The sequence below is a fragment of the Pseudoalteromonas sp. OFAV1 genome (assembly GCF_021532595.1).
GTDB lineage: Bacteria > Pseudomonadota > Gammaproteobacteria > Enterobacterales > Alteromonadaceae > Pseudoalteromonas > Pseudoalteromonas lipolytica_C.
In genome coordinates this window covers 1-101864 of sequence record NZ_JAKGBG010000015.1, presented here as the reverse complement: position 1 = coordinate 101864, position 101864 = coordinate 1, and the positions used below count along the sequence as shown (strand labels likewise).

The 101864-nt window shown below is 41.5% G+C and carries 80 protein-coding genes, 8 tRNA genes, 1 other RNA gene and 2 pseudogenes; 34 read left to right on the top strand and 57 right to left on the bottom strand.

Annotated elements, in window-relative coordinates; genetic code table 11:
• Nucleotides 1-817 precede the first annotated feature (817 nt).
• Nucleotides 818-1900, bottom strand: coding sequence for a DUF4785 family protein (locus L1267_RS10780; protein WP_235382801.1), 1083 nt, complete (start codon nucleotides 1898-1900; stop codon nucleotides 818-820).
• 8 nt (nucleotides 1901-1908) lie between these two features.
• Nucleotides 1909-2775 (bottom strand): hypothetical protein, encoded by an 867-nt coding sequence (locus tag L1267_RS10775; protein WP_235382800.1) that lies wholly within the window; start codon nucleotides 2773-2775, stop codon nucleotides 1909-1911.
• Between the two features lie 359 nt (nucleotides 2776-3134).
• Here L1267_RS10775 and L1267_RS10770 point away from each other — a divergent pair, with 359 nt between their 5' ends.
• Nucleotides 3135-3824, top strand: a complete 690-nt coding sequence (locus tag L1267_RS10770) for an alpha/beta fold hydrolase (protein WP_235382799.1) — start codon at nucleotides 3135-3137, stop codon at nucleotides 3822-3824.
• Between the two features lie 230 nt (nucleotides 3825-4054).
• On the opposite strand, the gene L1267_RS10765 is transcribed toward L1267_RS10770, so the two are convergent.
• On the bottom strand, nucleotides 4055-5644 hold the full coding sequence (locus L1267_RS10765; RefSeq protein WP_167658077.1) for a Na/Pi cotransporter family protein: 1590 nt from the start codon (nucleotides 5642-5644) through the stop codon (nucleotides 4055-4057).
• Nucleotides 5645-6024: 380 nt separating this feature from the next.
• Here L1267_RS10765 and L1267_RS10760 point away from each other — a divergent pair.
• From L1267_RS10760 to L1267_RS10725, 8 genes and pseudogenes are all read left to right on the top strand, one after another.
• Nucleotides 6025-6209: pseudogene (locus L1267_RS10760) on the top strand (helix-turn-helix domain-containing protein).
• Nucleotides 6210-6222: 13 nt separating this feature from the next.
• Complete coding sequence (locus tag L1267_RS10755) at nucleotides 6223-7137, top strand: restriction endonuclease (RefSeq protein WP_235382798.1); 915 nt, start codon at nucleotides 6223-6225, stop codon at nucleotides 7135-7137.
• A gap of 17 nt (nucleotides 7138-7154) precedes the next feature.
• A complete protein-coding gene (hsdR, locus tag L1267_RS10750) occupies nucleotides 7155-9587 on the top strand; it encodes an EcoAI/FtnUII family type I restriction enzme subunit R (protein ID WP_235382797.1) in 2433 nt (810 codons plus the stop codon).
• 31 nt (nucleotides 9588-9618) lie between these two features.
• Nucleotides 9619-11424, top strand: coding sequence for a class I SAM-dependent DNA methyltransferase (locus L1267_RS10745; RefSeq protein ID WP_235382796.1), 1806 nt, complete (start codon nucleotides 9619-9621; stop codon nucleotides 11422-11424).
• Nucleotides 11424-12131 (top strand): annotated as a pseudogene (locus L1267_RS10740) (restriction endonuclease subunit S); the annotation flags it as partial. The gene L1267_RS10745 and the pseudogene L1267_RS10740, both read left to right, overlap by 1 nt.
• A gap of 24 nt (nucleotides 12132-12155) precedes the next feature.
• On the top strand, nucleotides 12156-13373 hold the full coding sequence (locus L1267_RS10735; RefSeq protein ID WP_328247510.1) for a restriction endonuclease subunit S: 1218 nt from the start codon (nucleotides 12156-12158) through the stop codon (nucleotides 13371-13373).
• Between the two features lie 11 nt (nucleotides 13374-13384).
• Nucleotides 13385-15136: an AAA family ATPase gene (locus L1267_RS10730; RefSeq protein ID WP_235382795.1), complete on the top strand. Its 1752-nt coding sequence runs from the start codon at nucleotides 13385-13387 to the stop codon at nucleotides 15134-15136.
• Nucleotides 15133-15990 carry a hypothetical protein gene (locus L1267_RS10725; protein ID WP_235382794.1) on the top strand — a complete coding sequence of 286 codons (858 nt, stop codon included), beginning with the start codon at nucleotides 15133-15135 and terminating at the stop codon, nucleotides 15988-15990. Before L1267_RS10730 ends, L1267_RS10725 begins: the two co-directional genes overlap by 4 nt.
• A gap of 159 nt (nucleotides 15991-16149) precedes the next feature.
• Here L1267_RS10725 and gcvP read toward each other — a convergent pair whose 3' ends face one another.
• The 4 genes from gcvP to L1267_RS10705 all read right to left on the bottom strand — a co-directional run bounded on the left by gcvP (nucleotide 16150) and on the right by L1267_RS10705 (nucleotide 21578).
• Nucleotides 16150-19038 carry an aminomethyl-transferring glycine dehydrogenase gene (gene gcvP / locus L1267_RS10720; RefSeq protein WP_235382793.1) on the bottom strand — a complete coding sequence of 963 codons (2889 nt, stop codon included), beginning with the start codon at nucleotides 19036-19038 and terminating at the stop codon, nucleotides 16150-16152.
• A 199-nt stretch (nucleotides 19039-19237) separates the two neighbouring features.
• The gene (gene gcvH / locus L1267_RS10715) at nucleotides 19238-19627 is read right to left on the bottom strand and encodes a glycine cleavage system protein GcvH (protein ID WP_062570365.1); all 390 of its coding nucleotides are present in this window, start codon (nucleotides 19625-19627) and stop codon (nucleotides 19238-19240) included.
• A gap of 88 nt (nucleotides 19628-19715) precedes the next feature.
• Entirely contained in the window at nucleotides 19716-20798 is a 1083-nt protein-coding gene (gene gcvT / locus L1267_RS10710) for a glycine cleavage system aminomethyltransferase GcvT (RefSeq protein ID WP_199526747.1), read from the bottom strand.
• Nucleotides 20799-20978: 180 nt separating this feature from the next.
• On the bottom strand, nucleotides 20979-21578 hold the full coding sequence (locus L1267_RS10705) for a hypothetical protein (protein WP_054560756.1): 600 nt from the start codon (nucleotides 21576-21578) through the stop codon (nucleotides 20979-20981).
• Between the two features lie 124 nt (nucleotides 21579-21702).
• On the opposite strand from L1267_RS10705, the gene L1267_RS10700 reads away from it, so the two are divergent.
• Both L1267_RS10700 and L1267_RS10695 read left to right on the top strand, forming a co-directional pair.
• Nucleotides 21703-22548: a LysR family transcriptional regulator gene (locus L1267_RS10700; RefSeq protein ID WP_054560757.1), complete on the top strand. Its 846-nt coding sequence runs from the start codon at nucleotides 21703-21705 to the stop codon at nucleotides 22546-22548.
• A 652-nt stretch (nucleotides 22549-23200) separates the two neighbouring features.
• Entirely contained in the window at nucleotides 23201-25351 is a 2151-nt protein-coding gene (locus tag L1267_RS10695) for a TonB-dependent receptor family protein (RefSeq protein ID WP_235382792.1), read from the top strand.
• Between the two features lie 608 nt (nucleotides 25352-25959).
• On the opposite strand, the gene nagP is transcribed toward L1267_RS10695, so the two are convergent.
• The 5 genes from nagP to L1267_RS10670 all read right to left on the bottom strand — a co-directional run bounded on the left by nagP (nucleotide 25960) and on the right by L1267_RS10670 (nucleotide 31735).
• Nucleotides 25960-27264 carry an N-acetylglucosamine MFS transporter NagP gene (gene nagP / locus L1267_RS10690; protein WP_055198117.1) on the bottom strand — a complete coding sequence of 435 codons (1305 nt, stop codon included), beginning with the start codon at nucleotides 27262-27264 and terminating at the stop codon, nucleotides 25960-25962.
• A 208-nt stretch (nucleotides 27265-27472) separates the two neighbouring features.
• Nucleotides 27473-28639 carry an FAD-dependent monooxygenase gene (locus L1267_RS10685; RefSeq protein WP_235382791.1) on the bottom strand — a complete coding sequence of 389 codons (1167 nt, stop codon included), beginning with the start codon at nucleotides 28637-28639 and terminating at the stop codon, nucleotides 27473-27475.
• Complete coding sequence (gene ubiH, locus L1267_RS10680; protein WP_235382790.1) at nucleotides 28636-29817, bottom strand: 2-octaprenyl-6-methoxyphenyl hydroxylase; 1182 nt, start codon at nucleotides 29815-29817, stop codon at nucleotides 28636-28638. The genes L1267_RS10685 and ubiH overlap by 4 nt, the downstream gene beginning before the upstream one ends.
• 8 nt (nucleotides 29818-29825) lie before the next feature.
• Nucleotides 29826-31151 (bottom strand): Xaa-Pro aminopeptidase, encoded by a 1326-nt coding sequence (gene pepP, locus L1267_RS10675; RefSeq protein WP_235382789.1) that lies wholly within the window; start codon nucleotides 31149-31151, stop codon nucleotides 29826-29828.
• Nucleotides 31152-31171: 20 nt separating this feature from the next.
• On the bottom strand, nucleotides 31172-31735 hold the full coding sequence (locus tag L1267_RS10670; RefSeq protein WP_135925810.1) for a UPF0149 family protein: 564 nt from the start codon (nucleotides 31733-31735) through the stop codon (nucleotides 31172-31174).
• A 194-nt stretch (nucleotides 31736-31929) separates the two neighbouring features.
• On the opposite strand from L1267_RS10670, the gene ssrS reads away from it, so the two are divergent.
• Nucleotides 31930-32113, top strand: a non-coding RNA gene (ssrS, locus tag L1267_RS10665) — 6S RNA.
• A 407-nt stretch (nucleotides 32114-32520) separates the two neighbouring features.
• Here the strand turns inward: ssrS and L1267_RS10660 are convergent.
• The 7 genes from L1267_RS10660 to L1267_RS10630 all read right to left on the bottom strand — a co-directional run bounded on the left by L1267_RS10660 (nucleotide 32521) and on the right by L1267_RS10630 (nucleotide 40669).
• Nucleotides 32521-35601 (bottom strand): efflux RND transporter permease subunit, encoded by a 3081-nt coding sequence (locus tag L1267_RS10660; RefSeq protein WP_235382788.1) that lies wholly within the window; start codon nucleotides 35599-35601, stop codon nucleotides 32521-32523.
• Nucleotides 35601-36839 carry an efflux RND transporter periplasmic adaptor subunit gene (locus tag L1267_RS10655; protein WP_135925812.1) on the bottom strand — a complete coding sequence of 413 codons (1239 nt, stop codon included), beginning with the start codon at nucleotides 36837-36839 and terminating at the stop codon, nucleotides 35601-35603. Before L1267_RS10655 ends, L1267_RS10660 begins: the two co-directional genes overlap by 1 nt.
• 2 nt (nucleotides 36840-36841) lie before the next feature.
• The gene (locus L1267_RS10650; protein WP_199526742.1) at nucleotides 36842-38248 is read right to left on the bottom strand and encodes an efflux transporter outer membrane subunit; all 1407 of its coding nucleotides are present in this window, start codon (nucleotides 38246-38248) and stop codon (nucleotides 36842-36844) included.
• A 426-nt stretch (nucleotides 38249-38674) separates the two neighbouring features.
• Nucleotides 38675-38745, bottom strand: a tRNA-Phe gene (locus tag L1267_RS10645).
• A gap of 148 nt (nucleotides 38746-38893) precedes the next feature.
• Nucleotides 38894-39982, bottom strand: coding sequence for a tyrosine-type recombinase/integrase (locus L1267_RS10640; RefSeq protein WP_235382787.1), 1089 nt, complete (start codon nucleotides 39980-39982; stop codon nucleotides 38894-38896).
• A gap of 4 nt (nucleotides 39983-39986) precedes the next feature.
• A complete protein-coding gene (locus tag L1267_RS10635; protein ID WP_054551308.1) occupies nucleotides 39987-40217 on the bottom strand; it encodes a DUF4224 domain-containing protein in 231 nt (76 codons plus the stop codon).
• A gap of 254 nt (nucleotides 40218-40471) precedes the next feature.
• Nucleotides 40472-40669 carry a hypothetical protein gene (locus L1267_RS10630; RefSeq protein ID WP_235382786.1) on the bottom strand — a complete coding sequence of 66 codons (198 nt, stop codon included), beginning with the start codon at nucleotides 40667-40669 and terminating at the stop codon, nucleotides 40472-40474.
• A 69-nt stretch (nucleotides 40670-40738) separates the two neighbouring features.
• On the opposite strand from L1267_RS10630, the gene L1267_RS10625 reads away from it, so the two are divergent.
• Nucleotides 40739-40939 (top strand): hypothetical protein, encoded by a 201-nt coding sequence (locus L1267_RS10625; protein ID WP_235382785.1) that lies wholly within the window; start codon nucleotides 40739-40741, stop codon nucleotides 40937-40939.
• A 26-nt stretch (nucleotides 40940-40965) separates the two neighbouring features.
• Here L1267_RS10625 and L1267_RS10620 read toward each other — a convergent pair whose 3' ends face one another.
• The 10 genes from L1267_RS10620 to L1267_RS10575 all read right to left on the bottom strand — a co-directional run bounded on the left by L1267_RS10620 (nucleotide 40966) and on the right by L1267_RS10575 (nucleotide 45442).
• Nucleotides 40966-41850, bottom strand: a complete 885-nt coding sequence (locus tag L1267_RS10620) for a phage integrase N-terminal domain-containing protein (RefSeq protein WP_235382784.1) — start codon at nucleotides 41848-41850, stop codon at nucleotides 40966-40968.
• Nucleotides 41851-42427: 577 nt separating this feature from the next.
• On the bottom strand, nucleotides 42428-43114 hold the full coding sequence (locus L1267_RS10615) for a hypothetical protein (RefSeq protein ID WP_235382783.1): 687 nt from the start codon (nucleotides 43112-43114) through the stop codon (nucleotides 42428-42430).
• Between the two features lie 293 nt (nucleotides 43115-43407).
• Nucleotides 43408-44202, bottom strand: a complete 795-nt coding sequence (locus tag L1267_RS10610) for a helix-turn-helix domain-containing protein (RefSeq protein ID WP_235382782.1) — start codon at nucleotides 44200-44202, stop codon at nucleotides 43408-43410.
• A 283-nt stretch (nucleotides 44203-44485) separates the two neighbouring features.
• Nucleotides 44486-44561: transfer RNA gene (locus L1267_RS10605), tRNA-Phe, on the bottom strand.
• Between the two features lie 25 nt (nucleotides 44562-44586).
• Nucleotides 44587-44662: transfer RNA gene (locus tag L1267_RS10600), tRNA-Thr, on the bottom strand.
• Nucleotides 44663-44713: 51 nt separating this feature from the next.
• Nucleotides 44714-44789, bottom strand: a tRNA-Phe gene (locus L1267_RS10595).
• 114 nt (nucleotides 44790-44903) lie between these two features.
• Nucleotides 44904-44979 (bottom strand) — tRNA-Thr (locus tag L1267_RS10590).
• A gap of 57 nt (nucleotides 44980-45036) precedes the next feature.
• Nucleotides 45037-45112: transfer RNA gene (locus L1267_RS10585), tRNA-Phe, on the bottom strand.
• 115 nt (nucleotides 45113-45227) lie between these two features.
• Nucleotides 45228-45303: transfer RNA gene (locus tag L1267_RS10580), tRNA-Thr, on the bottom strand.
• 63 nt (nucleotides 45304-45366) lie between these two features.
• Nucleotides 45367-45442, bottom strand: a tRNA-Phe gene (locus L1267_RS10575).
• 264 nt (nucleotides 45443-45706) lie between these two features.
• On the opposite strand from L1267_RS10575, the gene L1267_RS10570 reads away from it, so the two are divergent.
• The gene (locus L1267_RS10570) at nucleotides 45707-48469 is read left to right on the top strand and encodes an ATP-binding protein (protein WP_135925825.1); all 2763 of its coding nucleotides are present in this window, start codon (nucleotides 45707-45709) and stop codon (nucleotides 48467-48469) included.
• A 50-nt stretch (nucleotides 48470-48519) separates the two neighbouring features.
• On the opposite strand, the gene L1267_RS10565 is transcribed toward L1267_RS10570, so the two are convergent.
• Together L1267_RS10565 and mutY are read right to left on the bottom strand one after the other, a co-directional pair.
• Complete coding sequence (locus tag L1267_RS10565) at nucleotides 48520-48792, bottom strand: oxidative damage protection protein (RefSeq protein WP_036970432.1); 273 nt, start codon at nucleotides 48790-48792, stop codon at nucleotides 48520-48522.
• 15 nt (nucleotides 48793-48807) lie between these two features.
• Nucleotides 48808-49884 (bottom strand): A/G-specific adenine glycosylase, encoded by a 1077-nt coding sequence (gene mutY, locus L1267_RS10560; protein ID WP_268842604.1) that lies wholly within the window; start codon nucleotides 49882-49884, stop codon nucleotides 48808-48810.
• Between the two features lie 219 nt (nucleotides 49885-50103).
• On the opposite strand from mutY, the gene trmB reads away from it, so the two are divergent.
• From trmB to arcA, 5 genes are all read left to right on the top strand, one after another.
• Entirely contained in the window at nucleotides 50104-50829 is a 726-nt protein-coding gene (gene trmB / locus L1267_RS10555; RefSeq protein ID WP_135925827.1) for a tRNA (guanosine(46)-N7)-methyltransferase TrmB, read from the top strand.
• 17 nt (nucleotides 50830-50846) lie between these two features.
• Entirely contained in the window at nucleotides 50847-51875 is a 1029-nt protein-coding gene (locus tag L1267_RS10550) for a methyltransferase (RefSeq protein ID WP_235382781.1), read from the top strand.
• A gap of 119 nt (nucleotides 51876-51994) precedes the next feature.
• Nucleotides 51995-53617, top strand: a complete 1623-nt coding sequence (locus tag L1267_RS10545; protein ID WP_235382780.1) for a sensor histidine kinase — start codon at nucleotides 51995-51997, stop codon at nucleotides 53615-53617.
• On the top strand, nucleotides 53617-54138 hold the full coding sequence (locus L1267_RS10540) for a YfiR family protein (protein WP_135925830.1): 522 nt from the start codon (nucleotides 53617-53619) through the stop codon (nucleotides 54136-54138). The genes L1267_RS10545 and L1267_RS10540 overlap by 1 nt, the downstream gene beginning before the upstream one ends.
• Nucleotides 54139-54243: 105 nt before the next feature.
• A complete protein-coding gene (arcA, locus tag L1267_RS10535) occupies nucleotides 54244-54960 on the top strand; it encodes a two-component system response regulator ArcA (protein WP_054551295.1) in 717 nt (238 codons plus the stop codon).
• A 6-nt stretch (nucleotides 54961-54966) separates the two neighbouring features.
• Here arcA and arcB read toward each other — a convergent pair whose 3' ends face one another.
• Nucleotides 54967-57294, bottom strand: coding sequence for an aerobic respiration two-component sensor histidine kinase ArcB (arcB, locus tag L1267_RS10530; protein ID WP_138558648.1), 2328 nt, complete (start codon nucleotides 57292-57294; stop codon nucleotides 54967-54969).
• A gap of 175 nt (nucleotides 57295-57469) precedes the next feature.
• Here arcB and folE2 point away from each other — a divergent pair, with 175 nt between their 5' ends.
• The 4 genes from folE2 (at nucleotide 57470) to L1267_RS10510 (ending at nucleotide 60828) form a co-directional block, all read left to right on the top strand.
• A complete protein-coding gene (gene folE2, locus L1267_RS10525; RefSeq protein WP_235382779.1) occupies nucleotides 57470-58390 on the top strand; it encodes a GTP cyclohydrolase FolE2 in 921 nt (306 codons plus the stop codon).
• An 81-nt stretch (nucleotides 58391-58471) separates the two neighbouring features.
• A complete protein-coding gene (locus L1267_RS10520) occupies nucleotides 58472-59065 on the top strand; it encodes a DUF2726 domain-containing protein (protein ID WP_062564930.1) in 594 nt (197 codons plus the stop codon).
• Nucleotides 59066-59168: 103 nt separating this feature from the next.
• Nucleotides 59169-59876 (top strand): 5'-methylthioadenosine/S-adenosylhomocysteine nucleosidase, encoded by a 708-nt coding sequence (mtnN, locus tag L1267_RS10515; protein WP_054551291.1) that lies wholly within the window; start codon nucleotides 59169-59171, stop codon nucleotides 59874-59876.
• Nucleotide 59877: 1 nt separating this feature from the next.
• Nucleotides 59878-60828: a cobalamin biosynthesis protein CobD/CbiB gene (locus L1267_RS10510; RefSeq protein WP_235382778.1), complete on the top strand. Its 951-nt coding sequence runs from the start codon at nucleotides 59878-59880 to the stop codon at nucleotides 60826-60828.
• 59 nt (nucleotides 60829-60887) lie between these two features.
• On the opposite strand, the gene tyrS is transcribed toward L1267_RS10510, so the two are convergent.
• A complete protein-coding gene (tyrS, locus tag L1267_RS10505; RefSeq protein ID WP_135925836.1) occupies nucleotides 60888-62087 on the bottom strand; it encodes a tyrosine--tRNA ligase in 1200 nt (399 codons plus the stop codon).
• Between the two features lie 398 nt (nucleotides 62088-62485).
• On the opposite strand from tyrS, the gene L1267_RS10500 reads away from it, so the two are divergent.
• A complete protein-coding gene (locus tag L1267_RS10500) occupies nucleotides 62486-63802 on the top strand; it encodes a peptidoglycan DD-metalloendopeptidase family protein (RefSeq protein WP_135925837.1) in 1317 nt (438 codons plus the stop codon).
• A 163-nt stretch (nucleotides 63803-63965) separates the two neighbouring features.
• On the opposite strand, the gene L1267_RS10495 is transcribed toward L1267_RS10500, so the two are convergent.
• From L1267_RS10495 to L1267_RS10480, 4 genes are all read right to left on the bottom strand, one after another.
• A complete protein-coding gene (locus L1267_RS10495) occupies nucleotides 63966-64142 on the bottom strand; it encodes a hypothetical protein (protein ID WP_165385086.1) in 177 nt (58 codons plus the stop codon).
• Nucleotides 64143-64257: 115 nt separating this feature from the next.
• The gene (locus tag L1267_RS10490; RefSeq protein WP_135925838.1) at nucleotides 64258-65388 is read right to left on the bottom strand and encodes a sodium ion-translocating decarboxylase subunit beta; all 1131 of its coding nucleotides are present in this window, start codon (nucleotides 65386-65388) and stop codon (nucleotides 64258-64260) included.
• Nucleotides 65389-65398: 10 nt separating this feature from the next.
• Nucleotides 65399-67171 carry a sodium-extruding oxaloacetate decarboxylase subunit alpha gene (gene oadA / locus L1267_RS10485; RefSeq protein ID WP_138558651.1) on the bottom strand — a complete coding sequence of 591 codons (1773 nt, stop codon included), beginning with the start codon at nucleotides 67169-67171 and terminating at the stop codon, nucleotides 65399-65401.
• Nucleotides 67172-67186: 15 nt separating this feature from the next.
• The gene (locus tag L1267_RS10480; RefSeq protein WP_135925840.1) at nucleotides 67187-67435 is read right to left on the bottom strand and encodes an OadG family protein; all 249 of its coding nucleotides are present in this window, start codon (nucleotides 67433-67435) and stop codon (nucleotides 67187-67189) included.
• A gap of 532 nt (nucleotides 67436-67967) precedes the next feature.
• On the opposite strand from L1267_RS10480, the gene L1267_RS10475 reads away from it, so the two are divergent.
• Both L1267_RS10475 and L1267_RS10470 read left to right on the top strand, forming a co-directional pair.
• Nucleotides 67968-68141 carry a DUF1328 domain-containing protein gene (locus L1267_RS10475; protein ID WP_064485886.1) on the top strand — a complete coding sequence of 58 codons (174 nt, stop codon included), beginning with the start codon at nucleotides 67968-67970 and terminating at the stop codon, nucleotides 68139-68141.
• A gap of 52 nt (nucleotides 68142-68193) precedes the next feature.
• Nucleotides 68194-68385, top strand: a complete 192-nt coding sequence (locus L1267_RS10470) for a hypothetical protein (protein ID WP_135925841.1) — start codon at nucleotides 68194-68196, stop codon at nucleotides 68383-68385.
• A gap of 735 nt (nucleotides 68386-69120) precedes the next feature.
• Here L1267_RS10470 and L1267_RS10465 read toward each other — a convergent pair.
• Nucleotides 69121-70044 (bottom strand): hypothetical protein, encoded by a 924-nt coding sequence (locus tag L1267_RS10465; protein ID WP_235382777.1) that lies wholly within the window; start codon nucleotides 70042-70044, stop codon nucleotides 69121-69123.
• 124 nt (nucleotides 70045-70168) lie between these two features.
• Between L1267_RS10465 and L1267_RS10460 the strand changes: the two genes are divergently transcribed.
• Nucleotides 70169-70636, top strand: a complete 468-nt coding sequence (locus L1267_RS10460) for a YcxB family protein (RefSeq protein ID WP_135925843.1) — start codon at nucleotides 70169-70171, stop codon at nucleotides 70634-70636.
• 26 nt (nucleotides 70637-70662) lie between these two features.
• On the opposite strand, the gene csrA is transcribed toward L1267_RS10460, so the two are convergent.
• The 6 genes from csrA to L1267_RS10430 form a co-directional block, all read right to left on the bottom strand.
• The gene (gene csrA, locus L1267_RS10455; RefSeq protein WP_036970495.1) at nucleotides 70663-70854 is read right to left on the bottom strand and encodes a carbon storage regulator CsrA; all 192 of its coding nucleotides are present in this window, start codon (nucleotides 70852-70854) and stop codon (nucleotides 70663-70665) included.
• 93 nt (nucleotides 70855-70947) lie between these two features.
• Entirely contained in the window at nucleotides 70948-72165 is a 1218-nt protein-coding gene (locus L1267_RS10450) for an aspartate kinase (RefSeq protein WP_135925844.1), read from the bottom strand.
• 6 nt (nucleotides 72166-72171) lie between these two features.
• On the bottom strand, nucleotides 72172-74772 hold the full coding sequence (gene alaS, locus L1267_RS10445) for an alanine--tRNA ligase (protein WP_235382776.1): 2601 nt from the start codon (nucleotides 74770-74772) through the stop codon (nucleotides 72172-72174).
• A gap of 17 nt (nucleotides 74773-74789) precedes the next feature.
• Entirely contained in the window at nucleotides 74790-75242 is a 453-nt protein-coding gene (locus tag L1267_RS10440) for a regulatory protein RecX (protein WP_135925846.1), read from the bottom strand.
• Nucleotides 75242-76036: a BPSS1780 family membrane protein gene (locus tag L1267_RS10435; RefSeq protein ID WP_235382775.1), complete on the bottom strand. Its 795-nt coding sequence runs from the start codon at nucleotides 76034-76036 to the stop codon at nucleotides 75242-75244. The genes L1267_RS10440 and L1267_RS10435 overlap by 1 nt, the downstream gene beginning before the upstream one ends.
• 78 nt (nucleotides 76037-76114) lie before the next feature.
• Complete coding sequence (locus L1267_RS10430) at nucleotides 76115-76741, bottom strand: GTP cyclohydrolase II (protein ID WP_235382774.1); 627 nt, start codon at nucleotides 76739-76741, stop codon at nucleotides 76115-76117.
• Between the two features lie 331 nt (nucleotides 76742-77072).
• Here L1267_RS10430 and L1267_RS10425 point away from each other — a divergent pair, with 331 nt between their 5' ends.
• On the top strand, nucleotides 77073-78143 hold the full coding sequence (locus L1267_RS10425; RefSeq protein WP_235382773.1) for an energy transducer TonB: 1071 nt from the start codon (nucleotides 77073-77075) through the stop codon (nucleotides 78141-78143).
• 29 nt (nucleotides 78144-78172) lie between these two features.
• Here the strand turns inward: L1267_RS10425 and L1267_RS10420 are convergent, their stop codons facing one another.
• Nucleotides 78173-78622 carry a low molecular weight protein-tyrosine-phosphatase gene (locus tag L1267_RS10420; protein ID WP_135925850.1) on the bottom strand — a complete coding sequence of 150 codons (450 nt, stop codon included), beginning with the start codon at nucleotides 78620-78622 and terminating at the stop codon, nucleotides 78173-78175.
• Between the two features lie 9 nt (nucleotides 78623-78631).
• Complete coding sequence (locus L1267_RS10415) at nucleotides 78632-79138, bottom strand: DUF3087 domain-containing protein (RefSeq protein WP_135925851.1); 507 nt, start codon at nucleotides 79136-79138, stop codon at nucleotides 78632-78634.
• Between the two features lie 106 nt (nucleotides 79139-79244).
• Here L1267_RS10415 and L1267_RS10410 point away from each other — a divergent pair, with 106 nt between their 5' ends.
• From L1267_RS10410 to L1267_RS10395, 4 genes are all read left to right on the top strand, one after another.
• Complete coding sequence (locus L1267_RS10410) at nucleotides 79245-79892, top strand: energy transducer TonB (protein WP_138558656.1); 648 nt, start codon at nucleotides 79245-79247, stop codon at nucleotides 79890-79892.
• 6 nt (nucleotides 79893-79898) lie between these two features.
• Nucleotides 79899-80450 carry an RNA polymerase sigma factor gene (locus L1267_RS10405; protein WP_235382772.1) on the top strand — a complete coding sequence of 184 codons (552 nt, stop codon included), beginning with the start codon at nucleotides 79899-79901 and terminating at the stop codon, nucleotides 80448-80450.
• Complete coding sequence (locus L1267_RS10400; protein ID WP_235382771.1) at nucleotides 80440-81039, top strand: hypothetical protein; 600 nt, start codon at nucleotides 80440-80442, stop codon at nucleotides 81037-81039. Before L1267_RS10405 ends, L1267_RS10400 begins: the two co-directional genes overlap by 11 nt.
• Before the next feature lie 357 nt (nucleotides 81040-81396).
• The gene (locus L1267_RS10395) at nucleotides 81397-82533 is read left to right on the top strand and encodes a PQQ-dependent sugar dehydrogenase (RefSeq protein ID WP_235382770.1); all 1137 of its coding nucleotides are present in this window, start codon (nucleotides 81397-81399) and stop codon (nucleotides 82531-82533) included.
• A 245-nt stretch (nucleotides 82534-82778) separates the two neighbouring features.
• On the opposite strand, the gene L1267_RS10390 is transcribed toward L1267_RS10395, so the two are convergent.
• Together L1267_RS10390 and pbp4b are read right to left on the bottom strand one after the other, a co-directional pair.
• Nucleotides 82779-84155, bottom strand: coding sequence for a Na+/H+ antiporter NhaC family protein (locus L1267_RS10390; protein ID WP_235382769.1), 1377 nt, complete (start codon nucleotides 84153-84155; stop codon nucleotides 82779-82781).
• Nucleotides 84156-84249: 94 nt separating this feature from the next.
• The gene (pbp4b, locus tag L1267_RS10385) at nucleotides 84250-86697 is read right to left on the bottom strand and encodes a penicillin binding protein PBP4B (RefSeq protein WP_235382768.1); all 2448 of its coding nucleotides are present in this window, start codon (nucleotides 86695-86697) and stop codon (nucleotides 84250-84252) included.
• 335 nt (nucleotides 86698-87032) lie between these two features.
• Between pbp4b and L1267_RS10380 the strand changes: the two genes are divergently transcribed.
• Together L1267_RS10380 and L1267_RS10375 are read left to right on the top strand one after the other, a co-directional pair.
• Complete coding sequence (locus L1267_RS10380) at nucleotides 87033-87878, top strand: MurR/RpiR family transcriptional regulator (RefSeq protein ID WP_135925859.1); 846 nt, start codon at nucleotides 87033-87035, stop codon at nucleotides 87876-87878.
• Between the two features lie 377 nt (nucleotides 87879-88255).
• The gene (locus tag L1267_RS10375; RefSeq protein ID WP_235382767.1) at nucleotides 88256-91276 is read left to right on the top strand and encodes a carboxypeptidase regulatory-like domain-containing protein; all 3021 of its coding nucleotides are present in this window, start codon (nucleotides 88256-88258) and stop codon (nucleotides 91274-91276) included.
• Between the two features lie 58 nt (nucleotides 91277-91334).
• Here the strand turns inward: L1267_RS10375 and L1267_RS10370 are convergent, their stop codons facing one another.
• The 9 genes from L1267_RS10370 to L1267_RS10330 form a co-directional block, all read right to left on the bottom strand.
• A complete protein-coding gene (locus tag L1267_RS10370; protein ID WP_235382766.1) occupies nucleotides 91335-91772 on the bottom strand; it encodes an energy transducer TonB in 438 nt (145 codons plus the stop codon).
• Between the two features lie 101 nt (nucleotides 91773-91873).
• Nucleotides 91874-93034 (bottom strand): exo-beta-N-acetylmuramidase NamZ family protein, encoded by a 1161-nt coding sequence (locus L1267_RS10365; protein ID WP_442960558.1) that lies wholly within the window; start codon nucleotides 93032-93034, stop codon nucleotides 91874-91876.
• A 17-nt stretch (nucleotides 93035-93051) separates the two neighbouring features.
• Nucleotides 93052-93987, bottom strand: a complete 936-nt coding sequence (murQ, locus tag L1267_RS10360) for an N-acetylmuramic acid 6-phosphate etherase (protein ID WP_135925862.1) — start codon at nucleotides 93985-93987, stop codon at nucleotides 93052-93054.
• Entirely contained in the window at nucleotides 93977-94888 is a 912-nt protein-coding gene (locus L1267_RS10355; protein WP_138558663.1) for a BadF/BadG/BcrA/BcrD ATPase family protein, read from the bottom strand. The genes murQ and L1267_RS10355 overlap by 11 nt, the downstream gene beginning before the upstream one ends.
• Nucleotides 94889-96457, bottom strand: coding sequence for a sodium:solute symporter (locus tag L1267_RS10350; RefSeq protein WP_235382764.1), 1569 nt, complete (start codon nucleotides 96455-96457; stop codon nucleotides 94889-94891).
• 80 nt (nucleotides 96458-96537) lie between these two features.
• Entirely contained in the window at nucleotides 96538-97287 is a 750-nt protein-coding gene (locus L1267_RS10345) for a L,D-transpeptidase family protein (RefSeq protein ID WP_235382763.1), read from the bottom strand.
• Entirely contained in the window at nucleotides 97284-98396 is a 1113-nt protein-coding gene (locus L1267_RS10340) for a dipeptide epimerase (protein WP_235382762.1), read from the bottom strand. The genes L1267_RS10345 and L1267_RS10340 overlap by 4 nt, the downstream gene beginning before the upstream one ends.
• 8 nt (nucleotides 98397-98404) lie before the next feature.
• Nucleotides 98405-99781: an SH3 domain-containing protein gene (locus tag L1267_RS10335; protein WP_235382761.1), complete on the bottom strand. Its 1377-nt coding sequence runs from the start codon at nucleotides 99779-99781 to the stop codon at nucleotides 98405-98407.
• Nucleotides 99782-99797: 16 nt separating this feature from the next.
• The gene (locus L1267_RS10330; RefSeq protein WP_235382760.1) at nucleotides 99798-101108 is read right to left on the bottom strand and encodes a hypothetical protein; all 1311 of its coding nucleotides are present in this window, start codon (nucleotides 101106-101108) and stop codon (nucleotides 99798-99800) included.
• Between the last annotated feature and the right edge of the window lie 756 nt (nucleotides 101109-101864).

The window sequence follows — 101864 nt, the reverse complement described above, 5'->3', positions numbered from 1 at the left end:
AGTCATAAAGGGGCGAATACATTAAAGTGACCAGGGGTAGCTCCCCAAATAGAGTCCGTATATAAGCCAGCATCTAATCTTTATTTAATAAATACTCCGTTGACAAAAAACGGGGAGTCCATATAAGTACACCGAGGCGCTTCGCGCTACACTGAGAAAAACAGCATTTAAAAAATAATATTCACAAAGAGGATAAGAGACGCTGCGCTTTAGAGGGATTATTAAAAACAAATTTGGTGGTTTTGTGGGTTACTCATTCTCTTCTCTCTGTGCAAAAACAAATTGAACCACAGAGTTCACCGAGGCGCTTCGCGCTACACAGAGATAAACAGGATTTAAAAATAATAGTCACATAGAGGATAAGAGGCGCTGCGCTTTAGAGGAAAAATAAAATACTCTTTTGGTATATCTCATTCACTTCTCATTCTCTTCTCTTTGTGAAAAAACAAATTGAACCAAGGAGTGCACCGAGCCGCTTCACGCTACACAGAGAAAAACAGCATTTAAAAATAATAGTCACAAAGAGGATAAGAGGCGCTGCGCTTTAGAGGGATTATTAAAAACAAATTTGGTGGTTTTGTGGGTTACTCATTCTCTTCTCTCTGTGCATCAAAAATAAATTGAACCATAGAGTTCACCGAGCCGATTCGCGCTACACGGAGATAAACCGTAAATTACGCGGGGTAAACCCGCTGCTACCGGTTCGGCGTAAAAACGCCTACACTCTTATCTCGCATATCTCGCAAACTTTACCCTGTAACTCGCTAACTTGTTGGGCTTCGCTTCGCTCCACCCAACATACAATAAGAGCTATCCTTTACTCCCCAGCAAATTTTAACATTCGCGTTTGGTCGGTAAGTTCAATATCCACCAGCTCATATGGGGCTTTGGCTGCCTTGGTGACCGCAAAAGGCATGGTGAAACTATCATAGCTATCAATCTGTTTTGCTACTTCAACCGTTGCTAGTTTGATGCGCTCACCTTTATCGCCTTTGCCAGTTAAGGTTGCACGAATGGCGTAGCGACCTGAGTCTGTCACTTGCACCGGTACCTTGGCTTGGTATTTATTATTGCCAAGCGCTGTTACTTTGGCTTTATCCATACTGATGGTTTGTGAGCTATGCACAAACGGCATTTTTATAGAGCGTTTTACCGTTTGACCATTCACTTTAGTGTCTACGTTGGCCTCAAGCTCATAGTAACCATTTATTGCACCTAAGGTTTCAAGCGGGTAATTAAATACGGCTTCACCATTTTCGTAACGTACATCTAGCTTTTCGCCATCAGGACTTGAAAGCGTTAACTTCACATCACTATCTTTAAAGCGCTTTTTACCCATACTTAGCTGCATAGCAACACGTTGTTGCTGATCTTTTACTTTAAACTGCGATTTAGCATGTAAAGCATTGCTCGAGCCTTTCTCGATCACATGCAGCAAGTAGGTGTCGTTGTCGTTAAGATCTTGGCTTGTTCTTAACATTGCTTTGCCATTTACCTGACCAAGCTTTAATCCAACGCTGCCATCGCTAAACCCTGCATTTTCCATTTGTTCTTGTGCAACCATAGTTTGCATTGGCATTTGTCTAAAGTTGTCATCACGCACCGACAACTTATCAAGCTGAAGGCCATGGGGCTTAAATACTTCGCCGTTATCAAAACGTGCTTTTGGCGCAATGCGAATAAAGTTATCAGCTTGGTTTACAAATACTGGCACGCCGCGCTTAAGCTCTTTACCCGAAACTTTCTGCCAATACTCAACGCTGTCTTTCTCTAGTGTTTCAAGTTGAGCGCTCAATGCTGGTTGAACTTGAGGAAACTGATAAACCGTTTGCTCATTAGCTTGTGCTGCGTTGCTTACAAGCATAATTGCGGCTGCAAGTGTAGTTAACTTATTAATCATAGTGGCTCCTAAATTCGATTTTTAAGCATGTCTGGCAAACCAAAGCAGTTGCGTCGGCTTTGCTGATGACTTAAAGGTTCACTGCCTTTAGTTCGTGATTTATCGGTAAACCACACCACCCCAGCTAACGACTGAGAACTGCAATTTAAAAAGCCATCTGAACAGCTGTCTAACCAGTTTTGTGTTACTTCAAGGCCCACTTGATTTTGATAACCACCGCAATAGCTGTCGCTATCCCATACCGCTGATTCAACATCACTGCCCACCACGGTCTCGAATCGAGACGGTAAACTTGGGCGGTTTGGTGTGCCATACAACCACTGTGCGTTATACGACGCCATCCAAGATACCTGCTGTTGTTTTACTGCATCGCTGCCGTAGCCTAAAAGCCAACCTAAACTTTGCTCGAACGAATTACCCGCAATAACTGCATCTGCCAACGGCGTACCACCACTTGAAGGAGCCAGAGCAATGGTACGCGTGACTTTGTTAATAATATTTGGATAACGGCTATCCCATGTTGGGTTAGATAAAATCCAACGCACCACATTACCGCCATTAGAATGGGTGATCAGAGTTAAATCAGTAATGTTTTTATTATTGATAAATGTAGTGAGCTGCCCTGCTAAACAGCCAGATGCCGCATCTGCCCACATGTACTGATCAAAATCACAATTAATGACCGTGTAATTACTACTGTTTGGTAAACCTTGGCGAACCGTGTCGACAAAGCTGCCTGTCCAATAGTCATTATACGCATCGCTTTGCTGGCCTGTACCGTGCACAAATGCGACTCCTTGCGCAGCAAAAGCACTGTGGCTGATACCCGCTGCCAACATTAAAGCTGGCACTAGTGAGAGTGTTTTTATTTTCATGTGTGTTCCTGTTGATTGTAATTATATCTATCAGGTTGGAGGAGTGACCTCCGACCAAAAACATAGACCAAACAGGTACGAAAGCAAGAGTAAATTTACAATAATTTAACTTTTGTGCGTTTTTTAAGTACAAATTATTAGATTTTAGGAGAAAAAAAAGGGTCGAGATTCGAGTCGTAGGAGGCGTTTTAACGCCGAACAAGTTCATCGCGCGAAATAAATTTCACGCCTACAGTGCTAGCAAAATAAAACGGTATACATTGCACAATGCGAAATAGTATCGCTGCACGAAAGTACTATATCCAGCCCTGTTTAAATTTCATACGTTGTAAATTAAATGTTAAACAGGAGAACACACAATGAAACGCCTATTGACGATGATTGCGCTATGCGCAGGTATGAGCACAACTGCTTTTGCAGCATGTAGAGATAACGTTATACTGGTACATGGTAATACCGCATCCCCTTCAAGTTGGAATAACACAATCAACGAATTAAAACGAAAAGGGTATGTCGACAGTGAAATTTTCACCCCAGATTGGGGCTCTAAATCTTGCGCGAGTTGCAACGATCATAACGGCAGTGAAGAAACACCCGTACGTAACGCTATTCTTACTGCAATCAATCAATCTTGCACAGGTAAGATCGATATTATCGGCCATTCAATGGGGGTTACACTCGCAGCCCAGCAAATTTATAAGCTAGGCATGGCATCAGATGTCGATACCTTTGTTGGTGTTGCAGGTGCTGCGCGCGGCCTACTTAGTTGTGGTGTTTACCCATATAATGTGTGGAATAACACATGTGGTTCCTATGGCTTATCGGTTGGCAGTCCATTATTAAATAGTATTTATGGAGAAGCATTAGGCGATAAAGTGTATTCCATAAAGAGCTACTCTGATCAAATCGTCTGCTCAACTGGCACTTGCTATGTGTACGGCATTCACAGCAGCCGATTATGGAATGAAAATGCCACCTACACCTATGTTCTCGGCCACTTTGGTTTGCAAACCGACACGTATGTAAAGCAAGTGAGTTTGATTCAGTAGGTGCAAGTGAGCAATATTGTAGCAACGATTTTATATCGCGTAGGAATGGTTTTAACCATGAACAATTTAATCTAAGAACACGGGGTAAACCCGCTGTTACCTGTTCGGCGTTAAAACGCCTCCTACAACTCGAAACTCGTTAACTTTCAATCTGATAGATGAAAACTGATAGCTCCCTCTTTCCCCTCGAAACTCGCTAACTTATCGAGTTTCGCTCCGCCCTACCCAACTTACAACTCGGCATTTTTGCGTGAATACATTTTATGTAAGTTCAGCAGTTTATCTTTGAGGCGCTGAGAATAGGTGACGAAATTTGTCAGCGTACCGGCATCTTTTCGGTTGGTATCAGCAAGTAGCATTAATAACTTACGCTGCGCCTGATTCAGATGCAGTTGCAATAACCTAGCTGCTTTATCTATTTCGTCATTTTTAGGTTGTTCTAAATTCTCGCTGGTATGGGTGAACAAGGTCAGCGTATCACTCGAAAGTTCGCGGATCATAATCAAAATATCGCTCTCTAATTCAATAAATTGTTCATTCATAATCCGCTTGCTTTCAAACAGATCAATGATGGAATCATGAATTTGGAACAAATAATCAAAACGGTTAATTTGCAGCATTAACTCTCGTGACTGCTCTTCATCATTGATTTTACTAACAATAGTAGTGAAATAAGTGATGTATTCCTTCTCAACAAAGCTGACATATTCTAAGCGTTTTTGTGCTGTATCTTGAATACCTTTGTAGTTGGTCTCTAAGCTCAGCGTGACCTGATTATAGTTTTCTTTTAAGAAGTTAAGCAGTTGTTGGTTACCTGATTCTAACTTATCGACGACATGCTGAAACTCTTCGTCTTCTTGGTAGGTGGGCAATTCAAGGCGTTCAAAGTCCATTTTTCCTTCACCAAGCAGAAAATCAACAAAGCGCGTAAAAGGGTTAACAAAAACAATAAAAACTAAACTAGCAACCACATTAAAAATAAAGTGGATGTTTGCCAGTGCGACAGCGGGATCAAGCGTAATTTCACTTAACTTATCACCAAACAATAAAATGAAAGGCAGAAACAAAAGCACCCCACCCACATTAAACAACAGGTGGCTCAACGCTGCTTTCTTTGCTGCGATATCCATACCAAACACCGAGATCATTGCAGTTGCTGTGGTACCAATATTCGCCCCCATAATAATGGGTACCGCGTTCTCAAGCCCCAAAATACCTTGCTGAGTAAAAACAATGGCAAGCCCTGTAGTCACCGAACTCGACTGCACCATAGCAGTAAATACACAGCCCACTAAAATCGCTAAAAGTGGGTTTTGCGGCTGCGTTAAAATCTCAATTAATGCAGGGTTGTTTTGTAATGGCGCAAGTGATGAAGAAATAAGGTTAAGGCTAAAAAACACAAAACCGAAATAGAAAATCGCCTTACCAAAAATAGAAAAGCGATTGCGAGTCAGCGACAGAAAAAAGCCAATAATAATGATCACAGGAGCAAATACAGTCAGCTTAAAAGCCACCAGCTGAGCCGTTATAGTAGTGCCCACATTTGAACCAAAAATAATACCGACACTATTTTTAAACGTTAACACACCCGCATTAACCAGGCTTATGGTGATAACCGACGTCGCAGAACTCGATTGAATAAAGGCCGTCACCACAGCACCAATTAGCACCCCAAAAATAGGAATGTTAGTCGCGCGACTTAACGATTTACGAAAGCGCTCCCCCGATATACTTTCAATTTCCCGAGAAAAGTTCTCAAGCCCAAAAATAAAAAGGATAATGGCGGTTAGCCCAGCCATGGCTATGTTCAGATTTTCCATTCGCTTATAAAGTGCTGATATTGTTAATCAAGATCGATACAAAAAGTATAGATTTGAGCACCTTATAGCGCAATGATCGAAAACAAAGTAACTGGTTTTGGGGGGAGTTAGCGAATTGCGAGTAGACATCGCGGGAAATAAATTTCACGCCTACTGTGCTAGGTGCTGGTGCTGGTGCTGGTGCTGGTGCTGGTGCTGGTGCTGGTGCTAACAGCATAGGGTTGGTTTTAGGTTGGTAATAGGGTTAGGAAAAAGAAAGAGCTAATTCCTATTTCATAAATCATAAAACCAGCAAAAAAGCCGATTAAGATCAGTCGCGATCAATTGCTTACTCCTCCATTTTCTCATACTATCAATTTGTTCAAATACAGAGATTAAACGTGGCCGATGATAGTTTGACCATTCAAGAGATCGCCACCTACCTAAAGCTAAATGAAAGACGGCATATAGTCTTGCAAGTGAAGGTAAATTGCCCGGTTTTAAGGTGGGTGGAAGTTGGCGCTTTAAGCGCGTAGATTTGGAAAAGTGGATTGAAGAACAAAAGAGTCCTCAACCAAAAGAATAAATAAGGACGTTATATGATCCCTAGTTATCAAGAATTCATGCGCCCCTTTCTAGAAATAGCTCATCAAGCTGATGGCAAAGAAGTTAGGTTGCGCGATGTAATAAATCAGTTAGCTGATAAGTTCTGTCTATCTGAAGCTGAACGTGAAGAGACACTGCCAAGCGGCAGACAATCTATTCTTGATAACCGTGTTGGTTGGGCTAGGACTTACCTAACCAAAGCAGGCTTGCTTGAAACCACACGACGCGCACATTTTGTGATCACCGCTCGTGGTATATCAGCGTTGCAAGATCCGAGTGTTAAAATTAATAATGACTATCTCAAGCAATTTGATGAATTTGTCGCATTTAAGCAAAAGACAAATGAATCAGATGCCCCTAGCATTGATTTAGAGTCAGACAAAGACATTACCCCTGATGAAGCGCTAAGAGCTGCCTACAAAAAGATTAACGATGCTCTAGCGCAAGATATTCTCGATAGAACCCGCAAAGTCTCCCCTGCTTTTTTTGAAGACCTATTAATTGAGCTACTCGTCGCCATGGGCTACGGCGGAACAGGCGAAGGTGCAGCACATGCGCTAGGTAAAACAGGCGACAATGGCGTAGATGGCGTTATAGACCAAGACCCACTGGGTGTTGATCAAATCTACATCCAAGCCAAACGTTATGCCGAAGGCAATAAGGTAAGTGCTGGTGACATCCGAGACTTCTTTGGAGCGCTAAATCTTAAAAAAGCGCAGAAAGGTATTTTTATTACTACTTCTGAGTTCACCGCATCAGCCATCGAGACAGCACAAAATTTAGGTACTCGCATTGTACTTATCAACGGCACTGAATTAGCGAAGCTCATGCTGCGATACAACATCGGCAGCCGTGACGAACAGGTATTGCACCTGAAAAAAATAGACGAAGAATTCTTCGAAGGATAAAGGATTGAGGCGCCATCATGGATAAAAAAGCACTATCAGAAAGAGATATTTGTACCAAATATATAACACCTGCAATTGAAAAGGCGGATTGGAAACAAAGTCAATTTCGAGAAGAAGTAAAACTTACTGATGGTCGTGTGATGGTTAAAGGTCGACTGGCAGCCCGCGTTAAAAACCCCGAAAAAAAAGGTGGCCCTAAGAGAGCAGATTACATCCTATATGCAAAGCCTAATCTTCCAATCGCCGTAATTGAAGCTAAAAAGAATTCACTATCCATTGGACATGGGATGCAACAAGCTCTTAGCTATGCGGAGATGCTAGATATTCCATTCGCTATAAGCAGCAATGGCGATGGATTTCTTTTTCATGACAGAACAGGTCTTACATCACCTGTAGAAAGAGAGTTAAGTCTCGACGAATTTCCAACGTTACAGTCGTTATGGCCAATTTATCAACAGTGGAAAGGCTTAACAACAGAGTCATCTGAATCGATAATTTCTCAACCCTATTACAGTGATGGGAGTGGGAAAGAACCTAGGTACTATCAGCGTGTTGCCATCAACAGAACAATCGAAGCGATTGCCAAAGGGCAAAATAGAATCCTTCTTGTTATGGCGACCGGAACAGGTAAAACATATACCGCGTTTCAAATTATTTGGCGACTATGGAAATCAAAAACGAAGAAGCGAATCTTATTCTTGGCAGATCGCAACATCTTGGTTGACCAGACAATGCAACAAGACTTTGCACCATTCGGCGAGGTGATGCATAAAGTTACCAATCGAGAAGCAAAGAAGAATTACGAAATATACCTTGCTCTTTACCAAGCAGTTACCGGTAAAGAAGAATGGAAGCAGATTTATCGTCAATTCCCTGCTGACTTTTTCGATTTAGTTGTGATTGATGAGTGTCATCGCGGCAGTGCAAAAGAGGACTCTGCGTGGCATGACATTCTTAAATATTTCGAAAGCGCTACACACATAGGCTTGACGGCTACACCAAAAGAGAAAAAGCCTGTTAATGGCGAAATTATAAATCCTGAATTTAATATCAAGTATTTCGGCGAGCCCATTTACACCTATTCGCTAAAACAGGGGATAGAAGATGGCTTTCTAGCACCTTATAAGGTTGTTCGTATAGCAACAAACGTTGATGCCCTTGGCTACACCCCCGAAAAGGGAAAAACGGATAAATACGGCCAAGAAGTGGAGCAACGCCAATACAATACTAAAGACTTCGACCGAAATCTGATTCTAGAAAAGCGCACGCGTTTCGTCGCGAAAAAAGTATGGGAATACTTAGAAAATACCGATCCAATGGCAAAAACTATCGTGTTTTGTGACGAACAAGATCACGCTGAAAGAATACGCCAAGAGTTGGTCAAACTTATACCTGCCGCTGCAAATAATCGCCGCTACGTTATGAGAATTACTGGCGATGATAACGAAGGAAAGGCTCAATTATCTTACTTTATTGATAACGACGAACCTTTCCCAGTGATAGCAACTACCTCAAAGTTACTAACAACTGGTGTTGATGCTAAAACCTGTAAACTGATTGTTCTAGACCAAAACATAAACTCAATGACTGAGTTCAAGCAGATCATCGGCAGAGGAACTCGGTTAAGAGAAGACTATAACAAACTCTACTTCACCATTATGGACTTCAAGGGTGCTACTCGCCTATTTTCAGATCCTGATTTTGATGGTGAACCCGTCATTATTTATGAACCTAATGAAGATGATCCAGTAGTTCCGCCAGAAGAAACTGAAGAAGGTATTGCGCCTGGTGATTCAACGCTGCTAGATGACAATTCGCCGCCACAGCCAGAAGATCCCTCTGAGATCCGAGAACCCAAAAAGAAATTTTATTTAGATGATGTGGATGTTGGCCTAGCCGCAGAGCGCTCTCAGTATCTTGACGCGGATGGTAAACTCATCACTGAAGATTATAGAGTCTTGTTAAAAGACCAAATTGAACAGTCATTACAAGAGAGTTTTGGTACACTTAATATCTTTTTAAAACGCTGGAACGAAAGCGATAAAAAACAAGCCATAATCGATGAATTGGCAGAGCAAGGTATCAAGTTAGAATTACTTCAACAAGCTATTCCCAACGGTGAAGAGCTAGATGTATTCGACTTAGTAGCACATGTAGCGTTTAACCAGAAGCCTTTAACCCGCAAAGAACGAGCAGACAACGTTAAAAAACGTGATGTATTTGGGAAATATGGCGAACAAGCCAAAGCTGTACTTGAAGGGTTGGTTGAAAAGTTTGCTGAACATGGCGTTCAAGACATTGAAAACCCTAAAGTATTAGAGCTGCCACCTTTTGATCAGTTAGGTAGTAAAACCCAGATTCGACGCGGTATTTTTGGCGGTGTAGACCAATATCAAAACGCTATTAAAGAATTAGAAACCGAATTATATAAAGATGATTTAACTGCATAGTCATCATGTAAAGATTGAGATTAGAAAATAAATGAACTTAAGTAGCACAATTAAAAGTATTCAAGACATCATGCGAAAAGATGATGGTGTTGATGGTGATGCACAGCGACTCGGCCAATTAACTTGGATGCTGTTTTTAAAAGTATTCGATCAACGCGAAGAAGAATGGGAAGACGATGACACAAGCTATAAATCGCCTTTACCAGAGGCGCTCCGCTGGCGAAGCTGGGCAGCTTATGTTCCAGGTGTAGATGGTAAAAAAGCCCCACAAAAAGCCGCTAGCGACATCATTGGCTTTGTGAACAATCAACTGTTCCCTGCATTAAAAGAGCTGGAAATACCTGTGTTCGATGCAGAGAAAGATAATGCAACTTCAGTTGCCCTCCACAAAGTGATTCGTGGTGTCTTTGAAGACGCCAACAACTATATGAAATCTGGCACTCAATTATTGGCGGTAATCGAAAAGCTCGAAGAAGCCATTAACTTTCACGACTTTAAAACCCGTGCCAATATTGGCGATGTGTACGAGCAACTACTTAACGATCTGCGCGGTGCAGGTAACGCCGGTGAATTTTATACCCCGCGCGCCATCACCGCCTTTATGGCAGATCGTGTCAACCCACGCCTCGATAAACGCGATAGCGTCATGGACCCAGCCTGTGGAACTGGTGGCTTCTTAACCGCAGCGATTGATCACCTGCGCAATCAAATAACTAACAAATCCAGCACCGAAGACAAACGCGCTATTGAAGACCTCATTCGCGGCATCGAGAAAAAACAGCTGCCGCACCTACTGTGCACCACCAATATGCTTCTGCATGGCATAGATATACCCAGTCAGATCGAACACAAAAACACTCTAGGCATTGGCTGGAACGAATGGAGTGCAAACCAAAAGGTCGATTGCATCATCACCAACCCTCCATTTGGTGGCTATGAAGACGACGGTGTAGGCAGCGACTACCCAGCGGATTTGAAGACCCGCGAAACCGCCGATATGTTTATGGCGTTGATCATCAAAAAGCTATTAAAAGAAAATGGCCGTGCCGCTGTGGTGCTACCCGATGGCTTTTTATTTGGTGACGGCATTAAAGGCACACTTAAAAAACTGCTGCTGCAAGAGTGCAAACTACACACCATCATTCGTCTGCCCAAAGGCGTGTTCGCCCCTTACACCACCATTAAAACCAACCTGTTGTTTTTTACAAAAGGCGCGCGGGTAGACGACGGCAGCGAACATTTTCACACCGACTCCATCTGGTTTTACGAACACCCTTACCCACTGGGCTACAAAAGCTACAGCAAAACCAAACCTATCCGCTTGGAAGAATTTAAACCTGAGCAGGATTGGTGGGGCGACGAAAGTGATGACTTTGCTAGCCGTGAAGAAAACGAATTCGCCTGGAAAGTCGATTTCAAAAGCAAACGTGAACAAGCTGAAGCCGCCGCTGCGCCTCATTGGGCGAATGCCGAAAGCTTAAATAACCAAGCAAGCGTTTTGGATAATCGCATCCGTGATTTGCGTGATTCGATTAAAGGCGTCAGCGACAAAACCCAGCGCCAAAGCGTAGAAGATGACATCGAAGTTTTAAAAACAAAAAGTGAAGGACTACGCTTAAAAGCGCGTGATGCACAAGCCACTGGCGATCGTCTTTACTGGCCGATTTATAACTTGGATTTAAAAAACCCCAATGCACCGGAAGAAGAAACTCACGATCCTGACGAACTGCTGGTGAAATACAAAAAGTTGTTAGGTGAAATTGAAGAAACTGAAAACCAGCTTAAAAGCGAATTGTCTGCTGCACTGTCCCATCACTTTAGTGACGAGGAGGCCTGATGGACTCGAATCAATTTTTGGCCGAGTTTGGCCATATTGCCAATGCGCCTGGGGGCATGGCGCGCTTGCGGGAGCTTGTGTTGCATCTAGCCATCACAGGAAAAGTTGTCCCACAAATTGAAAGTGACTTTGAAGCTCATTTAATAATAGAGAAAATGAGAAACCACGCTTCAAAAAACGCCCCCAAGAAAAGAGCAGCATCTAAAAAGAAAACAATTAATAGGCAACATATATCTGAAAGCAAAATCCCATCAAACTGGGTAGTAGCTGATTTAGGCGAGTTAGGCGATTGGGGAGCAGGGTCAACACCATCAAGAAGTAATTCCATGTATTACGGTGGGACAATACCTTGGTTCAAATCAGGCGAGCTAAAGGCTGACCTAATTTCTGTCGCGGAAGAACATGTTTCTGATTTGGCTCTAAAGGAATGCTCCTTACGGTTAAACTCGCCTGGCGATGTATTGATCGCGATGTATGGTGCAAATATTGGCCAAACTTCCATCATAGAAGTAGAAAGTACTACAAATCAGGCTGTATGTGCTTGTACTCCTTAAAAGGGGTTGAACAATAGATTCCTTTTGATAACGCTAAAGGCACTTAAAAGATTCTTTATAGGGTTAGGTGCTGGTGGCGCCCAACCCAACATTTCAAAAGCGAAAATCATAGCGACTCGAATTGGATTGCCGCCAACCGAAGAACAATCTCGCATTGTCGCAAAAGTTGATGAGCTAATGGCTTTATGCGATCAGCTAGAAGCACAGCAACAAAAACGCCGCACCTTGCAAAACCACCTGCGCCAATCCACCTTGCAAGCCGTCGCCGTCAGCCAAAGCCCACATGAGCTGCAAGACAGCTGGCTACGCCTGCAAGCTAACTTTGGCCATCTGTTTTCCGCGCCGGAGGATGTGGAAGCGCTAAGGTCAGCTGTTCTAGATCTTGCCATTACCGGTTACCTTAGCGAAGCATCACCTGCCGATGAGGCTGTTGATGCCTTCTTAGAACGCAATAATCGTCGTAAGCAAGAACGGTTAAGTTCAGGTGAAATGAAGCGGAAGAAAGCTTCAGCCACTGACGTTCACCAACTAGAACTAGAGATCGCAGACCATTGGACAAAGGTCGCCCTTGAAGATTTATTTCAGTTTATCGACTACCGCGGAAAAACACCGCCAAAAACAGAAAGCGGAGTGGTTCTAGTTACTGCTAAAAACGTGCGACCTCGGCGATTGAATAAGGAGCCGGTCGAATACATTTCAGAGAAATCATACAAAGAGTGGATGACTCGCGGGTTCCCGAAAACAGGAGACTTACTTTTTACGACTGAAGCGCCTCTTGGAAATGTTGCATTAATTGAACAAGAGCCGAGCTTTGCTTTGGCACAACGTGTGATTAATTTTCAACCGTTCGCCGATCTAAACACAAAATGTGCAATGTACTTCATGATGTCGCCAACATATCAAAACCTGCTTGAGAAAAACTCTACTGGGATGACCGCAAAGGGCATCAAGGCAGCAAAGCTGAAGCAGCTTCTACTGCCAATTCCACCAATCCCAGAGCAGCAACGTATCGTCGACCGGATAGAGCAGTTGATGACCATTTGTGATGACTTAGAGAAGTCATTAAATAATGCAGGTAAGGTTGCAACGTCGCTCGCGGCTGCCTCAGTCGCTTCTATCACCGGAATCGCCATCGAACAAGAAGAGGAACCTATGAAAGCCCCACAAACAAAACTGGTGGCACCCGTGCGTTTAGGCACGCCGCCTGATATCAAAGCCCAAGCCCCGCTGGCCACCATTCTCGCCCGCCATAGTGGCGAGATGAGCGCGAAAGATTTATGGCAGCGTTTTGGTGGCGAAATTGACGCCTTTTACGCGCAATTAAAAGTCGAAGTCGCTCATGGCTGGATACTTGAACCAGAAAAGGCTGAAATGCTAGAAAAAATAGAAGAATAAAAGGATTTGTTATGCAGTTACGTTATTTAGCCATGCCTCATTTTCGCAACTTACGAGATGCAGAAATGAGCTTTGCCATTGAATTATCACATAATTCAAGTACCGGCAAATCTGAGGAGTCTAAGCGTATTCGAAGCCATGCGTTAATTGGACAGAACGGTACAGGTAAATCTAATTTAATTGAAGCGTTAATTACGCTCTTTCGTGACATAGATCTCGACCGTGAGGCGGCATTTGATTACACATTCGAGTACGAAATTCGGGGAAACATAATACGAATCAAAGCTGATACTGCTAAGCAAAAAAGACCTTTTGTCTGGGTAAATGGCAACAGTGAATCACAGGGCTTTCTTCTAAAAAACCGTGAATTACTGCCTTCACATATATTCGCTTATTACTCTGGACGTAACGAGCGTATTGAAAAACTTTTTCAAGAGCATCAGCGTCGCTTTAATCTTCGACAAGAAATTACAGCTGATGAAGTTTTACCAGAGCACTTGCTTGAAAATTTCACCGCCAGTGATGCTGATATCCGAGCAATTGAAGAAGCCAAGCGTCGTCGAGAAGCGAGACTTAATAAAGCTGGTGATGATCGACTTCGTCGCCTATTTTACTGTCGTGGCGGCCATAGCCAATTGGTTTTATTGGCGTGCCTACTATCTGATGATCCTGTTTTTAAGAAGGTTTTGGATAACTTACATATTGAGTCCTTAGAGTCAGCCCTTTTCGTTCTCAAAGAGCCTCACCGTTTGCGTGAAAAACGCCGAAATAGGAAATTCGATGAAAATGAACTCAATGAAGGCGATCCTCGCTTCTGGTATGCCCGAGGTAATGTGGTCAGTGAATTCCTTGATAAACTCTGGCAAGTCTCATGGGCACCGATTGAACAAGAGGCAACTAAGCAGATTGATTTTCGTGGTCGTACAGAAAAGCAAAAACAACTTTATTTATTTGTACCTGACAAACACAAACTAAAGGAACTAGGTGAGTTGGTTGGCAGCCCAGATAGCTTTTTCCGTTATGCAGAAGGTGCTTACATTGGCGATTTGATTGATGAAGTAAGGATTACCGTCAAGAAACGCGATGAACACGGTGGGAAAGTGAGTTTTACACAACTGTCAGAGGGTGAACTACAGATGCTGACGGTTCTAGGCCTTATGCGGATTACCCGTGAAGATCAATGTTTATTCTTACTTGATGAACCAGATACACATTTAAATCCTATTTGGAAGCTTCGTTACTTCGACGACATTGAGGGAGTGTTAACAACTGAGGAAGACTCAAAATCAAAAAGTGAATCGCAGATTCTCATCACCACTCACGATCCTATGATGGTTGGTTCGCTTAAGAGAGAGCAAGTTCATATAATCAAAAATAATGGCGCTAAAACTCTTGTTGAGCAACCGGATGAACACCCTCAAGGTATGGGAGTAACAGGTTTATTGAAAAGCGAATTGTTTGGCCTATCATCGACACTCGATGCTGAAACCGAACGACGCTTGTTCCGCCGCAATGAGTTATTTGTAAAATCTCCTCGAACCCCTGAAGAAAACGCGGAGCTTTCTCGCCTTTCTGCCGAGCTGGCCGACCTAGGATTTTCAACTGCTGATTTTCGTGACCCAGACTACGCATTGTTCGTGCGTAAAATGGCGCAACACCGAAAATTCCGCAAAACACTATTAACGCCAGAAGAACAAGCCGAACAAGATCGCATTGCCAATGACATCATCGATGAAATTTTGCGCGAGGAAGCGAGCGAATGATTTTTATCGACCTCGAACATAAGAAACCAACAGACACTAACATCCCTGGCTGGGCACCATGGACGCAAGTGCAATGGGATACATGGGTAGATAAATCCAATCGCCTCGTTGGCGAGTTAGCTGCTCTTGAGACCACTGGCCAACATGAACAACGCAATGCTTTGATTGATGCCAATAGTGCTCACTGGGGGGCTTTAAAGGAATGGTTACTAGCGCTCTCTGGCGGCAAGTGTTGGTTCTCAGAAGTACGAGAACTTTACTCCCATTACGACGTTGAGCATTTTCGTCCAAAAAAAGAAGCCAAAGCTCTTGATGGTACCAAGCGTGATGGCTACTGGTGGTTAGCCTTCGATTATATGAATTTTCGAGTTTGCGGCAATGTGGGTAACCGCAAAAAAGGCGGCTGGTTTCCATTACAGACCGGCTCATTGCTATCGACGTATGCTGCACCGTGCGAAGAATCCGAAGCCCGTTATTTACTTGACCCCATTGACGACGATGACGTATCTCTCATTGCTTTCGATGAGGAAGGCAAGGTCATCCCTGCACCTGGTACCTCTGCGTGGGAGCAACAACGAGTAGTAGAGACCGTAAAGCGGCTTAAACTCAATGAGCACGCCCCGCTGGCAGAAGCCCGCCGAAAAGTCTGGCAGAAAGTTGACGGTCTGATTGAGGATTTTCAGACAGCAAAAACGCGGTGTGTAGCTGGCAACAATCCGGCAGCCAAAGCAAAGCTGACAGAGGTGCGTGCGCGAATAAGGGAAATGACTAACCCTAGTGCAGAACTTTCGTCTGTTGCTCGCTGGTGCTTGTTACTTCGCAACGACCCACAGCTTTCAAGGCTGGTAGCCTAAATATTAACTACATTAATAAATATAAAAAAAAGCGAACCAACTGGTTCGCTTTTTCAATTTTTACTAACCTCAAGATTCAACTATCGGTTGCAAACTTTATTTGAGTTGCAAACTTAATTCCGATAGTTGCAATCTTTATTCGAGCTCGACAATCAAACCTTAGTCACGGTATGTCTCAACCGCTGGGCATGAACAAACTAGGTTACGGTCGCCGTATACGTCATCGATACGGGTTACTGTAGGCCAGAATTTGTCTTTTGCTACGCTTGGTACTGGGAATGCTGCGTAGAAACGGTCGTATGCACGATCCCACTCATTGCCTAGTACGTCTGCTTGTGTGTGCGGTGCAAACACTAGCGGGTTGTTTTCAATTGACCATTCGCCAGATGCGATACGGTCGATTTCTGACTTGATTGACACCATTGCTTCGATGAAACGGTCGATCTCAACTTTAGACTCAGACTCAGTTGGCTCAATCATTAGTGTGCCAGCTACTGGGAATGACATAGTTGGTGAATGGAAGCCGTAGTCTTGTAAACGTTTAGCTACGTCCATTTCAGAGATGCCTGTTTGTTCTTTAAGTGGGCGTAGGTCAACAATACACTCGTGCGCAACGCGGTTGTTACGGCCACGGTATAAAATTGGGTAGTGCTCGCTTAGCTTCTCAGATAAGTAGTTAGCGTTCACGATAGCCATTTCTGTTGCTTGTTTTAAGCCTTCAGAGCCCATCATGGCAATGTATGCCCACGAGATTGGTAAAATAGCCGCTGAGCCGTAAGGGGCAGCAGAAACCGCACCGTTACCGATATTTGTGCCAGCAACATTAATTACGCTGTGGTTAGGCATAAATGGCGCTAGGTGAGATTTAACACCGATTGGGCCAACACCTGGACCACCACCACCGTGTGGAATACAGAATGTTTTGTGTAGGTTAAGGTGCGATACGTCAGAACCGATTGAACCTGGGCTTGTAACACCTACTTGCGCGTTCATGTTTGCGCCGTCCATGTACACTTGACCGCCGTGCTGGTGCACGATGTCACAGATTTCACGAATTGTTTCTTCGTAAACACCGTGTGTAGATGGGTAAGTGATCATGATACAAGATAGGTTTTCAGATACCTCTTCGGCTTTCGCTTTAAGGTCTGCCATATCAACGTTACCGTTTTTATCACAGTCAACAACCACGATTTTCATGCTTGCCATTTGTGCAGACGCTGGGTTTGTACCGTGCGCTGAACTTGGGATCAAACATACGTTACGGTGACCTTCACCGCGTGACTCGTGGTATTTACGAATCGCGATTAAGCCTGCGTATTCACCTTGTGCACCTGAGTTAGGTTGTAGTGAAACTGCATCGTAACCTGTGATGTTTACTAACCAATCATGTAGTTCTGTCATCATGATTTGGTAACCCGCTGCCTGATCAAGTGGGCAGAATGGGTGTAGGTTTGCAAACTCAGGCCAAGTGATTGGGATCATCTCAGCTGTCGCATTAAGTTTCATCGTACATGAACCTAATGAGATCATTGAGTGGTTAAGCGCTAAGTCTTTGTTCTCTAGGCGCTTGATGTAACGCAACATTTCAGTCTCGCTGTGGTACGAGTTGAAGTTAGGGTGCGTTAAAATTTCGTCATCGCGTACTAGGCTTGCAGGAATTGAGTTGCTGCCGTTTACTTCGATTTCGTTTGCTAGTGCGTCAACGCTTAGGCCGTGATCTTCACCTAAGATGATGTCGAATAACTCAGCTACGTCTGCACGAGTTGTTGTTTCTGATACAGAAATTGAGTATTCACCTGCGCGGTTAGACGCAAAGTTAACGCCGTTTGCTACTGCACGTGCAACGATTTCGTCTTTGTTATCTGCAACAACAGTTAGCGTATCAAACCATGTATCGTGCTTAAGGTTTAAGCCTTTTGATTTTAAGCCTGCCGCTAAGATGTCTGCAAAACGGTGGATACGCTCAGCGATAGTTTTAAGGCCTTGTGGACCGTGGTAAACCGCGTAGAACGCTGCCATGTTCGCTAGTAATACTTGCGCTGTACAGATGTTTGAGTTGGCTTTTTCACGACGAATGTGTTGTTCACGTGTTTGCATTGCCATACGTAGTGCGTCGTTACCTAAACGGTCTTTAGAAACACCGATAATACGACCAGGTAGTGAACGCTTGTACTTGTCGCGTGTTGCGAAGAATGCAGCGTGTGGACCACCGTAACCCATAGGTACACCAAAACGCTGTGCTGAACCAAGCACTACGTCTGCACCTAGCTTACCTGGTGCTTTAAGCAGTAATAAGCTCATGATGTCTGCAGCAACACAGGCAATCGCTTTTTTGCTTTGTACGCCAGCGATTAAATCGGTTACGTCAGTGATTTCACCCGTTGTTGATGGGTATTGGAATAACGCACCAAAAATATCGTGGTCTAGTGCTTCAGCTGCTTTACCAACGATAACGTCAAAGCCGAACTGCTCTGCACGTGTTGCAACAACGTCGATTGTTTGTGTGTGCACGTCATCAGCGATGAAGAATGCATTTGCTTTAGACTTAGCAACACGCTTTGCAAGGCCCATTGCTTCTGCTGCAGCCGTTGACTCGTCAAGTAATGACGCGCTTGCTAAATCAAGACCTGTTAGGTCTAGGGTCATAGTCTGGAAGTTTAATAATGATTCTAAACGACCTTGTGCAATCTCTGGTTGGTATGGTGTATACGCAGTGTACCAGCCTGGATTCTCAAGTACGTTACGTAAAATTACGTGTGGTACGTGAGTTGGGTGGTAGCCTTGACCGATGTATGATTTGAACACTTTATTTTTGCTTGCTACTGATTTTAAGTAGCTTAGTGTTTCAACTTCAGTGCGGCTTTCGCCAATTGATAAACCTTGCTCTAAGCGAATGCTTGCAGGTACCGTTTGACCGATCAGCTCTTCAACACTCGATACTCCAAGAGCGCTCAGCATGTCGCTTACTTGCGCTGGGCTTGGCCCAATGTGACGGCGAATAAAATCTTGCTTTTGCTCTAATTGTTCAAGAGATTTGGCGTTTGACATTTGTCCAGATTCCTATGATCCAAAAAAAAGTGGTTACTGCCAATGGGTAACTGGCAATAACTTAAAAACGTGTTGATTTAGTAACTTACAGCGTATGGAAAGGTAAGCTATAAAATCATAAAAGCCCCTGTGAAACCCAAGCTACGTATTTTATTAGCTGGGGATCTAGACGGGGCTTTTAGTCGGCGTGACTAATTAATTAGTCTTCGTCGATTGTGTTAGCGTAGCCTTCAGCGTCTAACAGGTTATCAAGCTCTGATGTGTCAGATGCTTTGATACGGAATAACCAACCGTCAGTGTATGGGTCGTTATTTACTGTTTCAGGCGAATCTTCAAGATCTTCGTTGATTGCAACGATTTCACCGCCGATTGGTGCGTAGATGTCTGATGCTGCTTTTACAGACTCAGCTACTGCGCAGTCTTCACCCGCGTCAACTTCATCACCAACTTCTGGTAATTCAACGAATACCATGTCGCCAAGAAGTTCTTGTGCGTGCTCAGTGATACCTACAGTAAACGTACCGTCACCTTCGTCGCGAACCCACTCGTGTGAAGTAGCATATTTTAATTCGCTTGGGATATTGCTCATCTTTTTGTTCCTTTGGTTCTGTTACCAATCATGCTAACAACTCAACATGATTGGCATTATTAGGTGATAACACCAAATTTTTTATAGTTTAGATAACTGATTTGCCGTTACGTACAAAGCAAGGTTTAACAACCTTAACGTTAACCAGTTTTTTACGCATCTCTACTTGGGCTGTTTCGCCAGTTGAACGCGGAACGCGTGCTAGCGCAACACTGTGACCAAGAGTTGGTGAGAATGTACCAGAGGTAATCACCCCTTCACCACCTTCAACGATGACTTTTAAACCGCTACGCAATACGCCTTTTTCTTCAAGCACTAAACCAACTAGTTTGTCTGTGCTTTTGTCAGCGCGTTGCTGTTCTAATACTTCACGACCGATAAACTTACGATCTTCTGGCTCCCATGCGATTGTCCACGCCATGTTTGCAGCAAGTGGAGAAACACTTTCGTCCATATCTAGGCCGTAAAGGTTCATACCTGCTTCAAGACGTAACGTATCACGTGCACCTAGACCCGCTGGCGCTACGCCTGCGTCTAGAAGTTGTTGCCATAAATCAGCAGCTTGATCGTTAGGTACTACGATTTCATAACCATCTTCGCCAGTATAGCCTGTTGTCGCAATAAATAAATCACCTGCTTGCACACCAAAGAAAGGCTTCATACCTTCAACAGCAGCTTGTTGCTCTGCGTTAAGTACTGTTGCTGTTTTAGCACGTGCGTTAGGGCCTTGAACGGCAATCATTGCAAACTCAGGACGCTCAGTAACCGTTACGGCGAAATCAGCCGAAACTTTAGCTAAATGCGCTAAATCTTTTTCACGTGTTGCTGAGTTAACAACTAAACGGTAGTTCGTTTCTGAGAAGAAATAGATGATAAGGTCGTCGATTACGCCGCCTTCTTCGTTAAGCATACCTGTGTAAAGTGCTTTACCCGGTACAGTTAACTTAGCAACGTCGTTTGCCACTAGCTTACGTAAGAACGCTTGCGCTTGATCGCCTTGAACATCAACAATTGTCATGTGAGATACGTCAAACATACCTGCATCTGTGCGAACCGCATTATGCTCTTCGATTTGTGAACCGTAGTTGATTGGCATTTCCCAGCCGTGAAAATCAACCATTTTTGCGCCAGCTTCAAGGTGCTTAGCATGTAAAACTGTTTTAGAAGTCATAATATTCCTTCACTTTTAAATTAACCCACAAGTTGTGGGGCGTGGCCTCAATTTAATGAGGGGGAATAACATGGGCGGCGATTATACATTAGTTGCACAGTTGTCACACCCAAATTGCGATTTTGTAACTAAAAAACAGCTAAACACCCAAGTGCGTAGCTGTTTTAAAAATTTTATGTTTTAAGCAACGTTGGCTAAGGCTAAATCAAAGCCAAGCTGCTGTAAGTGCGTTTGCCATTTATCAAGCTCTGCTTGGCGCGCCACCAGCTGAAATTGCTGTGTTGCTTGGTTATCTATGGCGGTAATAAATACCTCACCACTTTGTGCACCATAGCAGCTGCGCATGTCTGATAAACGCAGTCCCGGCGTTAGCTTAAAGCTATCGACCAAAGCATCAAACGCTTGCTCACCACTTAGGGTTAGCGCGCTTAAATCGTCACGCATTACATAATCAATGTCGTAACGTAGTTGTTGCTCATTAATAAGCGACTGTAATTGCACGCTGGCATCTTTACCTAATACAAAACGAAATGCAGTTTCGTTAAAGTAATACAGGGCATAAGCGTAGCTGCTTGTTAGGTCATCGTCTAATGAACTACGTAAGCCTAAACCACTAGCGGTTAGCTTATTAATATCAAGACCTAAAATAGCCGTTAAAAATGGGATTGCTTCAGTGCCACTAAAATCCATAATGGCAGTATCGCTATTAGCTTGTAGCACGTTGTCTGCTGGGGTCTCAGCTTGGCTGTGGCGAGCAAACATTATTGGCGTAAAAGTCATATGTGACACCTATCAATCATTAATGGCTGAAGTATATTGCGCCGTGCTAGCAACAACAAATTGTAATTATTTATCAATTGATAAATAATGCTTATATATACAGCCCTATAAATAGAATTTTTTAATGAAAAACATTTCTACCGATAGTTTACGTACTTTAGTCACTGTTGTTGAAGTTGGCGGATTTGCCAAAGCAGGTGAATTATTGGGGCTATCGCAACCGGCTGTGAGCTTACAAATAAAGCGCCTTGAAGACATGCTGGGCCATAAGCTGTTTAAAAAGCAAGGTCAGCGCCAAGTGCTTAATCAGTATGGCGAATTGCTTATGCCACTAGCAAAGCAAATGCTGCAACAAAACGATGCTATTTTGCAGCAGTTCACCAGTGAAAACGTGACCGGTAAAGTGCGCTTGGGGATCCCCAGTGAATTTGCTGCACGTATTTTACCTTCAATTATTGGTGACTTCGTGGCCCTCTACCCTGACGTATCACTCGAAGTGCGTTCTCGATTGAGTAAACATTTGTTGTCGGTCTCGCGCCAAGATCAATTCGATTTAGTGCTGGCATTAAACGAAGAGCTAGAATCAGCTAAGTTCCCTATTTTTATGCAAGACCAACTCGTATGGGTGGGTGATTTAAACCTTGCACAAAATGATGTAGTAACGCTTGTAACCGCCCCTGAGGGATGTATTTATCGCCGCCGCGCAATCGAGGCACTACAAAGTGCGGGTATTAAATACCGCATTGCCTACAGTAATGCCGACTTAACCGGCCTAACTGCGGCGTTAAAAGAAGGCTTAGGCATTACAGTGCTGGCAAAAAGTACCGTGCCAAATGAGCTTAACTACCAACTGCAAACCAAAGACCTCCCCGAGCTTGGTCAAATCGGTATTAGTTTAATTAAACGCACCGACGACCCCGGCACCGCCGTAGATAAACTCGCCGAATTTATCGCCTTACGTTTGACGTAGGTGTGAGTTTTCAAAATTGTAAAAACGATTTTATATCTCGTAATTCAATGAATACTCACAAAGAGGAAAAGAGACGCTACGCTTTAGAGGAAAGTAACTAATAGTTTTATTGAGTTGCTCATTCACTTCTCATTATTTTCTCTTTGTGCAAAAAATAGTGAAACGTTGGGTTTCGCTCCGCTCTTCCCAACCTACGAGCTAATGAATCAAGCAATGTAAGTCGTCATTTATGGCGACACATAATAGTTAAAATTGACGGGCTAAAGCCCGACCTACATCTTGTTTCTGTGGTTTAGATAAGCATCGCGCGAAATAAATTTCACGCCTACAGGTGAGCATTTCAATTTAACTATGCGCAGGCACAATCTAACTAAAGGTTATAGCTTCTTTCTCCTTTACTCTTTCTAACTCGCTAACTTTTGAATCTGATAGCAGACGACTCGAGACGTTGTGTTTCGCTCCGCCTATTAAGTTTTACTTAACACCAACCCAAACCCGATATCGTAATACAATACTACTGTATTTCTTATAAGTGATTTAATTCATAAACTTACAGTTCATACCTGTTTTATTACAAATAGGATTGATTCGCATTATTTTACATGTTTTAATTGCGCCGGTTAAAAAAATCTAAACATACACAGGACACACAATGACACCTAAGTTTATTGTTTCTACGCTTTCGACTGCGGTCGCTTTATCTTTAAGCGCTAATGCTTTTGCAAAAGATGTAACTAAAGAAGAGAAAAACTTCGAGCAAATCACTGTAATTGGCTCTGCATCTGCAATTAACGATATTCCTGGCTCTGCTACTTTTATTGATGAGCAAGAACTAGAAAAGTTTGAATATACTGATATCTCTCGTGTTTTAAGTGCTGTACCTGGTGTATATGTACAAGAAGAAGACGGCTATGGCCTTCGTCCTAACATCGGTATGCGTGGTACGGGTACGGGTCGTAACGACAAAATCTCAGTAATGGAAGATGGTGTACTTGTAGCACCAGCACCTTACTCAGCGCCTTCTGCTTACTACTTCCCTACTATGGGTCGTATGGAGTCAATCGAAGTACTTAAAGGTGCAGCTTCTGTTAAGTATGGCCCACGTACAACAGGCGGTGTTTTAAACTTAGTTTCTCGTAGCTTACCAACTGAAGGGTCTAAAGGTTTACTTAACGCCGAGCTTGGTAGCGACGGTTTCTACAAAGGTCATGCTTACTTCGGTAAAAAGAAAAACAATGCTGCGGGCCTTGTAGAAGTATTTACTTACGGTGCAGATGGCTTTAAAGATTTACCTGTAGGTAGCGACAACACAGGCTTCGAAAAGAACGATTTCTTATTAAAGTTTGGCTTTGACTTTGGTGATAACGAAGCACACAGCCTAGAAATGAAGTTAAAGTACTCAGACGAGCGCTCTGACGAAACGTACATGGGCTTAACTGACGTTGATTACCAAGAAAACCCTTACCGTCGTTATGCAGCATCGCAAAACGATGAAATGAACACACAACACAATGCATACCAAATCAACTATGCATACCGCTTCGGTAAAGGTTACGAGTTACTTGCTACTGCTTACCTAAATGACTTCCACCGTAACTGGTATAAAGCAAGCAAAGTAGGCACAAGTAACCTTGAGCAATACAGCGAGTTTGAAGCAAATCCAACGAGCGAAGGTATTGAAGGCGTTGCAGTAAAAGCAAACAACCGTGATTACCAAGCGAAAGGCTTACAAACTGAATTCCATATCCCTGCAGGTAGCCACTACATCACTGTTGGTGCGCGTTACCACGAAGATGAAATGGATCGCTTCCAATGGCAAGACAAATACACGCTTAATCAAGACCTATCAATGACGCTAACTGAAAAAGGCGTGCCGGGTTCTGATAGCAACCGTGTAGACAGCGCCGAAGCGACGACCCTATTCATTCAAGATGAGTGGTCACTTGATGCATTAGTCATTAGCGCAGGTCTTCGCTACGAAGACATCACAATCAAACGTGTTGAATGGGCTAAGTCTGATCCAAACCGTGAAAATGGCCTAACAAAAGACATCAGCAACGACACAGAGATCTTAGTTCCATCACTAGGTGCTACTTATACTGTAAGCGATAACCTAACGCTTCTTGCTGGTATTCAAAAAGGTTACGCTCCAGCGGCACCGGGTAACGCAGATCAAGAAGAAGAAGAGAGTGTTAACATTGAGCTAGGTGGTCGTTACGATTACGCGGGTATTCAAGGTGAAGTAATTTACTTTAACTCTGACTACACAAACATGCACGGTAACTGTACTGCGGCTGTAGGTTGTAGCGATGACAACATTGGCGATCAATACAACTACGGTGAAGTATCTGTGTCTGGCTTTGAGCTAAGTGCAGGTAAAGTATTTGCTGCTAATGCAGCTTCGTTCCCTGTTCGCTTAACTTACACTTACACGGATTCTGAGTTCGACAACGCGTTTGAATCAGATCTTTGGGGTAGCGTAGAAAAAGGCGATGCAATGCCATACGTGCCTGAAAACCAATTAGCGCTTTCAGTGGGTGCTGAGTTCTCAAGCTTTGTATTCGATACGCAAATGCGTTATGTATCTGATGCACACGCAGACTTAACTAGCTCAGGTCGCAATGCAATCGACAGCCGCGTTGTATGGGATTTAGCTGCTAAATACCTAATCGACGACAAACAAAAAGTATACTTAACAGTAGACAACCTGTTTGACAAAACCTACGTTGCAAACCGTGCAAACGGCGGTATTCAACCGGGTAAACCACGTACCCTACAACTAGGTTACAGCTACTCGTTCTAATAAAACGACTTAGCGAAATATCAAAAGCCGTGTGATGAAAATCCCACGGCTTTTTTGTGGGTGAGAGTTAGCGAGATTGTAGCCGCGATTTTATATCGCGTAATTCAATGGATGCTCACAAAGAGGATAAGAGGCGCTGCGCTTTAGAGGAAAAACTACATAACTTTATGGTCTTTCTCATTCTCTTCTCATTGTTTTCTCTTTGTGCAAAAAATAGTGAAACGTTGGGTTTCGCTCCGCTCTTCCCAACCTACGAGCTAATGAATCAAGCACTGTAAGTCGTCATTTATGGCGACACATAACCGCTAACATTGACGGGCTAAAGCCCGACCTACGTGTTGCTTTTGTGGTTAAATAAGCATCGCGTGAAATAAATTTCACGCCTACGGATAAGCATTTCAATTTAACTATGCGCAGGCACAATCTAATCTAACTTCTAACCACTGATATCTAATATCTCCATTTTTTCGACGTTAAAACGCCTCCTACACCTCGTATCTCGTCCCTTTCCCCTTGCTAACTCGAAACTCACTAATTTTTACACACAAAAAAGCCGCGATGATGGGCGTACCGCGGCTTTGTCTAACTTGAAAAATCAGTTTGCTGGGTTACTTCCAGCTTCTCATCTTATGGCCTTTTAAGGCGTAGAATAAAATGAATACATAACTTGGGATCATAACGATGTAAGCACCTTGTGCGCCAAGGCCTGCTACGTTTCCTAAACCGATTAGTAATGGACCTAGTGCACCACCAGCAATACCCATGATCAATAAGCCTGATGCGGTGCCTGTTAAGCGACCTAAGCCAGCTAAAGCCAGTGGCCAAATTGCAGGCCAAACCATAGCATTAGCAAAGCCTAGTAACGCAATGCATAACAATGGGTCTGGTAATTGTGGGCCACCAAATGGCACTAATAATAGGTTTGAAATAATGAACGAGTCATTACTGCCAAGCACCACTAACAACACGGTAATAATACCGGCAATACCCGACATTAATAACGCCGTTTGTTGGCTCATAAAGCGTGGAATAGTTAAAATACCAATTGCGTAACCAATCAACATACACGCCATGGTGTAAGAGGTCATAACTGAATAATCAGCAACGCCAATTTGTAATGCGTACGAGCCAATGGTGTCTGCTGCAATAACTTCAACAGCAACGTATAGCGCAATACCCACTACACCTAAAACTAAGTGAGGGTGTGCTAGGGTTTCTTTAATTTCGCCTTTGCCGTTGGATGTTTCGTCTTCATCAAATACTAAATCAGGCAATGGTGCAAATTTGGCAAAGGCTGCAAATAACATAATTAACGCAGCAATCAATACATAAGGCATGATAAGGCTATTTGCCATAATGTCTTTTTGCTCTTGCGATAATTTACCAGCACCATCAACAACACCGCTTACAACTACAGCGGCAAAAATAACAGGCACAATAACACCCGCAAATTTGTTTAATAAGCCCATGATACACACCCGCACAGCGGCTGATTTCTCAGATCCCATTTTAACCACGTATGGGTTAACAGCGGTTTGTAATACGGTTTGTCCAACACCTATCATTAACTGTGCGAACAAGAAGATTTCGATCATTTGCAGTTTTGCAGCCGGAATATACATCAGCGCAGATAAAGCCATAATCGCACAGCCAATCGCCATACCATTCTTATAACCAACGCGTTTAATCAGCATAGCCGATGGGATACCGGCAACTGTTACCGCAATATAAAAAGAAGAGATGATAAACGAAGCTTGTAACGGCGAAAGCTCAAGCATTTGCTGCAAAAATGGTGTAATTGCACCATTAAGCCACGTTATACACCCTAAGATAAAAAACATTGAGCCGGCCAATACCATTGGCAGCCAGATGCTTTGTTTTGTGTTGTTGTCACACTCAACCGTTGCTTCCATAATTGTTCTCTTAGTTTAATTATTTTTATTTGGTTGGAATCTAGTATACAACTCAACAGAGCTGTTCAATTTCCATACCAATCACAAAAATTTAATCATACACTAACAAAAATGACAGCGCTATCATTTTGCATTCATATAAGTCCAAAAAAGCCGCAGCTAATTGCTTAGCTGCGGCTTAAACTAAATAGTAACAACTAGTTAGGCGTTATTTACCAATTGCTTCTTTGGCGAACAAATGTTTAATTGGGCCAAGGTTGTCTACAAGGCTTAAACCAACACCACGTACGAGTTTTTTCAGTGGGTTAGCGCCTGCAAATAACTCTTTTAAGCCTTGCATCATGGCAATGTGTTTTTGTGCATCAAGCTTACGAGTACGTTCATAATCACGCAGCGTGCGTGCACTTGCAAATTCACCTTGCTCGTTACTTAATAGCTCAATTAAATAGGCGGCGTCTTTAAGGCCAAGGTTCATGCCTAAACCGGCTAATGGATGAATGGTATGCGCTGCATCGCCCATTAAAACCACTTTGCCCGACACCCACTGCTGGGCATAACGCATCTTAAGTGGAAACGCCATGCGCTCACTTTGCACTTCACATAAACCACATTGGCCATCGAGTGCTGCCATAACCGCTTTATTAAAGTGGCTATCATCAAGCGCTAAAAGTGTGTCGCAATGCTCTGGGCTTGTTGACCAAACTATTGAGTGCGTATGTTTATCTGGCAAGGGTAAAAACGCCAGCGGCCCGGTTGGCAAAAACACTTGGCGTGCCGTGTTGTTATGCTCAGCAGCAGTTTTAACCGTGGCAACAATGGCGTGATGGTCATAATCTTTAAAAGTAATTGGCATATTGAACTGCTTGCGAATAGCCGAGTTAGCCCCATCAGCCGCCACTAATAACTTAGCAATCACAGGCTCGCCGCTTTCAAGAGTAATAAACACATCAGAATCAGTTTGATGAATTTGCTGGTAGCGGGTTTCGAATAATAAAGTGGCATTACTTTGCTTTTCAAGTTCGCTAATTAAAGCGTAGCGAATAATGTCATTTTCAACGATATGACCTAACTGCGGCAAATCGAGATCGTTATGATCAAAATGAATTTTGCCAAAGCTGTCTTGATCACGTACATCCATCGAGGTATACGATGTAGCACGTTGTTTAATGATCTCTGGCCATACATTTAATGACTCAAATAAGCCCTGACTAGCTAGGCTTAATGCGCTCACGCGAAGTGCGTAATCATCACCCGGTAAAGTTTGATTTTTACTCGCATCAATCACCACAACGCTGATATCTGCTTTTGCTAAACCAAGTGCTAGCGTAAGGCCAACACAGCCACCACCGACAATACAAACTTGTGCTTGTTTCATATCCGTTTACCTTGCTTAACCTGACCCATAAGCTGTTTTGCCAGTGGGGTTTTTAACGAGGAGAATAAATCCATTGAGAAAAGACCAATGTTGCGACCAAGCGCAAGCAATCGTGATGAGTTTGAGAACAAACGCACTAGGCTGTCTGTGAGTGTCATCACGGTAGTAATATCTTTACTGCGAGTTTGGCTGTAATAACGAGTAAAAGCGTAATCACCAAGGTCGCTTCTATTTGCCATATCACACAATAATTGCACATCACGTAGCCCTAAATTAAAGCCCTGTCCGGCAATTGGGTGGATTGCATGGCCTGCATTACCAATTAATACTGTACGGTGGTTGCTCAGTGATTCGGCTTTACCGTACACAAGCGGATAACTTGCACGCATACCCACTTTACTAAATGAGCCACCGCAATAACCAAATGCTTTTTGCAGCGCAGCTAAAAAGGCATCATCTTCAAGTGCCATATGGTGCTCAATTTGCTCAGGCTCCATACACCATACCAGTGAGTATCGATTGTTACTCATTGGCAACAGTGCCATTGGGCCGTGCTCGGTAAAGCGCTCAAAGGCATGATGATGATGACCACCAGCCACTTCGATGTTGGCAATAATTGCCGCTTGCTGATAAGCGCGAGTATTAAACTCAATATTAGCCAGTTTACGACTTTGCGAATGAGCGCCATCGGCAATCACCACAAGTTTTGCGCTTAACTGCTCGCCAGAGTTTAGCGTGATGATGGCACAGTTGCTTTGGTATTCAAGCTTGGCAACCGTATCTGGGCAAAACAAACTAACATCTGTACGAGTAAGTTGCTGGTGAAGACTACGCCCAAATGGATTCACTTCAACCACATAGCCAAGGGCATCATGACCATATTCTTGGCAATCAATATGCGTTTTACCAAAATGACCACGATCAGATACGGTTACTTTTTCAATCGCTGCTGCAAATGACGCTTGGCAATCAAACGCATTGATTGATTTTAAGTACTGAACAGACTGCTGAGCCAGCGCAATGCTTCTATCATCAAAGCTTGGGTGATAGTCTGCGCTTACTTCATTTGCTTCAATTACAGCGATTGATAACTGATTATTGCTCTGTTTTAGGCCCAGAGCACAACTTGCTCCCGCCATTCCACCGCCGATAATGACAACATCAAACTGCTTTGCCACGCTTGCTCCTAGCCTTTATTTGCTTGCATCACTGCTTCAATGTCACTAATGGTTTTAGGAACCGAAATGGTCAGGTTTTCATGGCCATCTTCAGTGACAAGTAAGTTATCTTCAATACGAATACCGATGCCTTTATATTGCTCTGGTGCTTTTGCATCTTCGCTAATATATAAACCCGGTTCGATAGTTAGCACCATGCCCGGCTCAAATACGCGCTCTTTTTCATCAAGCTTGTATTCGCCAACATCGTGTACGTCTAATCCTAACCAATGACCAAGACCATGCATGTAAAATGCTTTGCATGCTTGTTTTGCCATAAGCTCATCAAGCTCGCCGGTTAAAATGCCTAAATCAATAAGCCCTTGCGTTAATACTGTTGAGGCTAATTCATTGGCTTTAGATAAACTACCGCCCGGCTTAACTTGGCTAAATGCTGCTTCTTGGGCTGCTAATACAATGTTGTAAAGCGCCGCTTGTGGTTCGCTAAATTTGCCATTAATTGGGAAGGTGCGTGTAATATCTGCCGCATAACCTTCAAGTTCACAGCCAGAATCAATTAATACTAAATCGCCATCTTTTAGCTCAGCATCATTTTGTGTGTAGTGCAAAATATTGGCATTGTCGCCACTGCCGACAATCGTGCCATAAGCAGGGTGACGAGCACCATTCATTGCATAATGATGATGAAGCTCTGCTTCTAATTGGTATTCAGTTGCGCCTGGTTTGGCAAACTGCATAGCGCGAATATGGCCTTGTGCACTAATTTCGCACGCTGTGCGCATAATGTTTAATTCTGCATCAGATTTAAACAAACGCATCTCATGCACTAAACCACGAATATCTTTAATGGTATGTGGGGCTTTATAGCCTTTTTTAGGTGCGCTGCGAAGTGTGCTTAATAAATCCCAAATTTTTGCATCGAAATTTGCGTAAGTACCTTGTGCATAAAATAAAATCTGCTGGCCGTTCACCAAATCTAATAATTGTTCATCTAGTTCACTAAGTGGGCACGTTGCGTCGAATAAGTACTCAGATTTAGCTTTTTCGAAGCCAATTCGACGGCCATGCCAAATTTCAGCTAGTTTGTCTTTGTTACGACAAATAAGCGTACTTGGTGTATCGCTTGACGGGCAAAGCACTAAAACTGCATCAGGTTCGTTAAACCCTGTTAGGTAGAAAAAATCACTGTCTTGGCGAAATGCATATTCAGTATCACGGCTGCGTGTTACTTCTCCTGCAGCTGGAATAATAGCCACGCTGTTTTTATCCATCATCGCAAGCAAGCGCTCACGACGGGCTTTGAATTCAGCTTTATCGATAGCAATAGACGACATGCTAAACCTCTGTAATTTGATTAGTGAAGGGTCTTTTTAGTGCTTTTTCCCACTGGCTCTTTACCTAGCTCAGCAAAACATAACAATGCAGAAACACGCACATACTCAATCACTTCGTGCAGTGCTTGGCTGTCTTCTTCGGTCTCTTCAAACATGGTGTCTAGGCGGGTAATTTCACTAAAGTCGCTGATCACTTCTTTCACATCAGCTGATAACTTGCCGTAATCTTTTTGTTTTAAACCAAAACCAAGCATAAAACCCGATACCCAAGATACTAAGCCATTGGCTAAATCGATCAGCGTTTCATCATCGCTTGGTAAAAATAGGTCAAACTGAAATTCTTCATCACTAAAACTGGCAACAACCTGAGAATATACATCAGCAAAAAATGCTTTTAAATCTTTACTAAAAGCTTGGCCATCGTTGAATACATCACTTAATAAACCTAAGTATTCATCGGCTTCAATATTGATGCCACAGGCTAATAAACCACTTATCACACCATGGGCTTCTGACGGTGCGACAAAAATTTCATTTTTTTCTAATAACAATTGGGCTTGTTGGTAATCAGGTAACGTGCTCATAACTTTTTCTTTGTTCGGCTAAGTAACGTCATGCTACCACTCGATAAATCGCAACTCCAATTAATTGTATGATTGAGGTCAAAAAGCAATCTGAAAAGTAAATAAGCAGTTAAAGGTGGGGAAAAACTACGCGAACGATCCGCTTTTTTTGCTTCTATGGTTTAAGGATTGAAACTTGTCTTATATACTGAAGGTGTTCCCTAGGGTGCAGGAGCTTGGTTAAGTCCCTGAGCCGATAAATTTTATGTTAGGGTTTCTGTTCGTTTACTATTGTGCAAGCTCGGCATGTACCGAGAAGCCTACGGTAGACCGCAGATCCCCGCCCTGAAACCTCAAGGTTTCAGGACTGACACCGGGCACCGCATACTTGGGGAACACCATTTCTATTTAGTTACAAGCTACAAGCTACAAGCTACAAGCTACAAGCTACAAGCTACAAGCTACAAGCTACAAGCTACAAGCTACAAGCTACAAGCTACCAATACCTTCCCTTAGTTTTTCTCTAATACAAAACTTATTATTATTCGCGTGAAATAAATTTCACGCCTACGGTATTATTTAGTTTCAAGTTATCAATACTTTCCCTATATTTCCCTTTACAAGAAATTTTAGTTTTCGGCGTTGAAACGCTTCCTACATCTCGAAACTCGTTAACTTTACTCTTTCCCCTTGCTAACTCGCTAACTTGTTTGTTTTTCTGATAGCTGACGGCTGAAAGCTGATAGCTCCTGTGTGTTGGGTTTCATTTCACTCTACCCAACACACATGTTTTCAACCTATCGCCCCTACTTAAACCATCCCTGAAAGCGCTCCATTAATAGGTAATTAACTGGCACTAATAGCAAGGTGATAAGCGTTGCGAAGATAATCCCAAAGCCAAGGCTTACCGCCATAGGAATAAGGAATTGTGCTTGCGTTGCTTTTTCAAATAGCAATGGCATTAAACCAATAAAGGTGGTTAAACTGGTTAACATAACTGGGCGGAAACGTGCTGCCCCTGCAACCTTAACAGTTTCAAGTAAGTCACCGCCTTCTTCACGCTTCTTATTGATAAAATCAACCAGTACCAGTGAGTCATTCACTACCACGCCTATCAAGGCTAACATGCCAAGTAAGCTCATAATGGTTAACTCCATACCCATTACCCAGTGGCCCATTACCGCACCTATCATGCCAAACGGAGTAACACTCATCACGATCAATGGCTGAGTATACGATTTAAACGGTATCGCTAATAACGCATAAATAATAAAGAATACAAACACGAGGCCCCAAGCCAATGAACCAAATGACTCTCGCTGCTCTTTGGCTTCGCCTTCGAGTGTGTAATCAACACCTGGGTATTGCACCATTAGCTCATCTAAGTAAGTTTTTAAGTCTGCTTGTAGTACCGTCATATTGGTATTTGATTTTTCAACATCAGCTGTAACATTCAATGTTCGATAGCGGTCAATACGGTAAATAGACGATGGGCTTTGCCCCGGCACTAAAGTAGCCACATGCGAAAGCGGCACAGTCCCACCAGCAGGTGTTTTAATAAGTATGTCTTTTAAGTCTGCAACCGAGCGACGCTCTTCAATCGGTAAGCGCACCATTACCCGCACATCGTCGCGCCCACGTTGAATGCGCTGCACCTGCGCACCAAAAAACGAGTTACGCACTTGCTGCGATACATCAACACGGTTTAATCCAAGCGCTAACCCCTGCTCTGTCAGCTCAATTTGTAGCTCTTCTTTACCATCTGACATGCTATCGGCTATTTCGTACACAGTTGGATACGTCGATAAACGCACTTTAACTTTTTCAGCAACTGCTTCGAGGGTGTCGATTGAGCTACCGCTTAGCTGTACATCAATCGGGCTAGATGTTCGGCCAAACTCAGCACGGAAAGTGACACTCTCAGCTCCCGGTATAATACCGATAAGATCACGCCATTCGCTGGCAAGCTCTCGTGAGCCTATATCTGAATCACGCTTTTCTGCCGGCATGATCTCAAATCTAACACTACCGGTATTTGACGAACCACCACGGCCACCTGTGGTTGCCAAAATATTTAGAATCACACTTTGACCGTCTTCATCACGGTATTTATCTTGTAACTCTTTTGCCTTGTCTGACATTTTAATGACGTATTTATTGGTCACTTCAAACGGTGTTCCGGCAGGGAAAGTTACGGATGCACGTACAGTTTCACTTGGAATACGCGGGAAAAAGGTAAATTTAGTCCAACCACTTGTGATCAAGGTAACAATAATTACAAAAATCCCAACAAATAAGCTAACCGTAGCCATTTTATTCTTTAAAGCTAGATTCAATAATGGTTGGTAATACTTCATTATTGCGTGTTCAAAGCCATCGGCAAAACGCTGTTGAAGGCGCTCTAGTTTCGATGGTTCGCCTTTTTCATGGCGTAACTTTAAGTATTTTAAGTGTGCTGGTAATACAAACTTAGACTCAATCAAAGAGAACAGTAAAACAGGAATAACCACGACAGGAATTTGTGCAAAAATGGCGCCTCGAGCACCTTCAATAAAAGCGAGAGGTAAAAATGCCGCAACGGTTGTAAGTACACCAAAGGTGACTGGAGTTGCCACTTCTTGCGTTCCACGAATAGCGGCTTGCTCACCACTCTCTGCAGTTTTTAAATGGGTGTAGACGTTTTCACCGGTCACAATGGCATCGTCAACAACAATACCTAGCACCAAAATAAAACCAAATAAGCTGATTACATTAAGTGTGATACCAAATATTGGCATCATTAAAAACGCGCCCATGAACGACACAGGGATCCCAATAAATACCCAAAATGCTATGGCAGGACGCAAGAATAAGGTGAGTAGCGCAAGGACTAAAATTCCGCCCTGAATTGCGTTACTGGTAAGCGTTGCTATTCGGCTTTTTACAACTTCTGAGTCATCATCCCAATAACTTAACTCAAACCCTTCTGGTAGTTGGCTCTGATGCTCAGTTATGTAATTTTTTACCGCATCAGCAACTTCAATCGCACTTTGCGGGCCAATACGATACACATCAATAAATGCAGCTTGCTTACCATTAAAGCGAGTGCGAACAGGGGTTTCTTCAAAATCATCGCTAATACGAGCAATGTCACCTAAACGAATAATTGTGCCATCAGCTTGGTTTTTTACCACTATATTAGCAAATTCATCTTTGCGATAAGCTTGGCCTTTCGAGCGGATGAGTACATCACCCCCTTCTGTTTTTAAGTTACCGGCTGATACATCAGTACTAGAATTGCGAATTGCTGATGATATGTCAGCTAAGCTTAAATCATACTGGCGTAAGGTATCTTGGCTCACCTCTATTGCTATTTCGTAATCACGAACCCCACTTAGCTCAACTTGAGTTACACTTGGTAAACGCAGTAGTTCATCACGCACGGTTTCTGCGTATTCAAGGGTTTCTTTTTCGCCATAAATACTTGAAACAGAAACGGCAATTACTTCTCGCTTCCATTCAGCAAGCGAAACTATTGGTTTTTCAGCATCGACGGGAAAGGTGTTAATTGCATCTACTCGGCTTTTAATGTCAGCCAAAAGCTCCCTAGGATCATACCCAGTCTCAACTTCAATACTTACCGAAGAAGAACCTTCAGAAGAGCGGCTAGTGATACGCTTAACTCCCTCAAGATCTTGCACCGCTTCTTCTATGCGAATTGATACCCCTTTTTCAACATCTTCAGGAGTTGATCCTCGAAGTGATACACTGACACTAATTCGGTCAGACTCAAACGATGGAAACACTTCAAGTGGTATTTGCGTCGAAACGCTAAATAAACCCGCTAATAAAATGCTGATCAGCAATAAGTTTGCTGCAACATGATTCTTTGTAAACCAAGCAATCATTATTGCGCTCCTTGCTCTTTAGGCGGCTGTTGATTGCTTGAACGCTTAGCTTTTCCTCTGGTTGCCTGATACTCTTCGCTACCCATAACGGTAACTTGCGTACCAGAACTCACTTGACCAAGCGGTGTAATCACCAAGTTATCGCCTGCAGACAAACCATCAGCGACAACAGCTTGGTTAGCGTTTTGCCAAGCAAGTGCAATATTTTTACGACGCAGTACACCCTGCTCTTCTACGTAAACATAGGTGCCTTGGTAAATTGCGCTATTTGGGATCACAATGGCATTTTCAATAGCTTTACCAGTAATTTGTGCTTTGATGTACTGACCAATTTTAATTGGATACTGATTCACAGTCGTGGCTTTATAAGGGTCGTTAATTTGCGCAACCACATAAAGCTGCTGCGCATTTTCATCTATAGCGCCTTCAGTACGAATAACTTGACCTTGCCAATGCTGTTTACCAACAAGGTCTGAGCTGAATTCAACTAATGAACCCGCGCTATTTTTAGCCCCATCACGAAATTGCTCTGGCAAATTAATAAACGGTAAGTCTTTATTTTTGATTGGTAAACGGATCTCAACTCTATCGATAGCATAAATACTGGCAAGCTCCATGTTATTACTCACCACTTGGCCTAAATCAACGCTACGACTTAAAACACGACCCGCATATGGTGCTGTGATCTTTGTACGCTCTAAATCAAGTTTCGCTTTTTCAAGTGTCGCTTGCGCAGACAACACACTGGCTTCGGCTGCTGCTAATTGTGGTTTACGAAGTACCAAGCTACTTGCTTGCTCACCTTTACCTAAGCGCTTCCAGTCAGTTTCGGCCTGCCGACCACGAGCCTGTTCTTCAAGTAAACCCTGCTCGGCTGTTAATAAGGCCGCTTGCGCTGATTTTACTTCGGCACGGTGATCTCTATCATCTAATCGCAACAACACATCGCCTTTTTCAAAAAAGCCACCTTCGCGAAATTGCTCACTTATTTCAATAATTTGCCCTGATGCTTGCGCGACTAACATACTTTGCGTTCGCGGTTTTACGGTACCAAAACTATCAATCATCACTTGATAAGTTTCTGGCGTTAAGGTTTTAACAGCCACATTTACTTTCGCTTTCGGTGGTGAAGAAAAACGATTTGCTTGCGGCGGGTTACCTTTAATAAACATGACGAGTAATACCGTCACGACAATGACAATAACTGGAATTAATATTTTACGTGTCTTAGTATTCATGATTATTGCTCTGCTACTTCGCTATTTGCTTCACTAAAGTCACCGCCAAGGGCAATGTGTAAGTTGATTCTATTTTTAATAAGTTGGTTTTTGAGTTCGATAACAGAGCTTTGCGCGTTAAAAGAGCGATCTTGCGCATCAAGCACTGTCGTGTATGTTACTAAACCACTTTGATATTGCTCAAAAGACAAACGCTCTGCGGCAATTGCATTTTCTTGTGCTTCTAAGGTTTTTTCATAACGCACTTTCAAGGCTTGCTCTTGGCTGATTGCAGTTTCAACTTCATTAAATGCATCATAGAGTGTGGCAAGGTAAGCTTGCTCCTGACGTTTAACGCTAAGCCTTGCCTGCTCTTCATTGGCTTTTAAGCGACCACCTTCAAAAAGCGGCATTGAAATACTACCTATCAGTGACCAAGCTAAGCTTGAAGGCGAAAATAAATCACTCACTCTATCTGTGCTATCACTGATAGATGCTGAAAGATTTAAGCTCGGAAAACGTTGTTTGTGCGCGTAAGCAAGTCCTGCATCAGTACTTAACAACTGATACCAGCTTGCCATTAACGCTGGTTTGCGGGTGATAAGCTCTGAAGGTAAACCCAAAGGAATTGTATTCTCAAGTAGTGGCAAATCGGCACTAACCGATAATGCCCCAGCAGGATATTGGCCTGTTAAACGCTCTAAATCACGAATTGATTTAGTTAAGGTAGCTTGCTGTGCAGCAATATTCGAGCGCTCAGTATTTAGCTCATTACGGGCAAGGTAAACGTCAAGCGCTTCATTTAAACCTTGACGATAACCCGACTCAATAATATCTAAGTTTTTCTCGGCGTTTTGTTCGCGCTGCTTATATAGTTCAAGTAATTTGTGGTTAGTAATTACATCAAACCAACCCGAAACCACATCAGCTACTAATTGTTGTTTGCTTTGCGAAAATGTGGCTTTTTCAGCTAAATATTCCAGGTTTGCTTGCCGTTCAGAGGCCGATAATTTGCCCCATAAATCAACTTCGTAGCTTAATTCTAATGATGCAGAACTAGCGTTGTTATAACTAACAGGGCGATTATCTTTACTACGGCTCGCTCGTGTTGATAAATCAAGGCTTGGCCATAAATCGGCCCCAGCAGCAATAAGCTGTTGCTCTTTAATCGCCACATCATAACCTGCTTGTAAAATTGCTTGGTTATGGGCTAATGCTTGCTCCACTAAATTAAAAACTTGAGGGTCCTGTAACTGCTGCAACCAATTATCTTCAACAGCAAGAATTTTGTTGTCCGTAGGTAATTGCTGCCATGTACTTGGTAAGGCCTCAAGCTCAGCGACTCGTTCATTATGAGTCGTCTGGCTTGCACATGCACTTAGCAAAATTACACTTAAAGCCAATAAACTCGGCTTATATTGCCAATTCATTCTAAAAACCTGAAAAACATCTATTTATGATTGTAATTCAAGCACTACCTTAAGTTTTGCTCAACTGACTTTACATAACATTACACAGTCTGGTATTTGGTAAGGATGAACTGTAGAAAAATAGGGATAAGCTGCGAGTTTACAAAATTGTAGCGATTTTATACCGCATAGAAATGGTTTAAATGGTGAAGAATTTAATTTGATAACACGGGGTAAACCCGCTGCTACGAGTTCGGCGTTGAAACGCCTCCAACTTCTCGAGTCTAGTTCCTTGTAACTTGCTAACTTTACTCTTTCTCCTTGCTAACTCGTATATTTTAAATCTGATGGCTGATAACTCTGAGTTCGTTGGGTTTCACTCCGTTCTACCCAACCTACAAGGAAACAGAAACAAAAAAGCCTCGCGATTGCGAGGCCTTGAATCAATGGTGCCCAGAGGCGGAATCGAACCACCGACACGAGGATTTTCAACCCACGCTATATAACACCTAAAATATTGTTTTTACTAAACTTAATTACAAAAATTTTCCTATAATTTTCGTCTAGTTAATAAATTCTTTGTTGTTTAGTTAAAAATATAATGTTTTTATGTACTTATAGATTTTAAACTAACTAAACAAATTCAACCTATTGATGATGCCTTTTTTAACGCTCTTTTTCAATCCTTTGTTTAATATCAATACCTTTCTCTGCATCAGGCTTTAAAGCTTCAACTTTAGCATACCCTCTTCTGTACACCCTTTTAGTTGTTCCAAGATTAGAGTGACCTAGCAATTCAGACGCTTGAGCAATACTTTCACAATCACTTGCAGCTTTAGCCCTAAGATCTCGTTCTTGAAATCGTTGCTCTGGTTTTAATTCACCACTTGCTAACGCATTAGTCATCGCTTTATTCCACGCAGTTCTGATTCCTGATGCAGTTAACGGTTTATCTCGCTTAGAATTAGCATGGGATGCAAAGAAGTACCAATGAAGTATTGGCATACGCCTCTTTGCTACGTTGCGGTAACCATTTATTTCTTTTAATTCAGAAACCAAGTTAGCTAAATAATCACAATAATTATATTGAATCCTTACTTTGGTTTTTGACGTTTGCACTTTCAACCCTTCATTTTCACACCAATCTTTGCTGCTTAGGTTGATCATATCTGTTTGCCTTAAACCTGTTGCAAGCTTAAGCTCGATGTATAGCTGAAGCCAGCGTGGACAATATTTAAAAAAGACATCTATTTCTTCATCTAAAACGAGTCTATCTCGAGGCCTCTCAGGATTTCTGATTATTCCATTAAAAGGAGTGCAATCAATTATTCCCCACCGTACAGCATGGGTCATTATAGTGCTTAGTAAGGCAAATTCACGATTTCCTCTAACAGGTGCGCCCTCTCTAGCTCTCAAATCTAAGTACTGATAGGCATGACGTGCCCTAACCATAGTAGGGTTCATTGAGCCAAATCGTTTAATAAGGTTCTTAGCTGCTGCAATGTTGCTTTTGTGTGTATCTTTAGCTTTAGTCGGTGAAACTTCTTTCATATACCTATTTATCAAGTCGAACATTGTGCGGCATTCATAGTTTATTTCTGCGTAAGCATAATAATTTCTAAAGGCTTCATGTATGGTTTTACCTAGTCGAATATCTTTTTGCTCAGCCGCTCTTAAATAATAAGTGTCAGCTTTTTTGTTATAGATCATTCCTCTGGGTAGATTTTGATTTTCAGGTGAACGCTTTCTACCCATATTTCTAATCCTCTAAATTCAACTCAGTGTATTTAAAGATAGAACTATTATTAGAATTTCGCTGGTTTGGGCTTGCGCCTAGTTCAGCTTCAATAGATTTACGTAACACTTTTGGCCAGCCAAAAGCATCTAAGGTAAAGGTAATACGCATTGCGGTAAGTTGCTCAACTTGCTTCTGGCGTTGTTTTCTACCAGTAAGTTCAACAATTTCTTCTTTGGAAAGGAATAAGCTCATAGGTTTCTCACACTATTAAGTTTCCAGTCACTTTTAGCAACCGAATAATCAAAAAAACTCTAATTCCAAACGGAAATTATCTGTTTGGTAATAATTAACTCTTGATTTGCTCACGCAGCTAATGCGTGGCGACTTAAAGCATGATGACCTAAGGCCTCACTGAATATTTGCTGATTTCTAACAATTTCCATCATTTTTCAGCTTTTTTAATATAGTTTGCCATTTTTTAAATAGCAAACATTATTAGGCGGGAGTTAACTATGAAGTTTTATAGTACCAATTCCAGCAAGGTTGAAGTTTAGATCTTCAAGAGCACTTTTTTTACTGAGTCCAATGCCAAATTCAAGGCTAGAAGCCATAAATGCTTCCATTTCGATGTCATTAGTTATTTCATTCTCTGATTGGTAGCAAACAAAGAACTCATGCTGCTTTGAGTAGTAATATTTTTCCATATTCACCTTTCACTTCGTTGAATTTAATATATATTTAATATAAACACCTTCACCATTTAGGTAAAATTTATGTTCATTGATTTTCTATTAAAAGCTTCAGAAGTTGCTATTGATGTTTTATGTGAGCCATTGCCTGAAGACTCATACGAAGGTGAATTTGATATTTATGAACCAAGCTCAAAGTCACTATATACTAACGCAGATGGCAGCGCTGAAACTTTGACAGGGTCATCAATGGGCACAAGAATTTCTGATTTGAGTGGTGACTGATAACCCTTGACTTAATCTTTAAAAAGTCAACGCCCTAAGTAGATTACCGTGATCTGCTCACGGCTATGCCCTAGCTCGCTTGATATTTGCAATCTTGCTTCTTTATCAATAACTTTTTGTTCTGCTGTTAATTCTTTGCTTTTTAGACCACCGCTAATTGGTGCTTGTCTACCTGTTAGTTCCAAGTAACGTTTTTGGGCATACATGTGGCGTAATCCATGATTTTTATCTAGGCCAACACGGCTTATTTGCCATTCGTAGCTTTTTAATTGTTGCTTGTAATTTTTATCAGGCCTGATCAATGCACCACCACCAACAGTTTGCTGTATTTCTTTTAATAACGCGCGCTGAGATTCAGTTCTGATTGGTAAAGTCCTTGGACGGCCACCTTTAGTCCACGATGATTTTAAAACGAGTTGTTCTCCACGTATGGCAAAATTAGGCTTAAATTTAATGGCTTCTTCTCTACGAAGCCCAAACTCTAACTGAAGCTTTAGTGATAACTGCACGTAGTGATCTGTTATTTTTTCGAGCTTAGCTAAGTCTAGCTCTTTGGCTTTTGAATCAGTTGGAATGTAACTGCGCTTTTCTAAGTTAAGTGATATTGCTTGGTTTGCACTGTTATTTGATTTTGGCAGCATCGATGATTTTCCGACTTTTTCAGCCCACCATCTAATGTGCCCAATGCGGTTTTTAATTGTTCCTGGCGAAAGCTTTTCAGCTTGCCAACGCTCTATCAGGTAATTTACGTGTTTTGGTTTTAATGAATGAACTGACTTTAATCGAAACCCACCTTCTTTAAGTTGTGCAGCAAGTTGCACTAACGCTTTTTTACGCCCAGCCTGTGTGCTGTAGCTACCATCTTGATTTCTTAACATTAAGCCTTGTAGTTGGTACTTTAAGTTACTCATAAGCCACCAGTTAGTGATGATTTAAAATACCTGTTATGCACTTAACTAACTAATTGAACCTATTACTCCAAAAGGTAAGTTTTAAATGCCAATTGCACGTTGGAGCGTACAATTTTCGTATGAATACGAATAGAGGCACAAAGTTCAAAATGGCCGAAATAGCCTCGCCTTAAATGTTTCCCTGTTGGGCGTACATAATAAAACGCAAATAAAGTGTGCTTTGCACTAGTTAGTTAAGTGATAACAGGTCTCCTTTTTTAGCGCCATAAAAGTAATTCTTCATGAATTTTGTATACACAAAATTAAATCAAGCTAATGCAATAAAGCACTAGCTATTGATTAAGAAAAGTTAACTTTTTGGCTTATAGCTACATCACATTGGTAGCTTTTCGAAATGACAAAGCTGAAAGCTTTGTTTAAAGATACGATGACCAAAGGCCTCGTTAAATAAGTAATTTGATAATGGCATAACCCGCCCGTAACTTCAACAAAAGTAATAAGCCTGTTGGTACGGCTGGGTTTGCCCACCGCGTCACTCCCCTATTGCTTCGCGGGAGTGACGCGGTTTATTAAGAACCTAATGCTTAAATTTATCTAACTCGCTAAAGTCAATTGAGTAAGCTGAAAGTTTTTGGGGAAACAGTTTACAAGCTAATTTAATGAGTCCTCTACAAGTTGGAGAATAAATTAAAGTTCTAGTCAGAAAGGACATACTGAGACTCATATTCAATATGCGCGCATATTTCTCTATTTCTTGATATTTTTTCTGCAAGTAATGATTATATTCAAGCCTAAGCCCTGAAAGCTCACTTTCTACTCTAAAATCAAACTCCTTTCTAATATGAATTTCTAATTCAGCTCGCCGACAAAGAAGATCATTCACTTGAGATTGATGTGAGTTTAAAGCTGCGATTTGCATTTCGATGGTTGCAAGTTCATTTGCGTTAAACTTAGTGGAATTATGTATGTAAGAACTATCGTAATCAATCAATGCTGATAGGGGGGTCATGGTCATTTTCCCATAAGGACCTAATCTTGCTATTTCATTCTCTATAATTCCTTTATTAGCCTTAATTCTCATCAAGTTATTCTCAACAAGAATTTTCAGTTTTGCTCTTGCTGTCTTATTATTAACTTTTGCAGAAAAATAACCTGTGAATATAGTAAAAAACCAGCCAATAAAAGCACCAAAGAATGCTGCAAAAAGAGTCAACCCTTGGTTACTTTCAATAATTTCATTAAAGTTCAACATTAAAAATTCCATTATTATCTTTATATAAACTTTATTTAAAGGTATCACCAATTCAAAGTATTGACTCGCTAATTTTATGGTAACTAGCTCCGAATTAATTTGCTAAAAAAAAACGATCACTAACTTAATCTAAAATATTGAAATTCCCAATTTCTAAATGTTTAACTAAATAATTCTGACGTAAATGAAATGAATTTAAACATTTAATGAAATTTTTATGCTCGCAGAGCAATATTTTTTTCAGTAATTTCTTATAAGCGTGCAAACGCCCTACCAAACGAGGCAGTAAAGAAATTTCAAAAAGTCTAAATTATTGGATCGCGGTAACGCTCTATTGGGGCTGAAATCGGGAGTTGAACACTATGTGTATTCTTAGATTTAACTTTAACCGGTTGTTTAAACCTAAACATAAATTTACATACATGTTTAAGCTTTTCTTTCACCGCAGACAGCAGACCAACTTCTAGCATAGTTTCAATTAGCGATTTTACAGTCATATATGCCCAGCCTAGCTTATTTGCTAGCTGTGAAATGCTTTGCTGATATGTATCACGTTTGTTCCTTGTGGCAATTTTACCAGCTTTAATTTTACTGGTTATCAAGGCCTGTAGCATGAGCATTTTATGTTGATGGCGAGAGTCATAGCGACTTTTAGAATCAAAAAAATGAAGCTGAACAGGGTATAAACGTAATGTATGACTCGACTGTTGTTTAGTAAGCATCTGCGTGTAGCTTTGCAATAAACGATAGCCTAAAGGGTGTTTTACGTTTAAATGCAATGTACGGCTATAACTCGAAGGATTAGCAGACTCAATTAGCAAAGGTTCTTTTTCATCTTCTAGTGGCTCTAGAAGCTTTTTAAGACCGTTTTTAACTGCATTTATCGAATAACTTAAATGTTTAGCGATTGCTGATACTGATGAGTTAAATTTGCCATGCTTAGCATGGTGATATGCAATATGTCCCAAAATTAAGGTTTGAGTGTCTGATTTCGTTGCTGCAAGGACTTCTAAAGCAAAGAATACCTGTCTCTTTTTGCCGCAGTGATCACTTACCGTATTTAGGCTTGATGAAAAATTATTTTTTAATTTTCTAGTCAATTGAAATTCGACTGGAACGATAGTCAGCAATTTTTTGGCTTACCACTAGACACAGGATTACCCTACAGCTAATATAGCCATATAAACATTTTGAGTTGTTTATTAAAGCCGCGTTAGAAACTTAAGTCGCCAAACTTAATCTGAGTTTCTTTATCGCGGTTTTTTGCTTTCTGGCGTTCGCAAAATCGCCTCCGTCAATTACGACGAATACAGATATTTTTGTAGGGAAAGTATGTTTTAGTAGGAAACGATATTTTAGATTTCAGCGGGACGCTAGTAAAAATGGTGCCCAGAGGCGGAATCGAACCACCGACACGAGGATTTTCAATCCTCTGCTCTACCGACTGAGCTATCTGGGCATTTTAAACTTTCGTTTAAAATAAATGGTGCCGACTATCCGAGTTGAACGGATGACCTACTGATTACAAGTCAGTTGCTCTACCAACTGAGCTAAGTCGGCACACTAAACCTGTGTGCATTTAGCACTTAATCACATTGTGATTATAAATAATGGTGCCCAGAGGCGGAATCGAACCACCGACACGAGGATTTTCAATCCTCTGCTCTACCGACTGAGCTATCTGGGCAAAATTTAGTATTATGCAGAATATCCATATGGATTTTCAATGCAATTCCCGATGACTCTAGCGACTGAGCTATCTGGGCATAACAAAAAGCTATAAGCTTGATGTTTAAATAAATGGTGCCGACTATCCGAGTTGAACGGATGACCTACTGATTACAAGTCAGTTGCTCTACCAACTGAGCTAAGTCGGCACACTAAAATCGTGTGCGCTGTGCACTATAATCACTTTAAAAGAGATTATCAAATAATGGTGCCCAGAGGCGGAATCGAACCACCGACACGAGGATTTTCAATCCTCTGCTCTACCGACTGAGCTATCTGGGCAAAAATTTAGTTTTATGCAGAATATCAACAAGGATTTTCAATGCAATTCCCGATGGCTCTACCGACTGAGCTATCTGGGCATAACAAAAAGCTATAAGCTTGATGTTTAATTAAATGGTGCCGACTATCCGAGTTGAACGGATGACCTACTGATTACAAGTCAGTTGCTCTACCAACTGAGCTAAGTCGGCACACTAAATCTGTGTGCTATGCACGATACTGATGCTTAATCTTAAGCACCAATATATAAATAATGGTGCCCAGAGGCGGAATCGAACCACCGACACGAGGATTTTCAATCCTCTGCTCTACCGACTGAGCTATCTGGGCGTGCGGCGTATTAAACGGGTTTTGCCTTCTCAAGTCAACTATTTTTTGAGGATTCTATCTGTTTGCACAGTTTTCAATCAAGATTGCTGTTTTTAATGGTTTTTAGACTATTTATTCAACAAACTTATGCGCTTTTACAACGTCTTATGTTTTTAATCAATTTCCTAGTCTAAAAACGTGGTGAATTTTTCTTCATTGATGGTAGGATTATCTAATTATCAAGAATATACCTACTATTGCAGTATAAATTGTTGGATTAAAGCTATGCGAAGTAAATCAACTTCTCCTGTAAAAGGCCTGTTACCGCTTTTTATTATTACGAATCTTGTTATCACACTTTTAGCAGTTATTGCTCTAGCTTTTTACCCTTCCAACAATTCTGAAAAACAATCATCACAACCCAAACTCACCGCATCACAAGTTGCATCTCAGTTATCAGCTCCTTTGGTAAGCGCATTAACAATGCCAGGACAAGATAAAGTAAAAGAGGTATTAGATGTTAGTTTGTTGCTAAACAATAATTTTGATTACTACTTATACCGATATGAAGTAAATGGTGATGTCTCACTGGTGTTTGCAAGTAATCAAGAGCGAATTGATGCAAGTAAAGTTAATCAGCAACTCGAACAAAACATGCTTGTTCATACTGTACTTGAGTTTAACGACCAACCAGTCGGCGAGCTTATAGTTAAACAGCATCCAACTGAACAGCCTGTAGTTCAGTCAGCTGGGATTTCATATGCTTTAGCCGCTTTAGCTGTATTAGCGCTGATAATTTTGTCAATTGCGATGAGTATATTTATCAATAAGCGTTTTACTAAAAGTAGCGGCTCTTTAAGCCAAGAGTTAATTGCGATCACGAATAATGCAGACTACAACACGCATGTTACAGAGAATCTTGAGTTCGGATTAGATATTGTTGCTGAAAATATCAATCAATTGCTGAGAAAGGTTCAATCCGCAATTAAAGAAAACAAAGCAGCGCAAGCCGATCTGCAAAAACTACAAAGCAGCCTAGAAACAGAAGTACACAACAGAACTCTCGCGCTTGAACAAGCAACTTTAAAAGCTGAACAAGCGAATGAGACCAAAACAACCTTCTTGGCAACCATGAGTCACGAAATTCGCACACCGATGAATGGTGTGATTGGTACCATTGATTTACTTCGCCAAACTGAGCTTGATGGTGCCCAGCACAGGCTAAGTACTATTATCCGTGATTCTGCGTTTTCTTTATTAGGTATTTTAGACGATATTCTCGATTTCTCGAAAATTGAGGCAGGTAAGCTTAATATAGATAATATTCCATTTTCTGTTTCGGATACTGTTGAAGAAGTAGCTCGCGTTCTGTCATCAGTTGCAAAAAAACGAAACCTTGAACTTGAACTTGCTATAGCACCCGATATTCCCACAAACTTAATCGGCGATACCGTTCGAGTTCGTCAGGTACTCTATAACCTATGTAGTAATGCTATTAAGTTCACAAGCACAGATGAAAACAAAAAAGGTCATGTAAAAATATCTGTTGAGGTTGCTCAGAACACAACCGATCATTACACATTGCGTTTTACTGTTTCTGATAATGGTAAAGGAATGACGCAAGCCCAGCTTCGTGAAATTTTTAACCCCTTTATTCAAGCCGAAGGCTCTATTACTCGAGAATATGGTGGTACCGGTTTAGGATTATCAATTTGTAAAAGCTTAACAGAACTTATGTTGGGCAGTATTTCTGTTAGTAGTGACTTAGGTATTGGTAGTGAATTTGTTGTCGATTTACCATTTAGCACCGAAGGTAAAGTAGATCTCGCCCACAGACATACAATGAAAGGCCATCGTGTTGTTGTGGTAACACAACATAGTGGCCGTAAAGCTTTGCTTGCCCGTTATTTATCTTTTATGGGAGCGACTCATGTTTTTGCCGATAGCAATGATTTAATAGAGGCGGAACAAGATAACGAAAACATTATCTGGATCCTCGATGGTATAGAGGGAATGGAGGATATTAACTATATCTTGCGCCGTTTACTCTACACACTAGAAGATAATAACCAGCAAGTTATCGTGTTGAGTAAATTAGATGAAGCGGCGGTAAATCATAAAAATATCTTCTACTTAAATGCGTCACCATTTTGTAAGTCAAACTTCATGATGTCGCTGTTAGTGGCTGCGGGTTTACACACACCAAAACAAGTTGTCTCAACCAAATCTTTCAATGATTACTTGAGTGTTGACCAAGCTCGTGACGAAAACAAACTCGTGCTTTTAGTAGAAGATAATGTGCTAAACCAGCAAGTGTTAACGGATCAACTTCACTTGTTAGGCTATGGTGTTGAGCTTGCTGAAAATGGCGAAAAAGGTCTTAATATATGGCGAGCAGGCCATCACTCAATTATTTTAACTGATTTGCACATGCCAAAAATGTCAGGGTATGACATGGTTGAAAAGATCCGCAATGAAGCTTCTCAACTCGAAGACATTAATGCTCAACCTTACATAATTGCTATCACAGCAAACGCTCTTAAAGGCGAAAAAGAGCGCTGTTTAAATGTAGGAATGAATGACTATATAACAAAGCCTGTTGAGTTAAATGTACTTGAAGCCGCACTTCATAAATGTGCTTATAAAGCTAACCCTGAAGAGGTGAAACTGGCCCCACCTAAACCTGCAATCCCTATTGATATGAGCGTATTATCTAAATACGTAAATAATGATGAAGCTAAAAAGCTACGCTTTTATAAAATGTATTTAGAGCAAAGTAATCAACTTAGCCGTGAAGTAAATGCAGGGGTTATCGAGCTTGATCTTGAGAAAATAATAAACTCATGCCACCAGTTAAAATCTATCTCAAAAACGATAGGTGCAATGAAAGTCGCTGAGTTAGCTGAACAATTTGAACATCGCTGTAAAAATGAAGACCCTACAAGTGATGAATTAATTGAGCTTAGAGATAATTATGAAATTGAATACTCTAAAGTCGCTCAATATATAAAAGAACAAATACAAAAAGCCGAACAAGAAAACAAATAGTACTTATCAAAAAAGGGCCATAACGGCCCTTTTTACTTTATTTTCTTGGTTTATTTTTCTGGTGGACGGTAGCCTTCGATTTCTACGTCTTTACCTTCAAATAAGAAACCGACCATTTGCTCTTCTAAAAAAGCACGGTGCTCTGGATCCATCATGTTTAAATGCTTTTCGTTAATCAACATCGTTTGCTTGTGTTGCCATTGGCCCCACGCTTCTTTACTGATGTTGTTGAAAATCTTTTCACCAAGCTCACCTGGGTATAGTTGGAAGCCTAAGCCTTCAGCTTCTTTTTGTAACTTTTGACAAAATACTGTACGTGCCATAATTGCTCTCTACTCTTATTGCGTGATGCTATTGTAATCTATTGTGCTTAATTGTTTAACCAGCTTTTTCGTTGGCGCTGCAAGGCCAACTTCAACTGACTCATCAAGCGGATACCAAACCAGTTGTCGCTCATTGATGAGATCTGGAATACTCGGCAATGTTAAAACATGCGGATTAATAGTCAGTTCAAAATGCGAAAACACATGGGTAAAGGCTTCAAGTGCCTGCGTATTTGCAGTTAAACCGTGCTGAGCTAAAAATGTTTCTAGTTCAGTTAATTCGCTAAACTCAAAAAAGCCAAACAAGCCGCCCCATATTCCAGAGCTCGGGCGTTTTTCCATAAGTACTTTATTGTCACAGGCTAGGATAAGCTGATGACATGACTTTTTAGGCACTGCCTTTTTCGGTTTTGAATGTGGGAACTCTTTAACTTTGCCTTCATTAAAAGCAAGGCATTTACTATTTAAAGGGCACGGCTCACAATCAAATTTACTACGCGAACAAAGGCTTGCACCTAAATCCATCATTGCCTGATTAAACTCAGTGACCGACTCTTTAGGGGTTAATTGCGATGATAATGACCAAAGCTGGTTTTCGACCTTTTTCACCCCATACCAGCCTTCAATCATAAAAAAGCGCGCCAGTACTCGTTTTACATTACCGTCTAGAATTGGGTGATGTTGGCCAAGCGATAAAGACAAGATAGCCCCTGCAGTAGAGCGACCAATGCCCGGCAAGTCCATAACCTCTTCAAGTGTGGTTGGAAATTGCCCTTGGTATTTATCACGAACTATTTTTGCTGTTTTATGTAAGTTGCGTGCACGAGCGTAATAGCCAAGGCCAGTCCAGTGGTGCAACACCTGATCTTCATCCGCATTTGCAAGCGCAATGATGTCAGGAAAGCTTTGCATAAACTTTTCAAAGTAAGGAATAACAGTTACGACTTGAGTCTGCTGTAGCATGACCTCAGAGATCCATACCTTATAAGGGGTTTTATTTAACTGCCATGGAAGAGTTTTACGGCCGTGAAGGTGATACCAGTCAACCACTTGGTTTGCAAACCAAGTTGACTCCTTATTGCTTAAATTCAAAATAACATCTTTACTTGCTGAAGCTCATTGCGGCCAAGTCTATTGCAGTTAGTTAGGCCAAGCAAGTCGAACAGACTCCGCCTTGCCTAAATAGCCCACATATGGCTGCAAAATTAATCTCGAAAGATAAACAGGTTCTTACTATTGTACTCAAGGCGCAGGTCAGGGATAATACGCAACCTTTTTCTATAGTCAGTGTTTTTTATCAGGCCAAATTATATGAATGACTCAAGTAACCCAAACCTCGAGCAAGCAAAGCAAGAGGGTAAATATATCCGCACGATTCGTAGTTTCGTTAAGCGCGAAGGTCGCCTAACAAAGGGCCAAGCAGCCGCCATCGAAAAGTGTTGGCCAACAATGGGCCTTGAGCATAAAAATGGTATGCTCGATCTAAAAGAAGTATTCGGTAACGATAACGATGTCGTACTAGAAATCGGCTTTGGTATGGGTAAATCACTGGTTGAAATGGCTAAAAACGCACCTGAGCTTAACTTTATTGGTATTGAAGTTCATCGCCCTGGTGTTGGCGCTTGTTTAATGGACGCTGACGAAGCAGGGATCACCAACTTACGTGTATTCGAGCATGATGCAGTTGAAGTGCTTGCTGATTGTATTGCTGATGAGAGTTTATCTAAACTGCAATTATTTTTCCCTGATCCATGGCATAAAAAGCGTCACCACAAGCGTCGTATCGTGCAGCCTGAGTTTGCGCAAAAACTACGTAGCAAATTAAAAATTGGTGGTGTTTTCCACATGGCGACTGACTGGGAAAACTATGCCGAGCATATGCTTGAAGTAATGCAAGTTGCTGAAGGTTACAAAAACCAATCAGAAACCAATGATTACGTTCCTCGCCCAGATTCACGTCCTTTGACAAAATTTGAGCAACGCGGTCATCGCTTAGGTCACGGCGTATGGGACTTGATGTTTGAGCGTACTAAGTAATAAAAGGTAAAAGCAGCATGAGTAAGTTAACCAACCCAAGTTTATTATTGCTTCGAAATGAAGACGAACTTGTTGGCCAGTCGATTTTAGTGGTTAACTTTGAGCAAGATGGCTTTTTACGCGAACTTAAAACGCTAAACCCAGACGCAAAAATTACTGCGTTCAGTTATAACCACGCTAATGCCATGTATGCCAGCAAAATTGCAGGTGTACATGCTGTGGTTGATCACACTATTCCAAATGGTAACTACGATTTAGTTATCTATTACTACCCAAAAGCTAAGCCAGAGGCACTAATGTGCCTTGATAATATCCGTGCTGTTTGCCAGCAAGATGCTCAGCTTTTTGTGGTTGGTGAAAATAAAAGCGGCGTAAAATCAGCAGAGAAACAACTAAAGGACCACTGCGGCTTTAGTAACAAAATCGATAGTGCTAAGCATTGTATTTTGTATATGTTCTCTGAGCTTACGTTAAATGATAACTTCGATATCAGCCGCTATCACAAACAATTCCAAGTTAAAGCTGGTGATGCTGAATTCACTGCTATCAGTGTACCAGGGGTATTTAATCACGGTGCTCTTGATGTTGGTACCGCGGTACTACTTAACCATGCCCCTTCTATTAACAAGGGTAAAGTGCTCGATTTTGCTTGTGGGGCAGGCATAATTGCCACCTACTTAGGTTTAAAGCAGCCTGAGCTAGAATTTGTTTGTAGCGATGTAAGTGCCCTTGCAACTTACGCCACAGAACAAACACTGGCACTAAATAATCTCAAAGGTGAAGCCATATTAAGTGACGGTTTAGCAAGCATTGAGGGTAAATTTGATTTAATTATCAGTAACCCGCCTTTCCACACGGGTATTGCCACAGACTACACCATTGCCGAGGCCTTTCTAAGCTCTGCAAAGCAGCACTTGAGTAAGCAAGGAAAATTGACCATTGTTGCTAACAGCTTCTTAAAATATCCACCCATTTTAGAAGCGCAATTTGGCCAGTACAGCACCGATTTTAAAAATACTAAATTTGCCGTTTACTCAGCTTCATAACAATTTGTAAAATAGCTTATTCATAACAAAAATATTTTATTAAATATTTAGTTACTTTTTCTGTTTTTGCTAGACTTAATTTTTAATAACAATATAAAAAGATTGGCCTTCTATCGCGCATGTCACTATTTTCGGCACAAACAAGTATTCGTAAAGCGTTGGCAAATGCGGTCATGCTCGTCACTGCGCTATGCCTATCTTTGTCGATTTCGATATCGACTTATCTTGACGTTAAAGAACAAAAAGCGTTAATAGTTGACAAAATCACCCTACTTGCAGAAATCATTGCCTACAATGCGCAAGTAACAGTGCTTTTTGATGATAATGAAACAGAAGCAGAGCGTTTAAAACTATTTGAATCTGTGCCTATGATCAAAAATGTGCACATTTATGCTATTGATGAGTTATCAAATAAGCCTAAATTCTTTAGTAGTTTTAACGCAATAAGAACCCCTCCAGTACCAATTAAAGTTAATAATATTGATGAGCTATTAGAACCTCAATTTAAAAATAAAGCGATAGAGCTAATAAAACCTATTGTTTATGAAGGTAATACGATTGGCTATGCCTATGTCCGTGGTGACTTAGAAAGACTAAACCAATATATTAACAAGAAGATTTTTATCGATATTTTGTTGACTCTTTTTGTCTTGGTTATTGTGTATTTTGTTTCTAGACGCATTCAAAAACGCATAGCAAACCCAATCGATAATTTGAGTAACCTGCTGCAAGATGTATCTAGAAACCACAACTACGAAACACGTGCGCAAAAAACCAATGTTGACGAGATCAATCAACTAGCTAATAGCTTAAATATCATGCTTGCCCGTACTCAAAAGCAGATTGAACGCCATGAAAATGACAAGCAAGAAATTAAGCAACTGAACCAAAGCCTTGAAGAAAAAGTAAATCAGCGCACAATCGCCCTACGAGAAGCGAATCAAGAGCTACTCAATACCCTTGAGCGAATGCATCAATATCAAAACCAAATTGTAGAAAATGAAAAAATGGCCTCTCTTGGCCAAATGGTCGCAGGCGTTGCCCATGAAGTTAACACGCCGATTGGTTTAGGTATCACAGGTTCAACATTACTTCGCGATAAACTTGCAGAAATAAACAGTTTATTTGAGCAAAAAACCTTAACCTCAGCACACCTAAAGCGTTTCATAGATGATGGTATTGAAAACCTCGACTTAATTTATCGAAACCTTAACCGTGCAGCAGAATTGGTTTCTAGCTTTAAAAAAGTAGCTGTGAATCAAGATGTAGAAATGAGTACCAAAATAAATCTGCATGACTTATTAAGTGATGTAATTATGTCGATGCGCTCAGAAATACAATACCGCAACCCAAAAATCATCATCAATTGTAATAGTAACTTTAGCATCGAAACTAAATCTGGACCGTTACAACAAGTATTACAGCAACTGTTAAGCAATTCTGTTATTCACGGCTTTACTGATGATATTGGCAACGAAGTTAGATTTGACGTTGAACGTAATGAGAGCAGCCTTATTATCGATTACTATGACAATGGTATTGGTGTTGATAAATCAATTAAGAAGCGTATTTTTGATCCTTTTGTCACCACTAAGCGAGGTGAAGGCGGAAGCGGTTTAGGTATGCACCTAGTTTACAACCTTGTAACCCAAGCACTTGGAGGAACGATTGTATATGATGAGCTTAATCAAGAAGGCGTGCACTTTATAATCACACTACCTTTGCATGAAGGTGACATGTGATGCGTTGGGTGTGTTATTTAGTCGTTCTTTTGCTTAGTGTGAACTCTGCTTTCGCAAAGTCACCAGAGCAAGTTAAGTCTGCATTTTTATATCAGATTGCCAAGTTCACCAAGTTTGATGATCAAGTAGATCCTCCCCCTGTTACATTTTGTTTTTACGATTTAGAAAATGGTCCGGGCTCGTATCTTAAAGAGAAAAATGAACTGCAAATTAACAAAAAACCAATCAAAGTAATTTTAGTGAAAAAAACTCAGCAAATTTCTGAACTTTCTCAAGTTTGTGATATCACATACATTGATGAAACATTAGAAAATGATATACTTCCACTTTGGACCGATACAATTTCATTAAATACTTTAACAATAGGCGAAAGTATTAGTTTTTTAGAAAATGGCGGTATAGCCTCTCTGGTTCAAGAAGGAAATAAAATCCGACTGTATATCAATAAGCAGCACGTATTGCAGCATAACTTTAAAGTGCAATCTCGATTGTTAGCTATGGCTAAGTTTTATCCAAATTGATTTTACTTGTTAACAATTGGATCTAATCCTATAATCTCTAGTATTCGGTTTTGCTTGATAATACCGAATTTTTGTAAATAAAATTTCCGAAAAGGTTAATATACAATGCAAACGCCAGTCATTCTGATCGTAGAGGATGAAGACGTAACTCGACTAAACCTCGTTAGTTTATTTGAAGCTGAAGGTTACAAAGTTATTGAAGCCATTGATGGCGATGATATGCATGACAAGCTTACAAATAATGATGATGTGAACCTTGTAGTTATGGACATCAACCTACCAGGTAAAAACGGGCTAATCTTAGCACGTGAACTTCGTCAAAAACGAAACGTGGGTTTAATTTTCTTAACAGGTCGTGACAACGACGTTGATCGCATTTTAGGTCTAGAAATTGGTGCTGATGATTACATCACAAAACCATTTAACCCGCGCGAGCTAACTATCCGTGCTCGCAACCTAATTTCGCGCACAGCTTTAGGCGGCGAAGAAGCAAATATCGAAACAAACGGTGTTATTACATTTAACGGTTGGGAACTTGATGAAAACAGCCGTTGTTTAACATCTCCAAGTGGTGACGCTAAACGTTTACCTAAAGGTGAATATCGTGCGCTACGCTTAATGCTTGATTCACCGGGCCGTATTTTCAGCCGTGAGCAATTAATCAAGCATATGACTGGCCGTGAGCTTCGCGCTAACGACCGTACTGTAGACGTAACAATTCGTCGTATCAGAAAACACTTTGAAAGCGATAACAGCACATCTGAACTAATCAGCACCATCCATGGTGAAGGCTATCGTTTCATCGGTAAAATCGACAGCTAATTAGAATTAATTTTCTAGTTGTTGTAAAAATAATTGGAGGGCTTCGCGCCCTTCATTTATTTTAACTGCTAGTTCATCAAGCCACTGTTGTAACTCTTCACTACTTTCTTCAAGCGCTCCATGCTCCATCTTCTTAGCGTGTAACTGAACATCGTTTAAGCCTACAGAGCCAGCTGCGCCTTTTAATTTATGCGCCACCGATTTGTACTCTTCTCTATCATCTGCTGCTAACGCATCTGCAAGCTCAGTTTGATATTGTGGGTTTAGCTTATTAAACAGCTCACAACTACGGTTGAAGATAGTTAACCCCATTGAACCAACAAAGTCTTCAATGGTTTCAATATCAAGTAACTCAACGCGGATACCTGACAAATCTTTGACTGACACTGGCTTGATTGTTTCTGACTGACAACTTTTTTGTTGTTTAATATCAAACAGCTCACCAAGCATTTTATCAAGCTTGGTTGTATTAATTGGCTTCGCAAGCGCGCCTTGAATGTTAATACCAGCAAGCTCTTCTTCAGCACTACGCACGTTAGCAGTTAAGGCAACGATTGGTAGGTTATCAAAGTGCTCATCGTCACGAATTTGGCGAGCAACTTCATCACCGTTGATATCTGGCAATTGCATATCAAGTAATACGAGGTCTAAGTCATCTTCTGTGTAGACAAACGACAGCGCATCTTCACCGGTTTCAGCCCAAATAACTTCGTGACCACGCTGCTCAAGTAAATTTGTGGCAATTTCAGCGTTAAGCGGAACATCTTCAACAAGTAGAATGTTTAAACTACGAACCGCATAATTTTGCTCTGTAGGCGCAATGCAGAGTTTAAGTGGGATCTCTACCACAAAAACGCTGCCCTCACCTTCTGTGCTGCTTACATGTATTTCACCTTTCATCGCAGTAACCAGTGCTTTTGTTACTGCAAGCCCAATACCTGAGCCAATAGCATTGGTGCCATTGATGTCTGGTGCTTTGTAGTACATGTCAAAAATACGGTGTAGTTGTTCTTGCGGGATCCCCTGACCGGTATCACTAACACGCATCACTAACCAAGGGCCATCTGGGCGATTTTCACGAATACATTCAAGCTCAACATGACCTTGCTGTGTAAACTTAACGGCATTATTTATTAAGTTCCACACAACTTGACGTAACCGAGTTGGATCAAGCGATGCATACACATCCAACGTGCCTTTTCGTTTGATGTTAAAATCAAGACTCTTTTGTTCAGCAATCAGGCCAGCAAAGTTAACAACATCATTGATAAAGTCAGCTACATTTACTGAGTCAGTAACGATATCTAGCTGCTCACGGTCAATTTTATCTAAATCAATAATATCGTTAAAAATATTACCAAGGGTTTCAGCACTCGAAAACACTGTGTTACACCAACTACGCTGCTGTTTATCAAGCTCGGTATCAAGCAACATGCGTGTTAAGCCTACAATGCCATTCAAAGGCGTTCTAAGTTCATGACTCAATGTGGCAATAAACTTCCCTTTGTCTTTATAAGCTGCTTCAAGCGCTTGTGCGGCTTCTTTACGGCTGGTGATATCACGACCGAAAGCGAGCAAACCAATATATTCCCCTTTTTCGTTAATAAACGGTAACTTACGCATCTCAAACCAGCGCTTTTCACCATTAACGGGATATTCAACATCAAGCGTTAGGGCTTGGTGCGTTTGCGATACTTTTTTGTCGGTGCGCAGTACTTCAGGTAAGTAATTACTTGGGTAGATTTCCTCTACACTTTTGCCAATTAACTCTTCGCCACTTTTTCCAATCACTTGCTCAAACATTTTATTACAGCCAGCAAAGACGCCGTTGTTATCACGGTAATAAAATAAATCAGGAGAGGAGTCGACAATTGAGCGCAATAACATACCTTGTTGGGCGAGTTCTTGTTGAGTTTTCTTGCGCTCAGCGATTTCACGTCTGAGCTCTTCAATTGCTCTGTGCTTAGCGTGAAACGCCATTTTACGCTCATCAATCTCTTCATTTAAGCGACTGATATTGTCTTTTAACGTTTGGTTTAATAGTTTTTCTTGCTTAGTGGCACTATCTAAATAGCTATATGATGCTTCGAGCTGGCGAATTGAATTTAGCAGCACCGAAATCAAAATAGGCGATACAACTGCGGTAAAAAACATCACCGCTAAAACATCCACCAAGGTGACAGTCCCCACTGCAACATAATAAAACATGCAAGATAAAATCAGCGACATCACTAATAATAAGGCATAGCAAGCCGCAGCGGTCTTAAATTCACCGTATTTAGAAATAAAGCTTGAGAGTGTGCGAGCCCACGGACTCATAGAAGAATCAATCATATATTAAAGCTTAGGCACATAATCGAAAAAAACAGCATAGCTAATTTTATCACTAATCCTTTAGAAATATTCACATTGTGCGATAAACATATAATTTTTTCACGTATGGCACTTCTTTTTATATTTTTTCATGTAAAATATCGCGCTTTATTAATTGCAAAGAATGAGTATTACCATGCAAACCACAATGCCAGATATTGCTGATACGGCCCCAGCGTTAAAAACGGGTAAGTTAGACTGGGTTGGCATGGGTGAAATTGAACTACCTTTCATTTTTGAAACTCGTAACCAAGCCCCAGTAAATGTAATTGCTAAAGCACGCGCCTTTGTTAATTTACATAAAGAAGATGCCAAAGGCATTCATATGTCGCGTTTATTTTTGGCGCTTGATACCTTATCAACCGAGCAACAAGTTAATCCCCAAACCCTTGCTCAAGCACTTGATGCCTTTATCAGTAGTCATGATGACCTAAGTGACAAAGCACAGATCGAGTTTAAATTTGAGTTGCCTTTGCGCCGCAAATCACTATTAAGTGGTAAAGTGGGCTGGAAAAACTACCCTATCCACTTAATCGCTAAAATAAACCAAGGTGTATTAAGCTTTGAATTAATGGTTGATGTGACCTACTCGTCAACATGCCCATGCTCAGCAGCCCTTGCACGACAATTAATTCAAAATGCATTTAGCGAAAAGTTTGCAGAGCAAGATATTGATAAGCAGACTGTTTTAGAATGGCTGGGCACAACGGATGGAATTGTGGCTACACCACACTCACAGCGCTCAATTGCAAACGTCAAAGTAAAGCTCGACAGCGAAATTGATAGTTTTGATGTGGTTGGCTTGATTGATGCTTTAGAAGCAGAGCTTAAAACGCCTGTGCAAGCAGCCGTTAAACGTGAAGACGAGCAAGAGTTTGCCCGCTTAAATGGTCAAAACCTAATGTTCTGCGAAGACGCTGCACGTAAAATTAAAGGCTTACTCGAAGAGCAAAATTACGCTGATTACTGGCTACAAATAAATCACTACGAATCACTTCATGCCCACGATGCAGTGGCAATTGCTGTTAAAGGAATTGTTGGCGGCTACACAGCTTAAAAAATTCAGGTGACTCCGCACACTTAGGCACACTAATTGCTAATTATTTTGAGTGTCAATTTGTTGTTGTGGAGTTACCATATGGAATTCGCTTTATTATCAATTTTAGTTTTAGTCGTAGTAGCCTCTGTTGTTGCGTCAAAGTTTACCGATGAAGGCGGAAACCCTTATCCTTTCACTCGTAAGCAAACTGTTTTTACGCAAGTTGAGAGTGCTTTTTTACATCTTCTAGAACGTGCTGTAGGCGACCAATATAAAATCGTCAGCCGCGTTAAACTCATTGATTTAATCGACTGCAAGCAAGGCTTATCTGTCAAAGCAAAACGTGCTGCGATGGCTAAAGCCAAAAACAAACAGTTAGATTACGTACTTATCGACAAAGACAAACTTACCATTGTTGCCGCGGTTGATTTAGTAAATAACACCAACCGCGACGGCCATAAAGCACAACGTGATTGGTTTGTTAGTGGCGCATTAGAAGCGGCGGGCATCCCGCATATTCGCATGAAGGTAAAATCAGGCTATCAACCAAGAGAAGTACGTGATGCAATCATGTTTAAACTTGGTAAACCTGCAGCAGCGCCTGCAAGACCTGCACGCAACCGCATTACTAAACCTGCGGTATTATCACCATCACAAGCAAAAGCACACTCAACGGCGCTTGCAGAAATATAACCTGTCATAATATTGGCAAAAGCAGACTTTAAGGTCTGCTTTTTTGTTTGTTTCGGGCATTTTTAGGTATAATCATCCTATTCAATCTAAGGAATCAAATATTATGCACGTTGGTATTATTGGCGCGATGGAGCCAGAAGTAAAAATCTTACGCGAAGCAATGGTAAACCCAAGCATCATGACTAAAGCTGGTTTTACCTTTTACACTGGTGAATTAGCGGGTAACACAGTTACTTTAGTTCAATCTGGTATTGGTAAAGTAGCTTCTGCAGTAGCAACAACACTACTAATCGACAACTTCAGCCCAGATTGTGTGATCAACACAGGTTCTGCAGGTGGTTTTGAGCCATCGCTAAATGTAGGCGATGTGGTTATTTCTTCAGAAGTTCGTCACCACGATGTAGACGTAACTGCATTCGGTTACGAAATCGGTCAAGTACCACAAATGCCAGCTGGCTTTGCTGCGCACCCTAAACTGATTGAAGCGGCAGAGCAAAGCGTAAGTCAAATCAGCGATGTTAAAACCATGATTGGCCTAATTTGTACTGGTGATTCATTCATGTGTGACCCGGTACGAATTGAAAAAACACGTGCTGAATTCCCAACTATGCTTGCAGTAGAGATGGAAGGTGCAGCAATTGCACAAGCTTGTCATGTGCTAGAAACACCATTTGTTGTTATTCGTTCAATGTCTGACATTGCTGGCAAAGAGTCGCCGCAATCATTTGAAGAGTATATCGAAACTGCATCTATCAACTCATCTAAAATGGTTGTTGCTCTTTTAGAGAAGCTAACATCGGTGAGTTTATAAGGTGATTGCAAATATTGTTCAAAACCATTTGGACATTATTGTATTTTTTGTAGCGCTCTTAGCTGAGCGCTTTTTTCCTTTGGTTAGTTGGTATCATCCTAATACCTTTTTAACCGTTATTTTCTCTGCGCTTAGCGAGCGTTTATACAACCCAACGAACCCCAAAAGCTATCAATATTTAGCCTCAACCTTAGCTTTTACTCTCACCATTTTAGTGATAGTGACACTGGTTGTACTTTTTTTAGAATTTGCTTTTTATCCTGAGCTATTAAACGGCTTAATTTTGTATTTATTACTAAGTAGTCGTGCCCAAGAGAAAAAATCACTGCGGATAGCAAGACTAGTTAAGCTAAATCAAAAAGCGACAGCAAGAGAGCTACTTACAAGCCTCGTTGCCCGTGATGTATCACGTTTATCAGCCCCAGGCATTTGCAAAGCAACCATGGAGTCACTGGTGCTGCAAAGTGCGCGGCATTATTTTGCCGTTATTTTCTTTTATATAATTGGCGGCGCTATCTTTGCTTTGGTTTATCGCTTACTCACTTTAATACATCAAGCATGGCGTAAGAATCGTAAGCCAAATAACCCGTTTTTAACTACCATAGCTAAACTACTGTTTGTATTAGAGTGGTTACCCATTCGATTATTGGCTTTAACGATTGCTACAAGCAATGCCAGCAAGCAGAGTATTCATTATATTAAGCACTATGGAAGACACTTTTATCAAACCAATACAGGCTGGCTATTAAGTGTGACCTCTGCGGCATTACAAGTGCAATTAGGCGGTCCGGCGCTATACCAAGAAGAGCGATTTAATAAGATGCGTGTAGGTACCGACCGTTTACCAAATGCTGATGATATTGCCGCTTTAGTGAATCGTTTAAACCAAGCGAAAGCATTTTGGTTACTACTGATAGTCGGGATTGAAGTAATTAGCCTATTCACAAACTAATCAGAATATATGCACAAAAAAACCAGCCGTAGCTGGTTTTTTTATTTCTATTAGCTTGATTAAGCTAAGGTGATTTTAGCAAACTTACGCTTACCTACTTGGTAAATCTGAGTTGTGCCTTTTGCAACTTCAAGCTTAGTATCCGTTACTTTTTCTTCACCATTTAATTTAACTGCACCTTGCTTGATCATACGCATCGCTTCTGAGGTACTTGCAACAAGATTAGCTTCTTTTAGTAAGTTAGTGATAAACACTGTGTCTTCAGCGATAGTAACTGTCACTTCAGGGATCTCATCTGGTAATGCATTCTTTTGGAAACGCTTGATGAAATCTTGATGAGCACCTTCGGCTGCTTCTTCACTGTGGAAACGTGCAATCAGTTCTTTTGCTAATTCAATCTTGATGTCGCGCGGGTTTGCACCATCAGCAACACGCTGCTTAAGAGCTGCAATTTCTTCGATTGATAATGCACTTAATAAGTCATAGTAACGCCACATTAGCTCATCGCTAATAGACATCACTTTACCAAACATATCGTTCGGCTCATCAGTAATACCAATATAGTTACCTAATGACTTAGACATCTTTTGAACGCCATCGGTACCTTCAAGCAGTGGCATCATAAGCACTGTTTGTGGCTTTTGGCCTTCGTCTTTTTGTAGTTCACGACCCATTAGTAAGTTAAAGCGTTGGTCTGTACCGCCAAGCTCAACGTCAGCTTCTAATGCAACTGAGTCCCAACCTTGTACCAGTGGATATAAAAATTCGTGGATAGCAATTGATTGACCGTTGGCATAACGCTTTTTAAAGTCATCACGTTCTAGCATACGTGCTACTGTTTGACGCGCAGCCAGTTTAATCATACCTGCCGCACCTAAGTTCTCCATCCAAGTAGAGTTGAATGCAACAGTTGTTTTAGCAGGATCGAGGATCTTAAATACTTGCTCTTTATATGTTTCAGCGTTGGCTAAAACATCTTCACGAGTTAACGGTTTACGTGTTACGTTTTTACCCGTTGGATCACCAATCATACCGGTGAAATCACCGATTAAGAAAATCACTTCGTGACCTAGGTCTTGGAAGGTTTTCATTTTGTTGATAAGAACTGTATGACCTAAATGCAGATCAGGCGCAGTTGGATCGAAACCCGCTTTGATCTTAAGTTTCTTACCTGACTTTAGTTTTTCAACTAATTCGTCTTCAATTAATATCTCTTCTGCACCGCGTTTTATCTCAGCTAGAGCGGTTTGTAAATCCACTGTGTATTACTCCAAAAATTCAGCTACCGGGGCGTGGTGGCCTGTCAGGGTTATAATTATAGAGCTAAAAACTTTAAAATTTAGCTAGTTAGCATCAAAAGAGTGACACTAAAAAAAGCCTAACTTAAATAGTTTAAGAAACAGCCCTGCAGGCAGCGCGCATGATTGTTCTTTATACCGCGTTATTGCATTTTATTGAAGGTACTTTAGTTAACTAACAGCAAATTAGTTTAACTGACGACACATGCTGCAAATTCAACCAAAAAAGTTTAACGCGCAGGCCAATTCTAGCGCAAATTAGCGCCAGTTTAAATCTACAAAACACTGGTATTTGCGCTATTTTAGGTATATCCTGCAATATTAGTAATTAATTTTCTTGACAGCAGAAAAGGCACGTTATGGTTCATGTAGTGCACAAACTCCCCAAAAAACACAAACTGCTCATTCTAGGTTTGGTTTCTGCTATTGCCGGCTTGGCACTTTTGCCTTCTGAAAAAGCCACCGCCTCAAAGGATAACAGTGCAAACGCACTTGAAATTGGTAAACGCTACGAATTACAAGTTAAAGTTGATGATAACGAAAAACTAACTGAACTAAATTCAGAGCAAGCAGCAGCAAAACTTCCAGAATATGAGCTTGTTGATCATGAAGTTCGCAATGGCGATAATTTAGCTCTTATTTTTAAGCGCGCGGGCTTCTCAGCGCAAACTCTGCACAAACTAGTTAACACAAACGCTGAAACGCGCAAGTTAACAAAAATTCATCCGGGTGAAATTTTAAGTTTTGCAACCGCCGAAGATGGCTCATTAGCGCAGCTTCGTTATGTAATTTCAAAAACAGATACCTTATACGTTACATTAAATGACGAAGGTAACTACGATACATCAATCGACAGCAAAGAAATTGAAACTCTCAGCAAGTCTGCCGGTGGTGAAATCAGCAACAGCTTCTGGACATCGGGTATTGCCGCTGGTTTAAGCGAGCGTCAAATAATGAACTTTGCCGATATTTTTGGTTGGGATGTCGACTTTGCAAATGATATTCGTAAGGGTGACCAATTCGGTCTAATCTACGAAACCCACTATGTTGATGGTGAATACATTGGTGATGGCAAAATCATTGCAGCAGAATTCATAAACCAAGGTGAACGTTATACAGCGATTCGCCATACTGATGGTAACTTCTATACGCCTGAAGGCCGTAGTATGAAGAAAGCTTTCTTACGCGCGCCTGTTAACTTTAAATATATTAGCTCAAGCTTCAACCCTCGCCGTTTACACCCTGTAACTAAAACTGTTAAGCCGCATAATGGTATTGATTATGCTGCTCGCACAGGTACACCGGTAGTTTCATCGGGTAATGGTAAAGTGATTAAAGCGGGTTACAGCAAATACAATGGTAACTACGTATTTATTAGCCACGGCACTCAATATGTAACTAAATACCTTCACTTGAACAAACGTCTGGTAAAAACAGGTCAAAAAGTGAAGCAGGGTCAAAAAATTGGTACGGTTGGTGCGACTGGCCGTGTAACTGGCCCACACTTACACTATGAATTCTTAGTAAACGGTGTACACCGTAATCCGAAAACGGTCAAACTACCTAAATCAGAGCCTTTACCGCGTGATGAGCTAGCTAAGTTTAAACCGATTGCTGATAACTTCTTAGCGCAATTACAACGTAACCGAGAGTTACAATTAGCGTTAAATAAGTAATTGAGTAAACATTAAAAAAGCCGCTTCAATGATGAAGCGGCTTTTTAGTGCCTGCCACAAAATCAGCCTTAATGACCTTTATTCTCTTCAATAATTGAAAGCAAGTATGAGCTTGCGCAGGCGCGATTCATGCCTGAAATAAAACACAAGACAGAAGCAATTATCACCTTAATAAAACATAAATAAGTTGAATAATTAGCGAAATCATCACCAGTGGCCAAATGTACTTTGCGTATTTTGTCGCACCATCAAGCCCCATTTTAGACTGATACTTTTCAAGTAGCGGTATTAGAATAACCAAGGCAACAAAAAGGCATAGTAAGATAATAAAGATATTCATGGTGGCTTCCTTACACAACTATCATTTAACTACAATTTCTTTAGGGTGACCCTAGTCTATAGGCAAAAAAAAGCGCAGTAAAATTACTGCGCCAGTCGGTTGGAAGTAAATCGACTTAGCCAACAATCGCTAACAAAATACCTGCTGCAACGGCACTTCCTAATACCCCTGCAACGTTTGGTCCCATAGCATGCATTAACAAGAAGTTATGCGGATTGCTTTCAAGACCTACTTTATTCACCACACGTGCTGCCATTGGTACCGCTGAAACACCTGCAGCGCCTACTAATGGGTTTATTGGCGATTTAGAGATCTTATTAAGACCTTTTGCCATAAACACCCCTGAAGCTGTACCAATCGCAAACGCTAATGCACCTAACACCAAAATACCGATAGTTTCTACAGTTAAGAACTTATCAGCAGCAAGCTTTGAGCCTACCGCTAAGCCTAAGAAAATCGTGGTAATATTGATGATTTCATTTTGTGCACTGTTACTTAAACGATCGACCACACCCGATTCGCGCATCAAGTTACCTAAGCAGAACATACCTACAAGCGGTGTTGCAGCTGGTAAAAACAAGATAGTTAAACTAAGCACCATTAAAGGAAAAATAATCTTCTCTTTTTTCGATACAGTACGAAGTTGTGGCATTTGAATTTCGCGTTCTGCTTGCGTTGTTAGTGCACGCATAATTGGTGGCTGAATAATTGGCACTAGTGCCATATATGAATAAGCCGCTACTGCAATAGCCCCAAGTAAGTCTGGTGCCAATTTAGATGCTAAGAAAATAGCCGTTGGACCATCCGCACCACCAATAATGGCAATTGCCGATGCATCTTGTAGCGTAAATTCAAAGCCAGGAATAAAGTTAAGTAGAATTGCACCAAATAAAGTAGCAAAAATACCAAACTGCGCAGCTGCACCTAACAGCAACATACGCGGATTTGCTATCAAGGCACTAAAGTCTGTCAGCGCGCCAACCCCCATGAAGATCAGAAGTGGAAACACCCCAGAATCAATCCCTATGTGATACACATAATAAAGCAGTCCACCCGGTTCAGATAAGCCTGCAGCAGGAATATTCGTTAAGATCGCCCCAAAGCCTATTGGTAACAATAGCAAGGGTTCAAAATTACGAGCAATTGCTAGATATAACAATAAGCAACCAACCGCAATCATGATCAAGGCAGGAAAGGTAAAGTTAGCGATACCTGTTGCATGCCAGAGATTTAAAAGACCATCCATTCTCTGTCTCCTACGCCAGTGCGATTAATGCATCGCCAGTGGCAACAGAATCACCTTCGGCAACTAAAACTTCAGCAACCGTGCCGGTATGTGCAGCGCGAATTTCAGTTTCCATTTTCATCGCTTCCATAATGATGACTACATCACCTTGATTTACTGTTTGGCCTGGCTTTACTTTCACTTTGAAAATATTACCCGCCAATGGCGCGTTTAAAGTTTCGCCAGCAGACGCTGAAGCTGACTGAGGAATTAACTCACTGTCTTTTAAAGTCACCTCTTTAAGCTCACCACCTTGCGCTACAACGACATCGTAAACTTTGCCATCAACTTTAACGCTGTATTGCTCAGCTTTTACTGAGTTTGCAGCAGCTGGTTTGCTTTCTGGCTTAGCAACTTCACCTGTAGGAATAGCTTCAAATGCATCAGGATTATTTCGGTTTTTAATAAACTTAAGACCAATTTGTGGAAATAATGCATAGGTGAGCACATCATCAATCACATCATCAGCAAGCTCTAAACCTTGCTCTTTAGCTTCTTTTAATAATTCAGCTTCTAGCTTCTCAAGTTCAGGTTCAAGTTTATCTGCAGGACGACAAGTAATTGCTTCTGCGCCATCTAGAACACGTTCTTGTAGCTCTTTATTCATAGGTGCCGGCGTTGCACCGTACTCACCTTTAAGTACACCTGCGGTTTCTTTGGTAATCGTTTTATAGCGCTCACCAGTCAATACATTAAGTACCGCTTGCGTACCGACAATTTGAGACGTTGGAGTAACCAGTGGAATATAGCCTAAGTCTTCACGAACACGTGGGATCTCAAGCAATACTTGATCAAGCTTATCGGCAGCACCTTGCTCTTTAAGCTGGTTTTCCATGTTAGTTAACATACCACCTGGCACTTGTGCTAATAAGATACGGCCATCAACACCTTTTAGGCTACCTTCAAAAGCAGCATATTTTTTACGAACATCACGGAAGTACGCGGCAATTTCTTCTAGTTGGTTTAAATCTAGGCCGGTATCTCGCTCTGTGCCTTCAACAATCGACACGATTGTTTCTGTGGCGCTATGACCATAAGTCATACTCATAGAGGAAATTGCGGTATCAAGCATATCGATACCTGCATCTATAGCTTTTTGGTAAGTTGCAGTACTTAATCCTGTCGTCGCGTGACATTGCATCGCGATAGGAATAGAGACGGTTTCTTTTAAACCTTTGATTAACTGCTCACAATCATATGGCTTCAATAAACCAGCCATATCTTTAATACAAATAGAATGACAGCCTAGTTCTTCGAGCTGTTTCGCAAGTTTAAGCCACATATCAAGTGTGTGTACTGGGCTTACGGTGTACGAAATAGTACCTTGAGCGTGTGCGCCTACTTTAACCGCTGCTTTAATTGCAGTTTCAAGATTACGTACATCGTTCATAGCATCGAAAATTCGGAACACATCTACACCATTTTTATGGGCTCGTTCTACAAACTTTTCGACAACATCGTCTGCATAATGGCGGTAGCCTAAAAGGTTTTGTCCGCGCAATAGCATTTGCTGTTTAGTATTTGGCATTGCCGCTTTTAATTCGCGAATACGTTGCCAAGGATCTTCACCTAAATAACGGATACATGAGTCAAAGGTTGCTCCACCCCATGATTCAATAGACCAATAACCTGCATTATCAAGTTTTTCAGCCATGGGTAGCATGTCGTCTAAACGCATACGCGTGGCCAATAAAGACTGATGAGCGTCACGCAATACTAATTCTGTAAGTTTTAATTTAGCCATGTTTAAGCTGCCCCATTATTTTTGTTTATTTCGAAATTGTGCAATTGCAGCGCTGATCGCGGCAATATGTGCCTGAGGCACACCCTGTTGAGGTTGAATTTTTGCTGTTCGTGTTGGCTCTACACTTGTAGGATCATCGAATCGGCTTACAACTTTCGACATTAAAATAACCGCAGATATTAAAATGCTCAGAAAAACAAACACGCCAACCATGCCTGTTACCATTAAGCTGCCTGCAGTTGTGAGCAATTCACCAATATCCATACAACTCCCCTTCGATGATTAAAAATAAAAAATCATTTTTGTTAAATATTTATTCAGCAATAATAACAAACAAAAATAATTTGTATAGCCTGTTGTAAATTGGTAAAACCAATTAAACTCAAAATAACATAGAGCACAACTAATTAACACCATACTATTTCAGCAATTAACCTTACGTTATAGATGATAAAAATAATGAATATAGCCATCAGTTATATTAAAACAAACCGACGAAAAGCAAGTTCTGTTCAAAAACCCTGCTTAACAAGGTGTTACAGTAACAACTCATGACAAAGTGTGAAATTGGTCTTACCAATAAAGACAAAACTAAATATAAAATGAATTTAATTAATATGAAAAAATATCACTATGAATAAGTTACACGCTTGATCGTAAAAGTTACCAAAAGAATAACCATGCCCCGCCCACAAAAACCGCTAAACAACTGAAATATAAAGATAATAATGATTGGCATAAAACTCGCTTTATTCAACTCGACCATTTGAAAAATTAACTAGGCAAGGAGACCACTATGTTACGCTGGACCATTACTTTTTTAGTTATTGCATTAATCGCTGCAGTGTTAGGTTTTGGCGGTATTGCTGGAGCCGCAGCAGGCATTGCTAAGATTATCTTTTTCATTTTTTTAGTATTGCTTGTTATTTCGTTAGTGTCAGGTGCTCTTAGAGGCAACGTACCTAAGTAAAGCAAGTTAAAATTTAATTAACCCTAATATTTAATTTACAAGGAATTTAGTTATGAAAAATTCAACTTTAAAAGCCGCTACTATCGCCCTATTTTCAGGTTTATTCATTATGGGTTGTGAAGACAACTCAGCAGAGGAAGCCGGTGAGCGTATAGATGAAGCAATCACTGATACACAAAATGCAGTTGAAGATGCATGTGAAGAAGTTAAAGAAGGTGTTAAAGCAGAAGAAACTAACTGCTAATATCACACCTTACGAAAAAAGCGGCCTAGTGCCGCTTTTTTGTGTATGCAAGTTAGCAACTTTAGGTTGCCTACTGCTTGTGTCAAGAAACTCGCTAACTTGTTGGGTTTCACTCCGTTCTAACCTATGTCATATTGGTCGTCATTTATGGCGACACATGTTTTATCACTCATACATAACGGGCTAAAGCCCGACTTACAGCCGCATTAATTGAGAAAATCGCGCGAAATAAATTTCACGCCTACGCGAGCCTCAAGTTAGCAACTTTACTCTTTCCCATAGAAACTCGCTAACTTGTGGGTTTCACTCCGCTCTAACCTACGTCACGTAGGTCGTCATTTATGGCGACACATGTTTTATCACTCATACATAACGGGCTAAAGCCCGACTTAAAGCTGCATTAATTGAGAAAATCGCGCGAAATAAATTTCACGCCTACGCGAGCCTCAAGTTAGCAACTTTACTCTTTCCCATAGAAACTCGCTAACTTGTGGGTTTCACTCCGCTCTAACCTACGTCACGTAGGTCGTCATTTATGGCGACACATGCTTAATCACTGATATAGTGACGGGCTGAAGCCCGACCTACGACTTACACGTAGATTTAAGAAACATCGCGCGAAATAAATTCCACGCCTACGTGAGCCTCAAACTCGCTAACTTGTTGGGTTTTAATCTGATAGCTGACGGCTGAAAGCTGATGGCTCTGAGTGCGTCTCCGTTCTACCCAACGTTATCACTCACATTCCTTAGTGAGGAGCACGTTTGTCGTTACACTCGCTATATGCCACTGACCGTCGATAAAACTCACTTTTGCGACGTCACTTACGGCAAAATCACCGGGGACATTTAAGCGCGTTAAGTTACTCGCTAACTGTTGTGTACAGTATGGCCCTGTATCACCATGCATCACGAGCACTGGCTTATTGGTATGCTTTGCAAAATCGCTGATGGCATCTCGGTATACTTTAAAAGCATCACAATCGGCGCGCTGTGACTCACTGCAAGCGGATTTACTGGTTGGGTGGTAAATATCTGCCTGAAAGCCAAACACATAGGCCTTAGCATCCTGATGAACATGTGCTTGCTTTAGCCAAACGAGATTGTATTTATCACGCATATCGGCGGCATCCAGTGCTGCGTTTTTATCACTTTTTAAGATTTGCGAGCGACCATTAAAGGTGCCCGGGATATGCAAGGTACGAAACTCAATGCCATTAAATTGCCATCGGGCATTTTCTGGCATCTCAGCTTGTGTCGCATAACCCTGTAGCCGCTTTGCTTTTTGTGTATAGGCATCGTCGAACATTAAGCGTTTGATAAAACTTAGCCGTTCAAGCTCATCAAAACGCACCGATAGTTTTTCTCGGTCGCAATCGGTCCATTCATTATCACCTGGGGTGTAAATGAAAGGCTGTGTAGTCAGCGATGTTAATAACGACTTATTGCTTTGCAGAAGCTTATTCGTACAAGCTAGTGCTCCCGATTTCATATCGCCCAAGTGCATCAAAAATTCATGAGGTGTCGCTGCGATTGCCTTGGCAATTTTTCCGCCTTCTGCGAGATTAATTTCATCTATCGGGGTGTATGGCATATCGCCCATAACCAAAAAAGTATTTGTAGTCATTGCAAGTGCTAACGACATTGAACTAACAAACATATAGCTTACACCTTTAAAATACACATACCTTAAGCTCTCACAATGACAACTAAATGAAAACCAACTGCGGCAGATTTTTTTTATCAATGTTAAACTGCTATCAGCAAATTAAGTGAGCCCACGAATGACATTAACTACAACTTACACATTAGATAAACCGTATTACTACGAGTGCTTTGATGAGTCTTTACCCTACTCATCTCAGGCTAAACCTAAATATCCTCTGTTAGCATTGCTCATAACATTAGGCCTACTAGCCTTTTACCAGTTAGAAAACCATTATTTAGGTAGTTTTATGATAATGCTTGCCGTAGTGGAGTGCTTATCGTTTTATTATAAACGTCCATGGTGGGTGGCCAGACAAATGATGAGTCGTGCTTCAGGTAGTGAAGTAACTATCGTGTTTGATGATGAAGGTGTTAAAGCCGAAAACCCCTATAAACACTATCAACTAACATGGCAACAAATCACAGACATAATTGAGACTGAGCGAGGCTATATTTTGAAAGCTAGTCGAGGTATGCAATACCTGTCTAAAAAAGCGCTAAATGAAGAGATTGTTGCAGAACTAAATAAAAGAGCCACTCAATGAGTGGCTCTTAAAATATCTTTCGCTGATTAAACGTTGCCCGGATTTGGGTTAGATTTCTCTGCTTGGATGCGCATGTAGATTTCTTCACGATGTACTGATACATCTTTAGGCGCATTAACACCAATGCGAACTTGATTTCCTTTAACACCAAGAACAGTAACTGTAACTTCGTCACCGATCATAAGGGTTTCACCTACTCTACGAGTTAGTATTAGCATTCTCTTGCTCCCATATTCCAAAAAATTAAAAGATTCCGCGTCAAAAACATTCTAATGAAATCTAGACTTAAAAGTAAGTAAAAACTCTAAATCTTATTCATTTTCAGTTAAAAAAACTTTGTGCAGCGCACGTACTGCCAGCTCTAAATATTTTTCGTCTATTAGAACTGAAATCTTAATTTCAGATGTCGACACCAAAATGACTTTGATGTTTTCTTCGGCAAGCGCATTAAAAAATAAACTTGCTACTCCAGAGTGTGACTTCATCCCCACTCCTACTGCTGACACCTTAGCAACATTGCTTATTCCTTTAATAGAATCTGCGCCAAGCGCAGCCTGATTTAAGGTTAAAACTTCCAATGCTTGTTCATAATCATTGGTGTGCACAGTAAAAGCATAGTCTATTTTTTCAAAGTTATGATTAACTTGATTAATCATATCAATTTCGATACCAAACTCTGCAAAAAGTTTCGTAATTTTAGCCAGGTTTTCAATCCCATATTGCATTTGATTGATATAAATCAAACTTTCATCACGATTGAAAGCAATACCTGACACAATATTTGCTTGCACTTCCGGTTCCTCAAAACTGATCAAGGTCCCTTGATCTGGGTTAAAACTCGATAGTACTCTGAGCGGTATATTGTATTTTCCTGCCGCTTCTACACTACGAATATGCAATACCTTAGCACCTAAACTCGCCATTTCGAGCATTTCTTCGAAAGTAACATGGCTCATTCGACGAGCATTTGGTTCAATACGCGGATCAGTTGTATATACGCCATCAACATCGGTATAGATCTGACATTCGTCAGCATTAATCGCTCCCGCAATCTCAACTGCTGAAGTATCAGTACCACCTCGGCCAAGTGTGGTGATATTACCTTCAATATCTCGGCCCTGAAAGCCTGCGATTATAGCAATACGGTTGTGCTCAAGCTCATGCTTTAAACGAGTCGCTGCAACCTCTTCAATACGCGCTTTACCAAACATATTGTCGGTGCGAATGTTGACCTGATCAGCCAGCAAACTTACCGCTGAGTGGCCACGTTTAATGATAGCCATTGCCAGTAAAGAAACAGACACTTGCTCACCTGTGGTAAGCAGTACATCAAGCTCACGGGCGCTTGGTCGAGAATCGATTTGTTTAGCGAGTTGAATAAGACGGTTAGTTTCTCCCGACATAGCCGAGAGCACCACCACAACTTGATGGCCTTGCTGCTTGGTTTTTACAACAAGGTCGGCGACGGCCTCAATTCGCTCGATTGAGCCAACTGAGGTGCCACCGAATTTTTGGACGATAAGTGCCACTAGTAGTTAAGAACGCTCAGATAACCAACCAGTTACACTTTCTAAGGCTGTAGCTAGGTTCTCTGGCTGAGTACCACCAGCTTGTGCCATATCAGGACGACCACCGCCCTTACCGCCTACTTGTGCAGCCATGTGGTTTACAAGCTCACCGGCTTTCACTTTACCTGTTAGGTCTTTAGTTACACCTGCAATTAGGCTTACTTTATCGCCATTAGCTACACCAAGGGCGATAACACCTGAACCAATCTTCGTTTTCAGGTCATCAACCATGCCACGTAGTGCTTTAGACTCAGTACCTGCAACATCAGCAACCAGTAGTTTAATACCGTTCACTTCAACAACAGAGTCAATTAACGATGCACCAGCCGCACTTGCTAGCTTGTCGTTAAGCTGTGCAATTTGCTTCTCAAGGCCTTTTGATTTCTCAAGTAACGCCGTTACTTTTTCAAGTACTGTGCTGCTATCACCTTTAACTAGTGCTGCAACATCGTTTAGTTGTTGCTCTTGCTCACTTACATAAGCAACCGCTTCAGCACCTGTTACCGCTTCAATACGGCGGATACCGGCAGCGATACCGCTTTCTGATACGATTTTAAATAAACCGATATCACCTGCACGCTTAACGTGAGTACCACCACATAACTCGATTGAGTAATCACCAATGGTTACTACGCGAACTTCGTCGTCGTATTTTTCACCGAATAATGCCATTGCACCTTTTGCTTTTGCATCTTCGATAGCCATTAGCTCAGTTTCAAGCGCAAAGTTACGACGGATTTCATCGTTTACTGCGCGCTCGATTTGACGTAATTCGTCTTTTGTAACTGCTTCAAAGTGTGAGAAGTCAAAACGTAAACGCTCTGGGTCAACAAGTGAACCTTTTTGATTTACGTGCTCACCTAAAATTTGACGTAACGTTTCATGTAAAATGTGTGTTGCAGTGTGATTTTTCTTGATGCTATCGCGACGTGCTGCATCAATGGTTGCCTCTGCTTTATCGTTTGTACCAATGCGACCTTGCACACGACCATGGTGCGCAAATGCATTACCAAGCTTAGTGGTGTTAGTAACGACAAACTCACCGCCAGCAACTTTTAACACACCAGTATCACCAACCTGACCACCTGATTCAGCATAGAACGGTGTGCGGTCAAGGATTGCGATACCTTCTTGACCATCTTCAAGTACAGAAACAGATTGACCTTCATGGAAAAGCTCAACCACAGTACCTGTGTAATGCTCTGCATCGTAACCTTTAAAGTCTGTGTGTTTTTCAGACTTAAGTTGTTGGTTGTAATCAGCACCAAACTTACCAGCTTGCTGTGCTTGCTTACGTTGCACTGCCATGCACTCTTGGAAACCGTGCTCATCAATGGTCATAAAACGCTCACGCGCCACGTCTGCCGTTAAATCAGCAGGGAAACCATAAGTGTCGTAAAGCTTGAATACTAAATCACCCGGGATCACATCACCTTTGATGTCTGCTAGGCTTTCTTCAAGAATTGCCAGACCACGCTCAAGTGTTTTACCAAACTGCTCTTCTTCAATACGTAGTACTTTTTCGATAATTTCTTGTTGCTTAGCAAGCTCTGGGTACGCTTGACCCATTTGCTCAATTAACGCAGCAACTAGCTTATAGAAGAATGCGCCTTTCGCGCCTAACTTGTTACCGTGACGAACCGCACGACGAATAATACGACGTAGTACATAACCACGGCCTTCATTAGATGGCATAACGCCGTCAGATACTAAGAATGCACATGAACGAATGTGGTCAGCCACAACGCGTAACGATTTATCATCTAAGTCTTGTGCATTCGTTACTTTAGCCGCAGCTGCAATGAGTGCTTGGAATAAATCGATTTCGTAGTTTGAGTGCACGCCTTGTAAAATTGCAGAGATACGCTCAAGACCCATACCTGTATCAACAGACTGCTTAGGAAGCGGCTCCATTGTACCGTCGGCATGGCGGTTAAACTGCATGAATACTAGGTTCCAGATCTCAATGAAACGGTCACCGTCTTCTTCTGGTGAACCCGGAGGACCACCCCAAATGTGCTCACCGTGATCGTAAAATATTTCAGAACATGGACCACACGGACCCGTATCGCCCATTGACCAGAAGTTATCGCTAGTTGCAATGCGAATAATGCGGTCTTCACTCAGGCCTACTTCTTTATGCCAAATGTTGAAAGCATCTTCGTCATCGTGATAAATGGTAACGAGTAGCTTTTCTTGCGGAAGTTTTACAACTTCAGTTAAAAATTCCCAAGCAAACTTAATTGCGTCTTGCTTGAAATAATCACCAAAGCTGAAGTTACCTAACATTTCAAAGAATGTATGGTGACGTGCAGTGTAACCTACGTTTTCAAGGTCGTTATGTTTACCACCGGCACGCACACAACGTTGTGAGCTGGTTGCACGTGAATAAGGGCGGCTTTCCGCACCTAAAAATACATCTTTAAATTGCACCATACCGGCATTATTGAATAATAACGTGGCATCGTTACCCGGGATCAGCGAGCTTGAAGGAACAATTTGGTGTTGTTTAGAGGCAAAAAAGTCTAAGAACTGTTGCCTGATCTGTGCGGTAGTCATATGCTGCATGTGAAAATCTCACCCGTTTATTGCTGTGCTTGCATTGCAAAATCAATTTGTTCGTAATTAAAGCCTCGATACATCAAGTAGCGAACACGTTTCGCTTTTTCTTTCTGGTCGAGTTCTTTACCTGAATTTGAAAACTTCTTTAAATATGCGTCCTGTGCGAGTTCAAACCAATCGATTTCGAACTCTTCGAGCGTCTTATCTAATAATGCTCGGTCTATCCCTTTTGCCATCGCTTCGCTCTGAATGCGTTTTGCACCATGATACTTTGCTAAATGGCGGCGTACAAACCCTTCACAATAGCGCTGCTCGTTAATAAAGTTGTGTGACTCACACCAATCTAACAAACGCTCTGTGAACTCTGGCGTCGCCTCTTTTTGCTGTAACTTTCGGGTTAGATCCCGACGCGAATAATCTTGTCGAGATAGTAACCAAAGTACGTAATTCTTTAACTTTTGTTCTTTATCATCCATTACGCGTCAAAACGTCCTGATTGCGACGGTGATTCAGGCGCATTAGCTTGGTCATCACTTTTTGGTACAACCGGCATAAAAATAGCCTGAAATGACACGAAGAAACTAATGTAACAAATTGGCATTAAAACCAATAGAGGAATAAACGATAAAGGAATACAGATCACCATTAACACGGCACAAATAAGGCCATACACACTCAGTGGTGCCATATTTTTATAAAATACCATAAAAGAGTTTTTTAACACCGCAAACATGTTGCTTTGCTTTTGAAAGTAGACCAAAGGTACTGCGTAGGCAAAAGCCGTTAAATACACACAGATAGCCAATAAAAATACCGCAACTTGCCCCATAGAAATGGTCGCTAATAAATCAGCCAAATGAGCTTGATTTTGAGGGTCAAAAGTCTGACTCGAGATAACCGCGTAAGCATCTGCAAAGATAAAATTAGACAGTAATGCCAATAAAATACCTGCCGCCATCTGATACACCGCGACTCGCACTAAACCAATACGGTTTCCTTTGTTGCTAAATGGCTTAAAAATATCAGCTTGGCTGATAGTCCCACCTTGTTGTTTTGTGAGCACAGCTTGATAAAACCCCGCCATTAAAAACGGCGTCACAAACGCACCAACAACTTGCAATAGAGGCAGTACTAGCGCCAAAAAGCTAATTACCACTATTAGCAGATGCATTAAGATAAAAGTAAACGGTTGCAGCTTAAAGATTTCCCAGCCTGCTTTAAACCACTTTACGCCTGCACCAGCTTTAAAAACACGAACTTCGATTGACATAATTTCTCATTCAATAACGACAAAACGCACCGAGTATAACTGGGTGCGCTACTTGTTTATAGTCACCTGTTGTGAAATTTATTCAGGCTTTTTAATTTTTTTAATATCAAGCATGTGCGAACCATGTTTGATTTTCGTTTCGAGGTAAGCACGATTGCCTACTACACCTGCTTTAATATGAGCGTGCGTGCCCACAACAGAGTCAACCTCAATGCCTGCATCACGCAGTGCTTTAAGTTTATTTGGGTTATTGGTCATTAACTTAACGTGCTTTTGCCCAAGAGCCTCTAACATTAAAACCGCATCTGAAAAGTCACGTAAATCATCAGCAAAACCCAAGTGGTTATTCGCCTCGTAAGTATTCATGCCTTGTGACTGCAATACGTAAGCATCAATCTTATTGTATAAACCAATGCCACGGCCCTCTTGGCGTAAGTACAGTAAAATGCCGCCTTGCTGATGCATCATTTCGATACACTCATTTAATTGTTCACCACAATCGCAACGTGACGAGTGAAATACATCGCCAGTTAAACACTCTGAATGCATGCGAATTAATGGCACATCTTGCTCAGAGTCGGCTTGATTAAATACTAATGCCACATGCTCTTGACCATCTTTTAAACCACTAAAAGATACGATTTCTGCAGGAATATCACTGTTTTTGCCAACATTTAGCTGGACTCTTGCTCTTACTTGCGCCACGACAAATCCAAAATTAAAAAATAAATGCGATACTGCAAATGTGATTACAACAGCTTGAAGGTTGTAAGAATGCAACATACGACGAGTGATAACTAATATTGAGGCAGTTACCAGCAATTCAAGTATTATACACTCAAACCACTTGAAGATACGAGCTTTGCGCTATGAAAGCCGGGGTTTTTACTGCAACAAATAATCTAAAAACATAAACACAAAGCAAGCATTGATGCATCTAAAGCGATTTGATACCTTGTACCTAGTTATGATAACCATTATCATTAACTTGTATCAGTTATCATCCAAAAACTGGGCAGAGATAATAAGGATTATTATGAAAAAGAGCTCACTTGCCTTATGCATTGCATTACTATTTAGTCAGCAAGGCATTGCCAATGAAACGACCGCACAAGAATTTAACGACACCTATCGCGCTTATGTCGCCGCTGTAGAAAACCAACAAGACAGCAGCGAACTTGCGAAAAAAGCATTTGAGTTAGGTAAAGAGGTTTATGGCGAAAGCGCCGACAACACCGCAAACCTTGCCATTAACTATGCAAACAGCCTCGCTAAAAGCGAACAAGATCAGCGCTTTGAGTTATATCGTACAGCCTACGAAATACTCGAAAAAAAACACGGCAAGCTAAGTGTGCAAGTGTATGACTCATTAATCGGCATGGCAGAATCCACCCCTTCAGCTAAGCGTGCTGATACGTATTTAGATGACGCTATTGCCATAGCTGAAAAGCAAAATTCAGCCAAACTTGTTGCTGACACAAAATTGACTGCGGCACGTATCCTTGCTTATAAAATTAATAGTGAACGCTATTACACAGCAAAGGAGTATCTTGAAGAAGCCGATAAATACTACCAAGAAAACTTACCTGATAACGCTGTCGATCGTATTAGCGCTGACTTCTTAGTTGCCGCATTTGCAGAAAGCCAACGTAAATACAGCACAGCCATTGAACGTTTAAATCATGTAGTAAGCGTGTTTGATAAAGAGCTAGACTTTGATCACAAAACGGAACTCGATGCCCATTCCAAGCTGGTTCACTTATACGAAAAAACAGGTAAAAGTGACGAAGCAACCAAACATTGTATAGCGATTGCGAAAATGGTGCCTTGGAAAGAAAGCCAAGCACAAGAGCCGTTATACCGTGTGCCACCTAAATACCCAATGTCAAAAGCTCAACGTATGGAAGATGGCAGTGTCGTGATGGAATTTGAAGTAACCCCGTCGGGCTTTGTAGACAACATAACTGTGGTTGATTCTGAAGGTGGTACTGCGTTTGAAAGAGAAGCGGTTAAAGCAATGAAAAAATGGCGTTATGCGCCTAAGTTTGAAAACGGTCAAGCTATTGCTGCGACTTCTCGGGTGCAATTAGATTTTAAAATCAACTAATAAATAACAGGGTCGCAATGCGACCCTTTTTATAACCTGCTTAACAAGTTATCTGCTGCATCCTCAATTAAATCGAGAACCTTTTCGAAGCCTTGATCGCCACCATAATAGGGATCAGGGATTTCGCTCTGCCCTGCATCACCATGACTTAAAAACAGCGACAACTTATATTGTAAGTGCTCTGGACACTGGGCTTGTAAATCAGCAAGATTTTGCTTGTCGGCCGCAAGGATTAAATCAAACTCATAAAAATCAGCTTGAGTCACAGGTCGTGAATAGATGCCTTTAAAACTATAACCGCGCTTTTCGGCTGCTGCTTTTGAACGTGAATCAGGTGGATTACCTTGGTGGTAACCAATGGTGCCAGCAGAATCAACTTTAACATTGACACCCAGCGCCTTGGCACGACTACGAAGTACCGCTTCAGCAGTAGGTGAGCGGCAAATATTGCCCAAGCAAACAATCAAAACCTTTTTCATTATTCGTCCTTAAAATTGCTTTAAGATTGACTCATCATAACGTTCTGCATCAAGTGACAGATTGTATTTTTCTGCCACACTATCAAGCTCTGCCTGCTTAATTGCCAACTCATCCATGGTAATGGTGTTGTCATCAAGCTGCCATAACAAACGCGAACCGGCATAGCTGTAATGAATTGCTAATAAAGCATCTGCATTGCCCTCGCGCCCTGCAGCTTTTAACTTTGGCATTTTTCGAGTAATTTTATTTAGCGCTTTTTTAAGCTCCCACACATAGACAATTTCAGTCATGTAATCATGGTTGCGGTATTTATTAAGCACAAAGCCCACCAGCAAACTACACACAACAACACCTAATAGGTTCCAATGAAAATGGCTACCGCTTGGGTCAGGAAATAACGCTATTAACGTTTGTGAAATGGCTAAACTGCCAACGGCTAAAGCAATTACACAAGCAATAATTACTTGGTTTAAATGTTTACGGTAACGGGCTTTATCTATTTGAATAAGTTTCATAACAACCTAAAAAACTTGTGAAAAATAAAAAGTGAAAAAAATTTCACCCCTTTTTTATTTGCCAGCCGTTTTAGCTATGAAAGCAATTATCCAAAGAGGAACGGCTATGCATACTTTACCACTAAACTCAGCAAGCTTGAATAACAGCAATACAGCTTTAAAGACAACCGCAGCAATTATTGGTGGCGGTGTAATGACCTTTGCAGCATTTGCATTTATGCAGTACTTAATTTCTGCGGAGCAAAGAGCCGATGTAAAAACAGGCCCAGATATTACGGTTGAAATTTATGAAGTACCAGAAGATTCAAAAGTGCAAGTAAAGCAAACACTGCCGCCACCACCAGTTGCTAAAATGCCACCAAAAACGCCGCCACGCCCAACGAGTGATAATCCAGATACGGTTGTGGTAGCAGATTTAACACCAACGATGACATTCGATAACATTGGCGACACGCTTAGCAAAAGCATTAACCAACCAACGGGAGATGCAACGCCAATTGTACGCATAAATCCTAAATACCCACCGGTTGCAGCCCGCGAGGGGATTGAAGGCTGGGTGCAAATTAGCTTTAGCATTTCACCGACTGGCGAAGTTATCGACCCAGTTATCATTGATGCAGAGCCTAAACGGGTATTTGACCGCGAAGCAATTCGCGCTATTAAACGTTGGAAATATCGCCCTAAAGTTGTTGAAGGTGTGGCACAATTACAAACAAACCAAAGCGTTCAACTTGATTTTAAAATAGATGGATAACGGCCTATGCTAATGAGCATCAAGACATGGTTATTTGACAAGCCAAACACTGATTGTTTGGCGCAGTATGCCAAAACAGGCGACAACCGTTATCTTAACCAACTCGTTGCTCAGTACGGGAACGATCTTTATCACTATCTAGTCACCCAAAGTGATAAAGATCTTGCTCTCGATATATGCCAGCAAACTTGGTTAAAAGTTATTGATAAACGCGACTTTTACAATGAACAGAACAATCCAAAAGCGTGGCTATTTCGTTTAGCACGTAATTTGTTGATTGATGAGTTTCGTAAGCAGCAAAAGTTCGTTGAATTAGAAGACAACCAAGTTTTTTCTGAACCAAAGGATGCAGAATATCACTACGACTATGAAGCCTTTGATAAAGCACTCATGGCTCTTAGCTTTGTACAGCGAGAAGCACTGACCCTACAGCAAGAAGGCTTTAGTCTCGAAGATATTGTTGCTATTACACAAAGTAACCCAGAGACCATTAAAACTCGGCTGCGATATGCCCGTCAAAACCTGAAACAACAACTAGGAGGCCATCATGAAGCGTAACGACGAGCAACTCGATGCTGATTTACAAGCACATTTTCAAAAGCGTAAAACACAGCACAGCTTTAGCACCGAACAACTTGCACAAATGCAAACGCCACAAGTAACACGGCCTAAAAAACAACGTTTTTTGAAAATACAAATGGCCAGTTTATTTGTTGCCCTAGCATTATTTGGCTTTGTTATGCTTGAATATAATTATCGAGAACTAACAAACATTTATGCTGTTGATCTTTCTGATTATCAATGGGTAGAAGTTCACGAGCTCGACTCTAAAGGCAGTTATGTAAGCAATCTAAAGCAGCAAAAGCAAATGCTAGATACTAACTACCAACAAGCATTAGCCAATCACCAAGCCCGCACCAGCTTCACCGGCCGTCTAGTCAGTGTTGATAACGACTGGTATATCGCCGACTGCGAGCAAAATGTACTCGTACAAATTAAACAATCGCTACTTGAAGAATTACAAAAGCACGGCACCCTAGATACCCATATTCACCAAGGTGACCTACTGGCACTTGACCAAAACAAGCAAGGCCAAATCATCGCACTCAAACAGCTAACCCACGAAACGAAAAAGTGTGCATCTTAATAAAACGAGTTCGCCAGTTAGCAAGGGGAAAGAGTAAAGGAGTACCGTAGGCATGAAATTTATTTCGCGCGATGGCCTCAATCCAACTCTTGTAGGTCGGGCTTAAGCCCGTTAATGAAAAGATAATTTGTCGCCATAAATGACGACCTACATGACGTTCGGTAGAACGGAGTGAAAACAAACAAGTTAATTAAACCCCGAGTTTACTTTATCGGGGTCAAATCAGACGGCTGACTACTCCCCCGCTCCTTACCTCGCTTTTCCTACCAATAATCGCACATTGTTCTAATGTTAATAACAATTTAATGCTGAACCAGCTAGGCTAATAACATCGTGTTTAAATATTATGGAGTTACCATGAAAAGGTCTTTGTTTAACAATTTAATCATTGCCTCAATTAGCTTATCTAGCTTGCAAGCTTGTGCTCAGCCAGAGCAAAAAATTCCACTGGATGCCAGTGCGAATAACTACAAACTAGAATTAGTAAGCGAAGGGATTCAAATTCCTTGGGGTATGGCTTGGCTTAACGAGCGAGATTTACTCGTTACCGACAGACGTGGTGAGCTTAGGTTAATTCGTGATGGTAAACTCGTTGAGCAAACAGTTAAAGGCACACCTAAAGTACATGATGAAGGTCAAGGGGGCTTATTAGATATAGAGCTTGATCCGAACTTTGCCGACAATGGCTGGATTTACTTTTCCTACTCGGGCTATGAAGGTGATGGTGAGGGTTACAATACCTCAATTATGCGCGCTCGCTTTAAAGATATGACTCTTGTCGATCAGCAATTATTATTTGATGGCGAGCCAAATATTAAAACAACGAAACACTATGGTTCGCGTATTGAGTTCGACAAAGAAGGTTACTTGTATTTCTCTATTGGCGACCGTGGCAAAAGAGACGTTCACCCACAAAGCCTAGACTACGATGCAGGCAAAATTCACCGTATCAATAGCGATGGTTCTATCCCTAAATCAAACCCGTTTTATAACCATAATACAACTCACAAAAGCATCTATTCGTATGGACACCGTAACCCACAAGGTATGGCGATGCATCCTGAAACGGGAGTTATATGGAGCCATGAACACGGCCCTCGTGGCGGTGATGAAATCAACATAGTTAAAGCAGGCGCGAATTATGGTTGGCCTGAGATCACCTATGGGATCAACTACATTGGTACAAAAATTACCGACGAAACCAGCCGCGAAGGAATGGAACAACCTGATTGGTATTGGGTGCCATCAATCGCCCCTTCTGGAATGGAGTTTATCACCAGCGATAAATACCCACAGTGGCAAGGTCAAATTGCCGTAGGCTCGATGAAGTTTGGCCACCTTGTGTTAGTGAAGCTAGATGGTGACAAAGTAACAGGCCACAGCAAAGTATTTGAAGGTGTAGGTCGTGTACGTAGCCTCGCCACCCACCCTAATGGTGATCTATACCTTGGTGTTGATGGTGTAGGGATTTATAAAGTTGTACCTAAATCGTAGATTGGGTAGAGCGAAGCGAAACCCAACAAGTTAGCGAGTTACAAGGAAAAAGAGTAAAGGAGTACCGTAGGCGTGAAATTTATTTCGCGCGATGGTTTCTGTCCACACTCTTGTAGGTCGGACTTTGGTCCGTAACTGTTTAAGAATTAAATGTGTCGCAATAAATAACGACCTATGTTTCAAGCAATAAAAAACCACAGACTTCTGTGGTTTTTTGCTTATAGCTTAAAGCTTACAGCTATTACTTATAAAACAATAATACTCGTCACTAGGTAAGCGATAAAGGTTAACGCGCCGCCAAATAAGGCGTATGGCATTTGGGTTTTTACGTGAGTTAATAAATCACACCCTGATGCAATAGCCGATACCGCACTGGTATCTGAGATTGGCGAGCAGTGATCGCCAAACACGCCACCGCCTAAAATAGCAGCAATTACTAATGAAGGTGGTAAACCTAAAGCTTGAATGAGCGGTACACCAATTGGAATAAGAATCGCGAATGTGCCCCATGAGGTACCAGTGGTAAATGAAATTACCGCACCGGTTAAAAATAGCACTGGCACAACCAAGTAAATAGGTAAGAAATCACCCACAAGACCAGCTACAAACACACCCGTACCTAGGTCTTTTAAGCTTGCCCCTAAGGTAAGTGACAGCAATACAATTGCTACCAGTGGTAGCAACTCACCCATACCTTTAAAGCCAATATCAACAAGCTTATGATGAGTAAAGTCGCGAGAGCTAATCATTAAAAAGTAAGCCACAACACAAGCTAAAATAGTTGCATACAGCACTGATTTAGAACCACTGCCACTGGCAATATCGCCATCGCCAGTCCAGAACATAAAGCCAACCATGCTAGCTATTAAGGTAATAAGTGGCACAAGCATATAACGCGCTTTAGAGCCTTTTACTTCTTCAGCCAGCTCGGTTTCTTGTTGTTCAAAATTATCTTCAGCTTGCTTTAATGGCCCATGTACCTTATCAAAAGTAATGGTATAGAACACGATAAGTAAAGTGATAATGGCGTAAAAGTTATAACCTATACTGCCCCAAAGTACTGATACCGCAGACTCTTCCATTTCGTAGTTGCCAAGTAGACCAAGCACGTATGCACCCCAGCCATTTAACAAGATTAAGATACACACAGGTGCGCTGGTACTATCGATAATATAAGCAAGGCGTGCTCGGCTCATTTTAAATTTATCGAATAAACCACGCGATAAAATACCCGAGGTTAATACACTTAAGTTAGATTCAATAAATACTGCAATACCTGAGAACATGGTTAAATAACCAACTTGGCGCTTACTTTTGGCAACCCCTTTGTTCATCAGTAAATTAACGGTAGCAGCGACACCGCCAGATTCACGAATGTAGGCAAGTAATGCACCTATTAAGATACTAAAAATAAGGATACGGCTATTACCAGGGGAACTGGCGACTTCAACAACACGCTCAATGGTATTAATGAAAGTGTAAAATAAGCTATTACCTTCACCATTGATAGCAAGTAAAAACTCAGACGACGCAACCGCGACCAATAACGCCATGATCACTTCTTTGCGCCAAAACACAATTAAGATAGCAATCAAGGGTGGTAAAATTGAATACCAAGACATAAAAACCCTTTTAAATTAAGAACAGCATTTTATTTTTATTATGCGAAAACTCGCTAAGCTTAATGGCTTTACCATTAAACTCAACTTAATTCGACTAGTGATTTAATATACTCTCATAAATCAGTGAGATAATAGAGCCATACTTACCCGTTTCGAAACGTTTACCGACAAACTCGTAATTTTCTTGCGAACCTTCAATAGGTGTATGACGCGCATTAGTTAATAGCACAATAGCAAGGTCGTACTCGGGGTCAATGACGGTCACAGTGCCAGTCCAACCAGTATGACCAAAAGCACGCGGGCTGGCGTAAGGACCAAAATGCCAAGTTCGCGCTTGATGCCCCGCTCGTCGCCACCCTAACCCATAGGTTTCATCACTTGCTTGAGAGTTTGTGAATTGCTCAAGTACTTGTGGCGTAAAAATTTGCTTATTGTCATAACCACCGCCATTGAGTAATACCTGCATAAGCACTGACAAATCACCAGCAGTACTAAAAAGCCCTGCATGCCCCGCTACGCCACCTAAGGCATAAAAGGCTTTTTCATCATGTACTTCACCTTGCAGAACATCGGTTCGAACATTTTCAAATTCAATGCGTCCACCTCGGGTGTTACCATTAATCTCTGTGGCCGCAATTTGTGAGGTTAAAAAGCCTTTTTGCAATGGATTATAAACCGTATGTGTTAAACCAAGCGGTTGATAAATTTGGCTCTCAACATAAGTATCAAGCGCCATACCACTGATGCGTTCAACCAGTACACCTAACAACATATAATCGATATCAGAATATAAGTGTTTTACGTTACGTCCAGCCACGAAGGGAACGCCAGTTAATAACAGGTTTTTAGTACGCAGACTGTTTTGTGAAAAAAAGCGCTCACCAAATTTATTGTCTTTACGATGAAAATCAACCACGGCAGGATAACCAGCACTATGGGTAAGTAAGTCTTTTACTAAACGCTGCTCACGGCCGCTGCCTCTAAATTCTGGTAGGTAATAAAACAGCGGTTTTTCTACGTCGAGCTTTCCTTCGCTGGCAAGCTTCATTAGCGCAAAGTTAGTGGCAAACATTTTTGAGTTTGAGGCTATATCAAACAAGGTATTGTTTTGCATAGCTTGTGGGCTTTTGAGCTCACTGCCATCAGCGTGGTACTTTTTAGCTGCGCCGTAATGGCTTAATTTAATCAGTTTGCCATCTTTAACAACGGCAAGTACCGCGCCCGGAAAGCCCTCTTTAATTTCTTGAGTAATTAATTCATCAACGGCACTAAAGCGCTTTTGACTGCTGTTTTTATCAAGCGTTGGATAAGGAAAGCGTAAGGTTAAGCTTGCCCCTTCAGGCAATACATTCTCAACTTTATAGGTGTTGATGCCATTGTGAGTACGTTTAGCCAAACTGTATTGATATATTTTTTCGGCAGTTAAAGGCGAAGCTATATTGATTTTTTCACCATTAATATAAATGTCGGCGCTGGTTGCGTCTTGGTTTTCAATGATGATCTCACCGCGACCTTTATAGGCGACAAAGGTGCCTCTGTCGTTAACAAGCGCGCGACTGCTTGGATCAAGAGCAGGAATACGGGCTATCACTTGTGCATTAGCCAGTGTTTTTGGCTCTGGCTCAACCGCTTGCTGTTGCTGCTGATATTCTTTAAATAACCGCTCAAGCTTTTTAGGGAAGTATTTATCTAATAAAGCAAACAACACAGCGGCACTTCTGGCATCACTATTCCCACTTACATGCCAAGGCAAAAAGTGCATTTGAAAAGCACTTAAGGCATCTAAAGTTTGCGAATCAAGCTGTCCCGTAGCAATCACCTCATAGCCGTAGCTACGCAGTGCTTTTTGCATTAACTCAACAGAGGGTTTTGATGCACTAAATAATTGCCAATATTTATCAACAGTGTCGCTGTCGTACCACGCACCGATACCCGCTTTATAAAGTTGGTACCAAGGAAAACGCGGGCCCGGGTCGTTCTTACGGCTTGGCGCAATATCTGAATGGCCGATAACTTGAGTTGGGCCAATATCTGGGTTTCGCGCCAAGATATCTTTGCTAAGCTCAATCAACAACTCAATTTGTTTGGCATCATAGTCTGGAAAAATACACAATTTGCTGGCATCGTTTTCCATTGCTGGCTGACTTTGCTCAGGTATATGACAGGTTGGTACATTCACGATTTCAATACCAATTGAATGATCATTTAAATCTTCTCGGCCTTGCCAAAAGCTGCGGCCGGCGTGCCATGCTCTGTCTTTTTCATCAACCAGCTGAATAATTTCTAAATCGTCTTTTGGATAACTTGGATCGCCTGATTCTGGTAATAAATAATGTGAACTTAAGCCCCCTTCATCCACTAACGCACGCATCGACTTTTCGTAATCAATGGCGGTGTAATGCATTACTAAAAACTTTACACGGTGACTGTAATTAGCTGATTGTGTGAAGGTATATTGATGACTGGCACAGCTTACTAAAAAAGCAGCACTACTGAGATAACACAGCTGTTTAAGAAATTTTTTTAAAGGGGTAAAACTCATAACAGATTCATACCTGATGATTTAAGCGTTGACGATTCTCAGCAATACAGTAGCAACACCCACTTAACATGTAAAATATTTTATTTACTAAATAAAGAATAAACAGCATACATTATCGCTAAGTCTCTAAAAATGCAGCTATCTCAACAAATAATCTTGTATCTATTATGGAATAAAACTATATTATTCCATCTAATTAAAGAAAAATATTCCAAACTTAGGTCAAGTAAAACAAAAAATAAGTCGTGGTATCAAAGCAATTACGTATCGCAACTTAAGGTGTGTAGTACATTACTATGCAATGTGACTTAAGTTAATTAAACAAAGTGAGCCCTATGTCTACTTTTGTAAAAATTAAAGCTTTACGCCAGTCTTTATCGAGCAGCGAAGCAAAGCTTGCTGATTTCACACTAAATTCGGCGAATGCTATTCGTAACTTATCATCCGTTGAGCTTGCGAAAGTGGTTGGAGTGAGCCAGTCAAGTGTGGTGAAGTTTTCACAAAAATTAGGTTACAAAGGCTTTCCTGCTTTTAAACTTGCGGTGATTGATGCGCTCAATGACGAAACAAGTGAACCAAAACTACATGGTAAAATCACCCTTAATGACTCACTTGAACAAATCGCAGAAAAATTATTAAGTAGTAAACTGGCTGTACTCACTGAAACAAAGAATCTCAACGAGGCCGTGGCAGTCGAAAAAGCAGTAGAGCTTTTAAAGTCAGCAAAGCGCATACTGATCTGTGGTTTAGGTGGCTCAGCATTAGTTGCAAAAGACTTCTCTTATAAATTACAAAAACTCGGCATGCCTGCAATAGCCGAGCCAGATGGCCACGCGCAGCTTGCATACGTTGCTACCTTTTCAAAAGGTGACTTGGTGATTGCGATAAGTGAGTCAGGTATGACCCGCGAAATTGCTGAAGTAGTTAAACAAGCGAAAAAGAATGACAGCTCAGTGATCTCAGTCACAAAGTTTGGCAGTAGCCCTGTTGCTGACTCTGCTGATGTAAAACTTTACTCAGTGGCTGAAGGTGAGTCTGTGCGTTTATCGTCAATTCTTGCGCGAACAGCACAAGACTTTGTTATTGATATTCTGTTTATCGCTCTCACCCAGTCAAGTCGCCAAGGCCGTAAACTACTGGAACATTCTAATGAAGTTGTCGGTGAATTTAAGAATAACTAATTTCTTAATAAATAACATTTAAGAACAAAAAAGCAGCCTAGGCTGCTTTTTTTTATGATTGAAGCAGACTTTTTCCTCTTACCATAAATCACATCTTTTACTCTTTATCTTTGGGATTAACCCACTGAGTATACAGTCATAATTTCTTACAAAAATAACTTTATGATAATTGAGCCCCCGCTAAAGCGAGCGATTGCTGAACTTTACCTAAAACATGTTATATATTTTATTCCTAAAAAAAGGTACGTTAATAAAAAAATATTCTTGACCATAGTAAATAACACCTGTTTAATATGTGGGCAACATAATATTAAAGTTCATAAGTCTCAACTGGGTAAGCAGTCCAACAAAGCATATAAATATAAGGACGGGAAACAATGAAACAACATGCATCCACACTCGCAATTAGCTATATAGCCAAAGCGACAAGCAATGCACTTCGTGCAAAGAAAACAGCCTTTACCGGCGTTGTTATGGCCGCGGCTCTAGCCAGCGCACCAGCCTTTGCAAATCTAACCGGTGGTATTAAAGGTAAAGTATCATCACCAGCAACACAGCAGTCATTGGCTGGGATCACAGTAACTGCAAAGAGTAACGTGATGCCAAAACCTCGTACCGTTGTTACGCGTGAAGATGGTAGTTATGACTTACCGCAGTTAAAGCCCGGTACTTATGAACTGACTTTCACCGATAAAAACGGTGTAACGCAAACCATGACTGTCGACGTTTTACTTGAGCAAACATCAAGCTTAAACGTCACTATGGGTGGTGCTAACGAAAACGTTGAGGTTATCACGGTTACCGGCAGTAAGTTATTCCGCGAAGGTAAATCTGCACTCACTAACTCATTAGGTGAAGAAGCAATCAATAGCGTGCCAGTTGGTCAAGATTACCGTGACCTATTAAAACTTGTTCCGGGTGTTGAGCTATCTGAAAACGCAACCCTTGGTCCATCAGCAGGTGGTTCGGGTGTTGATAACTCGTACGGCTTTGACGGTGTTGATGTTTCACTCCCTATGTTTGGTAACTTAGCATCAGAGCCATCAACCCATGACGTTGCCTACGTTACTATGGATCGCGGTGGTGCAAAAGCCGTTGGCTTTAACCGCTCAGGTGGTTTCTCAATTAACACCGTATCAAAATCAGGTACTGACGAATTCCACGGTAATGTTGAATACAAAGTTCAACCTAAGAGCTTAGTGGCGACTCCAACAGGTCAAGAAAGCTATGAGCTTGATAAAAGTTGGTTAACCGCAAGTTTAGGCGGCCCGCTTATTGAAGACACTTTATACTTCTACACTTCTTATTATCGCCCTGAAGAAACACGTACTAATAAAGATACAGCCTATGGTGAAGTAAAAGACTATAAAAATGTCCGAGATGAATACTTTGGTAAGTTAACTTGGGCACCTACTGACGATATTTTAATTAATATTTCACAGCGTACCTCAGAAAAAACCATCGAAGGTCGCTCTGTTGGCGCTTACGAAACAGACAGTGTTTCTGCAGGTGATAAAGCCGATCAAGATATCTTTACTTTGGATGGTTCATGGATTTTAGGTGACGCAACAACTCTTTCATTCCAATACAGTAAATTTGAACTTGAGTCTGGTACCACACCTGATACAGAGCTATCTGTAGTGCCATCGTTAACGGGTCAACTAGACATCAGCAATCTCGCTGAAATGGGTTACTTCAGTGTACCAAGCTTATTAGATGCTGATGATAACTACACAGCAGAGCAAATTGCTGCATATAATGCAGGCGCTGCACCACTCATTGCGCAATATGGTTACACCGAAGATGGACAAATGCGAGGTGGCGGCGGTGTTGGTGCGTATTACCAATACGATAATATCGACTTCTACCGTGATAGCTTTGAGTTAAATCTAGAGCATGAATTTAGCTGGGGCGATAGTTACCACACGTTACATGTAGGTGGCGAATGGAAAGAAGGTAAAGAAGTACTGTCTCGTCTTTCAAATGGTTGGGGTAGCATCTCTTATGTTGGCGGCCTCGACGAGAGCTTAGAAGAAGGCAGCTCAGCACCGGTTATTTACCGTGCTCGCGTGCAACAAATGAGCTTAGTAGCAGGTGGAGATGCGGTTTCTGCTATTAACTCAGAAATGGAAACGCTGAACTTCGAAATCAACGACACCATTGAAGTAGGTGATTGGACTTACAATGTGGGTGTGCTTGTGAGCCGCGATACTTGGTATGGTCAAGGTCTTAAATCAGCATCTGGTACCCTCTCTGGTTATGAATTAGCACCTGGCGAAAAGTACAAAATGTACCAAACAGATTGGTCAGACATGATCCAGCCTCGTTTAGGTGTGAATTGGAATTATGCAGATCAAGACTCTGTATTTGCTAACTTCTCAATGTATAACCCTGAAGCAAGCTCATTAGCGCGTGCAGCCTCTTGGGACCGTAATACCCGTGCCGAAATCGAAGTTGAATTTGATGAAGCGGGTAACGTAATTTACGCAGAGCCGCGTCAAGGTTCATCTGGTAAAGTATTTGCTGATGATTTAACGCCTCGTCAAATCAAAGAGTTTACTCTTGGCACCACTAAATATGTGGGTTCTGATTTAGTATTACGTGCTCATGTTCGTCACCGTAAAGCGTCGCATTTCTGGGAAGATATGCCAAATAATGCGCGCTTAACTGACTACTCTGGCGTTGATGCTGAAGGCGTGCCACAACATATCGCTGATAAAGGCTTATACGTAGATAACCTTGATGCGATCCGTGATGAGATCGGCGGTTCATCATATGTTATTGCCGAAGTAGATGGTGGTGAGACTAAATATTGGGAAGCGAGCATCGAAGCTGAATACTTAGGTGAAAACAGTTACATCAATGCTTCTTATGTTTGGAGTCATTACTACGGTAACTTCGACCAAGATAACACCACAGCAACAACAGATGCGAATACCTTCATTGGTTCATCGAACTATGGTGATGGCCGCGGTCGTTACCCTTGGGATTACAAATACGGCACACTATCAGGTGATAAACCGCATAAAGTAAAAGTGTATGGTTACTACACTGTGCCATGGGATGCGAACATCGGTGCATACTTTGTATTCCAGTCGGGTAAACCTTGGGAAGCATGGGATGGTTCAATCTATGGCTACTCAAGTGGTACAGCACGTTATGGCGAACCTGCAGGTAGCCGTCGTAGCCCTAGCCATTGGCAGCTTGATTTAAACTACACCCAAGACTTTAAGTTCTCAGGTGACATGGAACTACAATTCCGTGCTGATATCTTCAACGTATTTGACCGTCAAACAGGTTATAACAATAACCCATATGTATCGTCAGAAACCTTTGGTGAGTATCGTAATTACTACAGCCCACGTCGTGTGCAGCTGTCGTTTAACTTCAAGTTCTAAGTTAATCAATCCTGTTGGGGCCGCTATTGCGGCCCTTTTTTATGTCTCAAGAACAGACTTAAATTGTACAAAATGCTTTTGCTGCATCTATATTAACCGCTTCTTTCATAAAGTAGTCGAGCTGCACAGTGCGAATAATCGCTTGCGACTCGCTGTTACTTGTACTTGCCTGCCACTGCCAACTTTTAAGCGACTCTCGCGACACATCGATAAATAGCCCTTCAGGGAAGCTCTCGACAAAACGGATATCAATCGTATTGCCCTGATTATCAATAGTTATAACAAAGCGCGCACAGCCCGTCTGTTTGGCAATTAAAGCAGCTTTGGGATAGATAGGCTTTGTTGCATGTTTTAGTATCCACAGCTGCTCTGCTGCGTTTTTATTATCACGTAGATCAAGCGCATCGGTTGAGTTACTTGTTGAGGTGTTGGGGAGTTGTGAGCAGCCAGCTAGTAAAGCGAAAGCAGCAATGCTTAAACTGAAATAAGTCTTCATGGTATATCCTTATAAATCAAGCCCCTGAATATAACACAGCTTTTTATGGATATAAAAAAACGAGGCAAGCGCCTCGTTCTTATTTTCTAGTTACCTAGCTATTATTGATAAAGCAAATACGGGGCTCGCTTTCGTTTAAAAGTACTTAAGTCAGCTTGCCAGCTTTGCTTAATTTGCTGCTCAGTTTGACCTGCTTCAATGGCTAAACGCAATTTATCAGTACCCGCAAGTTTATCCATGAAGCCAGCGCGTTCAAAAAATTCTTGATTATTCGCAGTTAGCTTTTGATAGGCTGAAATAAATAAACTTAAATCTAGACCATGAATATCAGCATCTCGTAAATCTTGACCAAAAACTTCAATCTCTTTGAATTTAGGGTTCATTGATGCGCCTTCAATTGCACGAGGGGTAAAACTAAACTCCCCTAGTTTTATTGGCGAATAGCCCACAACTTGAAACGGAAAATCCGTACCACGGCCAATGGTAATAGGCGTTGCCTCAAAGAAACAAAGTGATGGGTACAACTGAATCGATTGAGCATTAGGTAAGTTAGGGCTTGGTTTTACCGGTAACTCATAGCTCATTGTGCGCTCATAATTAGCAACGGGAACCACTGTTAAATTAAGTTTATCTGCATTGTTTATCCATCCCTCACCTTTAATCATTTGAGCCAGTTCAGCCACTGTCATACCATGTAAAACAGGAATTTCATGCATACCAACAAACGAACGAAATTGTGGATCAAGGATAGGCCCATCAACATAAGCAATATTCGGGTTAGGTCTGTCTAATACGATAAATGACTTATCATTCTCAGCTGCCGCTTCCATCATGTAGTGCATTGAGCTGATGTACGTGTAAAAGCGCACACCAACATCTTGAATATCAAATATAATGACATCGAGATCAGCAAGTACTTCAGGAGTTGGCTTTTTATTGCTGCCATAAATAGAAACAACATCAATGCCTGTTTTTGCATCAACAGTACTTTTTACATGTGCGCCTGCATCATGATCGCCGCGAAAGCCATGCTCAGGTGCAAATATTTTACTTACCTTAACTCCTCTATCGAGCAATAAATCAACTAAATGCTGACCATTAATCTCTGAAGTTTGATTAACCACTAAACCAACGCGTTTACCTTTAATGGCTGGTATATAAGCGTCGTAATTTGCAGCACCAACTTGCAATGGCAAGGTGTTTTCAGAGACTTGTTGTGGAGTCTCTTTACAGCCTAAAAGTGATAAACAACTGATAATCATAACAACTAAAAAGCGCATTATTCCTCCACCGCTTTACGTAAAAAACCATCAGCTTTGGATAGAAGCTCTTTAGCATCAACTGCCGATTTTCCTGTTAGTACAATTAAAATAGCTAGTTTGGCACTTTGCTCTGCTTGCTTTAACGCATCAACTGCTTGCTGCTGCGTACAATCAGTCGCTTGCATCACGATACGTATAGCGCGGGCATGCAACTTTTCATTGCTGGCATTCACATCGACCATTAAATTTTTATACACTTTGCCTGTGCGTATCATGCTGGCGGTACTTAACATGTTTAATACAAGCTTTTGTGCTGTGCCCGATTTCATTCGGGTTGAGCCTGTTACAGCTTCAGCTCCGACCACCGGACAAATGCCAATTTGTGGTAAACACATGACCGCTGAATTAGGATTACAAGTCACACCTACAGTTACACAACCTATTGATTTTGCATATTCAATTGCAGAGCACACATAAGGTGTGCGCCCACTGGCAGCTATGCCGACAACAACGTCGCGGCTCGTTAAGTTGGCATTTTTTAAATCTTCAATAGCTAAGGTCGTGCTATCTTCAGCGCCTTCAACAGCCTTTTTAAAGGCCGTATCACCTCCTGCGATAATTCCTTGCACTTGCTGATCATTCACACTGTAAGTAGGAGCACATTCAACCGCATCCAAAATACCTAAGCGACCGCTGGTGCCAGCACCAATGTAAATCAACCTACCGCCTTGCTGAAACGCTTCTACAATGTGATCAACCGCAGCACTTATTTGCGGAATAACAAGTTTTACTGCCGCAGCCACTTTATGATCTTCATTATTGATTTTAGTGAGGATCTCAGTAGTGCTGAGCAAGTCAATATCCAAAGTGTCAGGGTTTTGTCCTTCTGAGACAATGCCATTTAACTCTTCGAGTAATTCACGTTGTTGCTTAAATACGTGCTCAGGGCTCATTGGGTTGTCCTTCTTCAATAATGTCATAATAATGCTTTGCCGCTAAAATTGAGGCGCCAGTTAAAGAATCTCCCTTACAAGGAGATAGTTCATTTTGTAAGGCCTGTGGTAATAATGGTTGGCTCACCTTCGCAAGACCACCTATTAAAATTACCGGTAAAGGTGAGTTGCCTCTGCTTTTGCTAATTAACTCAACCACTGACTGTGTGTGTTCTGCCAAAACACTTTTTGCCACCTTACATTCATCTTGTAAGCTAAACACCAACGGACTAAATGCTGCGTAATCTGCGGGTTTAGCAAGTTTAAGCCAATCACTAATTGCTTGACGAGTACATCCTAGCTGCTCACTCAAGCGAATCGTTAAAGGGCTTTTTGGTAAATCAAAACTATCTATATCGTTTAATAAATGCTGTACAGCCATAAGGCCAATGCGGGCACCACCACCAAAGTCATCAACAGTGAACCCCCAACCCCCAACCAATTTAATTTGATTTTGAGCCGTTAATCGTGCCCCGACAGCTCCCGTACCAAGAGCTACGACAACGCAAGGAGCACCTAAATTTGCCCCATACAGTGAAGTCGTCGCATCACTTGTAATCTCTAAGTAAGCAAATTCGATTTCATAAATAAGCTTGAGCATTACTTTAACTTGCTCAGCAAGGCTTACTGACGAACCACCAGCAAGCCCCATAACGGTAACCATATCGCTAGGCTTAGCATTGCTTTGTTCGCACACCTCGCGCGTCACTTTAACAATGTTTTCAACTGCTAAATCAAGATCATTCGACAGTGATGCAGAGCCAGCCTGAGCGCGAAATTGCTTACCCGTTGCCAGCTCTTTAAGCTCAGCTACCACCTTAGTGCCACCGCCATCGATGGCTAAAATATATGATGGCGCCATTTATGCCGTTGCCTCATTGCTTGCTTTTCCTATACAGCACACTAATGTGGCAAGCAAGGTGCCAATACATAATTGCCACGTAAACCCTAAGTAAAAGCGCATAGATTCAGGCAGTAACCAATCAATCATGTAAGGTTGCATGAATAGGGTCACCATAAATCCTGTAATTAAGGCAGCTAATACTGACCCTTCACTGCCACGCTTGGTAAATAAAGTTGTAAAGTACACCCCTAATAAACCACTGTAGGAAAAGACCATTACGCTTAGAGCAAATTTTAATAATGGCATATCGCTATACTGCTGCCAGAAATAACAAAGGATAGCCATTAGCGCTAAAGCAAGACTTACCAGCGCCATACCAACACGACCTGCTTTAACAAAGTGCTGATCGCTCACTTGCTTATTGGCTTTCTCTAAATATGGGCGATATAAATCTTGCACGATGACTGAAGACATCGAACTAAGCCCAGAGTTCAAAGTAGAAATAGCGGCAGCAATAATACCGACACTCACTAAGCCTTTCACTCCCGCTGGTACTTCGTTTAATACGTAGTACATAAAGATAGTGATTTTTTCACCGTTAAACTCTTGAACAACCGCTTGCCCAGCTTCGCTATTCATTAATGCTGGTTGCTGATAAACGATGTAAAGCAGTAAACCAATAAAGATAAAAATAGCCATAACCGGGATCACCATGACCACTGAAAGTAGTAAAGCTTTACTGCCCTCTTTAGGGCTTTTACAGGTTAACAAACGTTGTGTCATATCTTGGTCAAGACCAAACGCGGCAATATTTAATAACACAAAACCAGTTAGAACAGAGGCCATGTTGAACACCCCTGACGGGCCAAAGTCTAAATCAAACTTAAACAATGCCAGCTTTGAGTCTGCCCCTGGGCTTGGTTCATTTAAGGTTGCAATAATGGTTGAAAAATCGGCTGGAATAACGCTCAGCAAGCTCCAAATAACCGCAATAGCCGCACTCACATAGACAATGCTTTGCAATACATCAGAATAAATAACGCTGCGGATCCCGCCCAAAAAGGTATACAACAAACCTGCTAGTGCCAGCACTAGAGTGGCTACAACCACACTGTCTGCATCGATATTTCCGTATAAAATCATCGCAACAGCAATCGCTGCCATATATAAACGAGCACCACTTGCAAACACTCGGCCAAATAAATACATCAAGCCGCTGCGTCGCTTTGCTTTAGGACCAATGCGTTTTTCTAATAACTCATAGACCGTATAAACTTTTTGCTGATAAAACTTTGGAATTAAGAATGCAGAAACAATAAACGCCGCAATAAAGGCACCAATATTGGTAGCAATATAAGAAAAGTCTCCTTGATAGCCTTGATCTGGTCCACCAATAAAAGTGGCAGCTGACTGCGAAGTAGCCAGAACAGATATCGCAACCATCCACGTTGGCATGCTATTTCCGCCTAGAAAAAAATCTTGGCTTGAGTTAGCACGTTTGCGATTAAACCACCAACCACTTAACAACAAAATTGCCGCGTAGCCTGCGAATACTAGCCAATCGAGTAAAGCGTAATTTGCACTCATTTATTATCCTAACCCAAACCTTAATGGAATATATTATTCCATTATTATGACAAAATTAAAATACTTTTATTTTATTATTTTTAGTTACCTAGGCTAGGTAATTGCCACTGACTTTGTTTTTGCTGATATTGCGCTTTGGTCAGGCTTACCAGCAATGGCTTTTTACGCTCATCAAGCCAGGCTAGTAATGTGTCCATATCGCTTTCAGTCATCGCTGTACAACCCGCAGTTGGTTTACTAGGTGCTCGCCACAAATGCATGAAGATACAGCTGCCCGCGCCATCAATATTGCTTGGGTTATGCTTAACAACAATGCCTTTTTTATAAAGATTATCTTGGCTATAAATGTCTCGGCGCATCCACTCCGAAGAATCCTTTACCGCCTCTTCACCAACAACCGCCTTATCAACTAGTTGGTTATAAAAAGGTGAGCCTTTCACATCGATACAATAGTCGTTAGCAGTCATTGCTTGATAGTTAAGGTTTGTTTGCAGTGAATCTAAATAACCGAATGCTGTACCTAACTCAAAAATGCCCGCAGGCGCTTTACCATCACCCTCTTGTTTTTGCTGTCCAGGTTGTGGCGGATGTAGTCCTACCCCCCAAGCAAGACCAGTGCGGCCAAGCACCACAGCATGCTGCTGGCCTTGTTGTTGCCAGCTACCAGCATTTTTTTCAAAGCGATACAACATGGCATCAATAGCATCACTGTCATTAGCGACCACCACCACGAGCTGCTGATGACTGTTATCAATGACTGGTTTAGGTGATTCTACGCTTGCACAAGCGGTTAAACTCATAGCTGCAATAATACTGACTAGTTTTTTCATGCTGGCCATACTCCGTTTGTTATTAGTTCTAGACCGTTTATTGACTCAATGCCAAGACCTGGGGCATCCGATAAGTTAATTTGTGGACCGTTAAATACAACCCCACCTTGAACCGGGTCGTATTGACCAAGCGCAGGGCCGTCGAGGTCTATTTTGCTTATTTGTTGCGCTTTGGCTGAAGCTAAATGCGCTGCACCTGCTACAGCAATACTGCCCTCTAACATACAGCCAATCATACACTCTGCTTGGTATTGGGCAGTGATATTAGCAATCTCAATTGCTCGACTTAAACCGCCCGTTTTCATTAGTTTAATATTGATAATATCAACTGCGCCAAGCTCTAAAAGTTGTATTACTTGCTTAGGTGAAAAGGCGCTTTCATCGGCCATGATCGGAGTGTTCACTCGCTCAGTAATATATTTGAGCCCTTGAATATCACTGCTTTTTACTGGCTGCTCAACCAACTCTAACACCACACCTGCTTGCTCAAGTTGTTGCAGTGCAAACACTGTTTGTTTGGCATTCCACCCTTGGTTTACATCTAAACGTAACTGCGCCTTAGCGGCAAACCCTGCGTGAATTGCTTTTACACGTTCAATATCTTGATTAAGGTTATTGCCGATTTTTATTTTTAATACATCAAAACCTTGCTCAACCGCTCGCTGACAGTCATTAAGCATTTTATCTATGTTATCTACGCTGATGGTAATATCAGTCTTTAACTCTGACTTACCACCACCAAGTAACTTATATAAAGGCGCTCTGTAGAGTTTGCCCCACAAGTCGTAAACCGCTAATTCTAAAGCCGCTTTTGCGCTGCTATTACCAATCACCGTTGATTGAATAATGTGAGTAAGCTGGTTGATGTTTTCGATTTCATGCCCTATCAGTTTAGGAGCAATAAACTGCTGAATCACCGCTATCATGCCTTGATGTGTATCACCTGTGATAACGGGAGTTGCAGCAGCCGAGCCATAACCGACTTGACCACATTCGGTGTCTATTAAAACCACTAGGTCTTCAATAAAACTCACTTCTCTAAGCGCTGTTTTAAATGGCGTGACCAAAGGCACTTTAAGTTTCGCAAAACGAACTGCTTTAATTTTCATACAGGCCTCTATCGAATACGCTTAATGTTATAAACACGGTCTAGGTAACTTGTTTCTTGAGATAATCGCAGGGGTAACAAGGGGGTAACCGATACGCCATTAAGCGCACTACTATAAAAGCTGCCATCGCCTTTGTTATAGCCTAAGCCTTTCACATCATGAATAACATACGGCTCGCCTTGGTGCTCTCCTAAATACATCATCACGTGACCTGGAATATAAATAAGATCGCCAATCGCCATATTTTTAACCACCGGTAATTTTGCGTCTGCGGTCGTATTTTTATCAAAGCGATTATTTTGTCCGTATTCACTACTGCCTTGCTGGCCTGAATTACGTGGCATTAATAAGCCAAAACTTTTATAAATTTCGCCTACAAAGCCTGTACAGTCACGGCCATTGTAATCATGTCCCCAGCCATAACGTTCACCTAAAAACTTAAAACCTTGTTTTATTAGGTTTTGCTCGTTGTATTCTAAGTAACCTAAATTTACGTCGGCGGTTTTACTGATCATCGCCGGTTTTATAACAAGCTGGCCTTGCTCATTGCGGGTGGGCAGCTGAACAACATGGCTTGCATACGTGTTTTGACCATTGAGCAAATTAGGTACTTGTTCGTTATCAAGCAAAGGTAAACGCACACCCATATCTAGTTGGACTTCTGAGCTTGCAGTGTCGTTAGGCACATAGGCGGTATTTACCTTTGCGCCGGTTACAACCAAAAAGTTATCTTGCTCTCGATAAGCTTTAATTTCATCAGCGTCAGCAAAAGCGATATCTTCACTAGGTGTCCATGCTAAATAGTTGTAAGCACGAACTAATAGCCATTTTTTATCTGCACTTTGATGCAATACAGCAACAGCTTCACCTGGGAACATGCCGCTTTCTTGAAAGCGATCTAAGTCTTGATCAAGACCACTATTTAATACTCGGTCCCAGGTTGGAAAAGTGCGCAGAGCAGTTCGCTTAACAACCATACCAAAACGAACCTTGTTACTACTGGCCACTTTATTAAGGTTTAGGTTAGCTTGATATTTGGCGAAGTCTTTGGCGGTTAACTGTCTACCATCAGTAAAAAAACGCGGGCTTTTAGGGATAGAGCTTGCAGAGTGAATCGCGCTTGTTAATTCCTCTTTACTCAATGTAGTTTGAAATGACAGTGGATCAACAATGTATTTATTTTCTTTAATCAGTTTTTCGTTAAAGGCTGTAATTTGCGCCTCTGTCATGATCATTTTTGCCGATGCACCTTTCGCTAACCAGTAATTGGGCGAAAGTTGCGACTGAGTAACCGCAATAACATCTGATTGCCAGCCCTCAGCATGAATAGGTGCACAAAAGGCTACACCTAAGCTAATTGATAACGCGATAATTGAACGACGCATAGCTGTTCCTTAATTCTTATTGAATGCGTGAATCTAATAATTTTGTAAACGCATGCTGCAACTTTTGCTGCATTTGCTTACCGACTTTTGGCAAATTGGCTTCGTCAGCTCCGCCTATTGACTGCTGCACACTAAAAGTAAACTCACGACCACCTTGATAATTTCCTAAACACACATGTGCAAGCATCACTGTTTCTGTGGTTGAGCGCGTTTCACTTGGACCCCAGCCTATTTTTTGCCAAACACGCCATTGTCCATTAGTTGCAGTGTCGAGCACTTCTTTTGCAGAGCGGCTATCATTTGGCGCAATAACATTTGCCAATGCATTTGTAACAATGTGGCTTATACCCACCATCATACCGCCAACCTTAGCTTGTTGATCGGTATGTCCTGTGCCGTTAAGTAGCACATCTACATCACTACTTTGTAAATTAGGCATTTGCGTAATTGGCTCACGTTGATGACTTACTAGGCGCTTTAACCATTCAGCTTGAGCAAGTGTGGTCATTGCTTTATTACCCGTCAAACCACAACTATCACAACGATACCGTAAATAACCGGGATCATCACTGCTTGCAGTGTAACGGTCTATCTTTGCAGCAAACTCTTTATTTATCGGGTTATGCCAATAGTCGTCTGATGGGGCAAACTGCTCTGAGCCATATGCACCGTTAAACAACAAACGTTGATCCTGCAGTTTCAGCCAGCCCTCATTAAAAAGCCCACGTAAGTATTCTCGCCCTGCCACATTAACAAAATAACTGGCAATAGCATTTGAATTACCATCGGCTTTACCAAATGCTTCGTAGCTATTAATACTGCTGATCAAATCAGCCAGTGCTGTATCTCCTGCAAAGGCAGTTGCACCTAGCTCAGGGTGAGCTTGCCTCACTCTTGATAACGCGCCAGTAAATGCTTGAATTTTTGATGAGCTCCAAGGTTCATACAGCTCATTGTGACTACCATCACTTAAATAACGGTAAGCAAGTTGCCCACCCTTAACCTGATAATCTATCAATAACAACTTGCCTGGTTGCAGAGGATCTGCAAAGTACAGCCAGTCAGCAGCCACGCGAGATTGCCAATCTGCTTGTTGATAATTCACCTGCGATGCTGTTTTATAGTCTTTTGCATCATCATCATTATTTAAATTTAAACAACCAGTATTTGTTAAATCAGCAGGAAGAATTGCAGGGGCTAGCATGACCCTATCAAAGTACTCTTCATCAGACAAAACAACCTTACTTGCACTTGTTTGGCAACCCGCTAGCAATAAAAAACCACATGATAAAGCTAGCCGCTTTTGAAATGCAGCTTTAGTATTCATAAACTAAAATTCCCATTAGTTATTATTTTTGGAATATTTTATTAAATCTAACACAATTTGACCGTGAAGCAAGTTAACTGGGATTTATTGCTAAATATCAAGAAAATATGAAAGTAAAAAGGTACAAAGTGAAACGAGCAAACTTACCATGCACTTTTTGCTAGTGTCATTTGAAGCTACTTATACCGATACGCTTAATTAACTGGTCTATTGTTGTGAATTGCTATTAAACGCGGGATATAAAAAAATAATATGGCGGACGCGGGACGTATTTTGAAACAGTGAACCTTAGGCTGCGCGGTTCAAAGTTGCTCTAAGAGAAATGAACGCGATATAAAATTATTGCATCAAGTTTATATTGAGCATTCAAGCTTCTACGCGAATTTCAGGCACAAAAAAACCGACTTGCGTCGGTTTATGTCACTTTCAAGAAGAAAGTGGCGGACGCGGGACGTATTTTGAAACAGTGAACCTCCGGCTGCGTGGTTCAAAGTCGTTCTAAGAGAAATGAACGCAATAAAACGTTGTGTTTATTCGCAACTGAAGCCTCTCCTAAAACCAATCCTATGCGAATTGCAGGCACAAAAAAACCGACTTTCGTCGGTTTGATTCACTTAGCTCTACTTGAGAGAAAGTGGCGGACGCGGGACGTATTTTGAAACAGTGAACCTCCGGCTGCGTGGTTCAAAGTCGTTCTAAGAGAAATGAACGCAATAAAACGTTGTGTTTATTCGCAACTGAAGTCTCTCCTAAAAC

What these genes read in the sequence shown, in the direction of transcription:
- L1267_RS10705 (WP_054560756.1), bottom strand. Translation starts at nt 21,578, where the DNA reads ATGACTTTTACGCCAATAATGTTTGCTCGCCACAGCCAAGCTGAGACC.
- L1267_RS10355 (WP_138558663.1), bottom strand. Translation starts at nt 94,888, where the DNA reads ATGGCGCCATCATATATTTTAGCCATCGATGGCGGTGGCACTAAGGTG.
- mtnN (WP_054551291.1), top strand. Translation starts at nt 59,169, where the DNA reads ATGCACGTTGGTATTATTGGCGCGATGGAGCCAGAAGTAAAAATCTTA.
- L1267_RS10655 (WP_135925812.1), bottom strand. Translation starts at nt 36,839, where the DNA reads ATGAATACTAAGACACGTAAAATATTAATTCCAGTTATTGTCATTGTC.
- pbp4b (WP_235382768.1), bottom strand. Translation starts at nt 86,697, where the DNA reads ATGAGTTTTACCCCTTTAAAAAAATTTCTTAAACAGCTGTGTTATCTC.
- L1267_RS10375 (WP_235382767.1), top strand. Translation starts at nt 88,256, where the DNA reads ATGAAACAACATGCATCCACACTCGCAATTAGCTATATAGCCAAAGCG.
- L1267_RS10725 (WP_235382794.1), top strand. Translation starts at nt 15,133, where the DNA reads ATGATTTTTATCGACCTCGAACATAAGAAACCAACAGACACTAACATC.
- L1267_RS10545 (WP_235382780.1), top strand. Translation starts at nt 51,995, where the DNA reads ATGTCACTATTTTCGGCACAAACAAGTATTCGTAAAGCGTTGGCAAAT.
- folE2 (WP_235382779.1), top strand. Translation starts at nt 57,470, where the DNA reads ATGCAAACCACAATGCCAGATATTGCTGATACGGCCCCAGCGTTAAAA.
- L1267_RS10370 (WP_235382766.1), bottom strand. Translation starts at nt 91,772, where the DNA reads ATGAAGACTTATTTCAGTTTAAGCATTGCTGCTTTCGCTTTACTAGCT.
- L1267_RS10700 (WP_054560757.1), top strand. Translation starts at nt 21,703, where the DNA reads ATGAAAAACATTTCTACCGATAGTTTACGTACTTTAGTCACTGTTGTT.
- L1267_RS10685 (WP_235382791.1), bottom strand. Translation starts at nt 28,639, where the DNA reads ATGAAACAAGCACAAGTTTGTATTGTCGGTGGTGGCTGTGTTGGCCTT.
- L1267_RS10520 (WP_062564930.1), top strand. Translation starts at nt 58,472, where the DNA reads ATGGAATTCGCTTTATTATCAATTTTAGTTTTAGTCGTAGTAGCCTCT.
- L1267_RS10670 (WP_135925810.1), bottom strand. Translation starts at nt 31,735, where the DNA reads ATGAGCACGTTACCTGATTACCAACAAGCCCAATTGTTATTAGAAAAA.
- oadA (WP_138558651.1), bottom strand. Translation starts at nt 67,171, where the DNA reads ATGGCTAAATTAAAACTTACAGAATTAGTATTGCGTGACGCTCATCAG.
- L1267_RS10345 (WP_235382763.1), bottom strand. Translation starts at nt 97,287, where the DNA reads ATGAAAAAACTAGTCAGTATTATTGCAGCTATGAGTTTAACCGCTTGT.
- L1267_RS10475 (WP_064485886.1), top strand. Translation starts at nt 67,968, where the DNA reads ATGTTACGCTGGACCATTACTTTTTTAGTTATTGCATTAATCGCTGCA.
- L1267_RS10615 (WP_235382783.1), bottom strand. Translation starts at nt 43,114, where the DNA reads ATGGAATTTTTAATGTTGAACTTTAATGAAATTATTGAAAGTAACCAA.
- L1267_RS10330 (WP_235382760.1), bottom strand. Translation starts at nt 101,108, where the DNA reads ATGAATACTAAAGCTGCATTTCAAAAGCGGCTAGCTTTATCATGTGGT.
- L1267_RS10395 (WP_235382770.1), top strand. Translation starts at nt 81,397, where the DNA reads ATGAAAAGGTCTTTGTTTAACAATTTAATCATTGCCTCAATTAGCTTA.
- L1267_RS10465 (WP_235382777.1), bottom strand. Translation starts at nt 70,044, where the DNA reads ATGTTTGTTAGTTCAATGTCGTTAGCACTTGCAATGACTACAAATACT.
- L1267_RS10765 (WP_167658077.1), bottom strand. Translation starts at nt 5,644, where the DNA reads ATGGAAAATCTGAACATAGCCATGGCTGGGCTAACCGCCATTATCCTT.
- L1267_RS10415 (WP_135925851.1), bottom strand. Translation starts at nt 79,138, where the DNA reads ATGAAACTTATTCAAATAGATAAAGCCCGTTACCGTAAACATTTAAAC.
- nagP (WP_055198117.1), bottom strand. Translation starts at nt 27,264, where the DNA reads ATGGAAGCAACGGTTGAGTGTGACAACAACACAAAACAAAGCATCTGG.
- L1267_RS10425 (WP_235382773.1), top strand. Translation starts at nt 77,073, where the DNA reads ATGAAAAAGAGCTCACTTGCCTTATGCATTGCATTACTATTTAGTCAG.
- L1267_RS10550 (WP_235382781.1), top strand. Translation starts at nt 50,847, where the DNA reads ATGAGTAAGTTAACCAACCCAAGTTTATTATTGCTTCGAAATGAAGAC.
- trmB (WP_135925827.1), top strand. Translation starts at nt 50,104, where the DNA reads ATGAATGACTCAAGTAACCCAAACCTCGAGCAAGCAAAGCAAGAGGGT.
- murQ (WP_135925862.1), bottom strand. Translation starts at nt 93,987, where the DNA reads ATGAGCCCTGAGCACGTATTTAAGCAACAACGTGAATTACTCGAAGAG.
- L1267_RS10780 (WP_235382801.1), bottom strand. Translation starts at nt 1,900, where the DNA reads ATGATTAATAAGTTAACTACACTTGCAGCCGCAATTATGCTTGTAAGC.
- arcA (WP_054551295.1), top strand. Translation starts at nt 54,244, where the DNA reads ATGCAAACGCCAGTCATTCTGATCGTAGAGGATGAAGACGTAACTCGA.
- gcvH (WP_062570365.1), bottom strand. Translation starts at nt 19,627, where the DNA reads ATGAGCAATATCCCAAGCGAATTAAAATATGCTACTTCACACGAGTGG.
- L1267_RS10365 (WP_442960558.1), bottom strand. Translation starts at nt 93,034, where the DNA reads ATGATTATCAGTTGTTTATCACTTTTAGGCTGTAAAGAGACTCCACAA.
- L1267_RS10640 (WP_235382787.1), bottom strand. Translation starts at nt 39,982, where the DNA reads ATGGGTAGAAAGCGTTCACCTGAAAATCAAAATCTACCCAGAGGAATG.
- L1267_RS10735 (WP_328247510.1), top strand. Translation starts at nt 12,156, where the DNA reads ATGGCTTTATGCGATCAGCTAGAAGCACAGCAACAAAAACGCCGCACC.
- L1267_RS10440 (WP_135925846.1), bottom strand. Translation starts at nt 75,242, where the DNA reads ATGGATGATAAAGAACAAAAGTTAAAGAATTACGTACTTTGGTTACTA.
- L1267_RS10350 (WP_235382764.1), bottom strand. Translation starts at nt 96,457, where the DNA reads ATGAGTGCAAATTACGCTTTACTCGATTGGCTAGTATTCGCAGGCTAC.
- L1267_RS10490 (WP_135925838.1), bottom strand. Translation starts at nt 65,388, where the DNA reads ATGGATGGTCTTTTAAATCTCTGGCATGCAACAGGTATCGCTAACTTT.
- gcvP (WP_235382793.1), bottom strand. Translation starts at nt 19,038, where the DNA reads ATGTCAAACGCCAAATCTCTTGAACAATTAGAGCAAAAGCAAGATTTT.
- L1267_RS10405 (WP_235382772.1), top strand. Translation starts at nt 79,899, where the DNA reads ATGCTAATGAGCATCAAGACATGGTTATTTGACAAGCCAAACACTGAT.
- L1267_RS10775 (WP_235382800.1), bottom strand. Translation starts at nt 2,775, where the DNA reads ATGAAAATAAAAACACTCTCACTAGTGCCAGCTTTAATGTTGGCAGCG.
- gcvT (WP_199526747.1), bottom strand. Translation starts at nt 20,798, where the DNA reads ATGACTTCTAAAACAGTTTTACATGCTAAGCACCTTGAAGCTGGCGCA.
- L1267_RS10650 (WP_199526742.1), bottom strand. Translation starts at nt 38,248, where the DNA reads ATGAATTGGCAATATAAGCCGAGTTTATTGGCTTTAAGTGTAATTTTG.
- L1267_RS10540 (WP_135925830.1), top strand. Translation starts at nt 53,617, where the DNA reads ATGCGTTGGGTGTGTTATTTAGTCGTTCTTTTGCTTAGTGTGAACTCT.
- L1267_RS10635 (WP_054551308.1), bottom strand. Translation starts at nt 40,217, where the DNA reads ATGAGCTTATTCCTTTCCAAAGAAGAAATTGTTGAACTTACTGGTAGA.
- L1267_RS10620 (WP_235382784.1), bottom strand. Translation starts at nt 41,850, where the DNA reads ATGAGTAACTTAAAGTACCAACTACAAGGCTTAATGTTAAGAAATCAA.
- arcB (WP_138558648.1), bottom strand. Translation starts at nt 57,294, where the DNA reads ATGATTGATTCTTCTATGAGTCCGTGGGCTCGCACACTCTCAAGCTTT.
- L1267_RS10745 (WP_235382796.1), top strand. Translation starts at nt 9,619, where the DNA reads ATGAACTTAAGTAGCACAATTAAAAGTATTCAAGACATCATGCGAAAA.
- L1267_RS10335 (WP_235382761.1), bottom strand. Translation starts at nt 99,781, where the DNA reads ATGCGTCGTTCAATTATCGCGTTATCAATTAGCTTAGGTGTAGCCTTT.
- L1267_RS10435 (WP_235382775.1), bottom strand. Translation starts at nt 76,036, where the DNA reads ATGTCAATCGAAGTTCGTGTTTTTAAAGCTGGTGCAGGCGTAAAGTGG.
- hsdR (WP_235382797.1), top strand. Translation starts at nt 7,155, where the DNA reads ATGGATAAAAAAGCACTATCAGAAAGAGATATTTGTACCAAATATATA.
- L1267_RS10480 (WP_135925840.1), bottom strand. Translation starts at nt 67,435, where the DNA reads ATGGATATTGGTGAATTGCTCACAACTGCAGGCAGCTTAATGGTAACA.
- L1267_RS10565 (WP_036970432.1), bottom strand. Translation starts at nt 48,792, where the DNA reads ATGGCACGTACAGTATTTTGTCAAAAGTTACAAAAAGAAGCTGAAGGC.
- pepP (WP_235382789.1), bottom strand. Translation starts at nt 31,151, where the DNA reads ATGTCGTCTATTGCTATCGATAAAGCTGAATTCAAAGCCCGTCGTGAG.
- L1267_RS10625 (WP_235382785.1), top strand. Translation starts at nt 40,739, where the DNA reads ATGTTCATTGATTTTCTATTAAAAGCTTCAGAAGTTGCTATTGATGTT.
- L1267_RS10470 (WP_135925841.1), top strand. Translation starts at nt 68,194, where the DNA reads ATGAAAAATTCAACTTTAAAAGCCGCTACTATCGCCCTATTTTCAGGT.
- L1267_RS10420 (WP_135925850.1), bottom strand. Translation starts at nt 78,622, where the DNA reads ATGAAAAAGGTTTTGATTGTTTGCTTGGGCAATATTTGCCGCTCACCT.
- L1267_RS10340 (WP_235382762.1), bottom strand. Translation starts at nt 98,396, where the DNA reads ATGAAAATTAAAGCAGTTCGTTTTGCGAAACTTAAAGTGCCTTTGGTC.
- L1267_RS10755 (WP_235382798.1), top strand. Translation starts at nt 6,223, where the DNA reads ATGATCCCTAGTTATCAAGAATTCATGCGCCCCTTTCTAGAAATAGCT.
- alaS (WP_235382776.1), bottom strand. Translation starts at nt 74,772, where the DNA reads ATGCAGCATATGACTACCGCACAGATCAGGCAACAGTTCTTAGACTTT.
- L1267_RS10695 (WP_235382792.1), top strand. Translation starts at nt 23,201, where the DNA reads ATGACACCTAAGTTTATTGTTTCTACGCTTTCGACTGCGGTCGCTTTA.
- L1267_RS10770 (WP_235382799.1), top strand. Translation starts at nt 3,135, where the DNA reads ATGAAACGCCTATTGACGATGATTGCGCTATGCGCAGGTATGAGCACA.
- L1267_RS10410 (WP_138558656.1), top strand. Translation starts at nt 79,245, where the DNA reads ATGCATACTTTACCACTAAACTCAGCAAGCTTGAATAACAGCAATACA.
- L1267_RS10400 (WP_235382771.1), top strand. Translation starts at nt 80,440, where the DNA reads ATGAAGCGTAACGACGAGCAACTCGATGCTGATTTACAAGCACATTTT.
- L1267_RS10730 (WP_235382795.1), top strand. Translation starts at nt 13,385, where the DNA reads ATGCAGTTACGTTATTTAGCCATGCCTCATTTTCGCAACTTACGAGAT.
- L1267_RS10390 (WP_235382769.1), bottom strand. Translation starts at nt 84,155, where the DNA reads ATGTCTTGGTATTCAATTTTACCACCCTTGATTGCTATCTTAATTGTG.
- L1267_RS10630 (WP_235382786.1), bottom strand. Translation starts at nt 40,669, where the DNA reads ATGGAAAAATATTACTACTCAAAGCAGCATGAGTTCTTTGTTTGCTAC.
- L1267_RS10660 (WP_235382788.1), bottom strand. Translation starts at nt 35,601, where the DNA reads ATGATTGCTTGGTTTACAAAGAATCATGTTGCAGCAAACTTATTGCTG.
- L1267_RS10460 (WP_135925843.1), top strand. Translation starts at nt 70,169, where the DNA reads ATGACATTAACTACAACTTACACATTAGATAAACCGTATTACTACGAG.
- L1267_RS10500 (WP_135925837.1), top strand. Translation starts at nt 62,486, where the DNA reads ATGGTTCATGTAGTGCACAAACTCCCCAAAAAACACAAACTGCTCATT.
- L1267_RS10495 (WP_165385086.1), bottom strand. Translation starts at nt 64,142, where the DNA reads ATGAATATCTTTATTATCTTACTATGCCTTTTTGTTGCCTTGGTTATT.
- csrA (WP_036970495.1), bottom strand. Translation starts at nt 70,854, where the DNA reads ATGCTAATACTAACTCGTAGAGTAGGTGAAACCCTTATGATCGGTGAC.
- L1267_RS10570 (WP_135925825.1), top strand. Translation starts at nt 45,707, where the DNA reads ATGCGAAGTAAATCAACTTCTCCTGTAAAAGGCCTGTTACCGCTTTTT.
- L1267_RS10380 (WP_135925859.1), top strand. Translation starts at nt 87,033, where the DNA reads ATGTCTACTTTTGTAAAAATTAAAGCTTTACGCCAGTCTTTATCGAGC.